Source organism: Chitinophaga sp. W2I13 (assembly GCF_050434005.1).
GTDB lineage: Bacteria > Bacteroidota > Bacteroidia > Chitinophagales > Chitinophagaceae > Chitinophaga.
The window spans coordinates 2,190,291-2,305,633 of the sequence record NZ_JBNPWD010000001.1; the positions used below are offsets into that span (position 1 = coordinate 2,190,291).

General features: G+C 45.3%; 94 protein-coding genes and 1 pseudogene (2 of these 95 cut by a window edge). 36 read left to right on the forward strand and 59 right to left on the reverse strand.

What is annotated here, in order from left to right:
* Positions 1-1,792: the 5' portion of a vitamin B12-dependent ribonucleotide reductase gene (locus QFZ48_RS08840; RefSeq protein ID WP_429062002.1), read on the reverse strand. 1,505 nt of this gene lie to the left of the window's left edge; the window shows 1,792 of its 3,297 coding nt (coding positions 1-1,792); its start codon is at positions 1,790-1,792; its stop codon lies beyond the left edge, outside the window.
* A gap of 327 nt (positions 1,793-2,119) precedes the next feature.
* Between QFZ48_RS08840 and QFZ48_RS08845 the strand changes: the two genes are divergently transcribed.
* Complete coding sequence (locus QFZ48_RS08845; protein WP_079469798.1) at positions 2,120-2,875, forward strand: geranylgeranylglyceryl/heptaprenylglyceryl phosphate synthase; 756 nt, start codon at positions 2,120-2,122, stop codon at positions 2,873-2,875.
* A gap of 79 nt (positions 2,876-2,954) precedes the next feature.
* Here QFZ48_RS08845 and QFZ48_RS08850 read toward each other — a convergent pair whose 3' ends face one another.
* Positions 2,955-3,683, reverse strand: a complete 729-nt coding sequence (locus QFZ48_RS08850; protein ID WP_079469799.1) for a LytR/AlgR family response regulator transcription factor — start codon at positions 3,681-3,683, stop codon at positions 2,955-2,957.
* Positions 3,684-3,774: 91 nt separating this feature from the next.
* Positions 3,775-4,803 (reverse strand): sensor histidine kinase, encoded by a 1,029-nt coding sequence (locus QFZ48_RS08855; RefSeq protein WP_429062004.1) that lies wholly within the window; start codon positions 4,801-4,803, stop codon positions 3,775-3,777.
* Between the two features lie 222 nt (positions 4,804-5,025).
* On the opposite strand from QFZ48_RS08855, the gene dxs reads away from it, so the two are divergent.
* The 3 genes from dxs (at position 5,026) to QFZ48_RS08870 (ending at position 9,327) form a co-directional block, all read left to right on the forward strand.
* A complete protein-coding gene (gene dxs / locus QFZ48_RS08860; RefSeq protein ID WP_429043916.1) occupies positions 5,026-6,951 on the forward strand; it encodes a 1-deoxy-D-xylulose-5-phosphate synthase in 1,926 nt (641 codons plus the stop codon).
* 82 nt (positions 6,952-7,033) lie between these two features.
* Positions 7,034-8,080, forward strand: a complete 1,047-nt coding sequence (locus QFZ48_RS08865) for a 2Fe-2S iron-sulfur cluster-binding protein (protein ID WP_429043914.1) — start codon at positions 7,034-7,036, stop codon at positions 8,078-8,080.
* Positions 8,081-8,175: 95 nt separating this feature from the next.
* Complete coding sequence (locus QFZ48_RS08870) at positions 8,176-9,327, forward strand: PAS domain-containing protein (protein ID WP_429065482.1); 1,152 nt, start codon at positions 8,176-8,178, stop codon at positions 9,325-9,327.
* Here the strand turns inward: QFZ48_RS08870 and QFZ48_RS08875 are convergent, their stop codons facing one another.
* The 11 genes from QFZ48_RS08875 to QFZ48_RS08925 form a co-directional block, all read right to left on the reverse strand.
* On the reverse strand, positions 9,328-9,705 hold the full coding sequence (locus QFZ48_RS08875; protein ID WP_429043908.1) for a hypothetical protein: 378 nt from the start codon (positions 9,703-9,705) through the stop codon (positions 9,328-9,330).
* Positions 9,706-9,852: 147 nt separating this feature from the next.
* Positions 9,853-10,566: an HAD-IIB family hydrolase gene (locus QFZ48_RS08880; RefSeq protein ID WP_429043907.1), complete on the reverse strand. Its 714-nt coding sequence runs from the start codon at positions 10,564-10,566 to the stop codon at positions 9,853-9,855.
* 119 nt (positions 10,567-10,685) lie between these two features.
* Entirely contained in the window at positions 10,686-11,399 is a 714-nt protein-coding gene (locus QFZ48_RS08885; RefSeq protein WP_429043906.1) for a pirin family protein, read from the reverse strand.
* Positions 11,400-11,575: 176 nt separating this feature from the next.
* Positions 11,576-11,986 (reverse strand): OsmC family protein, encoded by a 411-nt coding sequence (locus QFZ48_RS08890; RefSeq protein ID WP_079469807.1) that lies wholly within the window; start codon positions 11,984-11,986, stop codon positions 11,576-11,578.
* Between the two features lie 229 nt (positions 11,987-12,215).
* A complete protein-coding gene (locus QFZ48_RS08895) occupies positions 12,216-12,743 on the reverse strand; it encodes a YceI family protein (protein ID WP_079469810.1) in 528 nt (175 codons plus the stop codon).
* Positions 12,744-12,778: 35 nt separating this feature from the next.
* Complete coding sequence (locus QFZ48_RS08900) at positions 12,779-13,651, reverse strand: pirin family protein (RefSeq protein ID WP_429043903.1); 873 nt, start codon at positions 13,649-13,651, stop codon at positions 12,779-12,781.
* Between the two features lie 104 nt (positions 13,652-13,755).
* Entirely contained in the window at positions 13,756-14,664 is a 909-nt protein-coding gene (locus tag QFZ48_RS08905) for a helix-turn-helix domain-containing protein (RefSeq protein WP_429043901.1), read from the reverse strand.
* Positions 14,657-15,451: a segregation and condensation protein A gene (locus QFZ48_RS08910; RefSeq protein ID WP_079469813.1), complete on the reverse strand. Its 795-nt coding sequence runs from the start codon at positions 15,449-15,451 to the stop codon at positions 14,657-14,659. Before QFZ48_RS08910 ends, QFZ48_RS08905 begins: the two co-directional genes overlap by 8 nt.
* 131 nt (positions 15,452-15,582) lie before the next feature.
* The gene (locus QFZ48_RS08915; RefSeq protein WP_429043898.1) at positions 15,583-16,527 is read right to left on the reverse strand and encodes a DUF3078 domain-containing protein; all 945 of its coding nucleotides are present in this window, start codon (positions 16,525-16,527) and stop codon (positions 15,583-15,585) included.
* 147 nt (positions 16,528-16,674) lie between these two features.
* Positions 16,675-17,043 carry a large conductance mechanosensitive channel protein MscL gene (mscL, locus tag QFZ48_RS08920; protein ID WP_429062005.1) on the reverse strand — a complete coding sequence of 123 codons (369 nt, stop codon included), beginning with the start codon at positions 17,041-17,043 and terminating at the stop codon, positions 16,675-16,677.
* A 75-nt stretch (positions 17,044-17,118) separates the two neighbouring features.
* Positions 17,119-17,865, reverse strand: a complete 747-nt coding sequence (locus QFZ48_RS08925; protein ID WP_370911253.1) for a PPK2 family polyphosphate kinase — start codon at positions 17,863-17,865, stop codon at positions 17,119-17,121.
* Between the two features lie 118 nt (positions 17,866-17,983).
* Here QFZ48_RS08925 and QFZ48_RS08930 point away from each other — a divergent pair, with 118 nt between their 5' ends.
* Entirely contained in the window at positions 17,984-18,871 is an 888-nt protein-coding gene (locus QFZ48_RS08930) for a DMT family transporter (RefSeq protein WP_429043892.1), read from the forward strand.
* Positions 18,872-18,961: 90 nt separating this feature from the next.
* Here the strand turns inward: QFZ48_RS08930 and frr are convergent, their stop codons facing one another.
* Complete coding sequence (frr, locus tag QFZ48_RS08935; protein WP_370911255.1) at positions 18,962-19,525, reverse strand: ribosome recycling factor; 564 nt, start codon at positions 19,523-19,525, stop codon at positions 18,962-18,964.
* Between the two features lie 107 nt (positions 19,526-19,632).
* The gene (locus QFZ48_RS08940) at positions 19,633-20,775 is read right to left on the reverse strand and encodes a glycosyltransferase family 4 protein (RefSeq protein ID WP_370911256.1); all 1,143 of its coding nucleotides are present in this window, start codon (positions 20,773-20,775) and stop codon (positions 19,633-19,635) included.
* A gap of 163 nt (positions 20,776-20,938) precedes the next feature.
* Between QFZ48_RS08940 and QFZ48_RS08945 the strand changes: the two genes are divergently transcribed.
* Positions 20,939-21,775, forward strand: a complete 837-nt coding sequence (locus QFZ48_RS08945) for a transketolase (RefSeq protein WP_429043889.1) — start codon at positions 20,939-20,941, stop codon at positions 21,773-21,775.
* Positions 21,776-21,859: 84 nt separating this feature from the next.
* Here the strand turns inward: QFZ48_RS08945 and QFZ48_RS08950 are convergent, their stop codons facing one another.
* The gene (locus tag QFZ48_RS08950) at positions 21,860-23,083 is read right to left on the reverse strand and encodes an FtsX-like permease family protein (protein WP_429062007.1); all 1,224 of its coding nucleotides are present in this window, start codon (positions 23,081-23,083) and stop codon (positions 21,860-21,862) included.
* A 43-nt stretch (positions 23,084-23,126) separates the two neighbouring features.
* Complete coding sequence (gene rbfA / locus QFZ48_RS08955) at positions 23,127-23,507, reverse strand: 30S ribosome-binding factor RbfA (RefSeq protein ID WP_370909242.1); 381 nt, start codon at positions 23,505-23,507, stop codon at positions 23,127-23,129.
* Positions 23,508-23,704: 197 nt separating this feature from the next.
* Here rbfA and QFZ48_RS08960 point away from each other — a divergent pair, with 197 nt between their 5' ends.
* Positions 23,705-25,537 (forward strand): ABC transporter ATP-binding protein, encoded by a 1,833-nt coding sequence (locus QFZ48_RS08960; protein ID WP_429043884.1) that lies wholly within the window; start codon positions 23,705-23,707, stop codon positions 25,535-25,537.
* Between the two features lie 215 nt (positions 25,538-25,752).
* Complete coding sequence (locus QFZ48_RS08965) at positions 25,753-27,267, forward strand: glycosyltransferase (protein ID WP_429062009.1); 1,515 nt, start codon at positions 25,753-25,755, stop codon at positions 27,265-27,267.
* A gap of 76 nt (positions 27,268-27,343) precedes the next feature.
* Here QFZ48_RS08965 and QFZ48_RS08970 read toward each other — a convergent pair whose 3' ends face one another.
* Positions 27,344-28,129 carry a TraR/DksA C4-type zinc finger protein gene (locus QFZ48_RS08970; protein ID WP_429062011.1) on the reverse strand — a complete coding sequence of 262 codons (786 nt, stop codon included), beginning with the start codon at positions 28,127-28,129 and terminating at the stop codon, positions 27,344-27,346.
* On the opposite strand from QFZ48_RS08970, the gene QFZ48_RS08975 reads away from it, so the two are divergent.
* A complete protein-coding gene (locus QFZ48_RS08975) occupies positions 28,083-28,397 on the forward strand; it encodes a hypothetical protein (protein WP_429062013.1) in 315 nt (104 codons plus the stop codon). The genes QFZ48_RS08970 and QFZ48_RS08975 overlap by 47 nt on opposite strands.
* Here the strand turns inward: QFZ48_RS08975 and ileS are convergent.
* The gene (gene ileS / locus QFZ48_RS08980; RefSeq protein WP_429062014.1) at positions 28,394-31,720 is read right to left on the reverse strand and encodes an isoleucine--tRNA ligase; all 3,327 of its coding nucleotides are present in this window, start codon (positions 31,718-31,720) and stop codon (positions 28,394-28,396) included. The genes QFZ48_RS08975 and ileS overlap by 4 nt on opposite strands.
* Positions 31,721-31,976: 256 nt before the next feature.
* On the opposite strand from ileS, the gene QFZ48_RS08985 reads away from it, so the two are divergent.
* The gene (locus tag QFZ48_RS08985) at positions 31,977-32,441 is read left to right on the forward strand and encodes a PepSY-like domain-containing protein (RefSeq protein WP_370909237.1); all 465 of its coding nucleotides are present in this window, start codon (positions 31,977-31,979) and stop codon (positions 32,439-32,441) included.
* Positions 32,442-32,903: 462 nt separating this feature from the next.
* On the opposite strand, the gene QFZ48_RS08990 is transcribed toward QFZ48_RS08985, so the two are convergent.
* On the reverse strand, positions 32,904-33,755 hold the full coding sequence (locus QFZ48_RS08990; protein WP_429062016.1) for a hypothetical protein: 852 nt from the start codon (positions 33,753-33,755) through the stop codon (positions 32,904-32,906).
* A 140-nt stretch (positions 33,756-33,895) separates the two neighbouring features.
* Positions 33,896-34,858: a helix-turn-helix domain-containing protein gene (locus QFZ48_RS08995; protein ID WP_370909235.1), complete on the reverse strand. Its 963-nt coding sequence runs from the start codon at positions 34,856-34,858 to the stop codon at positions 33,896-33,898.
* 118 nt (positions 34,859-34,976) lie between these two features.
* Between QFZ48_RS08995 and QFZ48_RS09000 the strand changes: the two genes are divergently transcribed.
* Both QFZ48_RS09000 and gyrB read left to right on the forward strand, forming a co-directional pair.
* Positions 34,977-36,656: a hypothetical protein gene (locus QFZ48_RS09000; RefSeq protein ID WP_429062018.1), complete on the forward strand. Its 1,680-nt coding sequence runs from the start codon at positions 34,977-34,979 to the stop codon at positions 36,654-36,656.
* Positions 36,657-36,779: 123 nt separating this feature from the next.
* The gene (gyrB, locus tag QFZ48_RS09005; RefSeq protein ID WP_429043867.1) at positions 36,780-38,762 is read left to right on the forward strand and encodes a DNA topoisomerase (ATP-hydrolyzing) subunit B; all 1,983 of its coding nucleotides are present in this window, start codon (positions 36,780-36,782) and stop codon (positions 38,760-38,762) included.
* A gap of 85 nt (positions 38,763-38,847) precedes the next feature.
* Here the strand turns inward: gyrB and QFZ48_RS09010 are convergent, their stop codons facing one another.
* On the reverse strand, positions 38,848-40,068 hold the full coding sequence (locus tag QFZ48_RS09010; RefSeq protein ID WP_429043864.1) for a tetratricopeptide repeat protein: 1,221 nt from the start codon (positions 40,066-40,068) through the stop codon (positions 38,848-38,850).
* A gap of 5 nt (positions 40,069-40,073) precedes the next feature.
* Positions 40,074-41,402, reverse strand: coding sequence for an AAA family ATPase (locus QFZ48_RS09015; RefSeq protein WP_429043862.1), 1,329 nt, complete (start codon positions 41,400-41,402; stop codon positions 40,074-40,076).
* A 91-nt stretch (positions 41,403-41,493) separates the two neighbouring features.
* Here QFZ48_RS09015 and QFZ48_RS09020 point away from each other — a divergent pair, with 91 nt between their 5' ends.
* The 3 genes from QFZ48_RS09020 to QFZ48_RS09030 all read left to right on the forward strand — a co-directional run bounded on the left by QFZ48_RS09020 (position 41,494) and on the right by QFZ48_RS09030 (position 46,078).
* A complete protein-coding gene (locus QFZ48_RS09020) occupies positions 41,494-41,892 on the forward strand; it encodes a VOC family protein (RefSeq protein WP_429062020.1) in 399 nt (132 codons plus the stop codon).
* Positions 41,893-42,076: 184 nt separating this feature from the next.
* Positions 42,077-42,535, forward strand: a complete 459-nt coding sequence (locus tag QFZ48_RS09025; RefSeq protein ID WP_429062022.1) for a hypothetical protein — start codon at positions 42,077-42,079, stop codon at positions 42,533-42,535.
* A gap of 315 nt (positions 42,536-42,850) precedes the next feature.
* Positions 42,851-46,078 (forward strand): TonB-dependent receptor, encoded by a 3,228-nt coding sequence (locus QFZ48_RS09030; RefSeq protein WP_429043856.1) that lies wholly within the window; start codon positions 42,851-42,853, stop codon positions 46,076-46,078.
* 79 nt (positions 46,079-46,157) lie between these two features.
* On the opposite strand, the gene QFZ48_RS09035 is transcribed toward QFZ48_RS09030, so the two are convergent.
* Both QFZ48_RS09035 and mfd read right to left on the reverse strand, forming a co-directional pair.
* On the reverse strand, positions 46,158-46,862 hold the full coding sequence (locus QFZ48_RS09035) for an SIMPL domain-containing protein (RefSeq protein ID WP_370909228.1): 705 nt from the start codon (positions 46,860-46,862) through the stop codon (positions 46,158-46,160).
* Between the two features lie 195 nt (positions 46,863-47,057).
* A complete protein-coding gene (gene mfd, locus QFZ48_RS09040) occupies positions 47,058-50,429 on the reverse strand; it encodes a transcription-repair coupling factor (protein WP_429062024.1) in 3,372 nt (1,123 codons plus the stop codon).
* Between the two features lie 164 nt (positions 50,430-50,593).
* Between mfd and QFZ48_RS09045 the strand changes: the two genes are divergently transcribed.
* Positions 50,594-51,313, forward strand: coding sequence for a ferredoxin--NADP reductase (locus QFZ48_RS09045; protein WP_429062027.1), 720 nt, complete (start codon positions 50,594-50,596; stop codon positions 51,311-51,313).
* A 164-nt stretch (positions 51,314-51,477) separates the two neighbouring features.
* On the opposite strand, the gene QFZ48_RS09050 is transcribed toward QFZ48_RS09045, so the two are convergent.
* The 4 genes from QFZ48_RS09050 to dtd all read right to left on the reverse strand — a co-directional run bounded on the left by QFZ48_RS09050 (position 51,478) and on the right by dtd (position 54,779).
* A complete protein-coding gene (locus tag QFZ48_RS09050) occupies positions 51,478-52,905 on the reverse strand; it encodes a glycine--tRNA ligase (RefSeq protein ID WP_429062029.1) in 1,428 nt (475 codons plus the stop codon).
* A 69-nt stretch (positions 52,906-52,974) separates the two neighbouring features.
* On the reverse strand, positions 52,975-53,916 hold the full coding sequence (locus tag QFZ48_RS09055) for a YihY/virulence factor BrkB family protein (protein ID WP_429043847.1): 942 nt from the start codon (positions 53,914-53,916) through the stop codon (positions 52,975-52,977).
* Between the two features lie 43 nt (positions 53,917-53,959).
* A complete protein-coding gene (locus QFZ48_RS09060; RefSeq protein WP_079469839.1) occupies positions 53,960-54,289 on the reverse strand; it encodes a nucleotide pyrophosphohydrolase in 330 nt (109 codons plus the stop codon).
* Between the two features lie 37 nt (positions 54,290-54,326).
* On the reverse strand, positions 54,327-54,779 hold the full coding sequence (gene dtd / locus QFZ48_RS09065; protein WP_079469840.1) for a D-aminoacyl-tRNA deacylase: 453 nt from the start codon (positions 54,777-54,779) through the stop codon (positions 54,327-54,329).
* Between the two features lie 97 nt (positions 54,780-54,876).
* Here dtd and QFZ48_RS09070 point away from each other — a divergent pair, with 97 nt between their 5' ends.
* The 3 genes and pseudogenes from QFZ48_RS09070 to QFZ48_RS09080 all read left to right on the forward strand — a co-directional run bounded on the left by QFZ48_RS09070 (position 54,877) and on the right by QFZ48_RS09080 (position 57,486).
* Positions 54,877-55,332: a hypothetical protein gene (locus QFZ48_RS09070; protein ID WP_429043844.1), complete on the forward strand. Its 456-nt coding sequence runs from the start codon at positions 54,877-54,879 to the stop codon at positions 55,330-55,332.
* Between the two features lie 154 nt (positions 55,333-55,486).
* Positions 55,487-55,870: pseudogene (arfB, locus tag QFZ48_RS09075) on the forward strand (alternative ribosome rescue aminoacyl-tRNA hydrolase ArfB); the annotation flags it as partial.
* Positions 55,871-55,947: 77 nt separating this feature from the next.
* Positions 55,948-57,486: a polysaccharide biosynthesis C-terminal domain-containing protein gene (locus tag QFZ48_RS09080; RefSeq protein WP_429043842.1), complete on the forward strand. Its 1,539-nt coding sequence runs from the start codon at positions 55,948-55,950 to the stop codon at positions 57,484-57,486.
* On the opposite strand, the gene QFZ48_RS09085 is transcribed toward QFZ48_RS09080, so the two are convergent.
* Positions 57,483-58,124, reverse strand: a complete 642-nt coding sequence (locus QFZ48_RS09085; protein ID WP_429043839.1) for an MBL fold metallo-hydrolase — start codon at positions 58,122-58,124, stop codon at positions 57,483-57,485. The genes QFZ48_RS09080 and QFZ48_RS09085 overlap by 4 nt on opposite strands.
* A gap of 61 nt (positions 58,125-58,185) precedes the next feature.
* Here QFZ48_RS09085 and QFZ48_RS09090 point away from each other — a divergent pair, with 61 nt between their 5' ends.
* Positions 58,186-61,593, forward strand: a complete 3,408-nt coding sequence (locus tag QFZ48_RS09090) for a hypothetical protein (protein ID WP_429062031.1) — start codon at positions 58,186-58,188, stop codon at positions 61,591-61,593.
* 225 nt (positions 61,594-61,818) lie between these two features.
* On the opposite strand, the gene QFZ48_RS09095 is transcribed toward QFZ48_RS09090, so the two are convergent.
* Genes QFZ48_RS09095 through QFZ48_RS09115 form a run of 5 tightly spaced genes read right to left on the reverse strand, consistent with a single transcriptional unit; the run spans position 61,819 to position 65,201 of the window.
* The gene (locus tag QFZ48_RS09095; protein WP_429043836.1) at positions 61,819-62,490 is read right to left on the reverse strand and encodes a DUF1361 domain-containing protein; all 672 of its coding nucleotides are present in this window, start codon (positions 62,488-62,490) and stop codon (positions 61,819-61,821) included.
* Between the two features lie 14 nt (positions 62,491-62,504).
* Complete coding sequence (locus tag QFZ48_RS09100) at positions 62,505-62,870, reverse strand: diacylglycerol kinase family protein (RefSeq protein WP_429043833.1); 366 nt, start codon at positions 62,868-62,870, stop codon at positions 62,505-62,507.
* Positions 62,871-62,878: 8 nt separating this feature from the next.
* Positions 62,879-64,204: a cell envelope integrity protein CreD gene (creD, locus tag QFZ48_RS09105; protein WP_429043831.1), complete on the reverse strand. Its 1,326-nt coding sequence runs from the start codon at positions 64,202-64,204 to the stop codon at positions 62,879-62,881.
* Positions 64,205-64,257: 53 nt separating this feature from the next.
* On the reverse strand, positions 64,258-64,554 hold the full coding sequence (locus tag QFZ48_RS09110; RefSeq protein WP_079469850.1) for a winged helix-turn-helix domain-containing protein: 297 nt from the start codon (positions 64,552-64,554) through the stop codon (positions 64,258-64,260).
* 8 nt (positions 64,555-64,562) lie between these two features.
* Positions 64,563-65,201 (reverse strand): hypothetical protein, encoded by a 639-nt coding sequence (locus tag QFZ48_RS09115; protein WP_370909213.1) that lies wholly within the window; start codon positions 65,199-65,201, stop codon positions 64,563-64,565.
* A gap of 123 nt (positions 65,202-65,324) precedes the next feature.
* On the opposite strand from QFZ48_RS09115, the gene QFZ48_RS09120 reads away from it, so the two are divergent.
* A complete protein-coding gene (locus QFZ48_RS09120) occupies positions 65,325-67,844 on the forward strand; it encodes a DUF5686 family protein (RefSeq protein ID WP_429062032.1) in 2,520 nt (839 codons plus the stop codon).
* A gap of 10 nt (positions 67,845-67,854) precedes the next feature.
* Positions 67,855-68,247, forward strand: coding sequence for a hypothetical protein (locus QFZ48_RS09125; protein ID WP_429043825.1), 393 nt, complete (start codon positions 67,855-67,857; stop codon positions 68,245-68,247).
* Between the two features lie 12 nt (positions 68,248-68,259).
* Here the strand turns inward: QFZ48_RS09125 and QFZ48_RS09130 are convergent, their stop codons facing one another.
* Entirely contained in the window at positions 68,260-69,441 is a 1,182-nt protein-coding gene (locus tag QFZ48_RS09130; RefSeq protein ID WP_429062034.1) for an aspartate aminotransferase family protein, read from the reverse strand.
* Between the two features lie 91 nt (positions 69,442-69,532).
* On the opposite strand from QFZ48_RS09130, the gene QFZ48_RS09135 reads away from it, so the two are divergent.
* From QFZ48_RS09135 to QFZ48_RS09145, 3 genes are read left to right on the forward strand one after another with little or no spacing between them, the layout of a single operon-like run.
* Positions 69,533-70,069, forward strand: coding sequence for a gamma carbonic anhydrase family protein (locus QFZ48_RS09135; RefSeq protein ID WP_370909209.1), 537 nt, complete (start codon positions 69,533-69,535; stop codon positions 70,067-70,069).
* A 46-nt stretch (positions 70,070-70,115) separates the two neighbouring features.
* Positions 70,116-70,265 carry a hypothetical protein gene (locus QFZ48_RS09140; protein ID WP_370909208.1) on the forward strand — a complete coding sequence of 50 codons (150 nt, stop codon included), beginning with the start codon at positions 70,116-70,118 and terminating at the stop codon, positions 70,263-70,265.
* Between the two features lie 9 nt (positions 70,266-70,274).
* Positions 70,275-70,421 carry a hypothetical protein gene (locus QFZ48_RS09145; RefSeq protein ID WP_370909207.1) on the forward strand — a complete coding sequence of 49 codons (147 nt, stop codon included), beginning with the start codon at positions 70,275-70,277 and terminating at the stop codon, positions 70,419-70,421.
* Here the strand turns inward: QFZ48_RS09145 and rsgA are convergent, their stop codons facing one another.
* The 5 genes from rsgA to QFZ48_RS09170 all read right to left on the reverse strand — a co-directional run bounded on the left by rsgA (position 70,422) and on the right by QFZ48_RS09170 (position 75,626).
* Positions 70,422-71,357, reverse strand: a complete 936-nt coding sequence (rsgA, locus tag QFZ48_RS09150) for a ribosome small subunit-dependent GTPase A (protein ID WP_429062036.1) — start codon at positions 71,355-71,357, stop codon at positions 70,422-70,424.
* Between the two features lie 280 nt (positions 71,358-71,637).
* Positions 71,638-72,648: a vWA domain-containing protein gene (locus QFZ48_RS09155; protein WP_429062038.1), complete on the reverse strand. Its 1,011-nt coding sequence runs from the start codon at positions 72,646-72,648 to the stop codon at positions 71,638-71,640.
* 28 nt (positions 72,649-72,676) lie between these two features.
* Entirely contained in the window at positions 72,677-73,672 is a 996-nt protein-coding gene (locus QFZ48_RS09160; RefSeq protein ID WP_429062040.1) for a hypothetical protein, read from the reverse strand.
* 24 nt (positions 73,673-73,696) lie between these two features.
* A complete protein-coding gene (locus QFZ48_RS09165; protein ID WP_429043813.1) occupies positions 73,697-74,563 on the reverse strand; it encodes a DUF58 domain-containing protein in 867 nt (288 codons plus the stop codon).
* A gap of 136 nt (positions 74,564-74,699) precedes the next feature.
* Complete coding sequence (locus tag QFZ48_RS09170) at positions 74,700-75,626, reverse strand: AAA family ATPase (protein ID WP_429062043.1); 927 nt, start codon at positions 75,624-75,626, stop codon at positions 74,700-74,702.
* Between the two features lie 245 nt (positions 75,627-75,871).
* Between QFZ48_RS09170 and QFZ48_RS09175 the strand changes: the two genes are divergently transcribed.
* The 4 genes from QFZ48_RS09175 (at position 75,872) to QFZ48_RS09190 (ending at position 77,873) form a co-directional block, all read left to right on the forward strand.
* Positions 75,872-76,210: a hypothetical protein gene (locus QFZ48_RS09175; protein ID WP_429043809.1), complete on the forward strand. Its 339-nt coding sequence runs from the start codon at positions 75,872-75,874 to the stop codon at positions 76,208-76,210.
* Positions 76,211-76,219: 9 nt separating this feature from the next.
* On the forward strand, positions 76,220-76,882 hold the full coding sequence (locus QFZ48_RS09180; RefSeq protein WP_429043807.1) for a peptidylprolyl isomerase: 663 nt from the start codon (positions 76,220-76,222) through the stop codon (positions 76,880-76,882).
* A gap of 100 nt (positions 76,883-76,982) precedes the next feature.
* Positions 76,983-77,363 (forward strand): glycine cleavage system protein GcvH, encoded by a 381-nt coding sequence (gcvH, locus tag QFZ48_RS09185; RefSeq protein WP_370909200.1) that lies wholly within the window; start codon positions 76,983-76,985, stop codon positions 77,361-77,363.
* Positions 77,364-77,480: 117 nt separating this feature from the next.
* Complete coding sequence (locus QFZ48_RS09190; RefSeq protein ID WP_429043805.1) at positions 77,481-77,873, forward strand: VanZ family protein; 393 nt, start codon at positions 77,481-77,483, stop codon at positions 77,871-77,873.
* A 70-nt stretch (positions 77,874-77,943) separates the two neighbouring features.
* Here QFZ48_RS09190 and QFZ48_RS09195 read toward each other — a convergent pair whose 3' ends face one another.
* From QFZ48_RS09195 to prfA, 3 genes are all read right to left on the reverse strand, one after another.
* On the reverse strand, positions 77,944-78,642 hold the full coding sequence (locus QFZ48_RS09195) for an OmpA family protein (protein WP_429043803.1): 699 nt from the start codon (positions 78,640-78,642) through the stop codon (positions 77,944-77,946).
* Positions 78,643-78,848: 206 nt separating this feature from the next.
* The gene (locus QFZ48_RS09200) at positions 78,849-79,442 is read right to left on the reverse strand and encodes a hypothetical protein (RefSeq protein WP_370909197.1); all 594 of its coding nucleotides are present in this window, start codon (positions 79,440-79,442) and stop codon (positions 78,849-78,851) included.
* A 170-nt stretch (positions 79,443-79,612) separates the two neighbouring features.
* The gene (prfA, locus tag QFZ48_RS09205; protein ID WP_079469866.1) at positions 79,613-80,677 is read right to left on the reverse strand and encodes a peptide chain release factor 1; all 1,065 of its coding nucleotides are present in this window, start codon (positions 80,675-80,677) and stop codon (positions 79,613-79,615) included.
* A 97-nt stretch (positions 80,678-80,774) separates the two neighbouring features.
* On the opposite strand from prfA, the gene QFZ48_RS09210 reads away from it, so the two are divergent.
* Positions 80,775-81,920: an amidohydrolase family protein gene (locus QFZ48_RS09210; RefSeq protein ID WP_429043799.1), complete on the forward strand. Its 1,146-nt coding sequence runs from the start codon at positions 80,775-80,777 to the stop codon at positions 81,918-81,920.
* Positions 81,921-81,928: 8 nt separating this feature from the next.
* Positions 81,929-83,035 carry a mechanosensitive ion channel family protein gene (locus QFZ48_RS09215; protein WP_429043796.1) on the forward strand — a complete coding sequence of 369 codons (1,107 nt, stop codon included), beginning with the start codon at positions 81,929-81,931 and terminating at the stop codon, positions 83,033-83,035.
* A 201-nt stretch (positions 83,036-83,236) separates the two neighbouring features.
* On the opposite strand, the gene QFZ48_RS09220 is transcribed toward QFZ48_RS09215, so the two are convergent.
* From QFZ48_RS09220 to QFZ48_RS09230, 3 genes are all read right to left on the reverse strand, one after another.
* Entirely contained in the window at positions 83,237-83,731 is a 495-nt protein-coding gene (locus tag QFZ48_RS09220) for a thioredoxin domain-containing protein (RefSeq protein WP_079469869.1), read from the reverse strand.
* A 10-nt stretch (positions 83,732-83,741) separates the two neighbouring features.
* Positions 83,742-84,110, reverse strand: coding sequence for a MerR family transcriptional regulator (locus QFZ48_RS09225; protein WP_332006222.1), 369 nt, complete (start codon positions 84,108-84,110; stop codon positions 83,742-83,744).
* A 287-nt stretch (positions 84,111-84,397) separates the two neighbouring features.
* Positions 84,398-85,369 (reverse strand): M23 family metallopeptidase, encoded by a 972-nt coding sequence (locus tag QFZ48_RS09230; RefSeq protein ID WP_429043793.1) that lies wholly within the window; start codon positions 85,367-85,369, stop codon positions 84,398-84,400.
* Between the two features lie 351 nt (positions 85,370-85,720).
* Between QFZ48_RS09230 and alaS the strand changes: the two genes are divergently transcribed.
* Together alaS and QFZ48_RS09240 are read left to right on the forward strand one after the other, a co-directional pair.
* Positions 85,721-88,342, forward strand: coding sequence for an alanine--tRNA ligase (alaS, locus tag QFZ48_RS09235; protein WP_429062045.1), 2,622 nt, complete (start codon positions 85,721-85,723; stop codon positions 88,340-88,342).
* Positions 88,343-88,796: 454 nt separating this feature from the next.
* Positions 88,797-89,729, forward strand: a complete 933-nt coding sequence (locus QFZ48_RS09240) for a PDZ domain-containing protein (RefSeq protein WP_429062047.1) — start codon at positions 88,797-88,799, stop codon at positions 89,727-89,729.
* A gap of 99 nt (positions 89,730-89,828) precedes the next feature.
* Here QFZ48_RS09240 and QFZ48_RS09245 read toward each other — a convergent pair whose 3' ends face one another.
* Positions 89,829-91,211 (reverse strand): aldehyde dehydrogenase, encoded by a 1,383-nt coding sequence (locus QFZ48_RS09245; RefSeq protein ID WP_429043786.1) that lies wholly within the window; start codon positions 91,209-91,211, stop codon positions 89,829-89,831.
* Between the two features lie 104 nt (positions 91,212-91,315).
* On the opposite strand from QFZ48_RS09245, the gene gatB reads away from it, so the two are divergent.
* Positions 91,316-92,767 carry an Asp-tRNA(Asn)/Glu-tRNA(Gln) amidotransferase subunit GatB gene (gene gatB, locus QFZ48_RS09250; RefSeq protein ID WP_429043784.1) on the forward strand — a complete coding sequence of 484 codons (1,452 nt, stop codon included), beginning with the start codon at positions 91,316-91,318 and terminating at the stop codon, positions 92,765-92,767.
* A 67-nt stretch (positions 92,768-92,834) separates the two neighbouring features.
* Positions 92,835-93,995: a redoxin domain-containing protein gene (locus QFZ48_RS09255; protein WP_429062049.1), complete on the forward strand. Its 1,161-nt coding sequence runs from the start codon at positions 92,835-92,837 to the stop codon at positions 93,993-93,995.
* Positions 93,996-94,070: 75 nt separating this feature from the next.
* Here the strand turns inward: QFZ48_RS09255 and QFZ48_RS09260 are convergent, their stop codons facing one another.
* The 8 genes from QFZ48_RS09260 to QFZ48_RS09295 form a co-directional block, all read right to left on the reverse strand.
* A complete protein-coding gene (locus QFZ48_RS09260; RefSeq protein ID WP_429043778.1) occupies positions 94,071-95,699 on the reverse strand; it encodes a RagB/SusD family nutrient uptake outer membrane protein in 1,629 nt (542 codons plus the stop codon).
* 12 nt (positions 95,700-95,711) lie between these two features.
* On the reverse strand, positions 95,712-98,843 hold the full coding sequence (locus QFZ48_RS09265; RefSeq protein WP_429062051.1) for a SusC/RagA family TonB-linked outer membrane protein: 3,132 nt from the start codon (positions 98,841-98,843) through the stop codon (positions 95,712-95,714).
* 635 nt (positions 98,844-99,478) lie between these two features.
* The gene (locus QFZ48_RS09270) at positions 99,479-100,909 is read right to left on the reverse strand and encodes a SusD/RagB family nutrient-binding outer membrane lipoprotein (RefSeq protein ID WP_429062053.1); all 1,431 of its coding nucleotides are present in this window, start codon (positions 100,907-100,909) and stop codon (positions 99,479-99,481) included.
* 11 nt (positions 100,910-100,920) lie between these two features.
* Positions 100,921-104,001, reverse strand: a complete 3,081-nt coding sequence (locus QFZ48_RS09275; protein WP_429043770.1) for a SusC/RagA family TonB-linked outer membrane protein — start codon at positions 103,999-104,001, stop codon at positions 100,921-100,923.
* 593 nt (positions 104,002-104,594) lie between these two features.
* A complete protein-coding gene (locus QFZ48_RS09280) occupies positions 104,595-106,007 on the reverse strand; it encodes a RagB/SusD family nutrient uptake outer membrane protein (protein WP_429062055.1) in 1,413 nt (470 codons plus the stop codon).
* A 29-nt stretch (positions 106,008-106,036) separates the two neighbouring features.
* Positions 106,037-109,129 (reverse strand): SusC/RagA family TonB-linked outer membrane protein, encoded by a 3,093-nt coding sequence (locus tag QFZ48_RS09285; RefSeq protein WP_429062057.1) that lies wholly within the window; start codon positions 109,127-109,129, stop codon positions 106,037-106,039.
* A gap of 477 nt (positions 109,130-109,606) precedes the next feature.
* Positions 109,607-110,296 carry a hypothetical protein gene (locus QFZ48_RS09290; RefSeq protein ID WP_370909180.1) on the reverse strand — a complete coding sequence of 230 codons (690 nt, stop codon included), beginning with the start codon at positions 110,294-110,296 and terminating at the stop codon, positions 109,607-109,609.
* A 250-nt stretch (positions 110,297-110,546) separates the two neighbouring features.
* Positions 110,547-112,913, reverse strand: a complete 2,367-nt coding sequence (locus tag QFZ48_RS09295) for an efflux RND transporter permease subunit (protein ID WP_370909179.1) — start codon at positions 112,911-112,913, stop codon at positions 110,547-110,549.
* A gap of 232 nt (positions 112,914-113,145) precedes the next feature.
* Between QFZ48_RS09295 and recO the strand changes: the two genes are divergently transcribed.
* Positions 113,146-113,883, forward strand: coding sequence for a DNA repair protein RecO (gene recO / locus QFZ48_RS09300; protein WP_429062059.1), 738 nt, complete (start codon positions 113,146-113,148; stop codon positions 113,881-113,883).
* Here the strand turns inward: recO and QFZ48_RS09305 are convergent.
* On the reverse strand, positions 113,855-114,679 hold the full coding sequence (locus tag QFZ48_RS09305; protein WP_429062061.1) for a UDP-2,3-diacylglucosamine diphosphatase: 825 nt from the start codon (positions 114,677-114,679) through the stop codon (positions 113,855-113,857). The genes recO and QFZ48_RS09305 overlap by 29 nt on opposite strands.
* A 107-nt stretch (positions 114,680-114,786) precedes the next feature.
* Positions 114,787-115,343, reverse strand: partial view of a LutC/YkgG family protein gene (locus tag QFZ48_RS09310; RefSeq protein ID WP_370909176.1) — the 3' portion only. Its footprint extends 79 nt past the window's final position; only the last 557 of its 636 coding nucleotides appear in the window; its start codon lies off the right edge, out of view; it ends in the stop codon at positions 114,787-114,789.

Sequence of the window (115,343 nt, forward strand, 5' to 3'; positions counted from 1 at the left end):
AATCCATCACCAGGCCAATAGTGCCGGTAGGTGCAATCACCGTCGCCTGTGCATTCCGGTAACCATATTGCTCACCCAGCTTCACTGCCTCGTCCCATGCCTTGGTGGCCGATTTCAGCAGGTAATCCGCGCAATACCGTGCGTCAATGCCCCTGGGCTTTATCTCCAGTCCATCATACGCATCAGAGGCATCGTATGCGGCCGCCCGGTGATTCCGCATTACCCGCAACATATCTTCCCGGTTCTCTTTATACCGGGGAAAGGCGCCCAGATGTGCAGCCATCTCCGCAGAAGTTTTATAGGCAATCCCCGTCATAATAGCGGATATCGCTCCTGATATGCCGCGCGCTTCCTCGCTGTCGTAGGCAATGCCGCTCACCATCAGCATAGAACCCAGGTTGGCATAACCCAGCCCCAGCGTGCGGTATTCATAACTAAGCTGTGCCACTTCTTTAGAGGGGAACTGTGCCATCAGCACAGAAATCTCCAGCACCACTGTCCATAACCTCACGGTGTACTCAAAGCCGGGAACATCAAACAGGTTCCTTTCATCATCGAAAAAACGCCGGAGGTTCACGGACGCCAGATTACAGGCCGTATTATCGAGGAACATATATTCTGAACACGGATTAGAGGCGTTAATACGCCCGCCCTGCGGACAGGTATGCCACTCATTGATAGTCGTGTCATATTGCGTACCCGGATCTGCACAACGCCAGGCAGCATAAGTAATCTGATCCCATAAATCCTTTGCTTTTACCGTTTTTGTGGTTTTGCCGGTACTCCTGGCTTTGAGTTCCCATTCGCCATCTTCCTCCAACACCCGGAAAAAAGAATTCGGTACCCGGACAGAATTATTGGAGTTCTGGCCAGATACCGTTTTATATGCATCTCCTTCATAATCAGAAGAATAGCCAGCTGCAATCAACGCTGCCACCTTCTTTTCTTCCTCTACTTTCCAGTTCACAAATTCCATAATCTCCGGGTGATCAAGATCCAGGCACACCATTTTTGCGGCCCTCCTGGTGGTGCCACCCGACTTAATTGCTCCCGCTGCCCGGTCCCCGATCTTCAGAAAGCTCATTAATCCACTGGAAGTTCCGCCACCACTGAGCTTTTCCCCATCTCCCCGGATATGCGAAAAATTAGTACCCACACCGGAACCGTATTTGAAAATGCGGGCTTCCCGCATCCATAAATCCATAATTCCACCCTCATTCACCAGGTCATCGTTTACACTTAAAATAAAACAGGCATGAGGCTGAGGCCGCTCGTAAGCAGAAGTAGACTTTTCCAGGTTGCCGGTATTTTGCTCCACATAGTAATGCCCCTGTGGCTTGCCTTTAATACCATAGCTCTCAAATAAGCCGGTATTAAACCATTGGGGGGAGTTAGGCACACACGACTGGTTGAGCATACTGTAGGTCAGCTCTTCATAGAAAATCCGGGCATCTTCCGCGGAAGCGAAATAGCCATATCTTTCACCCCAGGCACGCCAGCAGTTGGCCATACGATGCACCACCTGTTTCACCGAAGTTTCCCTCCCTGAAGTGCCATCAGCCTGCGGCACCCCTGCTTTGCGGAAATATTTCTGCGCCAGGATGTCGGTAGCAATCTGCGACCAGGCGGCCGGTACTTCCACGTTATTCATTTCAAATACTACATCGCCACCGGGATTCCGGATCACAGAAGAGCGGAGTTCGTAGGCAAACTGGTCGTATGGACTCACACCTTCTTTGGTAAAATGGCGGGTAAACGCAAGCCCATTCTTACTATTGACTGGATTTTTCATGCCCGTAAATTTTTCTTAGATGATATAAATGAGTTAGTATAGCGGAGTACTCTAAAATTAATTTTAAAATGCCTGGAGCGGCCCATTTATTTTGCACAGATTGTGGATAATTGCGCAAACAGTTTGCCAACACGTTTGTTATAAAGCCAAAAAGAAATCCGGCTTAAAATTTGTCATTAACAAAACGTTTACAGTTGCGTTACACATAATTCGCTAGGTATCATGAAGTTCATGAATAGAAAATGAATTGAATGCATATTTATTTAGCAATGTGTGTTATTAATAAAAATATTATACATTTGCGACAACCGGAACAATGCGCTATTGATGTACAATAACATATACACTTCGTTCATCGAAAGAAAGGCTAAAAAGGAAAAGGCATTCGCGGTTTTAATTGACCCGGATAAGGTAACACCTGCCGGCATCATAGAGATTGCTGATAAATGCACTGCTGCCAAAGTTGATTATATCTTCCTTGGAGGTAGTCTGGTGATCTCTGATCACCTTGATGAATGCGTACAACAGCTGAAAGCCAGCTGCAACATTCCCGTTGTATTATTTCCCGGAAGCCCTTCCCAGGTATCAAAATATGCTGATGCCTTACTCTATCTGTCTGTAATTTCCGGCAGAAACCCTGAATTACTGATTGGACAGCATGTGGTATCTGCCGCTGCTGTGAAGAAAAGCGGACTGGAAGTAATTTCCACCGGTTACATGGTAATCGACGGCGGAGCACCCACTACAGTTTCTTATATCAGCAACACCATGCCTATCCCGGCAGACAAGGCAGATATTGCCATGTGTACCGCAATAGCAGGGGAAATGCTGGGAATGAAAGTGATTTATATGGATGCCGGCAGCGGCGCCCGTGTACCTATCACAGAAAGTATGATCAGCAGGGTGGCCAGCCAGGTACAGGCTCCTATTATTGTAGGAGGAGGTATAAGAGATGCAGAAAAAGCTTACCTGAATTGTAAAGCAGGCGCGGATATCCTCGTAGTAGGCAACGCCATTGAGAAAGACCTTTCTCTCATTAAGGAACTGGCAGACGCCGTGCATTCTGTTCCTGTAAAAGCATAAAGATATATAGCATAAAATATAAAACGAATGACAGCAGGAAATCTGCTGTCATTCGTTTTATTAGCTGACCGCTAAATACTTACAGGCTCATCATCTCCTTAAACTTCACTGCCTGCCTGCGGCTTACTTCAATTTTTTCGCCCCCGCGCATTTCCAGCAACAGGCCGCCATTAAAGTAAGTATCAATTTTCTCAATCATCCGCAGATTCACGATATGTTTACGGTTTGCACGGAAAAAAGTACGCTCGTCCAGTCTTTCTTCCAGTGCATTCAATGATTTGAGGATCAAAGGCTTGTTGGTTTCAAAATAAACCCGCGCATAGTTACCCACACTTTCAAAAAGCCGGATTTCCTGCAGCTTCACAAACCAGCACCTGTCGCCGTCTTTCACAAAAACCTGGTCATTTTCAGACAATAAATTACGGATACCACCGGATGCCGCCAAACGGTCCTTCTCATCCTGCTGATGCAGTTTGTGGATCGCATCTGCCAGCCGCTTTGGCTCTACCGGTTTCAACAGGTAGTCCAGCGCATTGTACTCAAATGCTTTCAGCGCATACTCATCATATGCAGTAGTGAAAATCACCTGCGGCGTTTTCTCCAGCTCTGCCAGCAAATCAAAACCTGTTTTATCAGGCATCTGGATATCCAGGAACAGTAAGTCAGGATGAAGCGTTTCTATCTTCTCTATACCATCCTTCGCGTTCACAGCTTCCCCCACCACCACTATTTCCGGGTGATCTGCCAGTAATTTTTTCAATTCACTTCTGGCCAGGCGTTCATCATCTATTATCAATGCTTTTTTCATTGGCAATATGAAGTTTGGTTGATGATTTAATTGATTTAAAAATAATAGCTATAACCAGTTAATCCGGCTACAGCAGTTTATAACAAGTGATTTAGAGCAAGGGCATCACTACAGTAGCTTCCACCGTTTGCTCATCTTTATTCCTGATTTCAAAAGAAGCCCTGCTGCCAAACAAAAGGCTCAACCGCTGCCGGGTGCTCTGTAATCCAAAGCCATGCCCGTTCATATTGTTTTCTATAATCTGACCGGTATTTTCAATGGTAATTACATGCTGCATACCCTTCAGGGAAGAATGAATATAAACCGAGCCTCCCCGGATGATCCGGGAAATCCCATGCTTAATGGCATTTTCCACCAACGTTTGCAACATCATCGGTGGTACCTGTAACTCCAGCGTATCCGGGTCAATCTCATACTTAACACTCAAACGCTCCTCAAACCGGATATGTTCCAATGCAAGGTAATCCTTTACTATATTCAATTCGTTTTCCAGACTCACCGTTTCCGCCTTCTCCGTTTGCATAGAGCTCCGCAGGATATTGGAAAGCTCTGTGATGGCAGTTCTTGCCCGCTGTGGGTTTTCATCTACCAGCGCCCGGATACTGTTCAGCGCATTAAAAATAAAGTGTGGATTCAACTGCGCTTTAATCGTTTTCAACTCCAGCTCCTTCACAGTAGTCTCCAGCTTTAACTGATCCACCTGCGACCGCCGGTTCCTTTCAATGTAATGCCATATGAAATATAGGAACCACCAGATGGTAGTGATCAGGAAAGATCCTACAATCCCCACCTGGATGGGCGTATCCGATAAGTGTAACAGGTATATTCCAAAAAAGTAATATCCAATATACGACACCAGCCCCGACCCCGTCATTAACCCGATAAACAGCAGAATCTGGTTCTCAAAATTATAATTCACCCAGGCAAACCGATGGATCAGGTTGCGGAAAAGATGAGTGGCTATAAAACCGAATAACACAAAAATTACCAGATTCAGATAATAAGCCGCGTCCGGAGACGTTTTCCTGTAAACAGAAAAGGCGAAGAAAACATTGATCAGAAAATATGCCGACCACCCCAATATCTGGCACCACCAATATTTGTTTATTTGTTTAAACATTCAATCAAATTAGTAAACTTCACCTATATTCCAAAAATACCCTACAGCGCCCCCAGCAGAAACCTAAATGTTATAAATGGTGAATCAAAAAAGGTAAATGGCAGATGGCTGTATCTGAATGGTGAAATATCACAGAACTGTCCTATTTTCCTGTCATCCTTACACTATTTACCACATATTTTTATGTATTTTTGTTACTTCATATAAACCCTGAGCCCAATTATGAATATAAAGGCAGGTCAACTGTTGAGCCAGATAGAATATCCCGCTGATTTGCGAAAGCTGAATAAAGAACAGCTTCACCAGGTATGTGAGGAGCTGCGTCAATACATTATTGACGTGGTAAGTGTGCATGGTGGCCACTTCGCGGCCAGTCTCGGTGTTGTGGAGCTAACAGTCGCTTTGCATTACGTTTTTAATACCCCCTACGATCAACTGGTATGGGACGTGGGCCATCAGGCCTATGGCCATAAAATTCTCACCGGTCGCCGGGAAACATTTCCTACCAACAGGAAATATAAAGGACTCAGCGGATTTCCTAAAAGAGATGAAAGCCGTTACGACACTTTCGGCGTAGGACATTCATCCACTTCCATCTCTGCCGCGTTAGGCATGGCAATGGCTTCCCACTACAAAGGCGAATTCGACCGCCAGCATATTGCAGTAATCGGCGATGGCGCCATGACAGCAGGTATGGCTTTCGAAGCCCTCAACCACGCCGGTGTGGCAAACGCCAACGTGCTCATTATACTGAACGATAACTGCATGTCCATAGATCCTAATGTGGGCGCGCTGAAAGAATATCTCACAGATATCACCACTTCCCCCACCTATAACAAGGTAAGGGATGATGTGTGGAACCTGCTGGGCAAATTACCGGTAGGAAAGAAATTTACCCGCGACATGGCCTCCAAACTGGAAGCCAGCCTCAAAGGTGTAGTGTCAAAATCCAGCAACCTCTTCGAAGCACTGAAGATGCGCTATTTTGGTCCCATTGATGGACACAACATCACCAAACTGGCCGATACCTTGCAGGACCTGAAAGATATTCCCGGTCCGAAATTGCTGCACATTGTTACCACCAAAGGTAAAGGCTATGCACTCGCAGAAAAGGACCAAACCACCTGGCACGCACCAGGTCTCTTCGATAAAATTACCGGCGAAATATTCAAAAAACCGGTCACCAGCCCGCAACCTCCTAAATACCAGGACGTTTTTGGCCATACCATCATTGAACTCGCAGAACAAAACGATAAAATTATCGGTATCACCCCAGCGATGCCTTCCGGCTCTTCCCTCAAATTTATGATGGAGAAAATGCCGCAAAGAGCCTTCGACGTGGGCATCTGCGAACAACACGCCGTTACCCTCTCTGCCGGCATGGCAACGCAGGGCATGCGCGTTTTCTGTAACATCTACTCCTCTTTCTTCCAACGTGCCTTCGATCAGGCTGTACATGACGTAGCCATCCAGAAACTGCCGGTGATATTCTGCCTCGACAGGGCAGGACTCGTAGGAGAAGACGGACCTACCCATCATGGCGCCTACGATATTGCTTACATGCGCAGTATCCCCAATGTGATCATCAGCGCACCTATGAATGAGGAAGAAATGCGCAACCTGATGTACAGCGCACAACTGCCGGAAAATGATATGCCTTATGTAATCCGCTATCCACGTGGACAAGGCGTAATGCCGGAGTGGCGTACGCCGTTTAAAGCCATTAAAGCAGGTACCGGCCGGAAAATCCGCGACGGAAAAGATATCGCGATCCTCTCCCTCGGACACACCGGTAACTTCGTGGCTGAAGCATGTAAAGAACTGATTGGAGATGGCCTGCAACCCGCTCACTACGATATGCGTTTTGTAAAACCACTGGATGAAGCAATGCTGCACGATATCTTCCAGTCGTTCGACAAAATAATTACCGTAGAAGATGGTACCATTGTAGGTGGCTTCGGTAGCGCAGTCATCGAATTCATGGCTAACAACAACTATAAAGCAACCGTTAAAAGGTTGGGCATACCCGATAGAATTGTGGAACATGGCAAGCCGGACGAATTATACCGCGAATGTGGTTATGATGCCGCCGGCATTGCACGCACTACCAGGGATATGTTGAAAGAAAAAATTACCGTCACTATTTAATAAAAGAATTTAGTTATTTAGCTACCTGAATATTTAATTTCCACAGGAATTGAATATTCAGGTAGCTAAACTTTTTTATACCATGTACTTTCAGCTCAGGATAACGGAGATCATACGCGAAACACCCGGTACTTATACTTATAAGCTGGAAAACACATCGCCGGAGCCACTGGAATATCTGGCCGGACAATTCCTCACCTTTCTCATTACGCTCAACAACAAAGAATACAGGCGCTCTTATTCTTTTAGCTCCACACCAGGTGTAGATCCCTTTCTGTCGGTAACGATCCGCGAAAAAGAAAACGGCGAGATATCCCGCCATCTTATCCATACCTGGAAAGTAAATGATATCGTTACTGCACTGGAGCCCTCCGGCCGCTTCACTTACGAAAAGTCAGATACTGCAGAAAGAGACATCTTCCTGCTGGCCGCAGGAAGCGGTATAACACCCGTATTCTCGCTGCTGAAACATATATTAACAACGGAGCCGCACGCGCATGTTAAACTGATTTACAGCAACGCTGCGCCCGAAACAACCATCTTCTATGAAGCGTTGCTGGCGTGGCAAAAACGTTACCCGCAACAACTGGAATGTATCTGGCTTTTCAGCAATGATCCGGATAGTCATCATATCTACAGAAGGCTCAACAATATTTTACTGGAGCAACTGGTAACCACGCATATCCGTTATCACCGGGAGCATGCACAGTTCTTTCTCTGCGGTCCTCCCGATTATATGCGCACCATCCTGCTTACGCTCACCTTTATGGGCTTCCGGGAATCACAACTCCATAAGGAAAACTTTGTAGTGAATACAGATGCACGGATTGCCAAAACACCGTTACCGCAGGATCACGATCCGAAACAGGTAATCATCCGCTATCGCAATGCAGAGTACAAGCTCGCTGTTCCCGCGAATCAAACCATCCTTAGCTACGCCCTCGCCAATGAAGTATTACTACCTTATAGTTGCAAGGGCGGTGTATGCGGTTCCTGCACAGCGCAGTGTGTGAGCGGCAAAGTATGGATGCCGGTAAACGAAGTACTAACGGATAAAGAACTGGCCGAAGGGCTTATACTTACCTGCGTCGGATATCCGGCAAGTAATGAAATAATACTAGAATTATAAAATCATATAATGTAAAAAATATTATCAATCATAACGATCTGATATTATTTTTTGGATTGCTAAAATTTTAGCTAAATTATGTGGAAAATCAGGTGATGCGGAATACCCCAATCCCAATAAAGCTTACTTGCTTATCGCTTCTGATTGTTGTTATCATTATTAACAGCTACCTCCTGTTTAAAAACGGTTTCCAGTATTCTTCATTATTATTGTCACTCAGCATACTAACGCTTTGCAGTGTATGTGTCCTGCTGATCGTCGCCACATTCTTATCAGACAAACGTCCCCTTCAGTTCGAACATCTTTTTAATGAATATCCCATCCCCATGTGGATCTACGAAAAAGCCACGATGCGCTTTTTGTCCGTCAACAATGCCGCGGTAGAAAAATATGGTTATAGCAGAAAAGAATTTCTGGATCTAACGTTATTGGATATACGGAATGAAGAAGATATACCACTGTTGGTAGAAAATGCCGCGGAGCGGTGTAATGGAGATGAATACAGGGGCATCTGGAAACACCGTAAAAAAGATGGCACCAATTTTTTTGTGGAGATATACTCGCTTCCTGCAGTATATTTTGGTAAAAATGCCCGCTTCATCATGGCCAGGGATATGGATGCACAGGTAAAGGCCACCAGAGAAGCGCGTGAACTGGGTATCCGCTATGAATTACTTGCACAGGCAACCAACGACGCGGTATACGACAAAAACCTTCTGACAAACGTTGTTACCTGGAACCACGGCCTGCATAATCTTTTCCTCTATAACAACCATGATGAAACCGACCTGGTGCAATGGTGGCAGAATAATATTCACCCGGCAGATCACGCCAGGATCGTTACTTCACTTGATGCCTGCAAACGGGCACACCTGAATTACTGGTCGGAAGAATACCGCTTTAAATGCGCAGATGGCAGCCATAAATATGTGGTGGACCGTGCATTCATCATGTACGAAAACAATATCCCCCATCGCATGATAGGCATGATACAGGATATCGACAAGCTCGTAAAACAAGCCAGGCAACTGGAAGAACAAAATGAAACACTCAGGGAAATTGCCTGGATCAATTCTCACGAAATACGCAGGCCGGTAGTATCTATACTCAGCATTGCCGGCTTATTTGATAAAAGCAATCAGGACCTGCATCTCAACACCCAGCTCATGGAATGGCTGCATGAATCCACCCTTCAGCTGGATGAAATCATTCATAAAATTGAGCATAAAGTAAAAGCCCTCCAATAGCTATACCTCACAAGGTATAAACTGGTTGAAGTCTTCCTTTAACGATAAATATAATTTCCGGAAAATCTCCATACGGTGCTGTATGGTTTGAAAGTCATCAATAGGACGGTCGTCATGCACCACGGTTACCGGCGTGTTGGCCACTCTTTTAGCGCATTGCTTGATGTCATGATGCATTTCATCAGCTACTTCGCGCTGGCGCAGTAAACGGTTTTCAAAATGTTCAACCTGTGTCATTACATCCCTGGAGGCTTTGCTGAGGGCGATCTGTTCCAACCGCTCCCGCATCATTTTCACTTCAGCTCTTACTTCGTTTACTTCTTCTTTCCAGGAATTCAACTGCTGGTGCAGTTCTTCAGTGGGAGTTGTGATTTCCATGGTGTATTGATTTATCAATTTAAATGATGATTAAAAAACTATTCATCATACCAAACGCTGTTGTCAATATCCATATTAATTTACCAGAAAAGACCTCTTCCAAGGTACAATCTTTTTCTATTCAACCCCTCACTTTTGCACTTCTTTTTACAGATAAATGCCAAACTCGGGGAAAAAAGCCATCGCCTCCAGGATGCCGCCGGCGCCCGGCCGCTCTGCCTGCAATACGTGCGTCATTCCTGCAGTGCGCGCTATTAATTCGGGCTCCGAATCACCTACTACCACACCTTTAAATCCGGTTTCATACATGGAATAATCATTCATAGAGTCCCCGGCTACCAGCACATTCTGATGCGGCAATGCCAGCACCTGCAACAGCTGTTTCAAGGTAAAGCCTTTGTTCACACCGGAAGGTAATATGTCGAGGTATTTTCCGGCAGATAAAATCAGGTCACATTGCAGCGACGCCGCAATTTCACGGGCGCCTTCAATATCTGTACTATCATCGTAATAGTAAGAACACCGGTATTGCTGATGTGCCTCCTGGTGCAGTAATCCCTTCACTGTTTTCAATGTTTCCCTCACATGATCACCGGGCCATTTGGCGGCAATGTGCGACTGCACCGGCTCTACCGCCGTTAGCGTAGGCAAATGGGTAACAGTGGCCCCTACGTCGCAAATAATATATTCGGGCCACGGTAAATTATTATTTTCCAGTAACGATAATACACTGCGTATGCCCCGCCCGGTTACAAACACCAGCTGTATATCTTTCTGCTGCTGCAATAAACTATATAGTTGTTCCTTATCTGCCGTTGTACCTCCTAAAAATGTACCGTCCAGATCTGTAGCTAATAACATGTGTCCTGGTTGCTTTAATGATTTCAATGAATACGGATGCCGATAAAAATATAAAAAAAAGACCAGCCGTAACGACTGATCTTCTTTTAGATATAATGGGTTAGTATATAACGATGTGATTAGTTCAGCATTGGTACATCTATCAGCAAAAACTCTGCCGGTTTGATTACCTCAATACTTACTTTGTTATATTCAGATAACCCGATCGCATCACGTGTTGTTAATGTTTCTCCATCTATATTCAATTCACCACTAAGCAAAAACAGGTAGGTTCCCATGTTGGTGGCCTTAGCGGTAATGTCCAGTGTTTTGCCCGCTTCATATTTACCCAGCGTAAACCAGGCATCCTGGTTTAACCACAGGCCATTGGCTTCTTTATCCGGTGAAATCACCACCTGTAAAGCGTTTTCACGCGCGGCAGGATCAAATGTTTGCTGGTCGTAACGGGGCGTTACGTTCCTTTCTTTTGGAATTACCCAGATCTGCAGGAAACTCACTTCTTCCGTTTTAGATGCATTAAATTCAGAGTGCACCACACCTGTTCCGGCACTCATAATCTGTACATCATTTTTACGGATCACTTCTTTATTACCCGTGTTATCACTATGGGCCAGTTCACCATCCAACACAATAGATACAATCTCCATATTATCATGCGGGTGGGCGCCAAAACCCATTCCGCCTTTTACGGCATCATCATTTAACACACGCAGTGCGCCAAAGTGGATCCTGTTGGGATCGTAGTAGTTAGCAAAGCTGAAAGTATGATGACTTTTCAGCCAACCATGATTGGCGTATCCCCTGGTATCTGCGCGATGAATAACTTTCTTCATAACTAAATCTCCTTTGTTTTAACACTACAAATATCGCTATAAACGAAGGGGGGAAGAATGGATCATATGTTGAAAAAAGTGGACAAAAAAATACGGATCTTTCTATACAGTAGCCGTTTAAAAAACGGCATGCATATGAAAAATCCGTAAAAGCTGTAACGATGCCTGGTAGCTATTTACACCAGTTTCGCATCTGTAGTAATGGTAGCATTCAGCACCTTGCTTACCGGGCAGTTAGCCTCAGCATCCGCTACAAATTCAGCGAATTTGGCAGCGTCCAGGCCCTCTACGCTGGCAGTTACTTCCAGGTGGCTGGTAGTAATAGCACCGTTATCTAAAGTAATAGTGCATTTGGTATCAATGTTACCGGGAGTAAAACCTGCGCCAGTGATCACAAAGCTCAGCTTCATGGTAAAACAACCGGCGTGGGCTGCTGCAATCAGTTCTTCAGGGTTAGTACCAATACCATCTTCAAAACGGCTGCTGAAAGAGTACTGGGTCTTGTTTAATACAGTTGACTGGGAAGTTAAAGTGCCTTTACCTTCTTTACCGGTACCTTGCCAATTGGCAGATGCAAATCTTTTCATGTTTAATTTTTTATTTTTTCCAGTTAGAAAAATCAGTGCGGAGGCCCAAATTACAAATTAATCGGCAATAAAAAACGCCGGAGCTTCCTGAAACGTAAAAGCACATAAAAAAAGCCGCACAGTTTCCTGCGCGGCTATACATGGTTCCTGTCAATTGATTCCTATATTATTGCTATTAACGCCGCAATAGCCTGTTACAGATCCTGACCTGCAACAGGCAAGTGCCATATTATTGTTGCTTTACCATTTGTACACTGGCCAACAGCTTTACTTCATCACTCAGCAATAATCCGCCGGTTTCAGTAGTAGCGTGGAAAGTAAGACCAAAATCTTTACGGTTAATTTTACCGCTCAGTTCAAATCCTGCTTTAGTTTGACCATACGGATCCACTACTTCGCCGCCAAACTCAACATTCAGCTCTACGGGGCGGGTATTATCCCGGATGGTTAAATCACCTACCAGTTTAAATGTATCTGCATCTATTTTCTTTACTTCTTTAGACACGAATGTGAGCTTTGGATACTTTTCTGCTTCAAAGAAATCTCCTGCCTGCAGGTGGGCATCACGCTGCGCATTCTGTGTGGAAATACTGTTGATGTCTGCTTCAAATGTGATATTGGCAGTGCTGAAATCATTATCAACAGTTTGCATGGTACCATCAAATTTGGCAAACTGACCGGTTACGGTCGTAATCATCAGGTGCTTGATTTTAAATTGTACATCACTGTGTGACGGATCAATTTTCCAGGTTGTCATATAGCTTTGTTTTTTTAGTATTATTAAATGTTTAATTAGTTTAAGACTCCCATTTTACCGGCGTTAAAATCATCTATCGCCGTTCTGATTTCATCTTCGGTATTCATCACAAACGGACCGTAAGCAAAAATGGGTTCATCAATCGGTTCGCCGCTCAGCACCACCATAGCAGTGTCTTTCAGCGCGGTGATGATTACTTCGGTACCCTCTTTTTCAAAGAGAGCGGTTTCCACTCCTTTGAGTGACTGGCCATTCACATCAGCTTCTCCCTGGAATACGACGGCTGCCGTGTTAAAATTTTCTGGTATGCTTAAAGTGATTTTATCATCTTTTTTAAGATGAATATCATAAACATTCACCGGGGAAAAAGTACTGGCAGCGCCTTTCACACCATCATACTCACCTGCAATCACTCTCACATATCCTTCTGCACTTACCTTTACCACAGGAATTTCTGCTTTGGTAAGGTTCTGATAGGAGGGAGGATTATTTTTAAATGCTTTAGGAAGATTTACCCATAACTGGGCAAACTCCACCTTCCCGCCTTGTTTACTGAATGCTTCACTGTATTTTTCTTCATGTAAGATGCCGCCGGCAGCTGTCATCCACTGCACATCACCGGGAAACAACAAACCACGACTACCGGTAGAATCACGGTGTTCCAGTTCGCCCTGGTATACGATGGTAACGGTTTCAAAGCCTTTGTGCGGATGTTCGCCAACACCTTTGGGTCTTACACTCGGTGGGATGTAATTGGGAGCTGCATAATCCATCATGATAAAAGGACTGATCCTGTTACCTTCAGAACGGGTTCCGCCCGGTAAGGTGCTCTGCACCCTGAATCCATCGCCTACCATGTGTGGTGCGGCTGCAATTACGATCTGGCTTACATGTTTTTGTGTTTTCATATTATTTGCCTCCTTAAGACAACACAAAAGTACATGTTACAACATCGGTTAAGAATGGATAAAACACTCCTAGTGATGGACTTTTTTTGAAAATTCCGGAAAATTCAGACGGAAGGGCCTACAGATGTGCGGGATGCCTCTTTAAATTCAGAAGGACTCTGGTTGGTATACTTCTTAAAAAAGCGGCTGAAGTAGTGCGGATCATCAAAACCCAGCTTATAGGCTATCTCTTTGGCGGTAAGGTCTGTATTGTACAAATACCGCTGCGCTTCCAGGATCACCCGGTTGCGGATATGTTCTCCGGCGGTAATACCGGATAATTGCTTGCTGATTTCATTCAGCAGCACGGGTTTGATATGTAAAAGGCCTGCGTAATCAGATACGGTTTTTAATTCGTGGTATTTTTCCTCTATCAGGTTTTTGAATTTCAGGAAGATGGAACTATTATGCGCTGCATGCTGTTCAGGGGTAATGGCTACATTTTCTCCCTTTATGCGGGAAGCCAATACCAGGAAATAACGCAGCAGTCCGTGCAGGGCCATTTCATATTCAGGTTCACGCAGGGTTAACTCCTTCATCATCAGGCGAACAATGGCGTCAATATCTTTCTCCTGTTCATCATCAATATGAATTACGCTGCTGAACTGGTTATTGAAAAACAACCCTGAATTGATGCCGGATACCTGCGTCTGATCCTTTAAACACATGAAAGCATCGCGGAAGGCGATCATGTATCCGTCTATTTTATCGGTTGCCTGCAGGTTATGCACCTGGCCGGGAGCCACAAAAAAAAGCGTGTTCTTTTTTACCTCATGCGTCACCGCATCAATGGTATGCAGCAGTTTACCTTTCTTAATCCAGTAAATGGTGTAGAAGTCGTGCCGGTGAGGCACTCCGATCTGATCAAAAAAAGAGTTACCTAATTCACAAAGACCAGACACCACAAATCCCGGATCTACATGTGAGTACTCCGGTAAGGAAACAATCCCGATATTTTCACGTTTCTCAGCCATCTATTAAGGTTCCTGCTGTTTCTTCCTCCCTTTCGGAAGGATCAATGTATTCAATAATAAAGTTATTCCTGCCTTCGCCCACCATAATCCCCATATGCTTCATTTGCACCAGTTCCAGCATACTGAGGAACAGGAAAATGGCATGCACACGGTCTTTACAGTGATCGAATATTTTTTCAAAAGATAAAGTACGCTCCGCCCGTGCCAGCTCTTCCATATACATCCTGGAGCCCTCCATTGTATAGTCGTACTTGTATACCACGTGCTGGGGCTTGTTATCGCGTTCTTTCATGCGCTGAATCACCTTCTCAAAGGTTTTTGTCAGCTTGAAGAGGGTGAGGGTTTGCACTTCAGTACCTTCACTGGTCACTTCCCCGATTTCGGCCAGTTCCTTTGCAATATTTCCACGTTTTACAGACAGCATACGGTCTGCTTCCATTTCTGCCAGTTCCGCGGCCGCCAGCTTGTAACGCTTATATTCCAGGATTTTGTCTATCAGCTCCATCCGCGGATCAATTTCATTTCCCTGCTCATCCAGTTCCTTGCGCGGCAACAGCATCTTTGCTTTGATTCGCATCAGGGTAGACACAAAGAGAATAAATTCACTGGCCAGCTCTATATTCAACGTTTCAATATGATGAATATAGTCCAGGAAATCCTGCGTGAGGGTATTGATAGGGATATTGTAGATATCCAGCTCATCACGTTCAATGAAGAACAGCAGCAGGTCGAAAGGACCTTCAAATTGCGGTAATTTGATCTTATAGACAGGTGCTTGTTCGCTCACGTAATGCTTTTAAAGATTTTTTATAAAAAGATATCGCACAATTGCCCGGAGTCATTAAATGCCCGGTTAGATAACCGGCTTCCTGTCTCCATGCCGCTGTGCGATATCAAAAATAACAAAATTCCGGCGAATCAGAACTTGGCAGCAAAGCCAATCCCGATCACCTGTTTTATCTGTAGCCGGGGACCCATCACACCGGTTTCTTTATTCTCAAACACTTTTACATCATCATCATATATCATATCTACGGTCAGCAGGGCAGAAATCCACTTGTTTACCTTCAGTTCCAATGCGTTGGTAAAAAACACGTCTATGTTCCCCGGGTTGTGCCTGTAATCGGAAAATAAATCCAGCCGGCCTTTATAAGTCATGTTTTTTGCAAAGGTCTTTATATAGTTGGCAGAGAGGTAAGCGCCTATTTCATATTTAAAATGCGACCCTGTATCCACTCCGTAAGCGCCCTGTTTAGAGAGTACGTCATCCATTACAAACACAAAACGGGAAGTAATTGGCGACAGGAATAAAGAAAATGAATTATCCGGTTTATAATCAAAACCCGGCGACACCAGCACGTAAGCAGGAGAGAAGAATTTTGAGGACAACTGCGGCGTAGTATCCGAAGGATACAAATAACCATTGGTGAACTGGGTACGTAAATTCACCAAACCGCTTAAATACCAGTTTTTGCCAATCTCATAGCCATATTTAGAAGTAAGGTCAATGCGGTCGTCATTTTTCCGTCCTCCCAAACTGGTGGTATTAATATAGCCATAAGCCAGGTCGGCTATGTTGTCCCAGGAATGTTTTCCTTTCTTATAAAACGCCCAGCCAAAAAGATTGGACCCGATAGAGAAAGCAAAATTATCACCGCCCGCAGCCCAGTTACTCAAGGATCCCTGGTTGATATTTACATTAATGTTCATCCCCTTTCTCCACAATTTGGGAATGGTGTCATTAGGGTCTTTTTTGATCTTACCGGCAGCTTCTTCCCTCGACTTCTTCATCCAGTCATTTTGCGCGTGTACCGCCGTAAACAGTAGCATACAGCAGGCAATGGATAAAGTAAATTTTTTCATCAATTTGTGTTTAAATGAGTACGTAATAAGTCACCCCACTTTTTCCCGAAGGAAAAATGGAATGGTAAGGGTATTTCTAAAAATTTTTATCTGGATTTTTTCAGTTCATCACGGATTTCCATGAGCAGTTTTTCCTGGGTAGACAGTTCAGCCGGGGCCGGGGCTTCTTCTTTTTTTCTTGGAAAGCTTATTCATAAATTTCACCAGCAGGAAAATACAGAAGGCGATAATCAGGAAATCAATCACACTTTGTATAAAAGCGCCGTAAGCAAATACCGCTATGCCTTTAGCTTTCGCATCAGCCAGTGTGGCCACGTCTCCCTTACTTGTGTCCAATACATAAAAGACGTCGTTAAAATTCTTTCCCCGGGTAAATAATCCGATGATAGGCATCAGGATATTATCTACCAGGGATGTAACAATCTTTCCAAACGCACCACCTATAATCACACCCACTGCAAGATCCATTACATTGCCTTTCATGGCAAACTCCTTAAACTCTTTGATGAACGACATAATGCAAGGTTTTTATTGGTTAAAATAAGTGACAAAATTAAAGCATAATACCCGAACACGTTAATTATTAAGCTATTATTTCTTTAACCGGGGATATTTCATCTTTAATGATTTCAGTGTATCCCTCAACGTTAGCGCAATCAGGTATTCTTTATACCAGTTCTGATCTGCCGGAACAATCAGCCAGGGCACATAATTACAGTGGTTAATTGCATCTTCATAAACATCCATATATTTATTCCAAAGCTTTGATTCTGTCAGGTCATTTTCGTTATATTTCCACATCTTGCGGGGATCTTCTGTCCGTTCTACCAGGCGCTGCTGCTGGGCTTCCTGTGATACATGCAGGTAACATTTTATGATGTGCGTATTATTATGAACCGTCAGCAATTTTTCAAAATCGTTGATGGCATCCATCCGCTTAAAGGCCATCTTATCGTCTATCCACTTGTGTACGCGTTGTATAAGAATATCTTCGTAATGTGAGCGGTTAAACACCTGGATCATGCCTTTACCCGGCGCATGCTGATGTATCCTCCATAAAAAATCGTGTTCTGATTCCTCGGGGCTGGGTGCTTTGAAAGAGTGGACCGTGCAGCCCTGCGGATTTAAGGTACCGGTAACGTTTTTGATTACGCCGTCTTTCCCGCTGGCGTCCATTCCCTGTACTACCAGCAATACACAGTGTTTATGCTGTGCATACAGCAGGTTTTGGAGTTCATCCAGCTCCTCCAGAATTTCCCGGGTTACCGCCTTTATTGTTTCTTTATCCAGCTTTTTGGGAGCCGATGTACTGATAGCAGACAATTTGATTTTACCCATGTAGCGTATTCTTATAAATAAATTTAACAAAATCGGGACAGAAGTGTTGCGTTATCATGATTTATATTTTGCTGAATATGAAGGATACCTGCACCTTTGTACTCGAAAAACAACAGCTATGCACCAACGTTTCGCCCATTGGGGAGTGTTTCTCCTGTTATCACTCACATGGGGCAGCTCCTTTATATTGATGAAAATAGGCCTGGAATCATTTACTTCGTACCAGGTGGCCAGTTTAAGACTGGTGGCTGCCGGCGTAGCCCTCTCGCCTTTTTTACCAAAGGCATTCAGGCAAACACCCGTAAATAAACTTCCCCTTATTATACTTTCCGGCATCCTGGGCAACGGTATCCCGGCTTTTCTATTTTGCCTGGCAGAAACAGAAATCGACAGCTCCCTGGCGGGTATCCTTAATGCCTTAACGCCGTTAATGGCCCTGCTTTCCGGTATCATTATCTTTAAAAGTCCATTTAAAAAAGCGCAGCTCACCGGCATTTTCGTAGGGCTGGCCGGGGTAGTATTACTGTTCGCTGCCAAAGGCATCAATACAAATGGCCACTGGTATTATGCGCTGCTGGTAATCCTGGCTACAGTAAGCTACGGCGTAAATATCAGCATGGTACATCATAAGCTGCAGGGCTTCAGTTCTCTGCAGCTGGGATCTCTGGCTATGTTCTTTTGTGCCGTGTTCACATTTCCGATTCTGTGGTACAGTAACTTCTTTCCACAGTTTTCCCAACCGGATGCGCCCTGGCGCTCACTTTCCGCAGGCCTGGTACTGGGTGTGATGGGAACCGGCGTGGCAGCTGTGCTCTTTTTCCTGCTCATCAAAAGAGCGGGGTCTATGCTGGCCTCTATGGTAGCATATGCGTTACCGTTAGTAGCCGTGGGATGGGGCTTGCTGGCACATGAAACAATTACCTTGATTCAGCTGGGAAGCATGGGCATTATTTTGTTGGGGGTGTATCTCGTAAACAGGGCCAACAGGGTGTCTACAGCAAAATAAGGCATGCTGCTCATCACTAAAAGGAGCGGAGATATTAACAGGATCGGTATCCGTTAATATCTCCGCTACAATATTTTCAGGCTATACTTTTTAAATAGCCATAATTTCTTTCTCTTTTACTTCGCAATGCTTATCGATCAGCGTAATGTGCTTGTCGGTTAATTGCTGGATATCGGCTTCCGCATCCTTGGCAGTATCTTCACTTAAACCGTCTTTCTGTAACTTTTTAACTGCTTCAATAGCATCCCTGCGGATATTTCTGATGGCTACCTTTGCCTGTTCACCTTCGTTATTCACCTTTTTCACAAATTCTTTTCTGCGTTCTTCGGTTAATGGCGGAAGGAATAAACGGATGATAACCCCGTCGTTTTGAGGATTGAGACCAATATTAGATGCAATAATGGCTCTTTCAATAGGCTGCAGCATATTTTTTTCCCAGGGCTGAATGGTTAGGGTGCGGGCGTCTGCAATGCTTACATTAGCAACCTGGTTCAGTGCAGTTGGTGCACCATAATAGTCAACAAAAATACCATCCAGTATTTGCGGATTGGCTTTCCCGGCTCTGATTTTTGTAAGTTCCGATTCCAGGTGCCCGATAGCTTTCTTCATCGAGTCCGCTGCCTCATCAATGATAAGCGTTAGATCATCTTGCATAACATAAATAGTTAAGTGCGTGCAAACCTACAGGTTTTCTTTTAATCGTCAAAGTAACGCCCTGATAATGGAAGTAGAAATGCTTACAAATAACCACAACAAAAGGATTATTTATCTTGTAATACACCCTCTGTTGTAACACGCAATATTTTGGTGGCTTCTTTTGCTGTTGCCACTGCTGGCTGTATTACCGGCTCTGGAATAGCCTTCACCGCCAGTTTCTTCCGGCGTGCCAGGTACAATACCCCTGTAAAAAAGGTAGCAGAACCTATTACAACCATTAGCAGCCAGGTAGCGCCCATTCCCTGTAACACAAATGCACCAACGATATAGGTGGCATTGATTGCTACAGAAACCAGCGTGGTTTGCCTGTGATTGAGCTTCAGGTCCAGCAGGTAATGATGGATATGGTTCCTGTCGGCAGAGAAAGGAGATCTTCCCTGTAACATACGAACCGCAAATACGCGTAAGGTGTCAAATAAAGGTACGATCAGGATAGCAAATGCTACAGCTGGTGTAGCCCCGATAGGCATTTTACCGGCAGGATTGCCAGCCACATCAATAAATTTCAGTACCAGCACCGCATTTACCAGGCCTATCAGTAAGGATCCCGTATCTCCCATAAAAATACGGGCAGGAGAAATGTTATATATAAGGAAACTGGCTAATCCACCCGCCAATGCGAAGCCTATTACGGCATAAGTGATTTCACCCACATGCAGGAAATAAGCACCAAGCACGGCACTCACCAACAATCCGATGCTACCGGCATGGCCATCTACGCCGTCTATCAGATTGAAAGCATTGATTACCACAATAAAAGTAAAATAAGTCAGCATCAGGCTGATATTCGGAGGCATGGCATAAATTCCCATGAAGCCATACATGCTGGTTATCTGAAGATTGCCGAGGTAAATAATAGCGAAAGATGCCGCCAGCTGCCCGATTAATTTCTTTAACGGAGACAACCCTACGATATCATCCTTCATGCCCACCATGAAAATGATAAAGAACGCCGCCATCATGTACTGAAATGGCGAATTGGCTAACGCGGGTACGCAGATAGCCGTGGCAATTATAAATCCGGAGAAAAAACCGATTCCTCCCAGCGTTGGTATACGCTGTTTATGCGTCTTTCTTTCGTCCGGTTCGTCGTATAAGTGCTTTAATTCCGCCACTCTGATCAGTATTGGAATAGAAAAATAGGTAACAACAAAACTTAGGACGGTAGCAATTAATACATTCTCCATTAGTGGGGCTTAATTGTGCAAAGATATTAATTTCAACGAAATATGAAAAGAAACGTTAAAAAAATCAACTTTTTTAATACTTTGAGATCGCAAAAAAAACATTCAACAGCCACAAAATCTACGAAATTCTATTAGTTTTGCGGCACAAAAATTAACAACTATCATGCCACAGCTCAAAGATATTGCTACTCAGGTAAGGAGAGATATTGTACGGATGGTACATGGCGTTCAAAGCGGTCACCCAGGAGGTTCATTAGGTTGCGCCGACTTCCTGACTGCCTTGTATTTCAAGGTAATGGATCATAAACCGGAACCTTTTGATATGGATGGTAAAAACCAGGACCTGTTTTTCCTGTCCAACGGCCACATTTCCCCGGTGTTCTATAGCGCACTTGCCCGTTCCGGCTATTTCCCCGTACAGGAACTGAGCACTTTCCGTAAGCTGAACTCCCGCCTGCAAGGCCACCCTACCACCCATGAACACTTGCCGGGCGTACGCATTGCTTCCGGCTCCCTGGGCCAGGGCATGAGTGTGGCAATCGGCGCTGCGCTTGCAAAAAAACTCAATAACGATAAAAACCTCGTATTCTCCCTGCACGGAGATGGCGAACTGGAAGAAGGACAAATCTGGGAATCTGTAATGTTTGCTCCTCATCATAAAGTAGATAACCTTATCATCACTGTTGATCTGAACGGTCAGCAAATTGATGGGACTACTGATGATGTTGCCGGCCTTGGCGACGTAGGCGCCAAATTCGAGGTATTCGGATGGCTCGTACTTCACATGAATGGTAATGATATGGATGATGTTGTTGCCACACTGGAAAAAGCTAAAAGCCTTACCGGTCAGGGTAAACCCATTGCCATCATCATGAAAACCGTTATGGGTCAGGGTGTTGACTTCATGGAAGGTCACCACGAATGGCACGGTATCGCCCCCAGCGACGACCAGCTGGCCAAAGCACTGGCTCAGTTACCGGAAACTTTAGGCGACTATTAATAGCAGTTACTCATTAAGATATTAAAAAAAAGAGGCGCATGAATTCATGCGCCTCTTTTTTTTAATATCTTAATGAGTCCCGTATCAGGTTGCCTTCAAGGTAATTGCTTCCACCGCTGCCCTTCTCGCCGGATACCAGCTGGCAGCCACGCCTATCACAATAATCGTAACAAACACCAACCCGAAATCTGCCGCATGCATACTCACAGGGTATGAATCCACCAGGAAAGAAGTCCCCTCCAGCTTAATAATCCCGAAATGCTGCTGCAACAAACAAAAGGTGATTCCCAGCCCAAAGCCCAGCACCGTTCCAATACCGGCAATAATCAATCCTTCGGCCAGGAAAATACGCATAATCAGCGACTTACGTGCCCCCATCGCCTTCAGGATCGTAATATCTTTCTGTTTTTCAATCACCAGCATATATAACGACCCAATCATGTTAAAAGCGGCAATGATCATAATAAAACTAAGTATCACATATACTGCCCACTTCTCTGTTTGCATGATGGCATATAGCGACTGATTCTGCTCATACCGGGTTTGCACCTTATACCGGCCGCCCAGCAACTTTTCCAGTTGCACTTTCAGCATATTATCGTTTATCCCTGCCCGTGTCCCGATTTCCAGCGACGACATCTCATCGGCCCCCATCTGCAACAGGCCCCGTAAAAATTCAATGTTTGTAATAACATACTTACTGTTGAACTCCTGCTGAATCGCAAAAGTTCCGGCAGGATATAAAACGCCGTTGTTAAGCGCATCCTCGGGGGTCACAAAAGCATTCACATTCCGGCGGGGAAGATATACGGTTACAGGTGCAATGCTATGCACTACATCCACGCCCAGCGCACCTTCCAGCTCCAATCCCAGCACTGCCCGGTAGGCCACACTGTCGCCGGTGTCAAAACGTCCGCGGATAATATTGCTTTTTACATCGGTAACATAGTTATAACTGCTGTCCACTCCCTTCAATACGGCTATCGTAGGCTCGTCACCATAGCGGAGTACCGCCTTCTCTTCAATTACCCGGGAGAAATGGGCTACACCCGGCACCGCTGCTATTTGCTGCAGCTGCGCAGGCGTGAGGATAATTGTTTTACCGGTAACCGGCGCAATTTTCACTGCAGGGTAAAAAGAGGAATAAAGGGATTTTACCAGGCCCTCAAAGCCGTTGAACACGCTCAGTATCACAATCAGGGCGCCAGCGCCAACTGCAATTGCCACCACACTTACCCAGGCAATGATATTGATAGCATTGGTAGATTTTTTGGCCCGGAAGTAACGGGAAGCAAATTGCCAAACCATGTATTTGTAGAATTACGAATGAAGAATAAAGAATCCGTAACCCTTATTTCTTGCCATCCTTGATATTGGCGTCATCTTCCTTGATTTTCTTGAATAACTCTTCCATCTTAAACACGTAATCAAGTGTATCATCCAAAAAGAAGCTCAACTCGGGGATCCTGCGCAATTGTTTGCCTAATCCTATTCCCAGTAACTTCTTGATCTCACCCATTCTTTCCTTGATCCGCTCCAGCATCTCCGAAGGGGCTTTGATCTGGAACATACTCAGGTATACCTTCGCCTCCAGCAGGTCTGGGGTCATCTTCACGGCAGCAACAGATATCATTCCCCCTTCCACTACATTAAATCCCAACCGCTGAAAAATACCACTCAGCTCCTGCTGCACAAGTTGTCCTATTTGTTTCTGCCTTTTAGTTTCCTGCATCTCATTCAGTTTTAATCGTTAGTAAAACAGTCTGCGTACGATAATAACATAATTACCCCGCCCCGCCAAACCATAACCGGCTGCCAGCAGCCCGTCAGTTGCGAAATTAACCATTTCCGGGAAAGAATAGCCGCATTTACACCCCCTCATACCTTAATTATACTATTTTTGCCAGCAAGTTAAACAGACTACCAGGAATGAAGACATTCAAGCGATTACTAAGATTTGCCACGCCTTTGCACCATTATCTGCCGGAATATGTTATATATACCTTTATAGGTATCATATTCGGTATGGTCAATTTTGCTATGCTGATCCCGTTACTGACCGTTATTTTCAACCAGGTGGGCGAAATTCCACAGGCACTCCCTGAACCACATTTCACCTTTTCTATCAATTATTTTATAGACCTGTTCAACTATTACTTTTACAACTTTATCAGGGCCAGCGGCTCCAAACAAAGCGCCCTGTACTTCGTTTGTGCAGTGATAGGCGTGTGTATCGTAATTGCCAACTTCGGTCGCTACATGAGCGCCAGGGTGATGGTACGCCTTAAAATGACCGTACTCTCCCGGCTACGTATACGCCTCTATGAAAAGTTTACGCAGCAATCACTGTCATTTTACAGCGATCAGCAAAAAGGAGATTTGCTTTCTTCCATGACCAACGATGTACAGGAAATAGAAAACAGCGTAATCAATGCCATACAAACACTGTTGCGCGACCCGTTCATTATAATCGGCTACTTCGCGGCACTGTTCTATCTTTCCGTAAAACTCACCCTGTTCACGATTGTATTTTTTCCTATCTCCGGCCTGCTGATATCTTATGTATCCAAGAAATTAAAATTAAAAGGAAAATTCAGCCAAGACCTGTTAGGAAAAATTCTTTCGGTAACAGAAGAAACACTTAGCGGTATCCGGATCATACAATCCTTCACAGCAGAGCGTTTCATGAAAAATAAATTTGGCGAGGTAAACAACCGGTTTGTGAAAGTGAGCAAATCGATGTACAACCAGCGCGAACTCGCTTCTCCTATTTCTGAAATATTAGGCGTGATCGTTATTGTAATCCTGGTAATTTATGGAGGCAGCCTGGTATTATCCGGCAGCGAACTGCTTACCGGCGCCACTTTCATGACATACCTCGTTTTCTATTCACAGATCATGCAGCCGGCAAAAAATGTATCTACTTCCATTACCACGATACAAAAAGGAATGGTCGCCAGTGAAAGGATTTTCAAAATACTGGACGCCCCGGTAACCATTCACGAAAAGCCGAATGCACGCGCTGTGAGCGGGTTTAACACCAGCGTGGAATACGATGATGTTTCCTTTAAATACGAACAGCAATATGTGCTGAAACACATCCGGCTTACTATTAATAAAGGACAGATGGTAGCGCTGGTAGGCCGCAGTGGTGCAGGAAAATCCACGATGGCAGATATTTTACCACGCTTCTATGATGTAAATGAGGGCGAAATTCGTATAGACGGCACCGATATACGCGACCTGAAAGTGCATGATCTCCGCAGCCTGATCGGCGTTGTATCACAGGAAGCCATTCTCTTTAATGATACAGTGCTGAACAATATTGCTTTTGGTCAGCCCAATGCCGACAGGGACGCTATAATCACCGCTGCAAAGATTGCCAATGCGCATGAATTTATTGAACACCTGGACAACGGTTATGACACCATTATCGGCGACCGTGGGCTGAAACTCAGCGGGGGCCAGCGTCAACGACTTACCATTGCACGTGCCATTTTCAAAAATCCGCCTATCCTCATATTGGATGAAGCCACCTCCGCACTCGATACCGAGTCCGAAAAACTGGTGCAGGCTGCACTGGATAAACTCATGCAAAACCGCACCACTATTGTGATTGCCCACCGGTTGAGCACTATACAACATGCCAGTGAAATCATTGTAATGGATCACGGTGAAATCAAAGAACGTGGTACGCACGACGCATTGCTGAAACAACACGGCATCTATCACAAACTGGTGGAAATGCAGGAATTTAAATAGATAATCACTAACGTTAAAGAATATACGTAAATGTGGCACGTTCCGCTCAAAAGTGGAACGTGCCCGTTTAACCAGTCTCCGCATGGCTTTCGGTAACATTTTCTTCTTATCGAAAACCCGTAATAGGTATGGTTTTTGTTATTGAAGCGCCCTGACAATGCCAACACCAGCTCTTTGCAGCACTTATTTTTTAACCTTTAACATAGCGAACTCCTATGATATCTATCGTAATTCCTGTATTAAACGAAGGTGCTACCATACGCCAGGTTATTAAAACCGTAAAGAAAACGTCCCGGAAAATTGAGATCATTGTAGTAGACGATAATTCTACAGATAACACAGTGGAAGAGGCGATGAAAGAACATGTGAGAGTGATTACCAGCAGCCAGCGCGGGAAGGGAATATCTATGCGGGAAGGTATGATGGCTGCCAAACACGATATTATTGCCTATGTAGATGGCGACATTCTGACTTACCCCGACAATATTATAGACCTATTAACTGGTCCTATCGAAAAAGATGAAGCCGACTTCGTCAAATCCTACTTTGAAAGGCAGGCAGGCAGGGTCACCCAATTGGTGGCCAAGCCACTGCTGAGTATATTATTCCCCGAGATTGCTCATTTCCAGCAACCGCTCAGCGGGATGATTGCTGCGCGCAAATCATTCCTTTCCCGTGTGCATTTTGAGAACGATTATGGCGTGGATATCGGTCTGCTGATAGATATGCATCACCTGGGCGCCCGTATCACAGAAGCAAATATCGGAAAGGTGGAAAATGCCATGCAAACCTGGGAACAGCTGAGCAAAATGTCGAGAGAAGTATCCCGCACTATTCTCCGCAAAGCGGAAAATATACCACAGGAAAATCTTGAAACACTGGGCAACATTAACCTGATACGGGAGCAAATGGAGTATTCCATCCTCGAGTCTATTGATAAACTGCAGAAGATGGTCATCTTTAACCTGGACCATGCCGTGTTTACACAAGACTACATGCAATGGGCTGCAGTGGCCTTCGGACAGGAGGAAGGGCTACAGGAAATTGAATCTTCCGGGCATGATCCGGTAACTACATTACATTTAAAAGCCACACTTTTTGAAGGACGCAATATTGCAGAATTACTGGAAGTAGCGGATGCCATTCCGTTGGTACCCGGCATCCGCGAAATAGTGCGTGAACTGAAAAAAAGGGGTTATGCTGTTGGCCTGATCACCGACGGGTTTGGTACCGTAGCCCGTCATATCAAGAATCAGCTGGGAATGGATTTCGTATTTGCCAATAAGCTGCACCTGGTTAACAGCGTGGCTACCGGCGAGTTTACTATTGCAGACTACTTTATGAAAGGAGAAGAATACTCCCGGAGTAATATGTTTCCCTACATCGCGCAGCAGTATCATATTAATACACAAAATATCATTTATGTGGGAGATGGAAAACGGGACAGTAAATTATTAACGGAGGCCGGCATCGGCGTTGCTTTTTGTCCACAGTATCCGGGCAATGTTGTAGAAAAGGTTGCCGATAAAATTATCAGCGGCTTATCATTAGCGCCCCTGTTGGATATTGCGCAGGCGAGCCCGGCGAAGTTTGGCATTAAATTGCCGGCTATCAGTAAAAAGCAAGCGCGTACAATTGGAGTAGGCAGCCTGATAGGTTTGGCTGGAGCTGGGTTAATTTACTTCGCTGTGCGACAAATACGTAATAAAAAAGAGATGGCCACCTGTTGATGATATTCATTCAGCTATAAAGGAAAAGGCGCAGCGGATAACCGCTGCGCCTTTTCTGTCTTAATTAGTACTAAGACTATTTACTTTTAGCCAGTTTAGCTTCAATGCTCAATGTAGCGTGAGGAACTGCCCTGAGGCGTGCTTTATCTATGAGTTTACCGGTTACGCGGCAAATACCATAGGTTTTGTTTTCAATACGCATCATTGCTTTTTCCAGGTGATCAATGAACTGGATCTGACGGCTGGCCATCTGGTTCAGTTGCTCTCTTTCCTGGGAGCCGCTGCCATCTTCCATACTCATGTATTTGTTCTCTGTATCGTCGGTACCGGCCTCGTCTTTACGGGTGATCAGGCCTTGCAGATAGATGAGCTCCTTTTTAGCTGATTCCAGCTTCTTTTGGATCAATTCTCTAAACTCCTGCAGGTCTGAATCACTATATCTGTATATAGGACCAGTAGGTTGTGCCGGTTGATCCAGCACTGACTTGGTGAATTCAGGTTGATAAGTTACCAGGGTAGCTTTTCCACCTTTTTTCTCAGATTTTTCAGTTTTTTCGGGTTTTTCGGATCTTTCCGCCTTTACTGACTTTTCAGCCTTAACAACAGGCTTTTCGGCTGCTTTTTTTGTGGATTCTTTCTCCTTAGCAACTTCTACCTTAGTATCTGCTTTCTTTACTGCCATCGTTTTAAGTTCTTTTTCTTCTGACTTAGAAATAAATGGTTTCTCTTTTTCAGCGGAAACACTTTTCGTTACCACTTGCTGCTTTACAGCAGGCTCTTTTTTAACGGTCGATTTCGCAGGTACAGCAACTTTCTTGACGGATGATGTTTTACTGTTTGGTAAGGCAGAGGCCTTTTTCACTGCTTTTTTAGGCGCCGGAGCGACTTTTTTGGCAGTGCTTTTAGCTACCACGGCTTTTCCGGCTGCTGGTTTTGCTGCTGCTTTAGGGGCCGCCTTTTTAGGGGCTGCTTTTGCAGCTGCTTTTTTTGGAGCAGGCGCCGCTTTCTTTACCGGAGCAGGTTTAACAGCTTTCTTCGCTGGTGATGCCTTTGCCACAGTCTTTTTAGCCGGAGCTGCTTTCTGGGTCGTTTTACTAGCAACCTTCTTTTTTGTTGCCATGGGGGATTAGCTTTTTTTGTTAACTAATACATTAAATTTAAGGTCATTTACCTCTATTTCTGTACCATCTTGTAATCGCTCCACTAATTCCAGGCTATCTGCCAAAATTTCCGTGCAAATATAATCATTATAGTTCACAATGGCCGACTTGAGCGTGTCTACACTTTCAATCGTTACGTCAATTCTGTCAGTCAAAGCAAAATCACTATCCTTACGGATCTTTTGTATCCGGTTTACCAGTTCCCTGGCATTACCTTCGTCTTGCAACTGTGGAGTAATAGTAATGTCGAGCGCTACCGTTAAGGCGCCTTTATTAGCTACTGTCCATCCCGGAATGTCTTCGGAAATGATTTCAACGTCAGAGAGTTGGATTTGCAACTGCTCTCCCTCTACAACCAGGTTGAAATGGCCGTCGCGCTCAATGGTGGTAATTTCTGCCTCTGTAAACGCGCTGATTGCGGCTGCTACAGATTTCATCTTTGCTCCCATTTTACCACCGAGGGACTTGAAGTTAGGCTTAATCTTTTTCTTGATAAAACCCTCCGTTTCCGTAAGATAATCAATCCCTTTGACATTAACTTCACTTTTTATCAGGTCGGCTACCATTTCTATTTGCTCCTTCATCCTGCCATTTGCCACCGGAATTAAAATCTTCTGCAGAGGCTGGCGAACTTTAATATTCACCTTTTTACGCAAGGATAATACCAGCGAGGAAATATCCTGCGCCAGCTGCATCCTTTCTTCCAGATCAAGGTCTACCGCACCCTCATTTATCGCCGGAAAATCAGTGTGGTGGATGGAAGTAGCCTTGCTGCGGCCACTCACACTGTTCAGGTTGTTAAACAACCAATCGGTGAAAAATGGGGAAACCGGGGCCATCAATTGTGCAATTTTTTCCAAACATTCATATAATGTCTGGTAAGCACTAATCTTATCATGCTCATATTCTCCCTTCCAGAACCGGCGGCGGCATAACCGCACATACCAGTTACTCAGCTGCTCATCCACAAACCGCTCCACTGCTCTGCCTGCCTGCGTAGGCTCGTAATCGTCAAAGCTGCTGGTCACGTCTTTTACCAGGGTGTTCAACACAGAAATAATCCACCGGTCAATTTCCGGGCGTTCTTCTAAAGGAATGTATGCTTCCTTGAAAGTAAACTTATCAAGATTGGCGTACATAGCAAAGAAATTATATGTATTGTACAGGGTACCGAACAACTTGCGCTGCGCTTCCCCTATACCTTTTACATCAAACTTTAAGCTATCCCAGGGCGAAGCATTGGTGATCAGGTACCAACGGGTGGCATCTGCCCCAAACTTTTCAATGGTCTCAAACGGGTTTACCACATTACCCAGGCGTTTACTCATTTTCTGCCCTTTCGCATCCAGCACTAATCCATTGGAAACTACTGTTTTATACGCTACGCTATCAAAAAGCATCACACCCAGGGCGTGTAAAGTATAGAACCAGCCACGGGTTTGATCTACTCCCTCCGCAATAAAATCAGCGGGGAATGCCTGTCCTTTATCTATCAGTTCCTTATTCTCAAAAGGGTAATGCCACTGCGCATACGGCATCGCGCCACTGTCAAACCAAACGTCTACCAAATCAGGCTCACGACGCATTGGTTTACCCGACGGGCTCACCAGGATAATATCATCCACATAGGGCTTGTGTAAATCCAGGATACCTTCATGGAGATAAGACTTATTCACATCTCCACCCAACACCTGGTTCGCTTTGCGGATTTCGGCATTCAGTTCCTCAATACCACCGATACAGATCTCTTCCGTGCCATCTTCAGTACGCCAGATAGGCAGCGGCGTACCCCAGTAACGGCTGCGGCTGAGGTTCCAGTCGACCATATTTTCCAGCCAGTTGCCAAAACGACCAGTACCGGTGGAAGCCGGCTTCCAGTTGATCGTTTTATTCAGCTCCACCATTCTGTCTTTTACCGCAGTAGTCTTTATAAACCACGCATCCAGCGGGTAATACAACACTGGTTTATCAGTACGCCAGCAATGCGGATAAGTATGTTCGTACTTTTCTACTTTAAATGCACGGTTCTCCTTCTTCAGTTTCACAGCGATATCCACGTCTACATCTTTGTAATCGGGATCATCTTTATAGTTCTTTACATATCTGCCTGAAAATTCACCCACATTCTCGGTAAACTTACCGGTCCGGTCTACCAGTGTTAAAATGCCTATCCCATATTTCTTACCCACCCGGTTATCATCAGCACCAAAAGCAGGCGCGGTATGAACGATACCAGTACCATCTTCCGTGGTAACAAAATCACCGAGGAGTACACGGAACGGATCGCCTTCTTCCGGCTGGGTGAATGGCAATAACTGTTCGTAACGGATATTTTCAAGCTGACTGCCCTTAAAGCTGGTCAGTATCTTCCATGGAATTACTTTATCGCCTTCCTGATAAGCTGCAAAGTCAGCGTTTTCCCCTTCTGCTTTGAAATATTTGCCTAACAGCACTTTTGCCATTATCACATTTACCGGCAGGTGAGTATAAGGGTTAAAAGTATTTACCAATACATATTCTATATTAGCCCCCACTGTTAAACCCAGGTTGGATGGCAAAGTCCAGGGAGTGGTCGTCCAGGCCAGGAAAAACACCTCATCTGATCCCGCAGCATCAAAAAGGAATTGGGAATTACTTGCCTTTTGGGCTTTAAACATCGCCACTACCGTAGTATCCTTTACATCCTTATAGGTGCCGGGCTGGTTCAGTTCATGGGAACTCAAGCCGGTACCAGCCGCGGGCGAGTAAGGTTGGATGCTTACACTTTTATACAGGAATCCTTTTTTATAAAGCGTTTGAAGACACCACCAGAGTGTTTCAATATAGTTATTCTCAAAAGTGATATAAGGATCTTTCAGGTCTACCCAGTATCCCATTTTCAGGGTCAGGTCATCCCACATATCTTTATATTTCAATACCTCCCGGCGGCAGGTATCATTATATTCAGCAACAGAAATCTTTTTACCTATGTCTTCTTTAGTAATCCCTAAAGTTTTTTCAACACCCAGTTCCACCGGCAAACCATGGGTATCCCATCCGCCTTTACGCTTTACCTGGTATCCGCGCATCGTTTTATAACGACATACCAGATCTTTTAATGTACGTGAAATAACATGGTGAATGCCGGGTAAGCCATTGGCGCTTGGAGGTCCTTCATAAAATACAAAAGGAGTGGCGCCTTCGCGCACGTCCACACTTTTTTCAAAAGCCTGGTGCTGCTCCCAGTGTTGCAGTATATCTTTCTCTATCTGAGGTAAATTCAACTGGTTATATTCCTGATATTTGCTGGACATAAAACAATTCCCCGCCCTTTGATGTTATTTAGACAATAATTGATTAAAATTGTGCGAAGTTAAGAAAATACGCTGGCTCCTAAATAGCCATCTTTGCTAAAAACCATGCTTTTTGAATATTTTTTATTGTTTTTTTTGTAATTTGCAATAAAGAATACAGAAGCTGCGTTTTTGGCATTGTTTTAGCTAACTTGCCAGGAAGAATTAGAAAAACCTAGTAGTTAATTTTAGCCCAACGGAAAAAACCATATCGAGTATGAAAAAGTTGACGTTAATATTTTGCGCGGTTCTATTCACTTCCGGCATAACTTTTGCACAGCAAAAAAAATCAGTTAAAAAAACAAAGATAGTTGCCAAAGCGGTGCAAGCACCTGAGGCAGTTAAGAGTTCTTTTGATCAGAATTTTGCGGGAACAGCGGCTGCTAAGTGGACAAAGACAAGTGCGGGACATTGGACAGCGAGTTTCCAAAAAGACAATATAAACACAATTGCAGAGTATGATGCAGATGGCAAATGGGTTGCCACAAGAAGCGCGTATGATGCTCAAAACCTTCCGGAATCAGTGGCTGGTACACTGAAAACAAAATATCCGGCGGCAACCATAAAAGATGGCTGGAAAATTGAGAGATCAGATGTAGCTGCATACTACAAAATCAATATTCAGGATAACGGTACGGACAAGGCAGTGTTGCTGAATGAAGCTGGTACCATCACTGAATAACACAAACAAGTATTTCATAGGTATAGGGATAAATAGGACAGACCCTGCTCTTTTGGGCGGGGTTTTTTTATTTGTTATGACTCCTCACTTCTGTGTTTGCAGGCTATCATTTCCCAACATGTGAATTTTTCCCAACGGTAGAACCTGCAAATTCCACAACCACATATCAGCAGGTTGCTTTACCCAAACAAAAAAAGTCGCCCGCAGAAGCGAACGACTTTATAAAATCTGGTAGAAACTTTTCTGGCATATTGCACTTCAATGGTGTTTGATATTCATGCAAGTATGATTTATGGCTTTACTTACTTTGCCAGCCAAGCTTCTTCCAAGGTCAAATCTGATAAGGAAGCTTATAGGAAACGCAAATGGATATCTGCCTATCGTGTTACAAAGAAACACCTATATTTCATCTTCCGTTTTCCAAATCGGGAAAACAAATGATCGAAAAGGGAAAATACCAGCTCATTTGCCCGGCTTCAAACCTCTTTTCAGGGCCCGGGAAACGGTAAACCAATAAAACCGGGCTAGCGATCCCTGGTAAAAATACTTCAAAACCCGCTTATATTCACCCTGGAAATGTAATACAGACATAGGTTGCACCCTTCCGTCGATGGACCTACAATACACAGTCTCTCCCTTTAAAGTGATCGCCTTCCTGTCGCCAAAGGACTGGTAAACGCCGTTTTCGCTGTAAACAGCCGAAATGTTATGGTCAATGCCCAGTGAATTACCGATGGCATTGGAGTTCAGGTAGGGAATTCCCTTCTCTTTTACCCACATATAGAGCAGGGTCATATCTGAAATAGCCGTTCTTCCTATCTTTTCCTGCTGCATTTTGTAATGCCTGGCCAGGAAATGATCCTGCTTATTTCTCTCATAGGTTTCCAGCAGGTAATCAGTAAAACTATTGATCAGCGCTTTATTCCAGAACGAAAAATGTGGCGAAATCTGGTGTTCGCTGCCTTCTCCGTAAAACCCTTCACTCCCTATAAATATGCCTTGCAGCGATGTATCTTCCCGGATGTGCTGCAGGTTGTTTACCAGGTAAATGTCTGAGTCGGAAAGAATAAAAGCATCCTCACTTTTATGGGCTTCCGCGATGGCGAAATAACGGGCGAAACAACTTACTTCAAACTCAAACGAATTGACACTATAATGTTCATAAAGAGACAGGAATTTCTCATACCTGGCGTTGCCTTTCAACTTATCAGGACCAAGTACTGTAATGTTCAGGCTTAAATGCCGAGCTTTTCGTTCATATAATTTTAAATAGATGAGATCCCTATTTTCATATATATAGATGTCATTCAACATGTGTGCTGTTTTATCACCTGCTATGAGTTTGAACAGATGATTAAAGATTATATGAAGATAGTTAGGTTATTTAACGCAGAAGTACTTCACCTTACGGAAAAATCATAGCAGTGACGTAGAAAGAAAGGAGAAGCTGTTGTTTAGCGCAGCAACAGCTCACAGGGTTTCAGCCCCGTGTGCTTTTTAAAGGCAGTGGAGAAGTGGGAAATGCAGGAATACCCCATCAGCATAGCTACTTCAGAAACAGACATCCCCTTTTCATATAAAAGCCCCTTGGCCTTTTCCATTCTCTCTTTCTGGAAGTAATCATATATGGTGGTGCCGTACATGGCTTTGAAGCCTTTCTTCAGGTAACATTCGTTCATGGCTACCCGGCGGGCCAGGTCCCTGATGGTAATAGGAGAGTCCAGTTGCTCCAGGAGGATACCCCGGGCATTCTCTATTTTTTCACGGTCTTCCAGGTGGGTGAGGAAGCGGCAACCATAGCGTTCGTCGGTGTCGTTCTGCATAAACTGGTCGGAGCTGTATAGTAACAGGTCCAGCGCCCGGCTTTGCAGGAATATATTTTTCAGCATGCCCTCGTAATCGTGATGTACCATTGTTTCCAGTACGGATTTTGACTTCGTACAGGGCTGGATGGTTTTCACGAAAGGTTTGCGGGACTGATTTTCAAATAAGGAAAAGGTAGTGGTACCCTTTTGCAGCGATTGGATGAATGCAGGCTGGAAGCGAACGGTGATAAGATCTACAGATGGCACCCTGTCATTGCAGGCTTCCTTCTTTCCTTCTGAACAAAGCTGATCGGTACAGGAAGGGTTTTTACAATACTTGCTGCCGGCAACGCAATACCGGAGCTCAATGGCGGCAGATTGCCCCCTTTTGGCCGGCTGGTAAATGACCATCGCCACATCTTCAACAGGTAACGGCTTATCGTAAGTAAAACGTTGTAAGGTAAAATCAAGACAGTCAGGTACTGACACACTATCCTGCTCCGCCAGCTGTAACTGGTCGCTCATCGCGGGCTGCGGAATGGCCAAAGACAATATTTCCTGTATTTCTTTCACTTTATCTGTTTTTAAACGCCGTGCTGTTATAGAAGTCACAAATTTAGTGATTCGTTTTTTAAACAAATACGTTTTGACAATACAGTTACAAACACAACTATCCTTCTCCCCTTAAAACAGCGATTTACTTGGTATAAATTTCGTATATCCTTTAGGGATGGCAAAAAATGGCTTTAATATCCGCAGACTGGTAAAAATCATACTCATTGTAGCCGGTATACTTACCCTAATAGTAGTGGGTACCGGCTGGTATCTCAATCAACACTGGAATAAGTTGTTGAAACGGGAGCTTCAGGGCTATGTGACCGATTTGTCGGACAGTTTGTATACCGTTAAGTTCAAAGACCTGCACCTGGACGTACTTTCCGGCAGTGTCACTATCGACAAAGCCAGTATGACGGCCGATTCTGCGGTATATCAGCGCCTGCTGGCACAACAAAGGGCGCCGGCCGATATTTACACCATCAGCGTTGACCGGCTGGAACTCAGGTACTTTAAGCCGTGGCGTTACTTCTTTGGGAAGCATCTCAACGCAGGAATCCTTACTGTAACGGGTCCCAGTATTATCCTGGATCAAAATGCTACCGTAAAAGATACCAGTACCCCGAAAACGGCCTACCAGAATATCTCGGCCAAAATGAAATCCATTTTCATAGGCAAACTGGTACTGGACAGCACCAATTTCAAATATATTTTTACCCGGAAAGATTCTTCCCGGGTGATCCATCAATTCCACAATCTGAGGGTCCGGATCAATGATTTCCTGATAGACTCAGTTGCCCTGGACGACCCCACCCGTTTTTTATACGCCCGCAATTACGAAATCGGGATGAAGGACTATATGAACCGGACGCGGGATAGTCTTTACTGGATGTATATTCGCGGAATACGGTACGATGCGGCGGAACGTACCCTGCATGTGGGCAGGTTTGAACTGCAACCCCGCTACGATAAAACGGCCTTCCAGAAAAAGACAGGCGTACAGCAAGACCGGTTTGAAGTAGTGTTTAACGACATAAGTCTGCGTAACCTTAATCCCCGCCTGTTGTTACAGGAACAACAGATCTGGGCCGACCGGGTAAATATTCAGAATGGCAGATTAGACATTTACAGGAACCGTATGATGCCTATGCCTCCCGGCAATAAACTGGGCCAATATCCCCACCAGTTGCTGGCAAAGCTGGATGTTCCCATAAATATAGATACGCTTACCGGCAATAATGTTGACATCAGGTATACGGAATTGAGCCCGGTTACCGAACAAACCGGGTATATCGATTTCAGTCATGTACATGGTTTATTCCGCAACATCACCAATATCGATAGCCTGGTGGCCAAAAACAAGCACCTCACGGCCGACCTTGACGCGGTATTTATGAAAAGCGGAAAACTCACTGCCCGTTTCGATTTTGTGCTGAACGAAAAGGGTGGCCGGTTTGGTGTTTCCGGCCGGCTGAGTAATATGAACGGCAAAGATCTGAATGTAATTACCCAGCCAATGGGCAAAATCGAAATCAGGTCTTGCGATATCCAGGACCTGACCTTTAATATCAACGGAGGTGAGCGAAGCGCCAGAGGCCATGTAAAACTGCTGTATCAAAATCTTAAAATTGCCGTTTTAAAGCAAAATAAGGATCACGATGGGTTTAAACGTAAAGGACTCATCAGCCTGGTGGCTAACGCATTGGTAATCAAGTCGGAAAACCCATCCAAAGACGAAAAACCCCGCACGGCCGATGTTACCTATACCCGAGACATCAAGAAGTCTTTTTTTAACCTGGTGTGGAAAACTTTATTTACAGGCGTAAAAGACATTGCTGGTGCTGGAAATCTCTAGTGGAAAAAATGGTGGATCCTCACCGCATAAAAACAGCCCTTCTTTTGTGGAAATGAGGCTTATTTTTCGTACATTTGCATGATTGTCTACCGATTTTATTTCTAATAGATTTTACACCAACATATGAGCGAAGAATTAGTGCAAGCACCCAGCCCCAGCAGCAACGGATATGATGCAGGGAGTATACAGGTATTGGAAGGACTGGAAGCCGTTAGGAAGCGTCCGGCCATGTATATCGGCGATATTGGCGTCAAGGGTCTCCACCACCTTGTTTATGAGGTAGTAGATAACTCTATCGATGAAGCATTGGCCGGGTACTGCAAAAATATTGATGTTACCATCCTGGAAGATAACTCCATCCGTGTAAAGGATGATGGCCGTGGTATTCCAACCGGCATCATTCCCAAGGAGGGTCGTTCTGCCCTGGAAGTAGTAATGACAGTACTCCACGCCGGCGGTAAATTTGACAAGAACACCTACAAGGTGTCCGGAGGTTTGCATGGTGTGGGTGTGAGTTGCGTGAACGCATTGAGCGACAGGCTTTATGTAACCGTAGAACGTGAAGGCAAATTATTTGAACAGGAATTTCACCGTGGCGCCCCACAGTATCCTGCACGTGAAATAGGTACCAGTGAAGTAACCGGAACCACCATTCACTTTAAACCCGATGGCGAGATTTTTAAAGATACCACCTACAACCGTGAAATCCTTGCCGGTCGTTTACGTGAGCTGTCTTACCTGAACCGCAAAATCAAGATTACTTTAACCGACGAACGTGAAAAAGATGAAGAAGGTAACTTCTTCTCTGAAACTTTCTACAGTGAAGGTGGCATCCGCGAGTTTATACAGATGCTCGACAAAAATGGCCGTCGCAACCCGATATTGCTGAATCCTATTTATGTAGAAGTACATGAGCCGATTTCAAATGTAGCCGTAGAAGTTGCGCTGGTATACAACGACGCATTCAGCGAAAACATTTTCTCCTACGTAAATAATATCAACACCATTGAAGGAGGTACACACGTAGCCGGTTTCCGCCGTGCTATTACCCGTGTATTTAAATCTTATGGTGATAAAAATAAAATGTTTGAGAAGTCGAAGATCGAAGTTACAGGCGACGACTTCCGTGAAGGACTGAGCGCTATTATCAGCGTGAAAGTTCCTGAACCGCAATTTGAAGGTCAAACTAAAACCAAGCTCGGTAACTCTGATGTTATGGGCGTGGTAGACAGTTCTGTTGCGGCTGTGCTGGATGCCTTCCTGGAAGAAAATCCACGTGAAGCCAAACAGATCATCAATAAAGTAGTGTTGGCGGCACAGGCCCGTGAGGCTGCCCGTAAGGCACGTCAGCTGGTACAACGCAAAAGCGTAATGACTGGCAGCGGCTTACCAGGTAAACTGGCCGATTGCTCCGATAACGATCCTACCAAATGTGAACTGTACCTTGTCGAAGGAGACTCCGCAGGTGGTACGGCCAAACAGGGACGTAACCGTAACTACCAGGCCATCCTGCCGCTCCGTGGTAAAATCCTCAATGTGGAAAAAGCAATGGAGCACAAGATCTACGAGGATAATGAAATCAAAAACATCTTTACCGCACTGGGCGTTACCATCGGTACAGAAGAAGATGATAAAGCACTGAACCTTTCCAAACTGCGCTATCACAAGCTCATCATCATGACGGATGCCGACGTGGATGGTAGTCACATTGCCACACTGATCCTGACCTTCGTTTTCCGTTATATGAAAGCAATGGTGGAACAGGGTTACGTATACATTGCACAACCACCACTGTACCTCGTGAAGAAAGGTAAAGAACAAACTTACGCCTGGACAGAAGAACAGCGTAAAGAAGCGACCCAAAGGCTCGCTGGCGGCGGTAAGGAAGACAGCGTAACCATTCAGCGTTATAAAGGTTTGGGTGAGATGAACGCAGAACAGCTGTGGGATACTACCATGAACCCGGAACACCGTACCCTGAAACAGGTAACCATTGAAAGCGCTGCTGAAGCAGACCGCGTATTCAGTATGCTGATGGGTGATGAAGTTCCTCCACGCAGGGCGTTCATCGAATCGCATGCGAAGTATGCTAAGATTGATGCTTAATTACGTATATACGTTATAGTTATAAACAAAAAATCCTGCCGCTGAAATGGCAGGATTTTTTGTTTATCTTCTGAAAATAATCTCTTTATCCTTCTCTCGTAAGAATATAATTTGCCAGCACCTGGTACAGGAACACACCTATCAGCAAAGCGGTAACCACTATATTAAAGGCATCATTAATGATGAATGCCAGCACAGTGCCCAATACGCCCAGCAGCGCCAGTCCCGCCGTATACCATGTAATAATCCGGCGGTTCTTTTTGCTTTCCGGTATATAAAATCCTGCCGCAGGCAGCAACATGATGCCACTGCAAAGACACAATGCCAGCAATCCCTGCAAGTGAGTAAACAGAAACGCCACACCTGCCGCTAACGACACGCACAACAGGATCCCCACTACATTAGACACCTGTGTTTGCTCTTTACTGAGCGCATACCTGCCGTATGGATTGAGGCGCAGGAACAGGTTGCTCACCGGCGTAATCAGCCAGGTAGAAAGCGCCAGGAATGCCAACAGCACGTACACCGGGAAGAAAACCTGGCTGGCGATCTGCGTCAATATAAAAATGGCGATGATAATGATCCATTGCGTACGGGCTTTTTGCCGCGCCATAAAAAAAGCGTAGTTCAGGAACTGCCGGTACAACCAGTACCGTGCTTTCATGGCCTGCACCATACCTTGGCGCGCCCATTCATTATTAGGATCCAGTTTCAATGACTCTCTGAAATGCTCCAGCGACTTACGGTGATCACCGGCTTCCAGCCACTTCTGCCCGAGGTTGGCGTGGGTATAAGCATTCTCAGGATTGTGCTCCAGTGCTTCATGCAGGTTGGAAAAAGCTTCTTCCTTTTTTCCCAGCCGGAACAAGGCATGGGAACGGAGATTAAGGCAGGCTTCATCTTCCGGGCTAATCGCCAATCCTTCTTCCGCCTTGTGAAGTGCGGCTTCATATTCTTTCCTCGACAACAAAATCTGGCTCCACATAGCAAAATAATTCACCCGGTAGGGATTTATAGCTACTGCATTGCTGATGGTCCTGATAGCTTCATTAAACTGATTTTTTGCAAAAGCAATCCTGGACAACAGGTACAGGAAACGATCGTCGTATGGAGCAAAGCTGAGGGTATTGCTTGCTATTTGTGTTGCTTCTGCGGTGTTGCCTGTTTCCAGGTAGCAGATCGCCAGCAGGTACAATCCGTCGGTATCATGGGCATTGGTGCTCAGGTGCTGACGTAAAGCAGCAAAGGCATCTTGGAAGCGGCCTTGTTGAACTAAAATCTGAGCGCGCTGAATTAATACAGCCATAAACGTTATTTCTTAATATCCAGGTATTTCAATACATCATCATAAAGACCGGTTTCATTTGAATACAGCGCATAATTACGGGCAGTATTAAACCATTCCCTTGTGGTGGGTTTATGTATTTTAGCGGCTTTTAATAATTCTTTCTGTGTAATAGGTTGCGGTACGCCTTTTTGCAGGGCTTCCAGCAGTTTTTCTTCTATCGCAATATCTACAATTGCTTTGAGGTCGGCGCCGGAGTAACCCGGAGTGGCCTTTGCGAGGGCGTTGTAATTAATATCGCTTACGGGTTTATTGCGTAACTGCAGCTTCAGGATTTCTTCCCTGCCTTCCGTTTCCGGTGGCGCCACAAAAATGATCCGGTCGAAACGGCCCGGACGGCGGAATGCGGGATCAAGGCTCCATGGAGCGTTGGTAGCGCCGATAATGAGAATATTTTCATTGCTGGCGGCAATACCATCCATTTCTGCGAGGAACTGGTTTATAATATGCGTTGCGCCCGACTGCCGGAGTGCCGCACGGTTGGCGCCTAAAGCATCTACCTCATCAAAAAACAAAACACAGGGCTTACTCTGACGGGCAAGCTCAAACAGGCTATGCAGATTTTTTTCGCTGGTACCCACCCACATATCCAGCACATCATGAATGCCTACGTTGATAAATTCTGCCTGTATTTGCCCGGCTGTAGCTTTAGCCAGGTAGGTTTTCCCACATCCCGGGGGGCCATACAGTAAAATGCCGCCACCGGCTTTTTTTCCATAAGCTTTATAAAGATCAGGGAACTGCAGAGGCTTGATGATCTTCAGATCTATTTCCTGTTTTTCTCTTTCCATACCGCCTACATCTGAAAAATTAATTTCAGGTTTTTCCAGCATGAACAGGCTCTCGCTTTCTTCCTCTTCCTCATCTTCTCCGTTAAAAGAAACGGAGGGTTGCTGGGCTACCCGGAAAAGCCCGTCTAACGCTTCATCACGGAAGCCCGGATTTATTTGTAGTAAATGCTGGTATATTTCCTTTGCCGGCGGCATAGATTGTTCCTTCACCAGGATACGGCAATGCAGCAACAGCGCATCGAAATGATCCGGTTCACGGTTCTCCAGTTGCTCCAGGACCACAATGGCAGCGGAATATTTGTGCTGATGATAAAAAGTGCGCGCCAGCCCAAGCTGAGCAGCGGTATTGGATGACGACAGTTCCAGTACTTTCCTGTATTGTTCTTCTGCGGCGATATATTCATAATCCTGCAGCAGTACCTGCGCCAGATGCATACGTAAAGGCACATTCTCCGGCGAAAACTGCACCGCCTCCTGTAATTGCTTTATTACTTCCGATGACATAATGTGCTTCTGTTTAATTATTCAGTAACCCCGTAATAATACGCAATTCGGCCGCAAAAAAAGTGTTAATTGTGCCTAAATCCCCACGCATATGAAAAATACACTTGGCAGGGTAGTAATACTGATCCACAACTACGATGAGGCTGCTGCTTTTTATGAAAGCAAACTGGGCTTCCATAAATTGTATGATACCACCACAAACGGACAAAGGTACCTGCATATGGCCCCGTCGCCCGGTGAAACCACCGGTATCTGGCTGCTGCAGGCAATGGGCGCAGAACAGGAAGCGCTGGTAGGCAAGCAGGCAGGAGAACAACCGTTCCTGGTTTTATATACTGACTCCTTCAAGGATTATCATCAACAGTTGGTGAATAAGAGCGTCACCATTTGCCGTGCACCGGTGAATACACCCGAAGCCACCTTCCTGCATTTCCTGGATTTATACGGCAATGAAATCATTCTGGTGCAACTTGCCGGGAAGAAACAATGAACCAGCCCTTATCTATATATATTTTATTTAATTAATAAATATTTATATATATTGCAGGCCTATTATCCCTATGCCAACAGAACCTAACCAGTATCCTATGTCAAATTAAATTAATTGCCGGCTGCACAGAAAGCGGCCGGCACTGGTTTCGTTCATCAACAACGGCATGCCTAAACTTAATGTTATGAGAATGAAATTCTTAATGGTTGCCGTTATTGCCGCTTTAGGAACAGTGCTTTGTTCCTGTGATAAAAAAAATGAGACCACACCCGTCAGCAGCTTCTCCTTTAAAATGGACGGTGTTCAATACCAGTCCAACGCCACAGAGGCATACCTCACTGATACCGTATACGCCGGCAAAAAGACCCTGGTAGTAGATGGTGTTACCAATAACTTCGGCCATCATATGGAACTGATGATCACCTTTCCGGATTCCCTGAAAGCCGGTACTTATATAGAAGATGTAGAAATGTCGCTGATGAATATCCAGGAAAAAGAGCCGGGTTACCTGAGTAAAAATATCAAAGTAATTATAACGAGCATTAATAGTAAACACGCGGAGGGAACATTCTCCGGTGTATTAATAAGTGGTGAAACAGAAAAACCTTTAACGGACGGGACTTTTAAAGTCGGGATTTACTAAACACATTTGATGAACTTTCTCACATGCCCCTCCTTTAAAGGCGGGGCTTTTTACTTCGTAGGCACGTTAAGGTTATATTATATTGTTTGTTGTTTACCCTGGGTTAACAATTAATTCCTATCTCAATTTTAGCGACTGTTAACATTGAAATCAAACAAATGCCTCGTTTCTGATAGTATTTAAACACAAAAAGACTATCAATAGCTCCTTTTCAGGATGTTTTATGCACTTCTTAACAATTCCGTAATAATCTGTTAACATTCTGGTTGCATCAGACTGTTTCCTTTGCACCTGTAAATACTTACAAAACAGTTTATGAAATCATTCTTTACGCTATTAGCTAGCTTCATTGTAATTCTATGTTACAGCGCGAACGCACAGGTGACCACTTCCGTTATATCGGGTAAAGTATCCGATCCGGGTGGACAGGCCATTCCCGGCGTTACAGTAGTAATAGTAAATAACAGCACCGGCGCCAAATCAGGCGTACAAACAAACACTGATGGCCGCTATAATCTGCCTAACCTGAATCCAGGCGGTCCTTACACTATCACTGTTTCATTCATTGGATATAAGAAAGAAGTAAAATCAGATGTTAACCTCGGACTGGGAACCACCAGTTTCAATTTTAAATTACAGGAAGAATCAACCGCACTGAGTGAAGTAGTGGTAACAGGTAATGCGGGTGCAGGTAAATCCGGTACCAGGGTAGGACAGGAGCAAATTAAAGCGCTCCCCACACTGAGCCGCAGCCTGCAGGATCTTACCAAAGTAACACCACAGAGCAACAACAACTCCTTCCTGGGTACCAACTACCGTTACAACAACGTGACTGTAGATGGCGCCATCAACAACGACGCCATTGGCTTTAGCCCTTCACTGGGCGGACAAAGCAATACCAGCGGTCAGCCAGGCAGCAGCACCCGTACCAATCCGGTATCTGTAGATGCGATCCAGGATATACAGGTTTTGCTGGCTCCCTTTGATGTGAAAGTTGGTAACTTCCTTGGTGGTAGCGTAAACGCAGTAACGCGCAGCGGTACCAACGAAGTACACGGTTCCATCTATGGATTTGGCCGCAATGCTTCACTGGTTGGTAAAAACAACGCTGGCGACGGTTCTAAATTACCGAGCGATTTTCATGAGTACCAAACCGGTGTTCGTCTCGGCTTCCCTATCATCAAAAACAAATTGTTCTTCTTCACCAATGAAGAAATTACCCGCCGCGTAGATCCCGTGATCCTCGGCGCAGGCTCCGCTGATGGTGGTGGCATCTTAACAGAAAAAGACGCTGCTGACATCACCGCACTGATGAAAACATACGGCGTAGATCCGGGTACCTCAGGTAACACCAGCATCTATTCCAACTCCAATAAATTCTTCAACAGGATCGACTGGCATATCAATGGAAAGCACCAGTTGTCTGTTCGTAACAACACCATCACTTCTGAAGCCACCAACCTGGAACGCGATCAGCAAAACTTCCGTTTCAAGGGCATTGACTTCAAACAGGTAAATAACCAGACTTCTACTGTGGCTGAACTGAAAAGTAACTTTAACAGCGGTTTCTCCAACAGCCTGATCCTCGGTTATTCCAATGTACACGATTACAGGGAGCCATTGTCAGATCCGGCTACACCACAGATCCAGATCAAAGGAAGAACACCAGGTTCTACCATCTTTCTGGGTACCGACCGTGAAGCCAGTATCTTTAACATGAAGCAAAAAACTTTTGAAATAACAGATAACGTTACCCTGTTCAAAGGAAATCACACGATTACCCTGGGTACACACAATGAGTTTTACAACATCACCTATGGTTTTGTAAACTCCTGGAATGGCCGTTTGGACTACAACAGTATTGAAGACTTCCTGGCTAACAATCCTGCACGTGTACGTGGTAACTACAACTACACCAACAACTCCCGTGATTACATCATGGCTAATCCTCCTGCTCAATTCAAGGCAAACCTGCTGAGCGTTTACGGACAGGATGAGATCCAGTTGTCTGATCGTTTCAGGATTACGCCAGGTATCCGTTTGGATTACACGGGCATTCCCAACAAACAGCCTTTGAGTGATAAAACGATTAAATCACCGGAAGATCCTAACTACGGTAACACTTACAGCTATACGAAACCAAAGGATATCAAAAACGACTTCCTGAATAATGTGCAGATCTCTCCGCGCTTAGGTTTCAACTATGATATTAAAGGCGATAACAGCCTGGTACTGCGTGGTGGTTCCGGCTTATTTACCGGCCGTATTCCTTTCGCATGGATCGGTTATGCATATTATAACAATGGCGTTACTTACGGTGCCTACGATCAGAGAAGCAGCACCAAACCATTTGTCAACACGCCGCTGCCTGCAGCAAAACCATCACAGAATGGTATCGCAGACTTCGCATCTCAGAATGGCGTAGACGTTAAAAATGCTGCCGGCGCCACCCAGGTGGATATGATCGACAACAACTTCAAAATGCCGCAGGTATGGAGAAGCAGCCTCGCATTGGATTACACGACCCACGACCAGTGGAAGTTCTCCATTGAAGGTATCTATACCAAGGTAATCAAGGATCTGATGTTCCAGCAGGTGAACCTGGCGGATAATCCAACTTACTTTGCATACGATGTAAACAAGCAACAGCCTATCTACACCGGTTCTAAAATCAATCCTTTATATACTAACGCTTACCTGTTATCCAACACCGATAAAGGTTACCGTTACAGCATTACCGGTCAGGTATCCAAATCGTTCCCTTTTGGCCTGAACTTCATGGTGGCTTACACTTACGGCCAGGCAAAAGATATCACCAATGGTATCCGCAACTCCATGGAATCGAACTGGCAGCTGAACCAGGCGCTGAATCCTAACAATCCCGGCCTTGCTTACTCTAACTTCGACATCCGTAACCGTATCGTAGCTACTGTTGCTTACAAACAGGATTGGGGCACTAAAGGCAAATGGGTATCTAACTTCTCTGCCTTCTTCAATACTTCTTCCGGAACACCGTTCTCTTATGGTTTAGTGAATGCTACCATCAACGGTACACCACAGCAGGTGAGCCTGACCTACATCCCGAAAGATGTGGCTGAAGCGACTAACTTCTTTACAGATAAAGCAGGCGGACCAACAGCTGCTCAACAGGCGAATGATTTCATGAGCTATGTTAACAGCAACAGCTACCTGAATGGCCGTAAAGGTCAGTTTACTGAACGTAACGGCGGCCGCACACCATGGAACACCCAGGCCGACTTCCGCTTCGCGCAGGACTACAACTTTAAAGCCGGTAAAAAGGTACACACCATCACGTTGACTTACGACATCGTGAACGTTACTAACCTGCTGAACAAAGACTGGGGTATTCAATACTTCACGCCCAACACCTTTAACTCTATGGCGAGCGTTGGTTTGAATCCTACTGGTAAAGTAGTTAACAATTATCCTACTTATACTTTCAGCAAACCAGGCACTCCTTATTCAAAAGATTTCTTTGCATCCCGTCATCAGATGCAGCTGGGCCTGAGATATAGCTTCTAATTCAGCTTGTCTTAATAAAATGTAAAAGAGGTTGTTCCATACGGAACAACCTCTTTTTTGTATTACATCTCCAGTGTAATTATTTGATAGCAAATACTGCTCTTACTTCTGCACGGATCTTAATAGTTTTGAAATCAATATCACTCGCTGCTTCGGCACTATCTGCAGATTTAGCCATGTAGTTAGCCATTACGGGACGAACATCAGAATAGTTATCTGTATTCATTTCCTGGATTTCGATCACACCATCTGTTTTGTTACCAATAGCGGAAAGCATATACTCCGCTTTTTCTTTCGCGGCCTGTAAAGCTTTTATTTTTACTTCTTTACGGTAAGCTTCCATTTTGCTGGAAGAATAAGAAGCTATCCTGGCATTCTCGATACCTTCAGCATCTACTGCGGCGAGGATTTCGTTGATTTTATCCAGCTTGCTTAATTTAAGACGGTATTGTTTACGCGCCATAAATTCCAGCGGATCTTTCTTCTTCCTTAAAATTTCAAAGTTGTTACCATATACATTCTCAATGGTAAAATCGGCTTTCGGAATTCCTGCGTCAGATACGGCTTTCTGCAGTTGTTTTTCCAGAGTGCTGATGTCTACTTTGTTTTTTCCTTTGAGATATTCTCTTAAAGAGATGTTGAAATAAATTTCATCCGGTGTGATTTCCATTTCTGCGGATCCGTTTACTTCAATCTTTTTTACCGGCGGTTGCTTATCTGTTTGCTGTGCAAAAGTGCTCAGTGCAAAAAATAATCCTGCTGCTAATAACATTACCTTTTTCATGTGTCGATGTTTTCTATTGTTAAAAAAATTAGTGTTTGTTGTTGTTATTTACACCCTCATGATGCGGGGTTTAAAAGTGTTTCCACAAAGGGCGATTTATAAAATTTTGTTAATGCAATAGTTACAGAAATAGAATTATACATTTCATATTAGTTATGAAACGATTACAAAGGAATTATGTTACAGGGGGAAGAATTATTTCCGGCTATCGGTCATGGCTTTCAGGAAGTCGTACAGGTCGTTCATATGACGGATACGGGAAGCCACTAACATAAAGTTTTTACCAACCTGTTTTAGCTTGGCGTTGTTGGTGCGGGTTTGTATATACGTTAATATATGATTGAACGTAGGGGATTCGAAGTAAGGGGAATCCGGGTTATTGATAAAGTAGCAACGCAGGTTTTCTTCTTTCAGCATCATTTTTTCGAAGCCGAGCTGGATAGCCATCCAACGGCAGCGGATAGCTGTCAGCAGGTCTTTCACCGGTTCCGGCATAGGGCCGAAGCGGTCTATCATATCATTGGCGAAAGCCTGTAGTTTGCCTTCTTCCGTGATATTATCCAACTCCTGGTAAAGGTTTAGTCTTTCCTGGATGCTTTCAATATAAGTATCAGGGATCAGTATTTCCAGGTCTGTATCAATGGTACAGTCGCTCACGAAATCTTTTTTCTCTTCCAGCTGATCTTTAAACAGGTCTCGGAATTCATTTTGTTTCAGTTCGCGGATGGCTTCGTCCAGGATTTTCTGGTACATATCAAAGCCAATTTCGGCCATAAAGCCGCTCTGCTCACCACCCAGCAGGTTACCAGCGCCACGGATATCGAGATCGCGCATAGCGATCTGGAAACCGCTGCCCAGCTCACTGTGCTGTTCCAGTGTTTGCAGGCGTTTCCGGCTATCTGAAGGCAGCGTGCTCATAGGCGGCGCCAGCAGGTAACAGAAAGCTTTTTTATTACTGCGGCCCACGCGACCACGCAGCTGATGCAGGTCACTCAACCCGAAATGATGGGCGTTATTAATGATGATAGTATTGGCGTTTGGAATGTCCACCCCACTTTCCACGATGTTGGTACACACCAGCACATCATACTTGCGATCAATGAAATCGAGGATCACCTCTTCCAGCTGATGTCCTTCCAGTTGTCCGTGTGCAGTAGCGATAGACAGATCCGGGCAAAGTCCCTGGATCAGGCCGGCCATTTCTTTCAGGCCTTTTACCCTGTTGTGGATAAAGTATACCTGTCCGCCTCTTTCGGCTTCATAATAAATGGCTTCGCGGATCAGGTCCTGGTTAAACACCTGCACTTCTGTTTCAATGGCCTGGCGGTTTGGCGGCGGCGTATTGATAACAGACAGGTCGCGGGCGCCCATCAGTGAAAACTGGAGCGTGCGCGGTATAGGCGTTGCCGTTAGTGTAAGGGTATCTACGTTATGCTTGATCTGTTTCAGTTTTTCTTTGGCAGAAACACCGAATTTTTGTTCTTCATCTACTACCAGCACGCCGAGGTCTTTAAACTTCACTTCTTTGCCCAGTAAAGCATGCGTGCCGATAATGATATCGATCTTTCCTTCTTCAAGGCGCTTAAGCGTTTCCTTTTTTTCTTTGGAAGATTTGAACCTGTTGAGATAGTCAACGGTGCAGGGAAAGTCTTTCAGGCGGTCGGCAAATGTTTTATAGTGCTGGAATGCAAGGATGGTGGTAGGCACCAGTACGGCAGCCTGTTTACCATCTACAATAGATTTAAACGCTGCGCGGATGGCGACTTCTGTTTTACCGAAGCCTACATCTCCGCACACGAGCCGGTCCATCGGCGCCGGCGATTCCATGTCGCGTTTCACATCGGCGGTAGCTTTGCTCTGATCCGGCGTATCTTCATAGATGAAAGAGGCTTCCAGTTCTGTTTGCAGATAGGTATCCGGCGTATGCGCAAAGCCTTGCTGGGCTTTACGCACCGCGTACAGCTTGATCAGGTCTTTGGCAATATCTTTTACCTGCGTTTTGGCTTTTTCCTTCAGCTTATCCCAGGCATCGCTGCCCAGTTTATTTACTTTAGGTTCCACGCCTTCTTTGCCGGTATATTTACTGATTTTATGCAGGGAGTTGATATTTACATACAACAGGTCGTTGTTTTTGTAAATGATGCGGATGGCTTCCTGCATTTTACCGCCTACTTCAATTTTCTGGAGACCGCTGTACATGCCCACGCCATGATCAATATGCGTTACAAAGTCGCCCGATTGCAGCTCCCGCAAGGTTTTCATGGTAATCGCCTTATTCTTGTTGTAGGCTTGTTTTACCTTGTATTTATGGAAGCGCTGAAAGATCTGGTGATCGGTATAGCACGCCAGTTTCAGCGAATGATCAATGAACCCGCTGCTGATGGCAACCGGGATGGGAAAAAATACAAAATCTGCTTTAAGGTCCTCGAATATACTGCGCAAACGTTCCAGCTGACGCGGGTTGTCTGAAAATATAAAGAGGGAATATTTATTACTGTTATGTTTACCGAGATCTTTGATCAGGAGATCAAACTGCCGGTTAAACACGGGTTGTTCCTGTGTATCGAAGGCGATGAGCTGAGGGTGGTAGCCGTTGTCTGTCAGCCAATCCTTATTGCCAAAAACAATCGTTGGCTTTTGCAGCAGCTGTTGCAGCAATGGGGTGGCTTTCACAAAATCCTCTTCCTTCAGCACCATTTCTTCATCTTCATCCACTTTCACTTTCTGACCGGTGAGCAGGAAATCATCCAGCCGCTGTTCCATTTGTTCTATCACGCCTTTTACATAGGAAGGATCTTTCATCCATACTACGGTATTGGCGGGCAGGAATTCTGTGAGTGGTGTTTTGCTGTGGTCTGCCGCATGGGTGTCCATGTTGGCGATTAAGCTTACCTGTGTGAGCCTGCGTTCACTAAGCTGTGATTCCGGATCAAACAGGCGGATAGAATCTATATCTTCTCCAAATAATTCAATACGGTAGGGCTTTTCGTTACCAAAGGAATAGATATCCAGAATTCCTCCCCTTACGGCATACTGACCGGGTTCATACACAAAATCGGTGGCGTGAAAACCCCAGCCGATGAGTTGTTCCAGCAGCGGATCTACTTTCAGTACATCGCCTACTTTCAGTTGCACCATATTGGCGCTGAAGGCCTGATTCCCGGCTACTTTCTCCCAGAGTGCTTCCGGATAGGTGACCAGGATCTTTTTCCTCACGGTATCCCCGGAAAATTTCATGAGCGCTTCCGTACGGAGCATACTATGGCTGCCGTTGATTTCATGGAACTGACCGGCTTTCTTAAATGAGTCGGGGAAATAGAAAATATCCAGTGCCTGGCTGAGTTGCTCCAGGTCGTTATGGAAATAGGCTGCCTCCTCTCTATCGTTTAAGATGAAGAGATGATTTGCATCTGCATGCGCCCAGGTGCTGACTGCCACAAAGTTTATTGCGCTTCCACTAATGGAGGAGAGCTGAAAGTATTGTGGAGTGGGTGATTGAATCCCCTTCACCAGCGACTGCAGACGCGCATCACGTTGAAATAGTTGTAATACAGCCTGTAAATTCATGAAGAATGCAAAGGTACGAAGATTTACCGATTCTGAGATTTGATCAGGGAAGATATTTGGAGAAGATACTTCCGCTTTTCATAATAAAAAAAACAAATAAGAAGAGATCCCATTAGTAGAATGCCAAATTTTCGCTATATTCAATAAGACCAAACTCAACTTCCATGCTGGACGTATGGCATACCGGAATCGTAACTAAATTGGTGGATGAAACCCACAATACGCGCCGTTTCTGGATACAGGTACCGGACATGGAACGGTTTGATTTCAAACCAGGACAGTTTGTAACCCTGGACCTTCCTATTCACGAGAAAAAGAACAAACGCTGGCGTAGTTATTCCATTGCTTCCCATCCGGACGGCACCAATGTAATTGAGCTGGTGATCGTTTTACTGGAGGGAGGGTTAGGGAGTACTTACCTGTTCAATGAAATAAAGGAAGGAAGCGAACTGTTGCTGCGTGGGCCACAGGGAGTTTTCGTACTGCCCGAACAGTTAGACAAGGAATTATTCCTGATTTGCACAGGTACCGGCATAGCGCCATTCCGTTCTATGGCGCATTACATTCAACTGCATGGCGTACCGCATGCGCCTATTCACCTTATTTTCGGCGTCCGCTACCAGCACGACCTCCTCTATGCAGCTGAGTTAGAGCAATTAGCGGCCTCTTTACCCAATTTCAACTACATTCCCACTTTATCGCGTGAAGAAAACTGGAGCGGCAAAAAAGGTTATGTGCATGCTGTTTATGAAGAGCTGCTGCAGGACAAGCGTCCTGCCAACTTCTTTCTTTGCGGCTGGAAGGCCATGATCGACGAGGCTAAGCAACGGATACAAGCCATGGGTTACGACCGGCATGATATTCACCAGGAATTGTATGGCTAAAAGCGTATCCCATTCCAAATTCAGGAATGGAGCGGAAAAGCATACCTGGAGGAAATGATATTTGTAAACCCCCACTTCGTTAAAGGGCTGCAACAGTTATATAGTTTTGTATAGGCATAAAGAGTGCTTATACTAAATATAACGGTTGTAGCCCTTATCTTTTACTAGAGAATTTTATTTAATACCAGTGCTTTCACTTCAGACAGCGGGATGCGTTCCTGCTCCATGCTGTCGCGGTGACGAATGGTCACTGTACCATCTTCTTTTGTCTGATGATCAATGGTTACGCAGAAAGGCGTACCAATGGCATCCTGGCGGCGGTAGCGTCTACCAATAGCATCTTTTTCTTCGTAGAAGCAGTGGAATGCCTGTTTGCAATCATTCATCAGCTCTCTTGCCAGTTCGGGTAAACCATCTTTTTTCGTCAGCGGGAAAATGGCCAGTTTCACAGGCGCCAGCTTAGCAGGCAGGCGAAGTACCACGCGGCTATCTTCTTTTTCCGGTGTGCTCAGATCCTCTTCTGCATAAGCATTACAGATGGTCAGCAGGAACATACGATCCAAACCGATAGAAGTTTCTATCACATAAGGAACATAGTTCTGATTGATTTCTGTGTCGAAGTACTGAATTTTTTTCTTGCTGTATTCCTGGTGTTGTTTCAGGTCAAAATCAGTGCGGGAGTGGATACCTTCTACTTCTTTGAAGCCGAATGGGAACTCGTATTCAATGTCCACAGCGGCATCTGCATAGTGCGCTAATTTGATGTGATCTTTAAAATGATATTTTGCCGGATCGATGCCGAGGCTCAGGTGCCACTGCATACGTTCTTCTTTCCATTTCTCATACCATTCCTGCTGGGTGCCGGGGCGTACAAAGAATTGCATCTCCATCTGCTCAAATTCGCGCATGCGGAAAATAAACTGGCGGGCTACAATTTCATTTCTGAAAGCTTTACCAATTTGTGCAATACCAAACGGCACTTTCATTCTGCCGGTTTTCTGCACGTTGAGGAAGTTTACGAAGATACCCTGGGCCGTTTCCGGACGCAGGTATATTTCGCTGGCTTCATCTGTTACGCTGCCCAGCTGGGTGGAGAACATCAGGTTAAACTGACGTACATCGGTCCAGTTGGAAGTACCGCTTACTGTGCATTTTATTTTGTTGCTTTCTATCAGTGTTTTGAGACCTGCAAAATCATTTTCTTTCAGCAGTTCATCCATCTGCGCCAGAAGGGCATTGCCGGCTTCCTGTGGTAATGTTTCTGCATAACCTTCAATCAGGTGATCCACGCGGTAACGTTTATTGCTATCCTTGTTATCGATCATCGGGTCGCTGAAATTATCCACGTGTCCGGACGCCTTCCAGGTAGTAGGATGCATAAAGATGGCAGCATCGATCCCCACGATGTTTTCGTGCAACTGGGTCATGCTTTTCCACCAATAATCCTTAATGTTTTTCTTTAATTCTGAACCGTACTGACCGTAGTCGTATACGGCGCTGAGTCCATCGTAAATTTCGCTGGACTGAAAAACAAAACCATATTCTTTACAATGCGATATGATCGCCTGGAATTTATTCTGATCTGTAGACATAGTGGCGCAAAGATAAAGGGCTATTTTGAAAATACGTATGCGATTATTAAATAATTTATAAACAAGTGATTAACCTTCCTGGACGGTCTCCGGCTCATGTGGAATTTCAATTTGTTTGATCCAAACCGCATAATCATTGGGATAAATCTGTGCACCGAAATATTGTACGTAATTGCGGGTAAATACGGCCCCAAAATACAGGATGGCCGCGGAATAGTATACCCACAACAATATAATAACAATGGAGCCGGCAGCGCCGTAGGTAGAGCCCACCCTGCTGGCGCCCAGATAATAACCAATCGCAAACTTACCGATCATAAAAAGGATGGCTGTGGCAATAGCGCCCACCCGTACGTCTTTCCACTTGATCCGTGCATCGGGCAGCACTTTAAAAATGATGGCAAACAATGTAGCGATCACCACAAACGGCACTACAAAATCGGCCAGGGAAAAGAGGATACCTGATGTAAGCTTACCCGGAAGCAGGTTCACCACCAGCGCGGAGAACAATTCCACCAAACCGTTGATGGCCAGTGATACCAGCAAAATGAACCCCAGGCTTACCACCAGTGAAAACGATAACAACCTGTTCAGTATCATCCGTAACAAGCCATTCTTTTTAGGTTTGGATTTCAGTCGCCAGATGAAATTTATGGAGTCCTGGATTTCCGCGAATACCCCGGTGGCGCCAATGATCAGGGTAATGAACCCTACCATAGTAGCCCAGCTCATATCACCGGAGAGGGATGCATTTTTAATCATAGACTGTATCTGTATGGCAGCATCATTGCCTACCAGCCCGCGGATCTGGCCGTAAATATTCCCTTCGATGGCATCCCTGCCCAGGAACAGGTCGCATAAAAAGATAATAATGATCAGCATGGGCGCCACGGAAAAGATCGTATAATAGGCCAGGGCGGCACTGAGCTTCATCACTTTATCATCTATAAAATCAATACCGGATTGCTTCAGTACCTGCCAGATGATTTTAAGCTTGCTCGGTTTTTTCATAGCAGCATTTTAGTAACAGTAAACAAAAAGTATGCAGGCTGTATTAAGACTTTAATTTAGGGTTGTTATGGTGCCGTTGCGCATCACGGATATTCTTCTTTTCAAAATTCTTTTCCAGGGCTACTGTCATATCAATACCGGTTTGATTGGCAATACAAAGCAACACCCACATCACATCGGCCAGTTCATCTGCCAGCAACTTTTTATTATCACTTTCCTTCGACGACTGATCCCCATACTTACGGGCCATGATACGGGCCACTTCCCCTACTTCTTCTGTAAGGATGGCCATGTTGGTGAGCTCACTGAAATAGCGCACACCGGTAGTATTGATCCAGTTATCGATTTTTTGCTGGGCTTCCTGAATGGTCATGAATTAGTTTTTATTTATTAAAGATAATGGATTGACTTTATTCCCGGTTGTGTGAATCTATGATGATGGTAACCGGACCATCATTTAACAACGCCACTTTCATATCAGCCCCGAAAATACCGCGCTGAATGGTAGTGCCCATATCCTGTTCCAGTTGCACGATCATTTTTTCGTACAGCGGGATTGCTACATCCGGCTTACTGGCACGGATATACGAAGGGCGGTTTCCCTTTTTGGTGGAGGCGTGCAGGGTGAACTGGCTGACGAGCAAAATATCGCCGTGAACATCTTTCACAGATACATTCATCACTCCTTCATCGTCGTTAAAGATCCGGAGGTTCACTATTTTAGCACTCAGCCACTGAATATCTTCTTCCGTATCAATATCTTCAATACCCAGCAGCACCAGCAGGCCGGTTTGGATTTCACCGGTTACGGCCCCGTCTACTGTAACAGATGCGGAACTAACACGTTGTATAACTGCTCTCATGGATTTTTATTTAACGCCGGAAAATTAAGGCAAATCGTTTGTATCTGTAACATATTACACCCCGTTTGCGTTTAACAGGAACCAAAATCAATGTTCTATGACCCGTATCTGTTACCTGTTTATCAGCGTACTTTTATTTACAGCCTGTACCACATCTTCCGAGAAAAATCCCTGCGAGGGCATCGTGTGCGACTATATGGCTCCTGCCTGTAAATTCAAACTGGTAGAAGCTGGCACTGGTCGCGATCTTGTTTATGGTCCCTATGCCCGCATCCCCGTAGATAGTATCAAAATACTGATGCAGGATACTACTATAAAGGTTAAACAAGTGATAGATACACCCAGTAATACCGCCTTGTTATATTTTTATGTGCTGGGGCCTCAAACCCTGCGGGTTGGCAGGCCGGCTAAGGTTACCCTGGATAAATTGACTTTCCTGTCAAGATCAGTTGGCTGCTGTGGCACAGAGCTATACAGTTTGCAGTTAAACGACAACCCGGTTGCAGTGCCCCGGGATTCCGCCGGTGTTTTCCTGATCCCTTTTACTTTATAAATGCCGTTATAAAACGATGCCGCTGCATTAAATGTTAAACCAGGGAAACCGCTGCCCGGGTAAAAACAGCACGTATTCGCCGTAATTTGTAATAAATTGCACTTCCTAAGGCATTTTTTATATTATAAATTAAATCAAGATGAATATCAATGTGACCCCCGAAATCACGTTCCGCACGGCCCGCAGCGGTGGCAGCGGCGGACAAAACGTGAATAAGGTGGAAACGATGGTGGAAGGCTACTTCGATATCATGGCTTCTGCCCTGTTAACCCAGGAACAAAAAACAGTGCTGACGGAGAAGTTGTCGAACCGTATCAACGCAGATGGCCTGCTCCAGGTAAAGTCGCAGACGGAGCGCACCCAGCTGGGGAACAAACAAACAGTGATTTCCAAAATGAATGACCTGATCAACAAAGCGCTGATACCACGCAAAAAGCGCGTACCTACGCGGCCCTCCAAAGCTGCTAAGGAAAAACGCATCCAGTCGAAAAAGAAGCATTCCGATAAAAAGCAGCAGCGGAGAGGGGGATTTGAGTAAGCCAGGTCACAGGTCAATCCTCATAAATCCGCGATTCGTAATCCGTAATTCGTAATTTGCGTCAAAATATTTGGGAATTGAGTATTAAGAACCTGGCAGGACAAACGGTATTTTACGGATTGAGTAACATAGTGAGCAAATTGCTCAATTATTTCCTTACTCCTTTTTATCTGACCATCTTAACCCGTGCATCATTCGGGGAGATGTCCAACGTATACGCCTATATACCGTTTGCCAATATTGTGCTGACTTATGGCATGGAAACGGCCTTTTTCCGTTTCGCCAAAAAGGAGAACAAAGCCCATGTACTGGGTACTTCCACCATTTCCCTCTTACTTTCCACTATCAGCATTACCATTTTACTGTTGTTGTTGCGGTCGCCGGTCATTAACTCGTACGCCGGCGAGCTGGCAGGACTGAATGGCCATCCCACCTACTACACCTATGTAGTGCTGTTGATGGCGTTTGATGCGCTCACAGCCATTCCTTTCGCACAACTGCGGCTGGAAGGACGGCCTATGAGATATGCTGCTATTCGTATAGCCGGAATCGTTACTACCATCTTTTTCAATATTTTCTTCCTGGTCATTTGCCCGAAACTGTATGCCGCCGGCCATCACTGGTTGCCAGACCTCCAAAGCGGCAGCGACCAGACGGGGTATATTTACCTGAGCAACATGCTGGGCAGCGCCATTACGCTGGTGCTGTTTCTTCCCCAGATCCGCAAAATAGAATGGAGGTTTGATACCGGTTTATGGAAACAAATGATGCACTATGCCCTTCCGCTGATCGTTGTGGGAATGGCGGGCATGGTTAATGAAACGTTCGACAGGGCCTGGTTTTTACCGCAGTTCCTGCCAGGCGATAACATGGAAGCCAAAAAAGAAGTCATTGCGCTGTACAGCGCCAACTATAAACTGGCCATCCTGATTACCATGTTCATACAGGCATTCCGGTTAGGAGCTGAGCCCTTTTTCTTTAAACAGGCGGAGAGCGGCGATCCGAGGAAAATGTATGCACGGATCATGAAGCTGTTTGTGATCATGCTTTGCTTCATGTTCCTGTTTGTAAGTCTTTACCTGAATATCTGGAAGGCGTTCCTCCGGGTACCGTTCTACTACCAGGGGATGCGTATTGTACCGGTATTGCTGCTGGCCAACATGTTCCTGGGCATTTATTACAATCTCACGATCTGGTTTAAGCTCACCGACCGCACCAAAACGGGTGCGGTGATTACCATCATCACCGCCGTGCTGGCCTTCCTGCTCAATTACTGGTGGATACCGGTGATGGGCTATTATGGCGCCGCGCTGGCAACTATGGTGTGTTATTTTGTACAAATGGTCATCTGCTATGTGTGGGGGCAGAAGTATTACCCCATCCCTTACCATCTCCCTAAACTAATTACCTACATGGGGCTGGCTGCCGGCATTTACTATATATTCAGCTGGCTCAATGCCACGGTGCTGTCGCCGAAAGACATTTATGCCCTCAAACCCCTTCCGCTCGCAGTGGCCACGGCTTTCTTTCTGGCTTATGCCTGGTTCATTTTCCGTATGGAGAAGAAGGAGTTTGCCCGTTTGCCGGTGATCGGGAAGCTTATTAAAGTAGGCTAATCCACCAGGAAAGGATTGTGTTTCTTTTCAAAGCCTATAGTGGTGGCTGGTCCATGGCCGGGGAACACCCTTACCTCATCCGGTAATACAAACATTTGCTCCCGGATGCTTTTCAGCAGGGTGGCATGATTGCCTCCCGGCAGATCGGTACGGCCAATGCTCTGGTAAAACAGCACGTCGCCCCCAATTACGAAATGCTGGCCCGGGCAATAAAAGGCTACACTTCCCGGAGAATGGCCAGGGGTAAACAACACCGTTAACTCATCGGCGCCAAAAAGAATCTTTTCCCCTTCTGTAAGGTAACGGCCGGCCTCCGGGGAGGGATCAAAAGGAATGTTGTACATCCCCGCCGCCCGCTGGGAATTGTCCAGTACCGGCTGTTCCAGCTCATGAAACTCCGGACGCACTTTATACGTATCTGATACGAGCTTATTACCGAATATATGATCAAAGTGGCAGTGCGTATTCAATAATCTTATAACATTTAACCCGTGCGTTTGTATATATTGTAATAATTCTTTTCTTTCGTCCTGAAAATAACACCCTGGGTCTATAATTATACATTCCTTTTTTCCGTTAATAAGCAGGAAAGTGTTTTCTTGTAGTGGACCAAAAGTGAATTGTTGTATTTCAATCATTGTAACCCGATTTTTTTAGGCTAATTTTAAAACAGATCACAATATTATCAATACTTTCTGTATGAACAGATTTATTACCAGGTTATTATTCCACGGTACCCTATTACTTGGAACGATAGTATCCCAGGCCCAGACCAATACAGTAGAATTCGGACAAAATCGTGTGCAGTTCAAGAACTTCAAGTGGAGATACTATCAAAGCCGGCATTTCAACACCTATTTCGCCCAGAACGGGCTGGAACTTGGTAAGTATGCGGCCCAGGTAGCCGAAAAGGAATTACCCCAGCTGGAACAGTTCATGGAATCCAACCCCAGACAGCGTATTAATATTGTGGTTTACAACTCTTTCGGGGAAATGAAGCAGTCCAATATCGGTATTGGCGTGGATTGGCAGAATACAGGAGGAGTGACCAAACTGGTGGGTAACAAAATGATCGTCTATTTCGACGGTAACCATGAAAACCTCCGCCGCCAGATCCGGCAGGGGATTGCCCGCATCATGCTGGAAACGCTGCTGTTTGGGGAAGATATCGGCGAATTTGCCGGTAATGCTGCCCTGATCGACTTCCCGAAATGGTTCACTGATGGCTTTATTGGCTATGCCGCCGAAAACTGGACCGCCAAGCAGGATGAAGAACTGAAGCTCATCATCATGTCCGGCAAATACAGCAACTTCAATTCCCTCGCATATGACCACCCCCTTTTAGCCGGCCAGGCGTTCTGGTACTATGTGGAAAGCAAGTACGGCAAAGATGCCGTGCCTTACCTCATGTATATCACCCGCATTAACCGCGGATTGAAAAAAGGCTTTGAGCAGGTGCTTAACCAAACGCCGAAGAAAGCTACCAAAGACTTCTTTGTATTTTATCAGAAAAGATTCCAGGAAGATAACCGCAGAAGGAAAACTTCTGCCAAGGGCCGTACTATCGTAGCCCAGGAAATTACGCCGAAAGCCGACTACTACCGCTTTAACCCGAATCCTAAAAATAATTCCTACGCAGTAGTTGAGTTTAAAAAAGGAGTTTACCGCGTACAGATCCAACTTGGCTGGAATAAGCCAAAAGTATTGCTGCATAGCGGTGTAATGCAACTGGCCAACCAGGTAGATCCAAACTATCCGCAGATGGCCTGGAACACCAAAGGCAACCGCCTGGCCGTTGTGTACGAGCACGAAGGCAAAACCAAACTGATGATCTATGACCTGATCACCCGCACGACTATACGCCAGGAACTGAACCAGTTTGACCGGATCATCGACTTTAAATACATGCCGGTACAGGAAAATACCCTGTTACTGTCTGCCGTGAAAAACGGACACACCGACATCTTTACCTATAACATCAGCAACTCTAAAACAGACCAGATCACCAACGACGTGTACGATGACCTGGATCCATCTTTTGCCGCATTCCCCGGCAAAAGCGGTATTCTCTATTCTTCCAACAGGCCCGGCCCAAAAGGAAGGGGCAGCGATACTTCACTGCTGAACAATCCTTTCAACATCTTTATGGTGGATAACTGGAACAGGAGCTCTGAAAAGCAGATCACCCAGCTGACCGACCTGCAGTATGGCAATGCCAAACTGCCCATGCAGTATAACACCACCCACTTTACCTTTGTTTCTGATGCCAACGGTATCCGTAACCGTTATGCCGGCTTCTTCAAGTCGCAGGCAGATGGCGTGGATTCCCTCTTTTATGTAGGCTCTGAAATCCTCCATAACCCCGACCAGGAAGAACTGGATTCAGCGATGGCCGCCTATGGTTCTACCGCCCCGGATTCAGTAGAGGCAATCACTATCACCAAGGATTCTACCTATACTTTCCCTATTTCTAACTATCCTTACGGTATCCAGGAATCACGGATTACCGGTGAAAAGGGAGAAGTATCGGAAGTAGTGCAGTATGCGGATATCAAACGGCTGATGAAGCTGAAAGTAGATACCGTGGTGTTGAAAAAAAGGAATATAACGGCAAAAAGTACCAATTTCAGGAAAGCCCAGATGCATGCCGACAGTTTACGTTTAGGCCTGCCTACTTACCTGGCGCCGTCAAAAGATACTTCCACACATCCTAATTTCTTCCAGAACGAGTTCGGGAATGAGCCGGCCGATACCAGCAACAACGCTAATACGGCCAACGAACCGGCGCTGTTTGAAAAAAGGAAAGAAAATGAATCGATCCTTAAAAAATCGAAACTATTCCCATATAAATTCAAATTCGCTTCCGATTACCTGATCCTGCAACTGGATAACTCCATCCTGGTAAATAAATACCAGCCATTTACCGGTCCTCCCAGCGGTCCTATCCGCCTTACCGACCCGGTGAACGGGTTAATCCGCATTGGAGTAAGCGATTTGTTTGAAGATCTGAAATTCAACGGCGGCTTCCGTATTCCGTCTTCCCTGCAGGGATCGGAATACTTCTTTACGGCCAATTACCTGAAGAAACGCTTCGACTATAAATTCACTTACTACCGTAAAGTGGATAAGAGCAGTGGATTTGCCATCCGTGACCAATCTGGTAACGATTCCGCTTTTGTTCCTACCAAAATGATCACCAACATTTACCAGGGCGAAATGAGGTATCCTTTCGACCAGGTGAGGAGTATCCGTTTATCAGCAGGTATACGTACCGATAAACTGGTAGTCCAGTCAGAGAACAAAGAATCACTGATAGCGCCTGATTACAAGGAAACGTATGCTTTAATGCGCCTGGAATACGTATACGACAATACGATCAACCCGGCTATTAATATCTGGAATGGTACCCGTTATAAAATTTATGGAGAAACCAATGCACAGCTGACCAATGGCGGACTGAATGAGTTATTCAATCCGGGTCTTTCCGCCGGCGCCCAGGGCAGGTTTACCTATAACATGGGAGTAGATATCCGTCACTATACAAAGATTTACCGCAACTTTATCTGGGCAACACGTTTTGCAATGGATATGTCGTGGGGAACACGTAAACTGCTGTATTACCTGGGCGGTATCGACAACTGGCTGAACCCTCAGATCAACACCAGGACTCCGGTAAACCTTAGTGAAAACTATGCTTTCCAGACCCTTGCGGGTAACCTGCGCGGCTACAAACAGAATGCAAGGAATGGTAACAATGTGATGTTGCTGAACACAGAGCTCCGTTTACCGGTGTTTGCCACTTTCATCGACAAACCGATCAACTCTGCGTTCCTGCGCAATTTCCAGGTTACCTCTTTCATTGACATAGGTACCGCCTGGAATAAAAAGCTGAGCTTTAAAGACGCCAATTATACTACTTATGACGATGGTCAGGGTATAACCACCCGCATCAAAGAAGGCTTCCTCGGACCTTTCGTAGGTGGTTATGGTTTTGGTGCTCGCACCACCATTGCCGGCTACTTCCTCCGCACAGATGCAGGCTGGCCTGCTGTAGCGTTTTTCAGAGGCAGTCCGATCTGGTACTTCGGTATGGGCGTCGACTTTTAAACGGATCGCCTTCGGCGATGAAATTGTCTTGGAGCACTGATTACGCTGATTATACTGATTTTTTTGATTGATCAAGTATGATTTTTATAATGAAGAAGGGAGATATAAGCGACTTTGCTTGTATCTCCCTTCTTCATTTATAAAATCCTAAAAAACAAAAATCAAGCTAATCAGTATAATCAGCGTAATCAGTGCTCCAAGACAATTTCATCGCCGAAGGCGATCCTACGCGTGTTGCTTTTTCACCAGCGGGTACATTAAGCTCAGGAATATTCCCATACAGATGGTAAAAGCCCAGGCATGCCGGTTTTCCACCGGATGCAGGAAAATGTCCCTCATATCTCCCAGCAGCGTAAGCGGGTCTTTTACAATATCCCAGCTGTTATAGCGAAGATACCGGCCAATATATACGCCCATTCCGCATAGGAACATTACAGGGAAAGTAAATAACCATGCAGGCCAGCGGCTATGCCGGTTGCTCCATAATTTCTCCATGCTGCGGATAGACATATACCCGAACATCATGCCGTTCCAGGCGAAAGAGAAAATCACAAACAGATCAAACCACAATGGCACGCCGCCATCAAATAAATGGAACAGGTCCGTAAGGATGTAGGGGGCGTTGGGAATAAACAGCAGCCATACTATAAAGCAGCCGTACCAGTTATACCGGTTTTTGATTTGTTCCGGGTGCTTTTCCATCCAGCCGGTGATAGCGAAAGGAATGAAGGCCAGAAAAAGGTTCCAGATCAGTGATACCCGCAGATAGCTGCCGGTATGAACTACACGACAAAGAAGCAACGCCATACTGAACAGTACAGATGTATACAGGGTGTATTGGTGCCGCGACCGGCCTATACGGTGTTGTAATAAACGAATGGTTCTCATCAATTGCATATGGTTACTTTTAGTCAAATTAAAATATAGGGAATAAATACGACAGCCCCGATAATAACAGCTGCTACAGCCGCTATCAGTACAGCGCCGGCCGCTACATCCTTGATGAACTTCACTTTCGGATGCAGCTGTGGCGAAAGATGATCCATTATTTTTTCGATAACTGTATTAAGCATTTCTGTAATCCACACCAATGTAATGGCGAGGATGATCCAAATCCATTCCGGCGTTGCTATTTTATACCAGCAACCGGCTGCCACCACCACGATGGTAGCGAGGGCGTGAATACGCGCATGTGGCTCACTGCGCAGGAAAGCGGCAATACCACTGAATGCGTATCCGAAGCTGGCCAACCGTTTGCTGATATAAGAGTTTCCCATGTTTGTTTTTATTGCTGGATATTGGTGTTTTTCTGTCCTAATTTATCCCATTTGATGGTGGTGCTGAAATACATGATGAGGGCGAGGATGATAAAGAGTCCTAAGCTTCCCATCAGCAGTGCCTGATCTTCTGCACTGATAATCACGTAAATGAATCCGTAAAGGATGGCTAGCGTAGCCCCGATGCCGGCTGCAATGCGGCCGCTTTTAAAGGCAGCAGCCGTATATGCAATAATCAGACCTATTGTGAGCACACTGGCAATAAGATAAGCCATAGTAAAGTTAATTTGTTCTGAAATAGAGATGAGCAGGGTATAAAAAATACAGAGGGCTAACCCGATGAGGGCATATTGCAATGGATGAAGGGCGCGGCGTTGTGATAGCTCAATAAAATAAAAGACAAAAAAAGTTAACCCAATGATCATGACGGCATACTTTACCGCCCGCATAGACATCTGGTAGCTTTCGGCAGGCATGAATAACTTAATCCCGAAATCGGCGGAATGGATGTCAAATTTCTTGCCTTCCCAGCTTTGCGGATAGTTGCGGTTCAGGTGTTGTATCTGCCAGGTAGCGGCAAAGCCTTTATCGTCCACCCGGCGGGTTTTCGGCGGGAACGCTTCATCGAATGCGGGATCAGTCCAGCTGGAATTGATGCCTACCATGGTTGTTTTACCAATGGGAGAAAAACTGATCCGTCCGGAGCCCTTTATGCCCAGCTCCAGGGAGAAGCTACCGCCCAGGGCGCCGGCGTCGCCGGGGACAACCGATACCGGGGTTTGGATACCATTATCAAACAGGTCCTTGCTGACCAAACCGGGGTTAAATAAATAGGATTTACCATTCCACATCATCTGCACCTGGTTGCCAATGCCCCGCAAATCGCTGATGCCAATGAGTACTGACGCATGTTCCCAATCTAAGGCGGAAGGAGGGATATTAAGCGACAACAGTTCATTGCGGTTAAAAGTGCCGCTCAGCTGTAACCTGGCGTTGTACACGGCTACATTGAAAATACCGCGGTGCAGTTTCTCGGGCAATAACTCTCCGTTGATCCGTAAACTATCCGGCAGGAGGTACACATAGGTTGCTTCATCGGTTCCGGCTTTATACGGAATGGCCAGCACCGGTCCTGTAATATTTTGTTCGCCTCCCCAGCGGCTGCTGATTTCCTGGGTGGCTTCATTTTGCCGGTCGCGGCGTTCCCAGATAATGTTTTGAATCATCGCCGCTGGTACGAGCAGTACCAGCGTCAATACTGAGATGATGATCGCTTTAATAGCGTAGGCGTAGCGGTCGAAGAAAGAAGGAGATCCGTTTGTTGAAGGTTCCATATTTTTTATTTTTAAAAGTACTTTGTATTTCAAAGTAAAAAGATAAAAAAAATTTATTTAGTGAATTTGATCATATGCTCAAGCGCCGCGATATGGCCTTTGAAAGCTTTTTCGCCAGCCGCGGTAATGGCATAGGTAGTATTGGTTTTCCTGCCAATAAAGCCCTTATGCACTTTGAGATACCCGTTCTCTTCGAGTGTATTGAGATGCGATGCCAGGTTACCATCGGTTACTTCCAGCATCTGTTTGAGATCGTTGAAATTTACTTCCTCGTTCACCATCAATACACTCATAACGCCCAGGCGTATACGGCTCTCGAAAATCTTATTTAAGTTACCTATCGGGTTCATGCGATTGATTAAACTGTCCCTTTCCGTTCATATTTCCACCACATCAGCGCTCCATAAATGATGTGCAGTAAACCAAAACCTATAGCCCAAAAATAAAGACCATCGTTCAAATAGAAAAGATTAAGTATACCGAGAACAACTTCACAGATTCCCAGGTACCTCACATCGGGCAAAGTATATTTACTGGCATTGATGATAGCCAACCCATAAAATACCAGGCAGGTAGGGGCTATCAGTCCTTCCAGGTGGTTAAATAATAATCCGGCTATAAAAGCGCCGCCCGCCGCCAAAGGAATCGCTGTGTTGATCAGCACTTTCCGCGACGTTAAGTCCCAGATCGGTAAATTATTTTTCTTCGCCTTGCGCCAGGTAAAAAAAGTTCCGGCGATAAGCGCTGCCGCTAACACAGAAAATCCCAAAACAATTAACCGGTACTTCAGCACTATGAAATCTGAATGACTATGTACACCGGTAGTGTTCCACCTGAAATAATATTCATTCAGCCACATATTGGCAATAAATGCGCCGATCAGGCCACAGATACCGGCGGAGATACCGCTTAATCCACTCAGCGAAATGAAACGGCTGCTGCGTTCCATCATTCGCTTAATGTCTGTTAATGCCTGCAGATGTTGTTGGTCTGTCATACAAAAAAGTACTTTGCAATACAAAGCTAATAGAAAAATCCGAATCACAAAATATAATTTTTTGTTATAACTGCGTTACCTATAGGATACTGACTGTCCAGAATCGCAATAAATGATATAATATTGTTGTCAGATATGGTTGGCTGGAAAAGAATATTAGCAATAATCATCGGCGTAAGCGGCTGGGGTTCGGGTTTGATGGCGCAGCAGTACAAGGTTAGTGGAGTGGTTAGAGACGCGCACTCACAGGAAATCATTCCGTTCGCCACTCTTCAGTTTGTGCGTACCCAAACAGGTATGGTTAGCAACGCGGAAGGGAAATACCTCTTCGAACTAAATGTTATCCCATCAGATTCATTGCTGGTCAGGGTAATGGGATATAACATCCTTAAATTGCCGGTTAACAAAGATCAGAAAGAACAGGTCATCAACTTTGAGGTAACCCGCTCAGATGTTTCCCTGAAAACATACGAGGTGAAAGCCAACGTCAACTGGGCACTCATTCTCCTGAAACAAATCGTTAAACATAAACCGGAGAATAATTATAATCGCCTCGATAACTACAAATACGAGGTATATAATAAGCTGGAGCTGGACATGAAGAATCTCAACAAAGAGAAACTCGGGAAAAACCGCTTCACCAAACCGTTTGCGTTTATTCTTGATAACATAGACAGTACTTCGGAAGACAAACCTTTCCTACCCATTTTCCTCACGGAAACATTATCGGATTATTATTTCCAGTCGAGCCCCCGCAAAACAAAAGAAATCATCAAGGCCGCCCGAACGTCGGGAATAGATAATGAAAGCGTGACCAAATTCCTGGGAGGGATGTACCAGAATGTAAATGTATACGATAACTTCATCCCGGTATTCGATAAACTGTTTGTAAGTCCCATTCACCACAACGGCGCCTTCTACTACGATTACTCCATTGCAGATACACAATACGTCAACAGCCAGCGGTTTATTAAACTAAACTTCACGCCTAAACGCAAAGGAGAAAATACTTTTATTGGTGATATCTGGGTACATGATACCACTTACGCCGTACAAAAAACTACGCTGTCGGTACCCCGGGACGCCAACATCAATTTCGTCCGCAAAATCAGTATGGTACAGGAATTCCGGCAATTACCCGATAGCTCCTGGTTCCTGTATAAAGATAAATTTATTGCCGACTTCTGGGCGCCAAGCCCTAAGCCGGGGAAAACGTTTGACTTCATAGGCCGTAAAACCACGACTTATGATGACGTAATTACGAATGATACCGCTGCTACCAACATCTTCAGTGATAAAAAATATCCGGAAAATGTAATGGTGCTGGATAGCGCAAGAGCGCGGAAGGATTCCTTCTGGATGGATAACCGCCCGGAAAATCTCAGCAAAAATGAAGAAGGCATCTACAAAATGGTGGATACCCTTCAGAAAATGCCGCTTTTCCGGAGCTATTCAAATACAATCCGGTTCCTCGCTACCGGCTATAAACCCTTTGGCCCTATTGAATGGGGACCTTACTATTACCTGTTTTCCCAAAACAGGCTGGAAGGTTTCCGTTTACGACTGGACCTCGGTACTACCCCGCAGTTCAATAAAGATCTGTACCTGTATGGCTACCTGGCCTATGGCTTCACGGATCATGTATACAAGGGGAAAATGTCGGCGCTATGGCTGCTGAAAAGACATCCGCGTACCTATCTGTATGCATCTTTCACAAAAGATCTGGACAATGGCACCCACTACTATGATGAAGTAGGTACGGATAACATCTTTACTCTTGCCATCCGGAAAAATGGCGTACCGCAGAAATTCTTAATGGTGAATGAAAAACGGTTTGAATTCTTCAAAGAATACTACAGCGGTTTTTCCCACCAGATATCGCTCACACACAAACAGGTAAGACCATTCGAACCGCTTCCAACCGCTGCTTTTTATCCGAAAGCGCCCGATGGCCGCGATCCGCTGACCAGCATGGAAGTAGAACTGAAATTCCGATATGCCTTCCATGAACAATTCCTGGAAGGGAATTATTACCGGATCAGCCTGGGTAGCAAATATCCGATTGCAGAACTGAAATTTGCTGCCGGTATACCAGGTGTAGCCAACAGCGGACAAAAATATCAACGCCTTTCACTCAGCGTATCAGATTATGTAAAACTGCCACCTTTCGGCTCTTTTTACTATAATGTTTTTGGCGGTAAAATTTTTGGTACAGTACCTTATACTTCGCTTGAAGTGCATCCCGGTAACGAAATTTACTACTATAATAAGTATGCTTTCAACATGATGAACCGCTTTGAATTCATCAGTGATCAATATGCAGGCTTTAACGTGGAGCATACCATTGGTAACGGTATCTTCGGTTATATCCCACTGATTAAGAAACTGAAATGGCGCCAGTTCTGGACCGCCAAAGGCGTAATAGGTTCCTTATCGGAATCCAACAAACAACTGAATCTCAACAACGGCTTTGCATTCAAAACATTACAAGGTAATCCTTACCTCGAACTGGGTACGGGCATAGAAAATATTTTTAAATTCCTGCGGGTAGATTTTATATGGAGAGTAACACCGGATGTGACACCGGGAGAACCTGCCAACAAGCGTTTTGGCGTATTCGGTAGCTTCAAATTACAGTTTTAACCTGCTGCTCATGAAAGATGTAACACATACCCCGCTGTTTGAATGCATCCTGCGGGGAGAAATAGACGGCAGCTCGTACGACCTGGAAAATGACTATCAATGTATCAAAATGCAATTGGATGGAGCAGAGAAAAAATTGCAGCTGAGGTTTATTAATGATGATTATAAAATCATTCTTGAGTTTCATCAAACTACGATAACGTGCTTCACCATCCTGCCTGAAAAAAGCAGCGGCAGTACCTCGCTGACAAGCTTCTACCGGGGACAATTCAAGTTCAATAACAACCTTCACGAAATAACGGCACAAGGCAAATACTATTACTATCTATCTTTCCTCGGCAACGATGCGATAGAGCTGTTTGCCAAACGCGTTACCCTATCTTTAAGCCGGTTGAATTCCTGAATTAAACTGTCATTAAACATGATCGGCTGCTTCGCAGATAATGCTGCAGGCCCATTTTATTTCTTCGGGCGTAATGATCAGGGGAGGCACGATGCGCAAACATTCTGCGGCAAAGAGGAACCAGTCGGTGAGCACACCTTTATCAATGCAATAATCAATTACCTTTTTATTTACCGGGAAATTTTCAAATTCTACTGCGATCATCAATCCTAATGAGCGTACCGATTTAATAGCCGGATGTTTCAGTTGTTCCAGGAACAACTGACCTTTTGCATTCACTTCTTTCAACAGATCCTGGTCCAGCAATGCCTGGAAGCCTGCACGGCCTGCGGCGCAATTTACAGGGTGGCCTCCAAACGTAGTGATATGGCCTAATACAGGGCTGTTGGTCAATGTCCACATGATGTCGCGGGAGGCGATGAAAGCGCCTAATGGCATGCCCCCGCCGAGAGCTTTACCAAGCAGTAATACATCGGGTACAATACCAAATTGTTCGAAAGCCCACAGCGTACCGTTTCTCCCAAAACCACACTGAATTTCGTCCAGTATAAGCAAGGCGCCGGTAGCCGAACATTTTTCGCGCAGCGCGTGTAGCCATTCCCGTTGTGGCACTATTACGCCGCCTTCCGCCTGCACACTTTCTGCGATCACGGCGGCGGTGTTTCCGGTGATCAGCTCCAGCGATGCAAAGTTATTATACTCCAGGTGTTGTATACCCGGCAACAAAGGCCGGTAAGCGTTGCGCCAGTATTCATCGCCAAGGATGCTCAGCGCTCCTTGTGTAGATCCATGATAACTACGGTTAAAAGCAGCAATTTCCGTCCGGCCGGTATACCGTTTGGCCAGTTTCATGGCGCCTTCCACGGCTTCGGCTCCTGAATTGGTAAAATATACACAGTTTAACTGTTCCGGAAGATGCTGGGTGAGCAGGCTGGCAAAGGCCACCTGCGGCGATTGTACAAACTCACCATACACCAGCAGGTGCATATATTGCTGCGCCTGTTCCTGTATGGCCTTTACTACAGCAGGATGGCAATGTCCTACGTTACATACACTGATACCGGCAATCAGGTCGAGATACCTTTTCCCGTTTACATCCCACATATACATGCCTTCCGCTTTCACGATCTCCAATGCCAGAGGAGCATCGGAGGTTTGCGCTACGTGCTGCAAAAAAAGTTGCCTGTTATTCATATCACTAACTGCTCTGTTCTTTGCGAAGTTAGAAAACAACTGCTAATTAGTAATTGTTATATTTGTAACATAAGCACTAAAACATTTAATTATGGCGCACATTATTCCACTGAACGGAGTTACTCCTCAAATTCCTGAAGACTGTTACATTGCCCCCAATGCTACCATAGTAGGGGATGTAGTAATGGGTAAAGGTTGCACGATATGGTTCAACGCTGTTGTTCGCGGCGATGTAAACAGCATCCGCCTCGGCGAAAATGTGAACGTACAGGATGGTGCAGTGATTCATTGTACTTATCAGAAAACCAAAACGATTGTAGGCAATAATGTGTCTATAGGCCATAATGCCATTCTGCATGGCTGTACCATTGAGGATAATGTGCTGGTTGGCATGGGCGCCATTGTTATGGACAATGCCCGTGTAAGCAGCAACAGCATCATTGCTGCCGGCGCCGTTGTACTGAGCGACACGCATGTGGAACCAGGTACCATTTATGCCGGTGTACCCGCCCGCAAAGTAAAAGATATTGATATGGCCCTCATCAGCGGGGAAATCAACCGTATTTCAAAAAACTACAGCATGTACGCTTCCTGGTACCAGAACGCAGAGGAAGTAAAAGTGCCTTAGTAATCATCTTACAAAAAAATGTTATATTGCAGGCAAATACCCTCCTATGAAAATACTCATATGCCTGCTGACATTGGGAAGCATCCTGTTTGCCAGCTGTTCATCGCAGAAAACAGGATGCCCTGCTTCCAACTACTACACCAAAGATATAAAGCAACAAAACCGTAAGGCTGGCAAACAAATGCGGCTGTTTTAAACCTATCCTATGCGCAAAGTCATCCCACTGGCCCTGGTGGCCATTATCATGTGCTTTACTGCCTGCAGAACACAAAAAAAAGGCTGCCCGCAACCCAAACGGAACTGGGGGGCAGAAAAAGTGCTGGACGAATTAGGCAAACCCAGAAAAGGCTGATCAGTATTGTTCTTCCTCAATGGTTTCCAGGATGGTAGCATAGCTCACATACCTGTCTACATCAATATGCCCTTCCTCTACGGCTACTTTCACCGCACAACCGGGCTCATTGATATGCAAACAGTTATTAAACTGGCATTGGGCAATATAAGGTTGCATTTCAAGGAAATAGTGGGAGAGTTCCGGCTTTGGAATATCCACGATCCCAAATTCCCTGACGCCGGGGGTATCTATCAAACAACCGCCAAAAGGCAGGTCGTACATTTCAGCAGAAGTAGTAGTGTGCAATCCCTTGCCACTCCAGCCGCTCACTGCTTTGGTCCGCAGATCGAGACCGGGCATCAGTACATTGATCAGGGAAGATTTACCCACCCCGGAATGCCCCGCCATTAAGGTGGTTTTGTCTTTCAACTGCGCCCTTACCGTATCTACCCCGTTGCCGTTCGCTGCAGAGATCAGTAATACCTGGTAGCCGATACTGCTGTACAGCTCTTCCAGTTCCTCAAATTTTTCGTTTTCCTTCTCTTTATAAATATCCTGCTTGTTGAAAACAAGTATCACCGGGATATGATAAGCTGCTGCCGTAACCAGGAAACGATCAATAAAGCCCTGCGAAGTGCGTGGTTCCTTTACGGTACACACCAGCATCGCCTGATCCATATTAGCCGCTACAATATGTTTTTTATTTTTACCATGAGGGGAACTGCGCACTATATAATTCTTCCGGGGGCCTATTTCCGTTATCATGGCATTTTTGGCGTTGGCATCACTGTCATCTTCCACAATTTCCACTACGTCGCCCACAGCGATAGGATTAGTAGAAGTAATATCTTCATTCTTTTTGAAGATACCTTTCATCCTCGCCTGGAATGTTTCACCAGTGGCCGTTTTAACCACATACCAGCTTCCCGTTGATTTATATACTGTTGCTTGCATAAGATCCTCAAAGGTAAGCGAATTTTGTTTTATGGGGGAGCGCCTTCGGCGCTGTAAATTGTCTTGGAGCGCTGATTACGCTGATTTTACTGATTAGCTTGATTTTTACTTTTTTGATTTTATAAAGATTTAAGGGAGATAGAAGCGGGTATATTCGCTCTTATCTCCCTTAAATCTTTATAAAATCAAAAAAATAAAATCAAAACATAATCGAATCAGTGTAATCATGGTTAATCAGCGTAATCAGCGCTCCAAGACAATTTACAGCGCCGAAGGCGCTCTACGGCAGGCTCTTGAAAAGCGTATACCGCAACACGGTTTCCAGCAGGATGCAGCCTAAGGCGATCATCGCCAGCAGGAAGAAGTGTTCTGCAAAACGTTTATAGGAAGTGATTTCCACCTTTGTTTTTTCCAGCTGGTCAATTTCACTGTAGATGCTCTTCAGATCGTTTGTATTGGTGGCCCGGAAGTATTTACCACCGGTCTCTTTTGAAATCTTTTTCATCAGTGGTTCGTCGATCTGCACATCCTGCATCACCATTTGCACGCTGCCATCAGACATGGGCATGGGAAACGGCGCTTTACCAATAGTACCCACACCAATGGTGTACACACGGATCTTAAATGCCTTGGCAATTTCCAGTGCGGTGAGCGGATCTACGAGACCGGTATTATTCACCCCATCTGTGAGGAGGATGATCACTTTACTTTTAGCATGACTGTTACGCAAGCGGTCTACTGAAGTAGCGAGTCCCATACCGATGGCGGTACCATCCTGCAACATGCCGCTTTTCACCTGCATGATCTGGTTTTTCAGCACTGCATGATCTGTAGTGATAGGACATTGTGTAAAACTTTCCCCGGAAAACACCACCAGTCCTATACGATCGCTGATGCGTTTATCCACGAAATCGGAGGCCACTTTTTTCGCTGCCTCCATACGGTTGGGCTGCAGATCTTCCGCCAGCATACTGCCGGAGATATCGATAGCCATTACAATGTCGATGCCTTCACTGTCGATACTTTCAGAAGTGTTGGAAGTTTGTGGTCTTGCCAGCGCTACAATGAGTGCAATTACCGCCAGGATACGCAACACCAGTAACAGGGGTCTGAAACGCACTTTCCAGGATACCGGCAGTCCTTTCAAACCTTCAATGGAAGATACCATCATTACACTTTGCCTGCCTCTGCGCCGCGCAAAGTACCAGTATATCAACACCGGTACCAGCAGCAGAAGCCACAGGAAAACCGGGTAGGCAAATTCAATATTTTTCCAGGTTGAAAAATCCATCAATTTTTAATTAAGATCCATGCTGACTTTATGCTTTTTCCAGGGTAGCATCGGTACCGGTTTCCTCAGCCGGACCCGCTTTTGGTTTGGTCCACTCCAGGATTTCTTCGGCCTTCCGCATACATTCTTCATGTTCATCTGCTGTTGGTTGCAATTTGGCAAACTTTGCCAGATCCGCAATCGCCAACAGCGAACGCAGTTTGTCCCTTTGCTGGTTCAGCTTAGTCACCGGCTTGATATTCTGCAGTAATTCCTCACTGGTTTGCTCCAGCGCAGCAATGCTGAACTGATGCTCAAAGTAGGTACGCAGGATATCCGTTAACCGGGTATAGTATTGTTTAATATCGCCCTGTTGCCATACCTTTTCTTCCTTCAGCGCTTTCAGCTCCTGTACTGCAATTTCGTATGGGGAAACGGTAGGCGTTTGTATAACCGGCGGCGTTTTTTTACGGGTACGGAGATACCATATGAGTCCGCCGATGATGAGCACAGCTGCGGCGCCTATAACGATATACAGCCAGTAGTCCCAGATGCTCCAGGCTACGCCTTTTATTTCTTTAATTGGTTTGAATGCTTTAGTGGTATCTACTGCTACGGTGTTTACATCAATACCGATAGGCAATGTAACGGCAGAATCGGGGGCAGCATTGGCGCCGCTGAAAACTTCAAAACGCATGGGAGGAATTTCCCAATGGCCGGAGTCGAAACTGGTAAGGGTAAACGTCTGATGAAGGATGCGCTGATCCTGGTTTACCACGGTATCAAGACTAGAGCGGGTTACCACCTCAAAATGATCCAGTGAATCGGGTAATACCGGGAAGAGCACTTTAAAGTTAGCGTCCTTAAACTGTTGCGCTGTCAGCGTAGCGGTAAGCTGCAGTTTTATCTGCTCACCGATCCTGATACTATTGGTATCTGCTTTGGCGGTTACATCCACGGCCTGCTGTGCCAGCAGGGAGAAAGGAAATAACAACCCCAGTATGCAACATAAAAACAGACGCCTTATCACTTGTTGTTTATACATGTTTAATTTGCTCTCCTTTAAATCTTATGCCCTGTTCAGGAAAAATGTTTGTAACGCTTTCACATAGTCCTCGTCGGTACGTACGCTCACTAATTCTGCGCCACTTTTCATAAACGCATTTTTGCAATATTGTGAATGCTGCAGGAATTGCTGTTCATAATACTGGCGTACGCGGCGGTCGTTGGTATCAACCCATTGCGTAGCGCCCGTTTCAGCGTCTGCTACCTGGATCAGTCCTACCGGTGGCAGGTCTTTATCCCGCTGGTCATATACCTGCACTCCTACTACATCATGCCGTTTTGCGGCGATGTTCAGCGCATCCTGGTAATTTCCGGATAAGAAATCGCTTAGCATAAAAACGATGCTGCGTTTTTTGGTAGCATTGTTAAAGAAACGCAGGGTTTCTTTTATGTTAGTTCCTTTTCGTTTAGGCGTAAATGATAGTAGTTCACGGATGATGAAAAGAATATGTGATTTACCTTTTTTAGGAGGAATATATTTCTCCATCCCATCGCTGAAAAAGATAACGCCTACCTTATCATTATTTTTGATGGCAGAAAAAGCGAGTACAGCGCACAGTTCCGTGATCAGGTCACGTTTATCCTGCTTTTTGGTGCCGAAGGATGAGCTTTCGCTCATATCCACCAGCAGCATCACGGTAAGTTCTCTTTCTTCTTCAAAAACCTTTACGAAAGGATGGTTGAACCGTGCTGTTACATTCCAGTCGATAGATCTCACATCATCACCAAACTGATAGTCCCTTACTTCGCTGAACGACATACCCCGGCCTTTGAAGGCGCTATGGTATTCCCCCGCAAATATATGGTTGGTAAGCCCTTTCGTCTTAATCTCTATCTGCCTTACCTTTTTTAATATTTCAGCCGTATCCAATGGGAAAAATTTTGAGTTGTGAATTACGAATAAATGCCCGGTCCGGCAGCTTTTGGCTGCTATGGTACTTCTACTGCGTTCAGTATTTCACTCAGGATATTTTCGCTGGTAACGTTTTCTGCTTCTGCTTCATAGGTTATAAACCTACGCGGTGACGCATAACGTCGAAGCATATATTACGTACATCTTCCGGGATCACATAGCCGCGACGCTTCATGAAAGCGTAGGCTTTGGCAGCCCAGGCCAGGTTGATGCTGGCTCTTGGCGAACCGCCGTATGCGATGAGCGGTTTCAGTTTATTGAGTTTATATTCTTCCGGATTACGGGTGGCAAAAACGATATCGAGGATATATTTTTCGATCTTCTCATCCATATACACTTCCCTTACCAGTTTACGCGCTTCGAGGATATCGGAAGGCTGGATAATGGGACGGATGGGAGCCGAGAGTTCCGGGTTCAGGTTTTGACGGATGATCTGTTTTTCTTCTTCCTTGGTAGGATAGCCAATCACCACTTTGAGCATGAAACGGTCTACCTGTGCTTCGGGCAGGGTGTAAGTACCTTCCTGCTCAATCGGGTTCTGGGTAGCCAGTACCAGGAAGGGCTCGTCCAGTTTGAAGGTAGTATCGCCGATGGTGATCTGTCTTTCCTGCATGGCTTCCAGCAGGGCGCTCTGTACTTTTGCCGGGGCACGGTTGATTTCATCCGCCAGGATAAAGTTGGCGAAGATGGGGCCTCTGCGTACTACAAATTCATTCTTTTGCTGGTTATAGATCATGGTACCTATCACATCCGCAGGCAACAGGTCAGGCGTAAACTGGATACGGCTGAATTTCGCGTTGATAGCGGAGGACAGGGACTTGATAGACAATGTTTTTGCCAGACCGGGTACGCCTTCCAGCAGTACGTGGCCCTGGGCCAGCAAACCGATGAGCAGTCTCTCCACCATATAACGCTGGCCAACAATTACTTTACCTAACTCCATTGTGAGCAGGTCCACGAAGGCGCTTGCCTGGTGAATCTTCTCATTCAGTTGCCGGATGTCGGACGATGTATTTTCCATGCTAATAATTTTTCAGGTGTGCTAAAATAAACATTCTCTGGTCAAATAAAACTTATCACTATGTGAATGGGCCGTTAAAATGCTGTTAAACTTGCCACTATGGCTCATTTCCGGCAAATAATCATTCTATGACGCTGCCTAAATTAATAAAGCCCTGCATATTTATATAATATTTTTCCCTATAACGTACCTTTGCGGGGAATAAGCGTCTGGCAAAAAGCCAACAATTTAAAAGCAACAGTAATATGGAAGATTTTGAGAAGCGCTGGAAACCGGTAGAAGATATGCTTACCGAAAGATTTGGTAAAAAGCCCAATATGGAAGCCATTCTTTTCCTTATCGGCGTAAATGAAATAAATAATTTAAAGAAGAAATATACCAAAGAACAGAAGCAGGATCTGATGCATGTGGCAGTATGTACGCTGCTGAGCCAGAGCGGCTACTTTGAGCTGGATGGCTACGACGAAGACGGATGGCCGCATTTCAAAGAGTTACAACCCGTTCCGAAAATGGAAATGATGGAACAGGAAACCTTTCTGAAAGAACATGTAATTGCTTACTTTACCGGTCACGAAGAAGCCTAATACACTTTTATGAAGAAACTGCTACTCCTGGGTACCCTGTTTTTGCTGATTGTTAACCTGGCAACTGCCAAAGACCGGAAAGTAAAAGTAACCACCCCTTATGGTACCATGATCATCCGGTTATATGATCAAACCCCGAAACACCGGGATAATTTCATCAGGCTGGCCAGACGGCACTTTTACGACAGCACGCTGTTTCACCGGGTTATCCAGACCTTTATGATCCAGGGCGGCGATCCGGATTCCAAACACGCCCATGCGGGCGATACATTGGGCAACGGCGATGTGGGTTATACCATACCACCTGAGTTCCAGCTGGACTTATTCCACCGCAAAGGCGCACTGGGAGCAGCCCGGGACGACCGTCCCGATAAGGCTTCTTCCGGCTGCCAGTTCTACATCGTACAGGGCAAGGTATTTACCGATGAACAACTGGATAAGCTGGAGCAAACAAGGCTCAAAGGCCGCAAAATCCCAACAGATCAACGGCAGGTATATAAAACGGAAGGCGGCAGCCCACATCTCGATCAAAACTATACCGTGTTTGGCCAGGTGATTAAAGGCATGGACGTGATCGATAAAATCGCCGCACTAAAAACCGACAGCCATGACAGACCATTGCAGGACGTACCTGTGAAGATCCGTGTCATAAAGAAATGGCTGATCTTCTAAATAAAAAAATACCATGTCCGGAGAAAGTCAAAATTTAAGATAGCTTCCCGTCAAAATCATAATAGTTTCTGTATTTTTACGGCTCAAAATCAAACTTGATATGAATTTTCCGTCAAATCTGCGTTACACAAAGGATCACGAATGGATTTTATTAGAAGGTAACGTAGCTACCATCGGTATAACTGAATTTGCACAGCGCGAATTAGGCGATATAGTTTTCGTTGATATCAATTCATTGAGCAAGCCAGTGAACGCCGAAGAAGTTTTTGGTACAGTGGAAGCAGTAAAAACAGTATCTGATCTGTTTATGCCTGTTGCCGGTACCGTTAGTGAAGTGAACCCTGCACTGGAGGCTTCTCCGGAACTGGTAAACCAGGATCCTTATGGTGAAGGCTGGATGGTGAAAGTAACTGTTAACAACCCGGCTGATGTGGAAGCACTGCTGGATGCTGCTGCTTACCAGGCGCTGGTAGGTGAATAATTCCGACCAAAATAATCTTTTATATAAGAAAGGACAACAGGCTACGTTATTGAACGGTCAGCCTGTTGTCCTTTTTACTGGTAGTACTATAACCCGTTCATTAATTAAAAAAGGATCATGAAACTCCTGAGATATTATACGCCAGCTATTCTATGGATCATCCTGATCCTGGTTTTGTGTACCCTGCCCGGGAAAGACATTCCCTCCAACACATTTTTTGATAAAATCCATTTTGACAAATTCGTTCACTTCGGCCTGTTCGGAGGCATTGTTTTATTCCTGAGCCTTGGCATTTACTGGCAAAAAAAGCACGTCTCTGCGGGAACCCTTGTATTGCTGGTGATTTGTGCTGCAGGGTATGGCCTTGCTATAGAGTTTATCCAGGAGTACTGGGCTATTGGCCGCAGCTTTGATATGTTTGACGTGCTGGCCGACACCCTGGGCGCTATCGCCGGCGTATGGGTATTTAAAATTGTCAGATCCCTGTTCTTCAAAAACGCTGATAAATAAAAAATCCCCCCTGTAACCAGGGGGGAATGTATATCTGCTTATGAGAAATAAGTATTCTTAATGTTTTTTATTACTGTTGACCAGCTTCTTTCTTCGCGTCATTTTTCATCTTATCATTTGCGAAGATAGAGAACTCACAACGACGGTTGGTAGCGCGGTTAGCGTCTGAATCATTTGGCACTTTAGGCTGTGATTCACCATACCAGAATCCCTGTATACGACTCTTAGCAATACCCTGTGCTTCCAGATAAGACATTACACTCTTGGTTCTTCTTTCAGATAAACCCATGTTGTACTCATCTGTACCCTTGTCGTCGGTATGACCTTCCACACGTACATAAGTGTCAGGATACTTGTTCAGGATAACAGCCAGTTGTTTGATATTGTCCTGAGCTACGGCAGACAGGTTAGACTTATCAAAACCAAATAATACACCTGCATCAAATGTTACGTTGATACCTTCACCCACACGCTCTACGGTTGCATTTGGTACTTCCGTTTTTATTTCCTGCGCCTGTTTATCCATTTTTTTACCGATCAAAGCACCACCAGCACCACCTAATGCAGCACCAATAATAGCTCCTAATGCAGTATTACCGGCTACTTTACCAATTACAGCACCAGCGGCGGCTCCGCCACCAACACCAATTGCAGCACCTTTTTTAGTATTGTCCATGCCCTGCCAGGTTTTACAACTGAACAACATGGTTGCAGACAAGACCAAGGCTACCAGAACATTGATTTTTTTCATCATAATAAATTTAGACATGAAGGGTTTTTAGCATTAATTCCGTTGACAAAACTAATTGAAATCCTGTATGCAAATAGTTTGCCAACTTGATTTAACAGTCACAACATATTGATAAGTAGAATTAAATAAGCAATAAAAAAATTGCAGGCATAAATCACATAACAATAATTGGGCATGTAAAATGTAACGTGTACGACTATATAACAAGCAAAGTGGTAAAAAGATTATCCAAGCAGATTTTTTAATAATCCGCCGATACCGCCGCCTTCGCCGGCCTGTTGTTGCTGTTGCTGCTGTTGGGCGCCATTTGATAACAGGCTCTTTAAATCATCCAGGTTCACCTGTCCGTCGCCGTTTTTATCCAAACCGCCGGAAAGCCCGCCCAGTATACCGTTCAGATTAAGTCCCTGTGCAGAACCGCCGGTAAGTGAGTTCAGGATACCATCCAGGCTGAAGCTGCTATTGTTGGGATCCTTTGTTTTATTTACCAGGGAGCCTAATACGGTTGGGATCAGGGTAGCCGCCAGTTGTGTAGCCGTACCTTTATCCAGGTGGAATTTCTCCAGGAGCGTTCCGATAAAATTGTTGGAGATATTTCCCACCACGGGATTAGCGGCGGAAGTATCGCTGCCGGCGCCGCCCAGTAAAGATAACACTCCTTCTGTGTTACCGCTGGCCAGTTCCTGTTGCAAACCCGTTGCAATGGAAGAAGTGGCTGCGCCTATTACGGCTTCATTCTGTTCGTTAGGAATAGCAGGATTGTTTACCACAGTACCCTGGGCATTTTCGCGGACGAGGTCCATTAATTGCTCTAACATTTGATGATGATTTAGGGGGAAGAAAAAGGTTTTCCTTAGTGCTACGGCTTGTGACCGCTAACTAAATGTAGGATATTTTGTGTGATTACGACTTAACCCGGAGGAAATTTGTGGAAAGATAACAGCAGGGAAACACCCGTCACTTTCCACAAATTTAAAACCGCTGATCATTAACTGCCCTGCTTCAGCTTTTCTGCGTTTTCTGCAAATTGAAGGGCATCTATCATATCTTTAATATCGCCATTCATAAAGGCGTCCATATTATATACGGTCATACCAATACGGTGATCCGTTACACGTCCCTGCGGATAGTTATAGGTACGTATTTTAGCAGACCGGTCGCCGGTAGATACGAGGCTTTTACGCTGAGAGGCAATGGCATCTTCATGCTTACGCACCGCCGCTTCGTATATACGGGTACGTAACATCTTCATGGCAATTTCACGATTCGAGTGCTGGCTGCGTCCTTCCTGGCACTCCACTACCACACCGGTGGGGATATGCGTTAACCTCACCGCCGATTCAGTTTTATTTACGTGCTGACCACCCGCACCGGAGGAACGGAAGGTATCCATTTTAATATCTGCTTCCCTTACATCCACATCCACCTCTTCAGCTTCCGGCAATACAGCTACAGTAGCCGCCGACGTATGTACGCGGCCCGAAGCTTCCGTAGCCGGTACGCGTTGCACCCGGTGTACGCCCGATTCAAATTTCAGGGTACCATATACATCATCTCCATTTACTTCCATTACTATTTCCTTATAGCCACCTGCAGATCCGGCATTTTCACTCAGCAAACTGGTAGTCCAGCCTTTGAGCTCACAAAAACGGAGATACATGCGAAACAGGTCTCCCGCAAAAAGACTTGCCTCGTCACCGCCGGTACCGGCACGGATTTCAAGGATGGCATTCTTTTCATCCTGGGGATCTTTTGGTATCAGCAGGTTACGGATCTCTGCTTCCAGGGCTGTTTTCTGCTCCTGCAATTCTTCCGTTTCGGCTTTAGCCAGTTCGCGCATCTCATCGTCGCCACTGTCCAGTACTTCTTTGTTAAACGCAATATTGTCCAGCAATTTACGGTAGGCATCATATGCCTTCACGATCTTTTCCAACTGCCGGTATTCCTTGCTGAGCTGACCAAACTTCTTGTTATCACTAACAACCGCCGGGTTGGTAAGCGCCATCGATACCTGCTCGAAACGACCTTTTATAGCTTCCAGTTTGTCTATCATAATTATATTTGACTTTTGAGTACCCTTTCCAACCGGAAATGATACTGCCAATCGGGTTGCAAAATTAACACCATTAACTTAATTAAACAGCAGGTAATTGAAACAGATCAAATTAAAGGGAAAAGATATATTTAACGGTACGCATCTGCTGGGTCCCGGAAAAGTATTGACACTCACTGAAGATGGCGTAGTGACGGGCATTGTAGCCGAATCCGATGCCGGCCCCGGTGTCAGGGAACTGGACGGAATTCTTTGTCCGGGATTCATAAATACCCATTGTCACCTGGAATTATCCCATATGAAAGGGGTGATTCCGGAAAAAACCGGTCTGCCTGCCTTCCTCACCCAGGTGATGCAAACCAGGAACCAGGCCCCCGGCGATTATGACGCCATTATAGACAGGGCCGAGCAGGAAATGTGGGAAAGCGGCATTTCGGCTGTAGGCGATATCTGCAACAGCGCCGCCACCCTCGTAAAGAAACAACAGGGCAGGATGTACTACCATACTTTCGTGGAATGCATGGGTGTAGCACCTGCGGGCGCCGGTAGCCGTTATCAGTATAGTATGGAAGTATTGGCATCATTCCGGGCGATCAACGGCCAGTATCACAGCTGCTCCATTGTGCCGCACGCCCCCTATTCGGTTAGCAATGCGCTGTTTTCATTACTGGCCGGCACACCGGACAATGCGCCCGTATGTATCCACAACCAGGAAACACCGGCTGAAAATGAATTGTATCAGCACAAAACAGGGGAGTTCCTTTCTTTTTACCAGCACTTCGGAATGGATATCAGCGGATTCCAACCAACCGGCACCAACAGCCTGGAAGCTTATCTTCCCTATTTCTCCCGGAATAAAATCCTGCTGGTGCACAACACCTTTACCTCTGAAGCCGATATCCGGTTTACACGACAGCAACCCGTGGAAACCTGGTGGTGCTTTTGCCCGCAGGCGAACCTGTACATCGAAAACCGCTTACCGGATATCCAACAATTCCGGCAGCAGCAATGCAACATCACCCTTGGTACCGATAGCCTCGCATCCAATCACCGCCTGTCTATTTGGGAAGAAATAAAAACCATCCGCCTACATTTTCCGGAAATTCCGTTGGAAGAAATACTCCAATGGGCTACATTTAACGGCGCAAACGCCCTGGGCATACAAAACACCTATGGCAGTTTTAACACTGGCAGTAAACCGGGCGTAATATTGATTAACCAGGAAACCAGCAGAATTATTTAGCTATAACTATGAACGAATTTTTGAACAAAGTAATTTTAGACAACCCCGTACAGGATTACCTGATTTTGATCGGTGTTTTACTGTTTGTGTTTATTATCAAACGGTATATTTCAAAAGGACTAGCCACCATCCTGTTCAGGCTGGTCCGGCACTGGTCGCCGCAAATTGAAGAAAAAGACTTTATCAGCCTGTTGCTACGTCCGCTGGAATATTTCTTCCTGCTGATCACCTTCATGCTGACGATCGACCGCTTTACATTTCCGCAGGTTCTCAATGTTCATGTTTATAACAAGGCAACGCTGCACGATGTTACCAATACCTTACTGAGCCTGGCGTTGAGTATGAGTATTATCTGGATCATGCTGCGGCTGATCGACTTCATCGCACTGGTACTGGAAAAGAAAGCCGATCTCACAGAAGATAAAACCGATAATCAGTTCATTATTTTCTTCCGGGATTTTTTCAAGGCCATTATATTTATCATGGGCGCCATTGCCTTCATCCGTATCCTTTTTGGTCCCGGCCTGGTAGAGAAGATCATCGCCGGTTTGGGAATAGGTGCTGCTGCCCTCGCATTGGCAGCAAAAGAAAGTATAGAAAACCTGATCGGCTCCTTTATTATCTTCTTTGATAAACCATTCCGTGTAGGCGATAACGTTAAAGTGGATTCCTGGCAGGGCACTGTAGAAAAAATTGGCTTGCGCAGCACGCGCATCCGCACACAGGAAAAGACTTTTGTTACCGTTCCCAACAAAAAAATGGTAGACAGTATCCTGGATAATCTTTCCCTGCGTACCCAGCAACGGGTAGCCTTAAAGCTGGAACTGGGTACAGATACACCAGCAGACACCCTGCTGTTGTTTTTACAGGATGTGCGGCAAATGCTGAACAATAATCCCAACGTACTGGAAAACCCGGTGGTAAACCTGAATGATTTCACCAAAGATACCTACGTGATCCAGATCATTTTCAACACGTACATTATTGATGGCACCCAGTATAATGCTTTGAGGGAAACAGTGAACCTTGGTGTGATAAAACTGATGGAGGCCCGTGAGCTCAAGTTGCCTACTACCTCCACGACGGTTACCCTGAGCGACCTGCGGGCGGAGTAGTGCGGATTTTGTCTTTCCCGCTGATTACGCTGATTTTACTGATTAATTTGATTTTGTTCTTTTTGGTTTTATAAAGGATTAAGGGAGATAGAAGCGGATATTCGCTCTTATCTCCCTTAATTATTATTTTAAGAAAATCTAAAAAAAACCAAAAGTAAAAATCCGCGTAATCAGTAAAATCAGCGGGAAAGACAAAATCCGCTATTCCTTTTCCTTCTTCGTGCTGCTCAGCAGGATGCGGGAAATGTCGGCTTCTATGGATTCTTTGGGCGCACCTACGATGCGGCCTTCTTCTTTACCGTCTTTGAATACGATGATAGTAGGTAATTTCTTTACTTTATAATCTACCGGTGCATCTGTCTGCAGTTTTTTATCTGCTGCAAACATTACGATCTGTTCGTCGGGGCTGCCGCCGGTGATCATTACTTTATACAGGGCTGGTACTACTTCGCGGCTGGTATTGTCCCAGGTGCCCATCACCACTACCATGTTGAAGTTAGCACGGTTGGTTTTAATATAGTTCAGCATATTATCGTTAGGCTGGTAGCTGTTTACACCTTTGTAGAACCACGTTGCGGAGGTGTCATTCATCAGTGTTTTCATATCTATCTTGCCCTTCAGTACTGTTTCGTTCTGTGCCCATGCCAGGGATGAGAATAACAGGCCACCACCCAGTAGTAATGTTTTCAATCGCATAATGTTGTTTTTATAATTGATCTTTCAGTTCCGTTAAGAAACCACGTACCTTTAGCAAAGCCTGTACCATTTCAAAATTACGGGCAGCCAGCTTATGATCTTCTTTCAGTTTTTGCTTGGCTCCTTCAATTGTATATTTTCTTTCCCGCAGTAAATGGTAGATTAATTTAAGGTGGTGAATATCTTCCTGCCGGAAAAGGCGGTCGCCTTTCCGGTTCTTTTTGGGTTGCAGTATATCAAACTCATTTTCCCAATAACGTATCAGCGACGTATTCACCTTAAACATGGCTGCAACCTCACTGATAGAATAATACTGTTTCTCCAATACCAATTTATCCAATTCCATAATCAGATCCGGGTCCTCCGATAACTCTTTCAATGATTTACGCCCCCGTTTTTTCCCAGGTATGGTGGTTGCTACGGCAGCTTTCTTGCTGCTGGCCTTTGCTTTTACTTTAACTGGTCTTGTTACCGCAGCTTCTGTGGGATGCGGTACTCCAGATGTCGAAAAAAGGTCTAGCTGGTGCATCGTAGTAAAAAACGAGGTGACAAATATCTTTTACAAGATGAAGTTAAGCTTTTAGCATGTAGCTTGTAACATTCCCACCTCATTTTTTGGGTTTAGACAAGTTACGGAAAGCCCGCAACTGGCTAAAAACTATAACTTTAGTCAAACGACTGGTTCCCTGACCTGGCCATTTTGAGCATGCGGTCAAACTGTTCCGGGGTAAGATCATTAAAGAAGAAATACACGGGGTCCACCTTGTCTCCGTTTTTAATGACTTCGTAGTGGCAGTGCGGTCCGGTAGATTTACCGGTGCTGCCTACCCAGCCTAATACATCACCGCGTTTTACCGCCTGGCCGGCCTTCACTTTCATACGGAGCATGTGTCCGTACAGGGTTTTATAGCCATATCCATGTCGTACAATCACGTGGTTGCCGTATCCCACATCGCTCAGGCTGGCCTCTTCAATCACACCGTCGCCGGTGGCATAGATGGGAGTGCCGCTGGGTGCTGCAAAGTCGAGCCCAGCATGGTATTTCATGGTCTTATAAATAGGATCGATCCGGTACCCGAAACCGGAGGCAATATGTTTAAGGTCTTTATTGGAAACCGGCTGGATGGCAGGGATAGAGGCCAGCATCTGCTGTTTGTTCTTCACCATCTTATCAATTTCATTGTAAGATGCTTCCTGCGCTTTTACGCGGTTATTGAGTTCTTTCAGAAGTACAGAGGTGGAAGCGATAATCTCGCTGCTGGCAAAGGATTGCAGCTGGGCGGCTTCTTCCTCCCGCTTTACTTTACCCATACGGGTGCTATCCGGAATAGGAGAGGCTTCAAATATCACCCGGTAAATTTCATTGTCACGGTCTTCCAGCTCCGCCAGTTTTCCCTTTACTTCCCTCATCCGGCCCTGCAACGCATCGTATTTTTCCTTCATACCTTCCAGGTCGCGGCGAAGTGATTTCTCCTTTGGGGAGTCTACCAGCCGGTATGCCACGGAAAGAAAAATAGCCCCGGTCACGATAGCCGCAGACACAAACCCCAGTATTCTCAGGATTTTTACCCGCAGGGAAACCACGAGCTTCTCGTATTTTAATGTTTGGGTATTATAAAAATATTTAACCTTCTTCATGCACCAGGGTGTACTTTATGCGCCATAGTGCAGTGAACGCTATGACAGCCGATTTATTTCACGAGGCACAAACTTATGGATGGGTAATCGTTGGCATTTCTTTTCCCACTGAACTATTTTTGCCGGGTAACACAACCTGTTTTGCATAATCATACAGGTTTCGATATTTTTGCACTCCCTTTAACACGGCGGGAAAATAAGGCGCACAAACCTACTGTAATTAGATTAAAACATCAACCTTTTGATTGTCAATTTTCTAACTACTTCATAAGGACTTGAAATACAGCTACAAGCCCCTAACCGGTTATGGCTTATAAGATATAAAATACATATTAATTCGTATCAATATTTATGACAGCATCTGAAATAAGACAGCAATTCCTGGACTTTTTTGCGTCAAAAGGGCACCAGATTGTCCCATCTGCCCCCATCGTTATTAAAAACGACCCTACCCTGATGTTCACCAACGCGGGCATGAACCAGTTCAAGGATTACTTCCTGGGTAACAGGGTTCCTCCCAATAAAAGGGTGGTAGATACGCAAAAGTGCCTGCGGGTAAGCGGCAAGCACAACGACCTGGAAGAAGTGGGTATTGATACTTACCACCATACCATGTTTGAAATGCTCGGTAACTGGAGCTTTGGCGACTACTTTAAAAAAGAAGCCATTGCCTGGAGCTGGGAGCTGCTCACAGAAGTATATAAAATCCCTAAAGACAAACTCTATGTGACTGTTTTCCAGGGAGATGAAAAAGAAAACCTGCCAAAAGACCAGGAAGCCTACGACTTCTGGAAAGAACATATCGCGGAAGACCGTATCCTGTTGGGTAATAAAAAAGATAATTTCTGGGAGATGGGCGATACCGGTCCATGCGGCCCCTGCTCGGAAATCCACGTAGATTGCCGCCCTGCAGCAGAGAAAAACCTGGTAGACGGTAAAACCCTCGTAAATGCCGACCATCCACAGGTGATTGAAATATGGAACAACGTATTCATGCAGTTCAACCGCCTGAAAGATAAATCCCTGGAGCCACTGCCTGCCCAACACGTAGATACAGGCATGGGCCTGGAACGCCTCGTCAGAGTATTGCAGGATAAAACCTCCAACTATGACACCGACCTGTTCATGGGCACCATCCACACCACGGAAGGACTTACCGGTAAAAAATACGCCGGCACTGATGATAAGAAAGATGTAGCCTTCCGCGTAATCGCAGATCACATCCGCGCAATTTCCTTTACCATCGCCGACGGACAGCTGCCATCCAATACCGGCGCAGGCTACGTGATCCGTCGTATTCTCCGCAGGGCGGTACGTTACTACTTCTCTTTCCTCGATGTGAAAAAACCCTTGCTGCACGACCTGGTACCCGTACTGGCGGCACAGTTTTCACATGTGTTCCCTGAACTGCAACAACAGGCGGACTTCGTGAAGAAAGTAGTGTTTGAAGAAGAAAACAACTTCCTGCGCACCCTGGAAAGTGGTATCCGCCGGATCGAAGACTATATCAAAAACGCCACCACCAAAACAGTAGATGGTCAAACAGCTTTCGAATTATACGACACCTACGGCTTCCCTTATGACCTTACCAGCCTGATTGCCTCCGAAAATGGCTTCACTGTTGACAAAGAGGGCTTCGATGCCGCCATGAAACAACAGAAAGACCGCTCCCGCGCCGCCACAGAACTGGATATGGGCGATTGGGTAGTACTCGACGAAACGCCTAACTCCGTTTTCGTAGGTTACGAACAACTGGAAAGCACCACCAAACTGCTGAAGTACCGGACCGTGAAAGCAAAAGGTAAAGAGCAGTTCCAGCTGGTACTGGGCCAAACACCCTTCTACGCTGAAAGTGGCGGACAGGTAGGCGATACCGGTACCCTGCACTTCGCCGATGAGGTAATTCACATAACCGATACCAAAAAAGAGAACAACCTTACCATACATTTCGCGGATAAGCTGCCGGCACAGCCAACTGCAACCGTAAAGGCCGCCGTAGCTAAAGATAAACGCCACAATACAGAGCGTCATCACTCGGCTACCCACTTACTGCACGCTGCACTGCGGCAGGTTTTGGGTACACACGTGGCACAGAAAGGTTCGCTGGTAAATGCGGACGCCCTGCGCTTCGACTTCTCCCACTTCGCCAAAGTAAGCGACGAGGAGCTGGCGCAGATAGAAGCCGTTGTGAACGAGAAAATCCGTGAAAACATACCGGTGGTGATCCGTGAACTTCCAAAGGAGGAAGCCCTGAAGCTGGGTGCGATGGCCCTCTTTGGCGAGAAATACGGCGATACGGTACGCGTAGTAATTATTGACCCCGCCTATAGTGTGGAACTTTGCGGCGGTACACATATCAGCTCAACCGGCGAATTAGGCCAGTTTAAATTTGTTTCCGAAGGAGCTGTGGCCGCCGGCGTGCGCCGCGTGGAAGCCGTAACAGGCGCTAAAGCTGAAGCCTTCGTTAACGAGCAGTTACAGCAACTGAAAGAAATTAAAGTTGCCCTGAAAAATCCGAAAGAACTGGTAAAATCCATAGAAACCCTGATCCAGGACAAATCTTCCCTGGAAAAACAACTGGAAACACTGGAACAGGAAAAGGTACGGGCACTGGCAGCCACTATACGCCACCAGGCGGAAAACATCAATGGTGTTAATTTCCTGGGACAAGTGGTGAATGTAAGCAACGCGGAGGGACTGAAACAGCTTTCTTTCCAACTGAAAAACGATATCCCGGATCATGTACTGCTGTTTATTGCCAATATTGGCGGAAAAGCCAGCGTGGCGCTCAGTATAGATGAGAAACTGGTGGCATCCAAAGGATGGGAAGCGCCAAAGATCATTAAAGAACACATTGCTCCGCTGATAAAAGGCGGCGGCGGTGGCCAGAAAACTTTTGCTACAGCAGGCGGACAGGAAACAGACAAACTGGACCAGGTGATTGCTGCGGTAAAAAAACTGCTCACAACTTAAAATAATGCTCACAGCATAAAAATGAGGGCTGGCTAAAAAGTCAAATTGGGCTTTTAAGCCAGCTCTCTCTATTCCAGGACGTGACTAACACCGTAAACCTTTTCCAGGATTTAACACTTATATTGTAAACTTTAAACAGGGTTATCTAACTAAAGTGTAAACCTTTTTCAGGACGTGACTATTCTATCCAGGGCGGCATAGTGTATGGGAAGTGTATGGGGAATGTATGGGGAGTACGACACATACGCTACTCCTAAGTATCCGAGAAGTATCCCAGAAGTATCGGAGAAGTATCCCAGAAGTAAGGGCGGCACCTTCTTCAAATAATAAAAAAACACCCTGTAAAGCGTATTCTTTTTGCCCCAAAACCATAGATTTTAACTTTTTCTTTCCTGACCCACCCTTTAATTTTGCCGCATTAGTTTAAATTTAATCAACAAAATACCTAATTACCATGACCAGGTTACTGCAAATCCTCACCATAGCAGGTTTTTCCTGCTTCACTATGAGCGCGGTATCTGCGCAAACGAAAGATTCTTCCAAAAATCAGTTGGGAGAGTTCGATGAAATTGTGATCAAACACAAAGGCAACAAAGACGGCAAAGTGACCGTGGAAATTAAAAACGGCGATGTTTTCATCAATGGTCAAAAACTGGACCGGTACGACAATTCCGATCTCTCCGTTTTCCGCAGGAAGATCACGCCGCGGGATGGCAACACCATCACGTTTGACAGCAACAGTTTACAGGGAGGCGGCTTTGATTTGTTTAACGACAACGACGGTGACGATGAAAATGACATAGAAATGCCGGTGATGAATAAAGCCATTCTCGGTGTGATCACTGAAAAAGTAGCTGCCAGCGGTGTAACCGTAAAATCAGTAGCGAAAGGCACTCCCGCAGATAAAGCAGGAATAAAAACCGGCGATATCATTACTTCTGTAGATGATAAAAAGATCAATGAACCCGCAGAATTATTTGAAGAGATCGGCAAACATAAACCGGCAGACAAAGTAACGGTAACGTACATACGTAATACCAAAACAAACAAAGTGGCTGTTACTCTGGATGAAAGAAAAGAAATAGATAATGGCTGGACTATGCACCCACCTTTATCTGCACTGCCGAAGAACGGACCGAGATCTTTCTCTTTCCCAATGCCACGCGGCTTCCAGGGATTTGGCGACAGCTGGGATAATAACGAAAAACTTGGCCTCCGCGTACAGGATACTGAAAAAAATGAAGGCGCCCAGGTAATCGAGGTGGCACCTTCCTCTGCAGCTGCAGCAGCAGGTTTCCAGAAAGATGATATCGTATTGGAACTTGCCGGTATACCGGTTAAAAACGCAGCGGAGTTGTCTAAAAGCTTATCGCGAAACACAGGCTAAAGTAAAAGGCGATGCCCCAGCGAAAATCCGCCGGAATGGCACCGATAAAACGCTGATCATTAAGTTACCGGTGAAACTGAATAAGGCAGATATATAAGCCTACTTCATCACCAGTTTCATCATCTTCAATTTATTTTTAAACGGCGGGTACTTCATGGGAACATCCAGCCAGGTAGCCGTTTTCAGCATTCCTTTCTGATGGGTAAAAGTATCAAAGCTGTATTTGCCATGATACTTTCCCATCCCGCTGTAACCGGCGCCACCAAAGGGTAATTCGGGATTGGTGAGATGTACCAGCGCATTATTTACACAACCTCCGCCAAACCGCACCTGCTCTATCAGCGCTTTCTCCGTTTTTTTACTCTTTGTAAAAACATATAATGCCAGTGGGTAAGGCAACTGCTTGATGGCTTGTATGGCCTGTGGCAGGCCGGTATAAGTAAGTATGGGCAGCACGGGGCCGAATATCTCGTCCTGCATTACCGGGTCTGTCCATTCCACATCTTCCAGCAGGGTAGGGGCTATATAAAGCTGTTCGCGGTTGGTTTGCCCGCCGTGTAATACATGGCCTTCGCCCAGGTAGCCTGCCACCGTATCAAACCGCCTGGCATTGATAATACGCGCATAATCGTCGCTGCGGGAGGGATCTTCTCCAAAAAATTCCGTTATCGCTGCCTTGAGTGCGGCTACCAGTTCATCTTTCACTTTGTGGTGTACGAGGAGGTAATCCGGCGCCACACAGGTTTGACCGGCATTCCAGAACTTCCCCCACACTATTCGTTTAGCCGCCACCGTTACATTCACCTTTTCATCTACCACGCAGGGCGATTTACCGCCTAATTCCAGCGTAACCGGTGTGAGATGCGGCACCGCCATTTCCAGGATCTTCTTGCCCACCGGGATGCTTCCGGTAAAAAATACATGGTCGAACCGGAAACTCATCAGGGTAGGAATCACTGCTGTTCCATCTCCCTCTACTACTGTAATATAAGCCGGATCAAAAGTATCTTTTATCAGGGCAGCGGTTACCGCGGCCGTATGCGGCGCCAGCTCCGACGGCTTAATAATAGCGCAGTTGCCGCCGGCAATGGCTCCCAGCAAAGGACTGAGCAGCAACATAAACGGATAATTCCAGGGGCCAATGATCAGCGTAAGCCCTAACGGCTGCTTATACACCCGGCTGCTGCTGGGATAGGTAACAAAAGGAGAGGTAACCAGCTCCGGCTCCATCCACTGCTTCAACCCTTGCAGGATATAACTGATTTCTTCATATAAAAATCCTATCTCACTACCATAAGATTCCAGTGGATGCTTGTGCAGATCAGCATGCAGGGCAGCAGTAATTTTATCTTCAAACTTTTTAATCCCGTTCTTTAAACGCTTTAGCTGCGTTTTCCGGAAAGAATAAGAAAGTGTGGCGCCGGAGTCGAAATAAACCTGTTGCGCCTGATAAAGCTGACTTGCCTGGGCCTTGCTGATCATAGGGAAGAAATTTTGATGTGTATCTCAATTTAGGGATTTATTGGCACCCAATAGCCTGAAATCACGGTATTATTTGAATATATTTGTGGGAATCAGTACGGAAAATGAGCGATATATACAGCAAATATGAAACAGTGATCGGGCTGGAAGTGCACGCCCAGCTGCTTACCGAAAGTAAATTATTTTGCAGCGACAGCGCAGCTTTTGGCGGCGCTCCAAATACGCATATCAGTCCCATTACCATGGGACACCCGGGCACTTTGCCCCGTATGAACCGTAAGGCGGCAGAATATGCCATCAAACTGGGTCTTGCCTGCCATTGTGAAATTGAAAAGGACAATTATTTTGCCCGTAAGAATTACTTCTACCCGGATCTTCCAAAAGGATACCAGGTATCTCAACATACGGCGCCTATCTGTAAAGGCGGTTATATTACCATTATTACAGATGCCGGCACCCGCAATGTACAGCTGAACCGCATCCACCTGGAAGAAGATGCCGGTAAACTCCTGCACGACCAGGATCCCGACAACAGCTACGTGGATTTAAACCGCGCGGGTGTTCCCCTCGTGGAAATAGTAACTGAACCGGATATGCATAACAGCGAGGAAGCCTACGCTTATCTCACTGAAATGCGCCGCCTGGTGCGCTACCTCGGCGTATGTGATGGTAATATGGAAGAAGGCAGCATGCGCTGCGATGCCAACATTTCAGTTCGCCTGAAAGGCAGCACCACCCTGGGTACAAAGGTGGAAGTAAAAAATATGAACTCTATCCGCAACGTAAAACGGGCTATTGATAACGAGGTAAAAAGACAGATAGATCTCATAGAAGCCGGTGGTACCCTGGTGCAGGAAACACGCAGCTTTGACGCCTCCAACGGCAGCTCTTTTTCCCTGCGCTCCAAAGAAGAAGCCAACGATTACCGCTACTTCCCGGAACCAGACCTGGCGCCATTCAGGCTAACAGATGAATTCATCAACAGCGTGCGGGCCACACTGCCTGCGCTGCCGGAAGAACTCATCCGTAAATACACCACGGATTTTGGCCTGCCGGAATATGATGCGCGTGTTATCTGCGATGATAAATCCACGGCAGATTATTATGAAAGTCTCATTGCCGTTACCTCGCAATACAAAGCCGCCGCGAACTGGATGCTGGGCCCCGTTAAATCCTGGCTGAATGAACATTCAGCGGAAATCAGTCATTTCCCGGTAACACCACAGGCACTGGCGGCGTTGATTACGCTTACCGATGCAGGAAAAGTGAGCTTTTCCATCGCGTCTTCCCGCATATTGCCGGAAATGATCCAAACACCCGCGGATCATCCGATGGATATCGCTACCCGGCTGAATTTATTACAGGATCATAATGCCGATAACATTTCTCCCATTATTGATGAGGTGCTGGCAAAATATCCGGATAAAGTAGCTGCTTTTAAAGGTGGTAAAAAAGGACTTATGTCGTTGTTCGTGGGAGAAGTGATGAAACTGTCCAAAGGCAAGGCTGATCCGCGGCTTACCAACGAATTGCTGGCAGAGAAGCTCAAAGGCTAAATAGCATTGAAAATATTTATCCTATATTGAGTGGCTTAGGTCAGATGAATGTTCAAAAAATAGTAGCATGAAAAAATACTTATTATGGATTTCCGCTGCCGCTTTCCTCGCAGGATGCGCCGGACAAACGGAAAAAGGTGAATTTAAAATAGACGGGCACCTGAACAATTTACCATTGGGTCCGGTATTACTGGAAGAACTGACACTTGACAATGTGAAAGTGGTGGATTCTACCAATGTAAAGGACGCCAGCGGCAAATTCACGCTGAAAGGAATGGTAGCCGAACAGGGGCTGTACCGTGTACGCTTTGAAAACGGCAAGTTTATATTGCTCGCACTCGATGCCGGCGATATGAAAATAGATGGCGATATAGATAAACTGGAAGATGTAAAGATCAGCGGCTCCGAACCAACCGCCGAACTGCAACAGTTTATGAGCGATATCAGCAAACAGTCTATTGCACTCACGGAAGAAATGCGCAGCCTGGACAGTCTCCATACAATACTGCCTGATAGTGCATTCCAGCCTAAAGTAGCTGCCTTCCAGAAAAAAGAAAAAGAGTTTGAAAACGGCTTTTTCCTGATGGCCGATAAAACAAAAAATCCTGCTACCGCAGTATTTGCCATCAGCCAGGTAAGAAGCGGGGAAGAGATTGTTGCACACAAACAGGTGATCACCAATCTTGCTACCCGTTTCCCTAAAAACACCCTGGTAAAAAGCATGACAGATAAGATCCTGGAACTGGAAAAGAACCAGGGTGCAGGCGCCACAGGCGGTGATGCAGCCGGTGGTGAAGAACCCTCTGCTGTGAAAGTAGGCCAGGTAGCACCTGACTTCACGCTTCCGGATCCATCCGGCAAAATGATCAGTCTCAGCTCTTTCCGCGGTAAATATGTACTGGTAGATTTCTGGGCCAGCTGGTGCGGTCCATGCCGCCAGGAAAACCCAAATGTGGTAAAAGCTTATCAGCAATACAAAGGAAAAAACTTTACCATCCTCGGCGTATCACTGGATAAAACAAAAGATAAATGGCAGGAAGCCATCAAAGCAGATGGACTGGCCTGGAACCATGTAAGCGATCTCAAATTCTGGGATTCCGCAGTGGTACCTTTATACGGTCTTAACGCTATTCCTACTAATTTCCTGCTGGATCCACAGGGAAAAGTAATTGCCTCCAACCTGAGAGGACCTGCGCTGGAAGCGAAGCTGCAGGAAGTACTGAAATAAGTTATTTATCTCCACAAAAAAACTCACCGGCATTACACCGGTGAGTTTTTTTATTATTATAGGTCCAGGAAAAGTTTAGTATTGCGGATTCTGCGCATTTTTCAATGCCGGATTAGCAGAGATTTCAGTAGCTGGCAGCGGCCAGATAAACCGGTAATCAGCATACTTAATGCTGCCGTAACCAGATGGTGTTACCGGTCTGGTTACCGTGTTATAATTGCTGCCATCATCTTTCAGATCATCGATGATCACCTTTGCAGGGATACCACCGGTTCCATACTTTGCATCCAATGCAAGGCGGGTAATGTCGGGCCAGCGGCGTCCTTCACCCGCAAATTCTACCCTGCGTTCGTCCAGTACCGCCTGGATCATGTCGAGCGGAGCAATGGTGATGCGGTTCGGACTGCCTTCTGGTAAAGAACGGTTGCGAACAGCATTGTATAACTTAAACGACTGTACGATATTTCCTGCACGTGCATATGCCTCTGCTGCATTCAGCAGTACTTCTGCATAACGGATCATCGGCGCCCAGTCGGACTTATTCAGGTAATCGCGGTATTTATAATTGAAGTAGAAGTTCTGCACTGGTTTGCCGCCTGATACAGTCACCTGCTTCACCTGTAATAAAACACGACGCATATCATCGCCTGCCCAGAAAGAGGCGTTGTACAAATTAGGGCTGGTAGCTACCAGTCCGCGGCCTTTCTGGTCAGAAGGGCCAAACATCGCTGCCAGCGCACCATTGGAATTACCGTTGGTGATGGCACTGTTGGCAATAGAGAAAATAGATTCTGTGTTATTATCTGCTTTTGTGAAGGGGCCGTCCGGGCTGTCGGTAAGTTTATAACCTTTCACCGGGCTCACAAATGGCGCGCCTTGATCTGCACCCAACTTGGCTGCTTCTGTGATAACACCCTGCCAATCGGCCATATGGAGCTTAATTCTTGTTTTCAAAGCAATAGCCGCTCCTTTAGTAGCTCTGCTGATAGGATTAGCAGTAGTGGGAAGCAGGTTGGTTTCTGCAAAATCCAGGTCCGCCAATATTTTGGTATAATCCTCTTTTACTGTACCACGGCCTATTTTCAGGGCTTCCTGGATTTGAGCTGGTGTGCTTACAGGCATATCCCTGTAAGGAATCCCAACTTGTGCACCTGCACCATCTGCATATGGGCGGCTGAAATGAATGACTGCTTCATGATGTGCCAGTGCACGCAGAAAACGGGCTTCACCTTCCAGCTGCAACGCCTTACCCTGTGAAATCACGTTATTGGCAGCGGCTTTCCGCACACCATCAATAAGTGTATTGGCCTGGTTGATCAGCGCATAAAGATTTACCCACATCTGGACATTATTGGCAGAAGTAGGGCTGTAACTGCCTTTATAAGTGATATCATAAAACGTAGCCAGGTTCACCATATCCTCTCCACGCATCTCATTTTGCTCAATGGAAGCAGCACCGAAGGGATAACCACGGCCCAGGGTATAATCATCATTATAACTTCCCAGCGCAGCTGTATTATACATACCATTTGCAGCCAGCTCGATAGTGGATGAATCCGAAAATACCGCGTCTTGTGGCAAGGCGTTCTTTGGTGATAATTCGGTGTATTTTGAACAGGACGCAGCACCCAGTGATAACACCAGTAATCCTGCTGCTACTGCTTTCATGCTTCTGTTATATTTATATGCCATTGTATTTCTCATGTTCATTATTTTTTATAATCCTACGTTAATACCAAAAGTATAGCTGCGGGGAACCGGGTTGGTGTTGTAATCCAAACCAGGTTGCGTGTTAGCTCTTGCATCCACATAAGTATTTAACTCAGGATCAAGACCGGAATACTTTGTAATGATAAATGCGTTCTGCACCTGCGCATAAATCCGGATGCTGCTCAGTTTAATTCTTTCCAGCATCGCTTTAGGCAGGGTATAACCCAGGCCGATGTTCTGTGCACGGATAAAGCTGCCATCTTCCAGGAAACGGCTGTTAACATTACCATTCTGCAGGATAAAGTTATCTGCGCCCAGGTACAGTTTAGGAACATCTGTTACCTGGCCAGGAGTAGTCCATCTGTTTAAAACTTCTTTACCGTTGTTCAGGAACTTCTGGTTGTTCAGGCCTTCCTGGCGCGTTACGCTGTATACTTTATTACCGCCGGAGAAAGAAAGGAACAGGTTAAAATCGAACCCTTTGTAATTAACGGTATTGTTCAACCCACCATAATAGGTTGGCGTAGCATTACCGAGGATTTTTTTGTCGGAAGATGATAATGCTTTTGCAGAAGTAGAGATGTCCTCAGGCTTTGAAGCATTATAGGCATAGTAAACACCTTTCGATGCATCGCCCTGTATAATGGAGCCGTCGGCTTTTTTCCAAAGCGGGTTACCATTTGCAGGATTCACACCCATTGACTCGTAACCATAAAAAGCACCCATAGATTCACCTACGCGGGTAATGTTATATGGATAAACGATATCTGCATTATCTACCAGTGCGGTAATTTTATTTTTTACAAAAGAGATGTTGAAGGAAGTGGTCCAGGAGAAATCACCGCGCTGAATATTAGTACTGTTCACTGTTAGCTCATAACCTTTGTTATACATTTTACCCACGTTAGAATAAAATACATTCGGTTTGGTAGCACTTGGAACACCTAATGACGGCGGCAGCGGAGATGCCAGGATCATGTTATCAATATCATTCCTGAAATAATCCGCTGTTACTGTGATCCTGTCGTGGAGTAACCCGAGGTCCAGGCCAATGTTCATTTTTTTACTGGTTTCAAAAGTCAGGTCCGGGTTGTACACCTGGTTGAAAGCAATACCCAGTAAAGATCCGTATAGTGCTGGTTTGTAAGTACCGGCATAAGGGTATGCACCGATATCCACGTTACCTACTTTAGCATAACCGCCACGGATCTTCAGGTTGCTGATCAGGTCGGCGATACCACCTTCCTGGAAGAAACTTTCCTGTGAAGCTCTCCAGCCCACAGAAACGCCTGGCAATGTTACATCCTGTTTGCCGATAGGCAGGGAGGAAATAGCATCTCTGCGGAGCGTGGCAGATACCAGGTAGCGGTCTTTGTAGCTGTAGTTAGCCCGGATAAAGTACGATTGGAATGCGCGCTCCACCAGTGTTCCGCCAACAGTTTGAGTACCGGTGCTATTGTCGATGAGGTTATCAGTACCAAAGAAAGGGCTGATCAGGTTAGTACCCTGCGCATAGAAACTTCTTTCTCTTGTTTTCTGATTTTCGGTTCCAATTACAGCGCCAATATTATGCGCACCGATCGTTTTGTTATAGCTTAAAGTATTTACCCAGTTATAACGGAAACTTGGAATAGACTGCTGGTAGATAAAACCATTGGTACCACGGCCATCACCATGGATAGGGTTCCAGTACTGGTAGTCCTCTCCGCTCATATAGTTTACACCTACCTGCGTTCTCAGGTCAAAATCTTTCAGAATTTTTACGCTGGCAAAAGTATTACCGGTAAAGTTCAGGTTTTTGTTACGGTAGATGTTATGATCCAGTACGTATTTAATGTTGGTATAGTTATCAGCGATAGTGGCTTTATTGGCGCCACTGCCGAGCGTATTGGTGTTGCTCAGGTTATAGGTGCCATCATTCCACTGTGCAGGTACGTTAGGTAAAGCACGGATAGCGTTGGAAAGATTGCTGGAAAGCCCGTTCTGGCTAACGTTCAGGCCATTGTTGGTAATGTGCGAAACACCGGCATTTACGCCTACGGTTACCACATTAAAAGCTTTCTGTTCCAGTTTCAGGCGTACCTGGTACTTGCGCTGATCGTTACCAACCAAAATACCTTTCATATCGGTGTACCCCAAGGAAACGTAGTAGTTGGTTTGATCATTGGCGCCGCTTAGCGACAAAGCATGGTTCTGTTGGAACCCTGTTCTGGTCACTACTTTCTGCCAATCGGTATCATAAAAACCACCATCAGGATTGGGTGTAGGGAAAGCATCCGGTGCAGCTGTTGGCTTGGCGTTCAGCTTTTTCTCGTTAGCGATGGTTACAAATTCATCTGCATTCAGCAGATCAAATAATTTGGAAGGCGTAGCTGCAGCCATCCACATATCGTAGGTGAGGCGTGGCCTGCCGCTTTTACCTCTTTTGGTGGTCACCAGGATAACGCCGTTAGCGGCCCTGGAACCATAGATAGCAGTAGCGGCGCCATCTTTCAGCACTTCCATGCTTTCAATATCATTCGGATTGATATCTCCCAACGGGTTGTTGGAGGTGATGGTGCTCTGGTTGCCGGTGATATAAGGCACTCCGTCAATTACATACAGCGGATCGGTGCCGCTGCTGATACTGTTGGTACCGCGGATGCGGATACGTGCCGGCTGGCCAAGAATACCACTGGAAACGGTAGCCTGTACGCCTGCTACCTGTCCGGATAACTGACGATCGATGCTGGATGCAGCCACATTTTTCAATGTAGCTCCTTTGATGCTGGATACAGAAGCCGTGAGGTTTTTACGCTCAATAGTACCGTAACCAACTACTACCACTTCGCTCAGTCCTTTAAGATCGGCCGACAACTGAGCGTTCACAGTAGATTTGCCGGAAACACTTACCTGTTGGGCAGTATATCCTACAAAAGAAAATTCAATGGCGGCAGCTTTTTCTCCTACACTGAGCTTAAACTCACCATTGGAGGCGGTCATAGTGCCACTGGAAGTACCAACAATTTTTACGGTAACGCCAGGCAACGGAGATCCATCTTTGGAGTCTGTCACCTTACCTGTGATGACCCTGGTTTGGCCAAGCGCCTGCAGCGCGGTAATAGCCGCAAATAACCAGAGAAACAATCCTTTCTTCATAAGCGATTTTGATTTGAAAAAATAAATGTAATACAGACATGGCCCGGCATAGCATGGCCATTTAGCACAAGTGCTATTATTATCTAACAGTAAAGACAAAACGAAACAATTGTATTGCTTTTGCGGCAACCTTCGCAAAGCACAATTCTACATAAGCATTCCAAAACTCATAAGCAATCCTAACATTATAAAAACAAGTGAATAAGCGTACAGTAGTGGCATGCCACTGAATAATCAGATAATTTTATACAGATTGCTGTAAACGGGTTGCCAGGTATTTTCTGCGGTTACAGAAAATACGGTTCCGTTACTGCGTAAACTGCAGGGTGGCAACTATTGAATCTCATTAAATTAGATGGAAAATCTGGCTGTAAGCCGCTCCCCATAAGCAAATATTCCCGTTATAAATTCCCGATAAGCAAAAAAATGTATTCGTTGTTGTTGTATTGTATTACGCTAAAATGAATCTTGATTCCCGATTTTGGCTTCATGAAAATTTTCATGACGGGAGCAAATATAAGTAAACCTTTCAAGTAAAAAATAACATTTTAGGGGGAGTAGAAAATGGGCATAAAAAAAGCGGTTGTCTCAAAAAGAGACAACCGCTTTCTATTATTAGTTAAATGAAGTACTGATTATTGTTTGGTATCCCACCAAACGCGATCAGTAACTTTGGCAGGCTGTTCTGGCTGTGCGTTTGTTTCATTTTCAGATGCTGGATACACCCATCTGCGAGGAACAGTTGTAATACCCTGATAAGCATTCTGTACAACAGTCAGCTTAGGGAAATTGGTTCTGCGCCAGTCGTTGTATGATTCAAGAGACAGGTAGTTAGAGATATATTTCTGTGTCATGATCACCTCGTAAGCATTAGCAGCAGTGAGCTTGCATTTAGCTGCCAAATAGGTCTTAAACGCTGTACTATCTGCGCCAAGTGGTTTCATTCCAAATCTTGTGAAGGTTGCTTCAACTGCACTGTTCAGAATTGGTTGTGCAGCTACAAAACCAGCAGTCAGGAAGGTAGCTTCTGCCTTAATAAACAGTTGTTCATCATATGTAGCCAAATAAACCGATTGATCAGCAGCAGCAAAAAATTTACCTACAGCTGAAAGTGAATCAATATTAATTTGCTCGTCGCCTATTATCCTGCCTCTATAACCGCCTCCCAACAAAGCTGTGTCTACCATTACGGATAATCTGGGATCATTTGTTGATTTCAATAATTGAATGAAAGTAGAGGATACTGCAACACTACCCCATTTATCATTATCAGTAAACTGGGACCAAGGTGCCTGCGCTCCTGATTTGCTTTCGAATTTCACGCCGGGATTATAACTTTCATCTGGGAAAGCTTTTGTCAATGCTGTTAAAGCTGCCTGTGCCTGTGTGGCGGCCACTTTACCAGGTGCATATGTTAAACGTAAAGCAAAACGTGCTTTCAGGAAATAAGCGAAGGCGGTCCATTTTTCAGGGTCAGAAGCATATATCAGATCTTTATCGCCAACTGATGCGGAAGCATCTTCTTTAGCCAGTAGAGCGATAGCATCATCCAACAGCGTATTAATACTGGTATAAATGCTTTCCTGTGAATCATACTTCGGCTTAAAGTTTTCAAAGCCGGTAAATGCTTGTGAATAAGGAATTGCATTCCACAAGTCGGTAGTAACAGCCAGGTTATAAGCCATTAATATTTTTCCCATACCAGCGGCATGTGGATGATTTGCGGTAGTAGCCTGGTCCTGCAGGATCTTCAGGTTATTCAGGATCTGGGGATACATGTCAAAAGACCAGGTATTATCCACATCGGAAGCTGTTACCTTATAAGTATCCCACTCGGGTGCGGGTTGATCATAACCCAATTGTTGGGTCCAGAAAGCGGCGGTTCTGGCAGGATAACCACCCGCAATATTAAATGCAGTAGTTAATTCGGCTCCGCCCACCAACAGGGCGTCAGTTACGTTTGTGGCTGCAGCCGGGTCATTATTTACATCCAGGAATTTTTTACATCCTGAACCCCCTAACATTACACTTCCCGCTATAATGGATATAATTATCTTCTTGTTCATCATTACTCAGTTTAGAAAGTTAACTTCAAAGTTGCATTGTAAGATCTGGTGCTTGGTGAAACGTAATGGTAAAAACCACCGGAGTTACTACCTGCTCCATAAGTGCTCAATTCAGGATCTGAACCGGTAAAGTGTGGGGTGTAGATCCACAGGTTACGACCGGCAACAGAAAATACTGCTGCTTTAAATGGAGTACGTTTTAACAACTTCGGACTAAAATTATAGGCCAGTGTAACATTTCTCAGTTTTACAAAGGTTGCATCCTGGATCAGGTTTTCATAAGTATCACCCCATGCCTGCCAGTAAGCCTGATCAGTTTTAATGGATTTGGTATTTTGCTTACCATCGGCAGTTACACCGTCATATACCATTGATCCGTCGCGGCTGCTGGTAAGACCACTGGTACCGTAGAAGGTCATGTAGTATTCATCAAAGTTGATCACCTGACCACCAAAACGGCCGTCGAAAGTAAACGACAGGTTGATACCTTTATAAGATACGCTGTTGGTTACACCACCAATCCATCTTGGCTGGGTATTACCAATATCAAAGGAAGTTCCATCTTCCTGGGTAGGATAACCATCATCATCGATCAGCAGTTTACCCTGGTCGTTTCTCATGTAACGTGAACCTCTGATAGTACCATAAGGCTGACCGGCCACCAGGTATATACCCGGAGTAGTGAAACCGCCTATCTGGATTGAAGTTACACCCTCTGTCAACTCATTGATCATTGCTTTGTTCCTGGAGTAGTTAGCAGAAATATTCCAGTTGAAATCTTTTGATCTGATTGGATTGGCATTTAAAGTTACTTCCAGACCTTTATTGGTGATCTTACCGGCATTGATTACAGCCTGGGTATAACCGGAACCAGCAGATACTGCTGTCTGGAATATCAGGTCGGTACTAACCTTGTTATAGTAACTTGCTTCCAGACCAATACGGTTGTCCAACCATTTTGTTTCCAGACCCACTTCAAATTCTTTAATTTTCTCTGGTTTCAGGTCAGGATTACCCAACACGTTATTCTTGGAGAAACCATTTACACCGTTGAAAGGAAGATCCAGTGAGCCACGAAGACCATCACCCACTACCGTTTTATTGAAAGGCGTTGCTACCTTGTAAGGAGGTGCGTCATTACCAATGGCGGTGTAAGCAACTCTTACTTTACCAAAAGATAATACTTTGCTGTCTTTTAATCCTTCCAGTTCGGAAAATACAAATGCACCAGTCACAGAAGGGTAGAAGTAGGAATTATTCTTAGCCGGCATGGAAGATGACCAGTCATTTCTACCGGTTAATGTTAAAGATAACATGCGGTTATATTCCAGGATTGCCTGTCCGTAAACACTCACCCTTCTTCTATCGTAGAAAGATTTGGTGGAGGTTACAGATTCTGCACTGGTAATATCATAGAAACCAGGTACGGATAATCCTACACCTTTTGAAAACTGGTCAGTATAATGTTCAGAAATGATATTATTACCTACCATTACGGTCAGATCGAATTTATCAAATTCTTTCCTGGCGGTAGCGTAGAAATCGTGGTTAATTTGCTTGTTGTTAATGATTTCATTGTACATACGACCATTGGGGAAACCACCGAAGGAGCCGATTGCTTCATGAAATACACGTTCATCTGTATAAATATCCGCACCTATTCTTTCCGTTAATGTTAACCAATTCAGTGGATTGTATACCAGGCTGAAGTTAGGAATGAAGCGGGATACATTCAGTTGCAGGCCGGTATTAGCCGCGGTCCAGAAAGGGTTATTAGCACTAACCTTATACATATTCTGTGACTTATCTACCGGGTTCTCATATGGTAACAGGTTGTAACTTACTGGCGCATTGTAAAGGTTAGCCAGGTAAGAAGTACCACCACTACCATTACCTTCCAGCAAGCGGTCGTTACGTGAGTCAATATAACTGATACCAGTAGTCGCAGTTAACTTATCAGTAAGATGGGTAGAGAAATTTGCGTAAAAGGAGTTACGGTAATAGTCGGTACCAGGAGCCACACCTTCCTGTCTTAAAGAAGAGTAGGACATCAGGTAATTTGACTTTTCTGTAGATCCGTTCAGACTGATGTTATTATCCCAGGTAGTACCTGTTTTAAAGAACGCGTCACGTGGATCATATTTAACAGCTGGCTTGCCATCCACCTTTAAGGTATCCATTTTGGCACCCCAGGAACGGGAAGTTTTATTGTTTATTCCATCAAAGAATACGCCGTTGTTACCCTGTGACCAACCGGTCTGAAATTCAGGCAATACCACTTTGTCAATGTTCACACTGGAACCTACTGTCAGGCTGAAAGCTTTACCTTTTAGACCAGCGCCGGTTTTCGTAGTAATGATTACCGCACCACCAGCTGCCCTGGAACCATACAATGCGGTTGCAGAAGCGCCACGGAGAATATTTACTGATTCAATGATGTTCGGATCAATATCAATACCTCTGTTGGGAGTAGTACCTCCTGCCAGAACCGGATCATCGTCAGTGTCACCTGCACCAATCTGGTTGTTATCAATCGGGTTACCGTCCACTACAAAAAGTGGCTGGTTATTTCCGGTTAAAGAGGCCGCACCACGGATAACGATACGGGTACCACCACCGGGAATACCAGAAGTATTACTGATTTGCACACCGGCAATTTTACCCTGCATACCATTCAGGAAGTTTACTTCCTTGGATTGCACGATATCATCACCTTTTACTTCCTGCGTAGTATAACCCAGGGTGCGTTTTTCACGTTTAATACCCAGCGCGGTAACTACTACCTCGCTAAGATCTTTATTGTCGGCGCCAAGAGCCACATTGATAGTGCCTTCGGCCCCAACAGGAATTTCCTTGGAAGCATACCCAATAAAAGAAAAAACAAGCACGGAACCCGCAGGAGCTTCGAGTTTGTAAGTGCCATCGTTGGTGGTTAGGGAACCTTTACCTGTACCTTTAATTCCGACAGATACACCAGGGAGTCCGGAGCCGTCTTTAGCATCCGTAACCTTGCCGCTGATTAATTTTGTTTGTGCATAGGCTTGCACAACACTGATGGCCACGAGCAACCATAAGAGTAGTCCTCTTTTCATAAGCAATTTAGATTTGAAAGATATTGTCAGTTAACTAATAAAAATGGGAGTGCTGTACTCATTTAGCCAAAGGTTATTCCGTAAATCGTTTTCCTCATAACCCATCCTTCCTTATTCGTATTTTCTCAAAGCAAATTCCAGTTTCTCTCCTCTGTTCTCTTCCTAACTATATCAGAAACTGTTTCCGGTATAGATTGAAATGGCGGTTAAATCAACACAAGCACCAACTTAATTAAGATTTTGTTCTTTAGATTCTGTTTTAGATTCTGATACGTATTTGTTAAATATTGTTTAAATTCTACTGCAATATAGGAAATTTAAAAAATACTAGTGCAAAACTGGCTTTTTTTTAAAATATCCGTTCCCGATATATCCAACACCTGCTGGCCTCTGAGGATCACTATTCAACTAATAGTATATTAATTATAATATATAATTAATTACCTTGTATACCTTTTCATTTAAAAAGATGCCTCACCTGGTACTCCTTAAATAAATAATGGGTATCCGGTCCGCTTCTTCTTATCCAGTAGTCTCCGGTGAAATAAAAAAGGTGCCTTCGCTGAAGGCACCTTTCAAATCATATAATAATACTAATTGGAATAACCCTGGTTCTGCACCATATTTGGATTTGCATCCATCTCGGCCTGCGGAATCGGGAAAGCTACACGAAAATCATTCGCTTCTGTAACCCTTGTACTCAGCGCATTAGCATCTTTGATATTACGCTGCCCGTTCTTACGGAACAGATCAGACATACCAAAACCTTCACCCACCAGTTCCAATCTTCTCTGTTTAATAATCTCAGCTTTGATATTGGCCACATCAGTAAATGGATCCAGTCCACGTTTCGCTCTCAGCATATTCACATCATCCGTGGCTTTCTGCAGGTTGCCCAGCTCAGCATAAGCTTCTGCACGATTCAGCAACACCTCACTTATTCTCAGGATCTTTACGTTTACAAGACCCACCTGGCCGGTAGCTTCATTACCTGAAAATTTCATCAGGTAGTTACTGCCATCAAGATTCTCCACCAGTGCATTACGCGCATCTTTTGGATCCAACAGTTCCATAAAGCCATCTGTGAGCCTGATATCTCCATACCCACCTAATTTAGCAGGCACATACATATAACCGAAGTTATTGGAGCCACCGCCATCCGGTGTCAGAAAACGCAGGGAAAAGATTTCTTCAGAACCGGCTGCATCTAAATTAAATGCTTTCGCCACTTCAGACGCTTCATATAAAGGATACTTCCCGATCAGCTTATCTGCCTCGTCAATAGCCAGCTGCCAGTTGCCCTTATACAGGTAAGCACGGCTAAGCAAGGCTGTTGCTGCATCCTTCGTAGCATTAAACACATTCGCGCTGTTGCTCTCAGATTTACCGGCAGGAGCGGTTTGCTGCGCCACTTTCAGATCGCTGATAATAGCCGCGTAAGTTTCAGCCAGCGTACTACGACCAGGCTTGAATGTACCGGGTGCATCCACCGCTTTGGTCACCAGGGTAATCCCGGTGTTAGGCTCATTTACTTTTGCTCCTATATTGGTATATGGTCTTGTGTACCTTCTGGCCAGGTCGAAATTAGCCAGTGCACGCAGAAAATAAGCTTCTCCGCGGATCGCACCGGTTTTTTCTGTTTCAGGCAGTTTATCAATCAGCACATTCGCCTGGTTTACCACCCTGTAAGCATTCAGGAAGGTATTTGTTTGTGGCGCCAGCAGCGGTGTGTAGTTCAATTGGAATTCTGTAATAAACCGGTTGGAGTTCTGGGAAGTAATCTTCATATCATTGCCACCCAGGTCTGTTACGATCATGAAGTCGCGGCCATAATATTCCAGCGCCTGCATACGCTCATACATTCCGTTTGCAAGAATACGTGCATTCCCTTCAGTTACGGCATCACCTTCATTCAATGATGACTGCGGATTCTGATCCAGCTTGGAACAAGCTGAAAACAAACCAGCCGTAGCCAATGCTAATATGGAGAGTTTTGAATATTTCATAATTAAACTAAATTTTTGTTGTTACTTCATTACAATCCCACACTAATACCAAACGTGATCACTCTTGAAGTAGGATAACGGTAAAAATCGGTTCCTGCATTGGTAGTAGCCGGAGATGCAGTGCTGGTCGGAGAAATCGGGTTGGTACTCATATCCGGATCCCATCCTTTATATCCTGTCAGCGTAAATAAGTTCTCTGCTTGTGCATACACTCTTAATCCCTGCATTTTCAATCTGCTTAAAGTGCTTTTTGGAAGATTGTAACCCAGTGAAAGGTTTCTCAAACGCACGTAGGAGATATCTTCCAGGTACCGGGTAGAAGAAGCATTAGAGTTGGTACCATTGCCCCAGATAACTTTTGGTCTGTCAGCAATATCGCCTGGCTTTTCCCAGTGGCTGCCGGCATCTTTTGCCTGATTTCCGGTAGTGTTATTACCATCGCTTTCCAGGAAGGAACGGTTATAGTTGTACGCTTTATTTCCAGCGCTGAATGTGATGAATACAGACAGGTCGAAATCCTTGTAAGAGAATTTATTGGTAAAACCGCCTGTAATTTTAGGCAGCGCCTGGCCAACATATTTTCTCACTGCTGAATTATAATCGGAAGTTGGTTTTCCATCAGCGCCTTCCCAGGTGGCAGCCCCGGTAGCAGGATCAACGCCCGCCCACACCGGCATGTACCAGGAGCCAAATGGCATACCTACTTCAATCCGCTGGCGGGAACCTGCCGGGATAAATTGCTGGCCGCCCAGTGACAGTACCCTGTTTTTCAGCGTAGCAAAATTCAGATCTGAAGTCCACTGGAAGTTTTTAGTAGACACCGGGATACCACCCACTGTTACTTCAAAGCCCTGGTTCAGCATCTTACCCACGTTCATCGTCATTACATCAAAACCGCTGGTCATAGATAATGGCAGCTGCATCAGTAATGCGGAAGAGCGCTTGTCGTAATATCCTACGCTACCGTATAAACGTTTTTTCAGCACACTGATATCCAGTCCAACATCATACAGGTTTTGTTTTTCCCAGCTCAATGCCATGTTGCCTGGTTGCTTCAGATAAGCAACTGATCCGCCATCATAAGCGCCCACGAGGCTGTACAGCGGCTGATAAGGATAATCGCCCAAACCTTCTGCGTTACCCATGATACCATAGCTGGAACGCAGTTTCAGGTCGTTCAGCCAGGATATATTTTTAGTAAATTCCTCTTCTGTAATACGCCATGCAGCACCTACTGAGTAGAAGTTACCATAACGGTTGTCTTTAGGGAAACGGGAAGAACCGTCTCTTCTGAAACTACCGCTTAAGAAATACTTTGATTTATAGTCATAATCTGCTTTCGCGAGTATACCCTGGAAAGCGTAGGAGGTTTCATCACCAGCCATGTCGAAATACTGGGAACCCGCGTCCGGCACCTGTGCCTGGCCATTAGGGAAACCATTCTTTGCACTATAGTTCCACACACGGTTCTGGAAGGAGTATTCATTACCTGCCAGTAAGCGGATACTATGATCTTTACCCAGGTTGAAATTATAAGTCAGCAATTGCTGGGTAGTATACAATGCCATGTTGGTATTCACGTTATACAGGTAACCGCCATAGTTACGTCCATCGTAAGAATCCGGAGATGTCCATTGCTTTTCACGGATGTTGGTCAACTCGGCATTACCCTTCACTACGAAACGTAACCCGTCAATAATGTTGTAGCCCAATGCAGCATTAAAAACTGTTTGGGTATTATTGCTCCTGTTGTAGTTACTGTTCACCGTGCTCACGAAGTTGCCTCCACGTAAAACCGGGCGGTAGGAGGAGGGGATATCTGCGAAACCAGCCCAGGAAGTAGTGCCTGGCTGTCCGGCAGTATATCCGTTATAGGGGTTTCCGTTCTCATCACGGGAAGGGATAAACGGAGAATTTGCCAGCGCACCCATCAATGGTGAAGAGTAACTGTTACCTGCGCTTGCACTTCTTTGATCTGTGTAGCTGCCGTTCACCTTTACGCTCAGGTCAAATTTCTCATTGAATTTATGATCCACGTTCAAACGGCCACTGTACCGGCTGAAGTCGGAGCCAATCAGGATACCCTGCTGCTTGAAATAATCGCCGGAAGCATAGAACTGTGTCTTTTCATTTCCGCCGCCTGCGTTGATACCATAAGATTGGGTTTTACCGGTGCGGAAGGCCTCGTCTATCCAGTTGGTATTGATATTTGCCAGGCTGTTCGGACGATTAGCCAGGATCTGTTCTGCAGTGAAAAGCGGTGTGCCATCTTTCTTGGTCGCATTCTTCATCGCCTCGCGCTGATAAGCCAGCAGTTCAGTGGAATTCATCATGTCAATCCCGTGCGACAGGTCCTGGAAACCATACTTGGCATTGAAATTAATTCTGCTCTGGCCTTTCTTCCCCGTTTTGGTGGTAATAACTACCACACCGTTAGAACCGCGGGAACCATACAATGAAGTTGCAGACGCATCTTTCAGGATGGTCACGTTTTCAATGTCGGCAGGGTTCAGGTTCGCAATTACATCCTGGGAAGGAGTATTCTGGGTAAAATCCCCGGAGGAAATGATTACCCCATCCACTACATACAGTGGGCTGTTGCTCGCTGAAATAGAGCCGATACCACGGATACGTACCTCCGTTTTCGCGCCAGGCTGACCGGAGTTAGTTGATACGGCAACGCCAGGCGCATTACCCTGGAGCATCTGGTTTACATCAGGCAACGCAACGTTGTTGATCTTTGCACCATTGATACTGGATGCCGCGATGGTGGAGTTGATCTTCTTCTCCATCGTGTAACCCGTTACCACTACTTCATCCAGACTTTTGGAATCTGTTTTCAGTTTTACGTTCAATGTGGCAGCAGTACCCACCGGTACTTCTTTGGCCTCATACCCGATAAATGATACGATCAATGTGGCATTTGCATCTACCTGGATAGTGTAAGCCCCTTCCGGATTTGTGACGGTTCCTTTTGCGGTGCCCTTAATCTGGATGTTGGCACCCGGAATAGCTGAGTCATCTGTGGCATCAGTGACTCTCCCTGTTACTGTGCGGCTTTGCGCATAGACTTGCCCGCCCAGAAATAGCACGGACAAGAGGAGAAATAATACTTTCCTCATAAGCATGATTTTGTTTCCTTAACCTTAAAAAATAATCATCATTATCAAGGCCATACGCCTTAATTCAATTGGTTCCCGTTAAATAAGCAGTTTGGTGAAATTGTAATTGGATACTTAAAGCTGGAGCAGGTATAACGGTACAGTGATATTGACCAAATTAAACAATTGAGCAGTTCTATTGCGATTTATTCAATGAATAACCAGCAGAAGCAGTCAACTTCTTCCTCATAAGCAGTTTCCTTAGCAAATTTTCAACCAGCCTCAAATATAATAATTCTTAACAAAAAGTTAAGCTTGGAAAGTTCCCGATAACGTTTGGATAACATCTTTTTAACATCTCATTAACATATAATTATTACAAGTTATCTGTAAGGGCATAAAAATAAACAAGCGGCAAGAATACCGCCTGTGCTCATCAACCAAAATCTAAATCGAGATTAAAGTTGCCCCGCATAAATGCGGGGCGAATATTTTTTATCAGGAAAGGGTAAGCGGATATGTTTTTAACAACTCCAGCAATACCGTAAAGAGATCATCATTACGATGATTAAAGCGGTATTCACACTCTTTCAGATGTAAATAGGCAGTATTCCGGTTCAGCCCCTTGAACTTAGCCAGGCGGTGCTTGGTTAGTCCCCAGAAAGCATCTACATCATCCATCTGATGCGTATCAGAAGTCTGACCCAGCCTGTATAAACGGTACTGACCCAAATCCACCAACCCGTTGAACCGGCGCAAACGTTCTGTAGCCACCTGCGTTTCCAATACGGAACGACCGCGGGTAGCCGCATGAATCATAGACCGACTTACGTCTGGAAGAATTTCGGTGTGTAACCTGTCTGAGGATCTGCAGATGCCGAAGATTACGGGCTTAACAATCCGGTCTACTTCCGGTTTTACCGCCACCAGCGTGTCGCTGTCGTGGTCGGAATTAAGGTCACTTTGCCGGGGTTCATACGTTAACACGGGAACAGGCACAGGATGCTGCGTTTCACAGTATCGCGCAATCTGGTGTCGTAGCTTCTTCAGGTAGCTGTTAATAGTTACCCTGCTTACACCGCTGATATTCGCTATCTGGGTCGCAGTAAGATCATCGGCAAACAGCCGCAGGATCTCCTTAAATTTGCGCTCGGATAAATGAGCGCCCTTTAAGTACTTATTTTTCATGAACTATGTGGTTAGAATGGCGTACTAAACCTCATACTTTTTCATTATAATCCCACCCCTTTTTTTACAAGCGGCTATAAGTGTATGTGAATGCTGTCCACTAGATCATTTCAGCTTCTTTTTTTGTCCATTTTAGCTAAATATTTAGCATCCACTGCAGTTTGCCGGCACTAAAAAGCCACCGCGGCAACCAGCAGCATGAAAAACATGCCCTGCTTGACCCGGTGGCTCATATGATTGTCTTTATAAACTATTCCTGATCGCTGATCCCCAGCTCCTTTATGTCAATGTCCTCCTCCTCGTCCAACGGCTTCCACAGCTCTTTCTTCTTCGCTTTCTTCAACAATGCCTTTTCCATCCACAACAGTAAAGCCGGCAAAATAGTCAGATTCGTAACCATTGCCACCACCAGGGTCAGGGAAGTAAGCCAGCCCAATGCCTTTGTACCACCAAATCCCGAGAAACTGAAAATCATAAAGCCGGCAAACAGGATAGCAGAGGTATAAATAATACTCAGCCCGGTTTCATGGATCGTTTGCTTCACCGTAGCACTGATGTCAAAATCATGCCGCGGCAACTCCTGCTTAAAATTAACCAGGAAACGGATGGTAACGTCGATGGCTATACCAAGCGCTACACTAAACACCAATACCGTAGATGGTTTCAACGGAACGCCTACCCATCCCATCACACCGGCGGTAACCACCAGTGGAATCACGTTCGGGATCAATGATATGATCAGCATCCTCCAGGAACGGAACAGGTACAGCATACAAAGCATAATCAACACAAAAGCCAGGATAATACTCTCCATCAGCCCGTTAATAATGAAACGGGTACCTTCCTGGAAAATCACACTGGTGCCGGTAAAAGTTACTTTGTAATGCGCTGTATCAAAAATAGCAGTTACCTGCGGTTGCAATGAATCCAGCAACAACGGCAGCTTCTGCGATCCTACATCCTTCATATTTACACTCAACCTGGCCACCTGCCTGGTGCTGTCCATAAAGGAAGAAACCAGTTTGGAGAAAGTAGAAGCGGGTCCGGCAGTATTCCCACCCTTCATGCGCAGGTAAGGCGCCAGGAAGCCCAGATCAAACTGGTTGGGTACCGCAAAGTTGGAGCTGTCCCCGTTATAATATGCCTGCTTGGCAAACTTAATACCCTCTACTACCGACAATGGACGGCCAAAATCAGGCTGCGCAGCAATCAACTGTGTCAGTTCATCCAACTTATTCAGCGTCTGCAGGTTTATTACACCATTCTTCTTTTTCGTATCCACCGCAATTTCCAGTGGCATTACCCCTTTGAAATTCGTTTCCAGGAATTTCAGATCCGTATACAATTTATCAGTATGCGGAATATCGTCCAGCATATAGCCCACAGACTGCAAGCGCCCCATTCCCACAATGGCCGCTATCACCAGCACCAAACTTACTCCGTACACCCATGGGCGGTATTTAAACACCAGCGTGGTCAGGAAATCAAGTATCGCCCCAAAGAACCGGTTATCCAGGTAAGTAGTATGCTTGCTCTTAGGCGCAGGTAAATAACTTAAAACAGAGGGCAGGAAAATAAAAGAGATCAGGAAGATGAACATGATATTCAACCCTGCTACTACACCAAACTCTTTCAGGATGGCACTGTTTGTGAAACAGAACACCCCAAAACCAATGGCAGCTGTAAGATTGGTAAACAGGGTCACTATCCCCATCCGCTGTATCATATGCACCAAAGCCCGTGTTTTATTGGCATCCTTGGCGTATTCTGTATGGTATTTACTCAGGAAGTATACACAGTTGGGAATCCCTATCACTACTATTAACGAAGGTATAAGCCCGGTAAGTAATGTAATTTTATATCCCATCAGTACGATGGTAGCCACTGACCAGATTACACCGATAGCCACTACAATCATGGACATCAGTACCGCGCCAAATGAACGGAAAAACAGGAACAGGATCAAAGCAGTTAACACGAAAGAGATTTTCAGAAACAGCTTCAGCTCATCCGCTACCTTAACGGCCATGGCTGTACGAATAAGCGGCAGCCCACTCAGGCGTACTTCTGTATGCTGCTTTTCCTGGAAGGCATTGGCCAGCTTCGTAATTTCATTTACTACAGCCGTACGTTTCGGGGAATTAAATACATCCTTGTTCACATAAATAGCCATGAGGTAAGCATGGGTATCGGGGTTGTATAGCAGTCCTTTGTAAAAAAGGAGGGTGTGGAAAACACGGGATAAACTATCGATTACCACCTGGTTGGTCAGATCCCCCTGGAAAAGTAAATTAGCCTCCAGCTTCTGTGTGCTGTCGTTCTTCACCAGGTTGATAGCCATCGGCACACTCATAATATTCTCCACTGCAAAAACATTCTTCATGTCCTTGTTCAGCTGAACATAGTCCTTGAAAAAATCTGCCTGGAAAAATTTATCTGTTTGCACGGCAAGCATCAGCACATTACCATCTCCGCCAAATCTCTTCTTAAAATCCTGGTACTCAAGAAATTTAGGATTATCATGGGGTATAGTGGCCACGTAGTCGTATGACATTTGTACCTTGCTGGCAAAATAACCCATCACGCCGGTACCGGCAAGCAGTAGAACAAGAAGCAATAATCGATATTTTAGCACAAAGCCTGCTAAACGTTGCCACATAAGGATTTCCTTTTTAGTAATGGGCGTAAAGGTAATTAAAATAGCTATTAGCTGTTAACAGGCAGCGATGAGCTGACTCCTTTTAGCTGCCAGCTGTTAGGTTTTAGCTTTTAGCCGTTCAATCCCTTCGTTTGTGTAACTTGCATTCCGGTTTCTTTCACTAACTGCTAACAGCAAAAGCCAGGAAAAATTGCTTCACAAAACACGCGGCATCGTATTACGCACGGTAAAGTATGGCGACACTAGCCTGATCGTGAGTATATTTACTGAACTCTTCGGGGTACAATCGTATATGGTAAACGGCGCCCGTTCCTCCAAACCCAAAGCTGCCAAAGGAAATCTGCTGCAGCCGGGTAATATCCTGGAACTGGTGGTATATCACAACGAAATCAAAAACCTTCAACGCATTTCCGAATACAAACTGGGATATCTGTACAACTCCGTACACCTTAATGTGGTAAAAAATACGGTAGCCCTTTACATGATAGAGCTCCTCCAGAAATGCCTGAAGCAACCGGAGCAACAAACCGATCTCTATTTCTTTACAGAAAATATCCTGCAACTGCTGGACGTCTCCGGCCTGCCGGTGGTGGCAAACCTGCCTTTGTACTTTACGCTGAAAATGGGAGAGCACCTGGGTTTCCGGCTCAATGGCAGATTTTCTGAGTACACCCCTTACCTGGATTTACAGGAAGGTACCTTTTCCGATCTGCCACCACATCACGCCAATCACCTTGATACACAGAGCAGCGAATTAACAGACCAGCTGTTTCAATGCACGGCAGTAGAGCACCTGGCGGCGATTACAATGAATAAAGAAAGAAGAAGAAAATTACTGTATGCGTACCTGGAGTTTTTCCGGCTACACTTACCTGATTTTACAGAGATGCATTCCCCGCCTATTTTACACGAGATCCTGGATGCCTGATCTGCTGACCAAGCCTGGCGGCCTTCGCTCCCTCTTCGGTGAAGAATTTCAGATCCACCGTATTCCCATCAAAAACAGCGTAGGAAAAATAATTCAGCCAGTCACCCAGGTTGATATACCTGCTGTCGCCGGGTAATGGAATATCGAGGGGCAGATGCCGGTGCCCGTAGATGAAATAATCGAAATGTTCTTTTTGCAGTATTTCTTTACTGTAAATGGCCAGCCACTCATTTTCCGTTCCAAGGAAATGCTCCAGCTCCTGCCCGGTGGCAGAGCGGCTTTTGCGGCTGAAATAATTGGCAAGGGCAATGCCCCAGGCCGGGTGGATAGCAGAAAACATCCACCGGCAAAACGGGTTTCTGAATACTTTTTTCAGCATCTTATAACCATGATCACCCGGGCCTAAGCCATCACCATGACCGATATAAAACCGTTTATTGCCAATGGTATAGGTTTGCGGCTCATAATAAACCGGGATGTTCAGCTCTTCCTCAAAATACCCGTCCATCCACATATCATGGTTACCAATAAAAATAGAAATACCGATTCCTTTGTCGCTTAGCGCGGCCAGCTTTCCCAAAATGCGGGTATATCCTTTGGGGATAACATGCTTGTATTCAAACCAGAAATCAAAAATATCACCTACCAGGAAAATATGCTGCGCATCAGATTCCACCTGCTCCAGCCATTGCAAAAGCAGCTTTTCACGCTCCCTGCTGGCGGCAGGATTGGGAGCGCCAAGATGAAAATCTGAGGCAAAATATATTTTCTTATTGGCCGGTAATGCAATATCCATTCTTAAAATTATGAAGCTTTTAGCTTTTAACGGTTAGCCTTCAGTGGAAGAAGCGATACATCGCTCCGGTACTGAAAGTTAACAGCTAAAGACTAAAAGCCATTTATTTATTCGTCTACTAAAAATACGTATACTTCTTTGGGACCATGGATCCCTACTACCAGTGTTTTCTCGATATCAGCGGTACGACTGGGCCCTGTTGCAAAAGATATGGCTGATGGGATATCGTTACCATATTTATCTTTCAGCTTATTAAGCGCATCCTTCAGGTCAAATACCAACTGGTGCGTGTAGGCTACCACGATATGCACAGGCGCATATACCGGTAATGCTCTGCCACTGGGTTGTGCGGAACTCAGCACCAATGTTCCGGTGCGGGCTACCAGGTATTCACAATCCGTGATGGCGGCATCTGCTTCGTGCATGGTCCCCTGGTTGAGTACAGGTAAATCCTGCTGGTGGATTGTTTTCAGCAGGGCAGGTGTCTGGCAAAACACATTGTGCCATTCTTTGTGTTCACAAAGCGCACGAAGGCTTTCCATCAACTCACCTTTTCCTGTACAGTAAACAAACTTTCCCTGCAACCGGGTAAATTCTTCTGCAAACTTTAATTCCAGGCTCTCATTCTCGGTTCTGAAAACAGACGAGTTGCCCTCCGAATTCG

Excerpts from the sequence above, each read along its gene's own strand:
- gyrB (WP_429043867.1), top strand. The coding sequence starts at position 36,780 with ATGAGCGAAGAATTAGTGCAAGCACCCAGCCCCAGCAGCAACGGATAT.
- QFZ48_RS09255 (WP_429062049.1), top strand. The coding sequence starts at position 92,835 with ATGAAAAAATACTTATTATGGATTTCCGCTGCCGCTTTCCTCGCAGGA.
- QFZ48_RS08945 (WP_429043889.1), top strand. The coding sequence starts at position 20,939 with ATGCCACAGCTCAAAGATATTGCTACTCAGGTAAGGAGAGATATTGTA.
- QFZ48_RS09175 (WP_429043809.1), top strand. The coding sequence starts at position 75,872 with ATGGAAGATTTTGAGAAGCGCTGGAAACCGGTAGAAGATATGCTTACC.
- QFZ48_RS09180 (WP_429043807.1), top strand. The coding sequence starts at position 76,220 with ATGAAGAAACTGCTACTCCTGGGTACCCTGTTTTTGCTGATTGTTAAC.
- QFZ48_RS08875 (WP_429043908.1), bottom strand. The coding sequence starts at position 9,705 with ATGGAAATCACAACTCCCACTGAAGAACTGCACCAGCAGTTGAATTCC.
- QFZ48_RS08845 (WP_079469798.1), top strand. The coding sequence starts at position 2,120 with ATGTACAATAACATATACACTTCGTTCATCGAAAGAAAGGCTAAAAAG.
- QFZ48_RS09130 (WP_429062034.1), bottom strand. The coding sequence starts at position 69,441 with ATGAATAACAGGCAACTTTTTTTGCAGCACGTAGCGCAAACCTCCGAT.
- rsgA (WP_429062036.1), bottom strand. The coding sequence starts at position 71,357 with ATGCAAGCAACAGTATATAAATCAACGGGAAGCTGGTATGTGGTTAAA.
- QFZ48_RS09020 (WP_429062020.1), top strand. The coding sequence starts at position 41,494 with ATGAAAAATACACTTGGCAGGGTAGTAATACTGATCCACAACTACGAT.
- QFZ48_RS09280 (WP_429062055.1), bottom strand. The coding sequence starts at position 106,007 with ATGAAATATTCAAAACTCTCCATATTAGCATTGGCTACGGCTGGTTTG.
- QFZ48_RS08890 (WP_079469807.1), bottom strand. The coding sequence starts at position 11,986 with ATGAAAAGATTTGCATCTGCCAATTGGCAAGGTACCGGTAAAGAAGGT.
- mfd (WP_429062024.1), bottom strand. The coding sequence starts at position 50,429 with ATGAATTTACAGGCTGTATTACAACTATTTCAACGTGATGCGCGTCTG.
- QFZ48_RS08855 (WP_429062004.1), bottom strand. The coding sequence starts at position 4,803 with ATGTTTAAACAAATAAACAAATATTGGTGGTGCCAGATATTGGGGTGG.
- QFZ48_RS09230 (WP_429043793.1), bottom strand. The coding sequence starts at position 85,369 with ATGAAGAAGGTTAAATATTTTTATAATACCCAAACATTAAAATACGAG.
- QFZ48_RS09060 (WP_079469839.1), bottom strand. The coding sequence starts at position 54,289 with ATGACCATTCAGGAAGCCCAGCAAAAAATCGATAACTGGATCAATACT.
- QFZ48_RS09050 (WP_429062029.1), bottom strand. The coding sequence starts at position 52,905 with ATGTCTACAGATCAGAATAAATTCCAGGCGATCATATCGCATTGTAAA.
- gcvH (WP_370909200.1), top strand. The coding sequence starts at position 76,983 with ATGAATTTTCCGTCAAATCTGCGTTACACAAAGGATCACGAATGGATT.
- QFZ48_RS09305 (WP_429062061.1), bottom strand. The coding sequence starts at position 114,679 with ATGGATATTGCATTACCGGCCAATAAGAAAATATATTTTGCCTCAGAT.
- QFZ48_RS09145 (WP_370909207.1), top strand. The coding sequence starts at position 70,275 with ATGCGCAAAGTCATCCCACTGGCCCTGGTGGCCATTATCATGTGCTTT.
- QFZ48_RS09275 (WP_429043770.1), bottom strand. The coding sequence starts at position 104,001 with ATGAAAAGAGGACTACTCTTATGGTTGCTCGTGGCCATCAGTGTTGTG.
- QFZ48_RS08865 (WP_429043914.1), top strand. The coding sequence starts at position 7,034 with ATGTACTTTCAGCTCAGGATAACGGAGATCATACGCGAAACACCCGGT.
- QFZ48_RS09100 (WP_429043833.1), bottom strand. The coding sequence starts at position 62,870 with ATGGGAAACTCTTATATCAGCAAACGGTTGGCCAGCTTCGGATACGCA.
- QFZ48_RS09260 (WP_429043778.1), bottom strand. The coding sequence starts at position 95,699 with ATGAGAAATACAATGGCATATAAATATAACAGAAGCATGAAAGCAGTA.
- QFZ48_RS08895 (WP_079469810.1), bottom strand. The coding sequence starts at position 12,743 with ATGACAACCTGGAAAATTGATCCGTCACACAGTGATGTACAATTTAAA.
- QFZ48_RS09070 (WP_429043844.1), top strand. The coding sequence starts at position 54,877 with ATGACCCGTATCTGTTACCTGTTTATCAGCGTACTTTTATTTACAGCC.
- gatB (WP_429043784.1), top strand. The coding sequence starts at position 91,316 with ATGAGCGATATATACAGCAAATATGAAACAGTGATCGGGCTGGAAGTG.
- dxs (WP_429043916.1), top strand. The coding sequence starts at position 5,026 with ATGAATATAAAGGCAGGTCAACTGTTGAGCCAGATAGAATATCCCGCT.
- QFZ48_RS08985 (WP_370909237.1), top strand. The coding sequence starts at position 31,977 with ATGAAAAAGTTGACGTTAATATTTTGCGCGGTTCTATTCACTTCCGGC.
- QFZ48_RS09170 (WP_429062043.1), bottom strand. The coding sequence starts at position 75,626 with ATGGAAAATACATCGTCCGACATCCGGCAACTGAATGAGAAGATTCAC.
- QFZ48_RS09215 (WP_429043796.1), top strand. The coding sequence starts at position 81,929 with ATGAACGAATTTTTGAACAAAGTAATTTTAGACAACCCCGTACAGGAT.
- QFZ48_RS08990 (WP_429062016.1), bottom strand. The coding sequence starts at position 33,755 with ATGTTGAATGACATCTATATATATGAAAATAGGGATCTCATCTATTTA.
- QFZ48_RS08940 (WP_370911256.1), bottom strand. The coding sequence starts at position 20,775 with ATGGAGAATGTATTAATTGCTACCGTCCTAAGTTTTGTTGTTACCTAT.
- QFZ48_RS09270 (WP_429062053.1), bottom strand. The coding sequence starts at position 100,909 with ATGAACAAGAAGATAATTATATCCATTATAGCGGGAAGTGTAATGTTA.
- QFZ48_RS08930 (WP_429043892.1), top strand. The coding sequence starts at position 17,984 with ATGCACCAACGTTTCGCCCATTGGGGAGTGTTTCTCCTGTTATCACTC.
- QFZ48_RS09015 (WP_429043862.1), bottom strand. The coding sequence starts at position 41,402 with ATGTCATCGGAAGTAATAAAGCAATTACAGGAGGCGGTGCAGTTTTCG.
- QFZ48_RS09190 (WP_429043805.1), top strand. The coding sequence starts at position 77,481 with ATGAAACTCCTGAGATATTATACGCCAGCTATTCTATGGATCATCCTG.
- QFZ48_RS09025 (WP_429062022.1), top strand. The coding sequence starts at position 42,077 with ATGAGAATGAAATTCTTAATGGTTGCCGTTATTGCCGCTTTAGGAACA.
- prfA (WP_079469866.1), bottom strand. The coding sequence starts at position 80,677 with ATGATAGACAAACTGGAAGCTATAAAAGGTCGTTTCGAGCAGGTATCG.
- QFZ48_RS09195 (WP_429043803.1), bottom strand. The coding sequence starts at position 78,642 with ATGTCTAAATTTATTATGATGAAAAAAATCAATGTTCTGGTAGCCTTG.
- QFZ48_RS08885 (WP_429043906.1), bottom strand. The coding sequence starts at position 11,399 with ATGAAGAAAGTTATTCATCGCGCAGATACCAGGGGATACGCCAATCAT.
- creD (WP_429043831.1), bottom strand. The coding sequence starts at position 64,204 with ATGGAACCTTCAACAAACGGATCTCCTTCTTTCTTCGACCGCTACGCC.
- QFZ48_RS08965 (WP_429062009.1), top strand. The coding sequence starts at position 25,753 with ATGATATCTATCGTAATTCCTGTATTAAACGAAGGTGCTACCATACGC.
- QFZ48_RS09045 (WP_429062027.1), top strand. The coding sequence starts at position 50,594 with ATGCTGGACGTATGGCATACCGGAATCGTAACTAAATTGGTGGATGAA.
- QFZ48_RS08880 (WP_429043907.1), bottom strand. The coding sequence starts at position 10,566 with ATGTTATTAGCTACAGATCTGGACGGTACATTTTTAGGAGGTACAACG.
- QFZ48_RS09220 (WP_079469869.1), bottom strand. The coding sequence starts at position 83,731 with ATGCGATTGAAAACATTACTACTGGGTGGTGGCCTGTTATTCTCATCC.
- QFZ48_RS09245 (WP_429043786.1), bottom strand. The coding sequence starts at position 91,211 with ATGATCAGCAAGGCCCAGGCAAGTCAGCTTTATCAGGCGCAACAGGTT.
- QFZ48_RS09030 (WP_429043856.1), top strand. The coding sequence starts at position 42,851 with ATGAAATCATTCTTTACGCTATTAGCTAGCTTCATTGTAATTCTATGT.
- QFZ48_RS09200 (WP_370909197.1), bottom strand. The coding sequence starts at position 79,442 with ATGTTAGAGCAATTAATGGACCTCGTCCGCGAAAATGCCCAGGGTACT.
- QFZ48_RS08900 (WP_429043903.1), bottom strand. The coding sequence starts at position 13,651 with ATGAAAACACAAAAACATGTAAGCCAGATCGTAATTGCAGCCGCACCA.
- frr (WP_370911255.1), bottom strand. The coding sequence starts at position 19,525 with ATGCAAGATGATCTAACGCTTATCATTGATGAGGCAGCGGACTCGATG.
- QFZ48_RS09055 (WP_429043847.1), bottom strand. The coding sequence starts at position 53,916 with ATGAAAAAACCGAGCAAGCTTAAAATCATCTGGCAGGTACTGAAGCAA.
- QFZ48_RS08925 (WP_370911253.1), bottom strand. The coding sequence starts at position 17,865 with ATGGGTAAAATCAAATTGTCTGCTATCAGTACATCGGCTCCCAAAAAG.
- QFZ48_RS08915 (WP_429043898.1), bottom strand. The coding sequence starts at position 16,527 with ATGAAAAAATTTACTTTATCCATTGCCTGCTGTATGCTACTGTTTACG.
- QFZ48_RS09290 (WP_370909180.1), bottom strand. The coding sequence starts at position 110,296 with ATGAAAAATAAGTACTTAAAGGGCGCTCATTTATCCGAGCGCAAATTT.
- QFZ48_RS09115 (WP_370909213.1), bottom strand. The coding sequence starts at position 65,201 with ATGACAGACCAACAACATCTGCAGGCATTAACAGACATTAAGCGAATG.
- QFZ48_RS09090 (WP_429062031.1), top strand. The coding sequence starts at position 58,186 with ATGAACAGATTTATTACCAGGTTATTATTCCACGGTACCCTATTACTT.
- QFZ48_RS09135 (WP_370909209.1), top strand. The coding sequence starts at position 69,533 with ATGGCGCACATTATTCCACTGAACGGAGTTACTCCTCAAATTCCTGAA.
- QFZ48_RS08960 (WP_429043884.1), top strand. The coding sequence starts at position 23,705 with ATGAAGACATTCAAGCGATTACTAAGATTTGCCACGCCTTTGCACCAT.
- rbfA (WP_370909242.1), bottom strand. The coding sequence starts at position 23,507 with ATGCAGGAAACTAAAAGGCAGAAACAAATAGGACAACTTGTGCAGCAG.
- QFZ48_RS09285 (WP_429062057.1), bottom strand. The coding sequence starts at position 109,129 with ATGAGGAAAGTATTATTTCTCCTCTTGTCCGTGCTATTTCTGGGCGGG.
- QFZ48_RS09155 (WP_429062038.1), bottom strand. The coding sequence starts at position 72,648 with ATGGATTTTTCAACCTGGAAAAATATTGAATTTGCCTACCCGGTTTTC.
- QFZ48_RS09140 (WP_370909208.1), top strand. The coding sequence starts at position 70,116 with ATGAAAATACTCATATGCCTGCTGACATTGGGAAGCATCCTGTTTGCC.
- alaS (WP_429062045.1), top strand. The coding sequence starts at position 85,721 with ATGACAGCATCTGAAATAAGACAGCAATTCCTGGACTTTTTTGCGTCA.
- dtd (WP_079469840.1), bottom strand. The coding sequence starts at position 54,779 with ATGAGAGCAGTTATACAACGTGTTAGTTCCGCATCTGTTACAGTAGAC.
- QFZ48_RS08905 (WP_429043901.1), bottom strand. The coding sequence starts at position 14,664 with ATGGCTGAGAAACGTGAAAATATCGGGATTGTTTCCTTACCGGAGTAC.
- QFZ48_RS09095 (WP_429043836.1), bottom strand. The coding sequence starts at position 62,490 with ATGCAATTGATGAGAACCATTCGTTTATTACAACACCGTATAGGCCGG.
- QFZ48_RS09160 (WP_429062040.1), bottom strand. The coding sequence starts at position 73,672 with ATGTATAAACAACAAGTGATAAGGCGTCTGTTTTTATGTTGCATACTG.
- QFZ48_RS09110 (WP_079469850.1), bottom strand. The coding sequence starts at position 64,554 with ATGAACCCGATAGGTAACTTAAATAAGATTTTCGAGAGCCGTATACGC.
- QFZ48_RS08870 (WP_429065482.1), top strand. The coding sequence starts at position 8,176 with ATGCGGAATACCCCAATCCCAATAAAGCTTACTTGCTTATCGCTTCTG.
- QFZ48_RS09035 (WP_370909228.1), bottom strand. The coding sequence starts at position 46,862 with ATGAAAAAGGTAATGTTATTAGCAGCAGGATTATTTTTTGCACTGAGC.
- QFZ48_RS08950 (WP_429062007.1), bottom strand. The coding sequence starts at position 23,083 with ATGGTTTGGCAATTTGCTTCCCGTTACTTCCGGGCCAAAAAATCTACC.
- QFZ48_RS09085 (WP_429043839.1), bottom strand. The coding sequence starts at position 58,124 with ATGATTGAAATACAACAATTCACTTTTGGTCCACTACAAGAAAACACT.
- QFZ48_RS09125 (WP_429043825.1), top strand. The coding sequence starts at position 67,855 with ATGAAAGATGTAACACATACCCCGCTGTTTGAATGCATCCTGCGGGGA.
- QFZ48_RS09240 (WP_429062047.1), top strand. The coding sequence starts at position 88,797 with ATGACCAGGTTACTGCAAATCCTCACCATAGCAGGTTTTTCCTGCTTC.
- ileS (WP_429062014.1), bottom strand. The coding sequence starts at position 31,720 with ATGTCCAGCAAATATCAGGAATATAACCAGTTGAATTTACCTCAGATA.
- QFZ48_RS08850 (WP_079469799.1), bottom strand. The coding sequence starts at position 3,683 with ATGAAAAAAGCATTGATAATAGATGATGAACGCCTGGCCAGAAGTGAA.
- QFZ48_RS09010 (WP_429043864.1), bottom strand. The coding sequence starts at position 40,068 with ATGGCTGTATTAATTCAGCGCGCTCAGATTTTAGTTCAACAAGGCCGC.
- mscL (WP_429062005.1), bottom strand. The coding sequence starts at position 17,043 with ATGTCGTTCATCAAAGAGTTTAAGGAGTTTGCCATGAAAGGCAATGTA.
- QFZ48_RS09000 (WP_429062018.1), top strand. The coding sequence starts at position 34,977 with ATGGCAAAAAATGGCTTTAATATCCGCAGACTGGTAAAAATCATACTC.
- QFZ48_RS09265 (WP_429062051.1), bottom strand. The coding sequence starts at position 98,843 with ATGAAGAAAGGATTGTTTCTCTGGTTATTTGCGGCTATTACCGCGCTG.